The sequence below is a fragment of the Streptomyces lincolnensis genome (genome assembly GCF_021173675.1).
Taxonomy (GTDB): Bacteria; Actinomycetota; Actinomycetes; order Streptomycetales; family Streptomycetaceae; genus Streptomyces; species Streptomyces lincolnensis_B.
On record NZ_JAIHON010000004.1, the window covers coordinates 564,683 to 677,861 of the forward strand.

Here is a 113,179-nt window from a genome sequence, read left to right on the forward strand (position 1 = left end):
CGACGTCTCCGCCGGACCACAGGCGGACAAGGACATCGGCCGCTCCGTGGTGACCAAGGTCGAGGCGGACCCGGGGCAGAGGATCAACGCCGGGCAGGTCCTGCTGGAGGTGTCCGGACGTCCGCTGTTCGTCCTCAAGGGGGCGCTGCCCGCCTACCGCGACCTCGCCCGGGGCAAGCGCGGGGAGGACGTGGCCCAGGCGCAGGCCGCGCTGCGGGCGGCCGGCCATCCCACGGGGACCGACCCCTCCGGTGTCTTCGGCGCCGGCACGGAGAAGGCCGTGGCCTCCTTCTACCGTTCCATCGGGTACGAAGCGCCCACCGCCGAGGCGCCGGCGACGAGGGCGGCGTCCGCCGGTCCCGTCCTGCCGATCTCGGAGGTGGTGTTCGTACGGTCCTTCCCCGCCCGCGTCGACGACGTGCGCGCCAAGGTCGGCGACGAGGCCGGGGAGGGCCTGATGTCCCTGTCGGCCGGCGCGCTGACCGTCGAGGCGGCCGTGACCCTGCAGCAGAAGGGGATGATCCGCTCGGGCCAGGAAGTGCGCGTCCACTCGGAGACGACAGGACGCCAGTTCACCGGAACGGTGACATCCGTGGGCAAGGAGACCGACCCGGCGAAGGACGGCGGCCAGGACACCGGGGCGGAGAAGTACACCGTCGAGGTCACCCCGTCCAAGCCGCTGCCGAGCGAACTGAACGGCGAGAACGTGCAGGTGACGGTCGTGGCCGCCTCCTCGAAGGGCAAGGTCCTCGCCGTGCCCTCGTCGGCCGTGTCCACCGGCGCCGACGGTCTCACCAGCGTCACCGAGCGCGAGGACGGCAGGGAACGCCGGATTCCCGTCACCGTCGGCGTGTCCGGGGACGGGTTCGTCCAGGTGACCCCGCGCGAGGGGACGCGACTGGAGGCCGGCGCCGAGGTGGTCGTAGGAGTGCAGCCGCGAGCGGCGGTGGGCGGGCCGTGACCACGTCCGCCGCGGGCACTCCCGTCATCGAGTTCCGGGACGTCGAGCTGACGTACCCCGGGCCACCGGCCGTGCGCGCCCTGCGCCCCTGCGATCTGCGCATCGACAGCGGGGAGTTCATCACCGTGGTCGGTCCTTCGGGGTCGGGCAAGTCCACGCTGCTGAACATCGCCGGACTGCTGGACACGCCCACCCGGGGCCGCTATCTGCTGAACGGCATCGACACCGGGGCCCTGAGCGGCTCCCGGCTGGCCGCGCTGCGCGGGGAGCACATCGGGTTCGTCTTCCAGGCGTTCCATCTCCTGCCCCACCGCAGCGCGCTGGAGAACGTCGAACTGGCCATGCTCTACCAGCCCGTCCCGCGTGGACAGCGGCGGCCGCGGGCCACGGCTGTGCTGGACCGCGTGGGGCTCGGGCACCGGGCGACAGCCCTGCCGACCCAGATGTCGGGCGGCGAACGCCAACGCGTCGCGGTCGCCCGCGCCCTGGTCGGCGAGCCCTCGCTGCTGCTGTGCGACGAGCCGACCGGAAACCTCGACTCCGACACCGCCGCGTCCCTGCTCGCGCTGCTGGACACCCTGCACCGCGACGGCATGACCATCGTGGTGATCACCCACGACGCCCAGGTCGCCGAGCACGGGCAGCGCACCGTCACGATCCGTGACGGCGTGCTGTCGGAGGCCGCGCCGCGGCGGCGGACGGAGGCGGCATGACGAAGTCCCGCCTGGCTGTGGGGCGGTCTCGCCTTGCGGTGGGGCGGTCTCGGCTGGCCGTCCGTGATCTGGTGTCCGAGGCCGTGGCCGGCATTCTCCAGCGACCGGCCCGGTCCGTCCTCACCGCGCTCGGTACCGTCCTCGGCGTCGGAGCGTTCATCTCGGTCCTGGGGCTCACCGGCACCGCCGCGTCCCAGATCGACGCGCGGTTCAACCTGCTCACCGCGACCGAGGTCGACGTCACCGACGTCGGACCCCGCACCGCGGCCGCCCCCGGGGTCGCCTTCCCCGCGGACGCCGACGCGCGCATCACGCGGCTCAACGGCGCGCTCGCCGCCGGTGTGTACTGGGACGTCCGCCTCGGTCCCGAGGAGGCGGTGCGAGCCGCTCCCGCGGGCGCGGCCGACCGCGTCGACTCCGGCGCCCAGGTGGTCGCCGCCTCCCCCGGAATCTGGTCGGCGACCGATGCCCGGTTCGTCCAGGGGCGCGCCTTCGACAGCTTCCACGAGGACCGGCGGCAGGCCGTAGCCGTGATCGGTGAGGGCACCGCGCGACGCCTCGGCATCACCACGCTGCGCACCCACCCCGCCGTCTTCATCGGCGGCACCGCGTTCACCGTGATCGGCATCCTCGAGGACGTCGAGCGGAAACCGGAACTCCTGCTGTCCGTCACGGTGCCGCGCTCCGTCGCCGAACGGACCTGGGGAGCACCGGCCGACGAGGGCGCCCGGATGCTCGTCGCCACCCGCCTCGGCGCGGCCGGTCAGCTCGCCCGGGAAGCGGCCGTGGCCCTGCGACCGGAACACCCCGAGTACTTCAAGGTGACACCGCCCCCGGACCCGCGCTCACTGCGCGGTGCGGTCGGCGACGACCTGAACCAGCTGTTCCTCCTGCTCGCCGGGGTGTGCCTCGTCGTCGGAGCGGTCGGCATCGCCAACACCACCCTGGTCGCCGTCATGGAACGCACCGGGGAGATCGGGCTCCGCCGCGCCCTGGGGGCCCGGGGGATCCACATCACCCTCCAGTTCCTGGCCGAGTCCGCGGCGCTCGGCCTCGTCGGGGGACTGGTGGGCACCTCGATCGGCACGGTGGCCGTCGTCTCCGTCTCGGCGGTGCGGCGGTGGACGCCGGTCATCGATCCGACCCACCTCGCGCTGGCCCCGGCGCTCGGCCTGGCCGCCGGGTTGCTCGCGGGGCTGTACCCGGCCTGGAGGGCGTCTCGGATCCCGCCTGTGGAGGCGTTGCGGCGGTAGGGGCGGGCGTCGGCTCATGCCGAAGGGGCGGTACGGGGATCCCCGTACCGCCCCTTCGGCATGAGCCGCGTTGTCCTACGTGGCGTTGTCGTACGTCGTGTCAGAGCACCTTCGACAGGAACGCCTGCGTCCGCTCGTGCTGCGGGTTCGTCAGGACCTCGCGCGGGTCGCCGGACTCGACGACCACGCCGCCGTCCATGAAGACCAGGCTGTCGCCCACCTCGCGGGCGAAGCCCATCTCGTGGGTGACGACGACCATCGTCATGCCGGACTCGGCGAGGTCGCGCATGACGTCCAGGACGTCACCGACCAGCTCCGGGTCCAGGGCCGAGGTCGGCTCGTCGAACAGCATCAGCTTCGGGTCCATGGCGAGGGCGCGGGCGATCGCCACGCGCTGCTGCTGGCCGCCGGAGAGCTGCGAGGGGTAGCTGCCGGCCTTGTCGGCCAGGCCCACGCGGTCCAGCAGCTCCCGGGCGCGCTCCCGGGCCTGGGTCCTGCCGATGCCCTTGACCTGGACCGGGGCCTCCATGACGTTCTCCACGGCCGTCATGTGCGGGAACAGGTTGAAGCGCTGGAAGACCATGCCGATGTCCCGGCGCTTCAGCGCGACCTCACTGTCCTTCAGCTCGTACAGCTTGTCGCCCTTCTGGCGGTAGCCGACCAGCTCGCCGTCGACGTACAGCCGACCGGCGTTGATCTTCTCCAGGTGGTTGATGCACCGCAGGAAGGTCGACTTGCCGGAGCCGGAGGGGCCGATGAGGCAGAACACCTCGCCGGTCTTCACCTCCAGGTCGATGCCCTTGAGGACCTCGACGGGGCCGAAGGACTTGTGGACGCCCTCGGACTTGACCATGGCGGGGGAGGGCTGCGTCATGCCGTGACTCCCTTGGGACGGCGCGTGGGAAGAACGGCGGCCCTGAGGCGCTGCATCGGCGTCGGCGGCAGCGTGCGGCTGGAGCCACGCGCGTAGTACCGCTCGATGTAGTACTGCCCCACGCTCAGGATCGAGGTCATGATCAGGTACCAGGCGGCGGCGAGGAAGTACATCTCGACCGTCGAGCCCGCGTTCTGGCCGATGTCCTGGGCCTGCTTGAAGAGGTCGGCGAACTGCACCGCCGAGACCAGCGAGGTGGTCTTCAGCATGTTGATGACCTCGTTGCCCGTGGGCGGCACGATCACGCGCATCGCCTGCGGGATGACGATCCGGCGCAGTGTCTTCACGTGGCTCATGCCCAGCGCGTGCGAGGCCTCCGTCTGGCCCTCGTCGACCGAGAGCAGACCGGCACGGCAGATCTCCGCCATGTACGCGGCCTCGTTGAGGCCCAGGCCGAGCAGCGCCGTCAGCAGCGGCGTCATGAAGGACGACCAGTAGTCCTTGTAGATCGGGCCCAGGTTGATGTACTCGAAGACCAGGCCCAGGTTGAACCAGACGAAGAGCTGGACCAGGACCGGCGTACCGCGGAAGAACCAGATGTAGAACCACGCGATGGACGAGGTCACCGGGTTCTTCGACAGGCGCATCACCGCGAGCAGGATGCCCCCGGCGATGCCGATCACCATCGACAGCACGGTGAGCAGCAGCGTGTTCCAGACACCGTCGAGAATGCGGCTGTCGAAGAAGTACTCGGGGATCGCACCCCAGTTGATCTTGCCTTGGGCGAAGGCGTAGACGACCGAGCCCAGCAGGGCGAGGGCGACGACCGCGGACACGTACCGCCCCGGGTGCCGGACCGGGATGGCCTTGATGGCCTCCGGCCCGGCGGGGGGCTTCGCGCCCGAACCGTCCGACTTGTGGACGTCAACAGTCACGTGTGGAGCCTTTCAGAGCCGAGTCGAACGGGGCCGGTTCAGGAACCGCCGTTGATCTTGGCCTCGGTGATCGCGCCGTCCGCGACACCCCACTTCTCGACGATCTGCTTGTACTCGCCGCTGTCGATGACCGCCTGGACGGCGGCCTGGAGCGCGTCACGCAGCTGGGTGTTGTCCTTGGCGACGGCGATGCCGTACGGGCCGGCCTCGACCTGGTCGCCGACGATCTCGAAGTACTTGCCGCCGCCGGCGTTCTTCACGGAGTACGCGGCGATCGGGAAGTCCGCGGAGACGACGTTCGCGCCCTTGGAGCGCATCCGGGTCTCGGCCTCGGGGTTGGTCGCGAAGTCCTCGATCTTGAGGGCCCCCTTGCCGTCCTTCTTGCACTTCGCCGCCTGCTCCTTGGCGAGGTCGTGGGAGAAGGTGTTGCGCTGCACGGCCATGGTCTTCCCGCACAGGTCGTCCCAGGTCTTGATGCCCTGGTCGTCGCCCTTGTTCGTGTAGAGGGAGACACCCGCGGTGAAGTAGTCGACGAAGTCGACGCCCGCACCGACCTTCTTGCCGGTGTCGGAGTCCACGCCCTCCTGACGGTCCTTGGTGTCCGTCATGGCCGACATGGCGATGTCGTAGCGCTTGGACGCCAGACCACCGATCAGGGTGTCGAACGTGGCGTTCTGGAACTCGAACTTCACACCGAGCTGCTTGCCCATGGCGGCGGCCAGGTCGGGGTCGATACCGACCGTCTTGCCGGAGCTGTCCTTGAACTCGACCGGCGCGTAGGCGATGTCGGAGCCGACCTTGACGACGCCCTTGTCGCGGATCGCCTGCGGCAGCTTGTCGGCCAGCGGCGCCGAGCTCGTGGACGCGTTGCCCGAGTCCTTGCCCTTGTCCTTGGTCTGGTCACCGCAGCCGGTGAGCAGCAGGGCGCCTGCGACCGCGATCGCACCGACCGCTGCCAGGCGGTTGTGCGTGGCGGTCGAACGACGGGTGGAGCTTGCGGTCATGGTGGGTTCCTCCGGCGGATGGGTGGAGTTGCCGATGGGGCGGACGGTCACCGATGGGTTCGGTGGCCGCCGGCTACCGATGGGTTCGGCGGCCGACTTGGCTTCTGGGTCGACGAGAGCACACGTCTTCGAGTGTCGCGACCTCGTGTGATGACGGCATCCTGCCATTCGGACGGAGGCGTTCGAGGTGCCGACCATGTCAAAATCGGATAACGGGTGACCCCCGAACCGCATCAGGTCGGTACATCCCGACCGCACCATCTGCGGGAATCTGTCCTTCCGGCCGGAAGATCTTCGGTGCGGCTTGGGGTGTGGGCGGTGTGTGGGTGGGGTGCGGCCGCGGTGTGGGTGCGGTGCGGGTGCGTGGCTGAGGGCTTTCGAGGGGTTGTCCGGATTACGTCCCGTGATTCATGTCATCGCCGTGCGGTGATCGATGATCGATTTGCGGTCCGCCATGTGACCTTGCGCCTATGGGACTCGTCGTCGGTGGTGTCCGTCCGGTAAGAAGGTTCTTTACACCCCTCATCCGGGGCTCAGGGCGCGTGTGCGGCGCGCCCGTCGCGTGCCGGTCCGTACGTATCCGTACGCATCGAACGATCAGGGCCGTACGCGGTGCCCGCCCACTTCTCAACCAGGAGTGGCCACCCTCAAACCATGAAGACCTAAGGGGTAGAACTAAAGTGGCAGCGGAGATCGTCAATCCTCGCAGCGACAGGGACAGCGATATGGGCCAGGACGGAGGGGTGGAACCCCTCGATCCCTTCGACCCCGCGTTCGCGCTGCACCGCGGCGGCAAAATGGCTGTGCAGGCCACCGTGCCGGTCCGTGACAAGGACGACCTGTCCCTGGCTTACACGCCCGGCGTGGCGAAGGTGTGCAGCGCCATCGCCGAGCAGCCGGACCTCGTCCACGACTACACGTGGAAGTCGTCGGTCGTGGCCGTCGTGACGGACGGTACGGCCGTGCTGGGGCTCGGTGACATCGGGCCCGAGGCCTCCCTCCCCGTGATGGAGGGCAAGGCGATTCTGTTCAAGCAGTTCGGTGGCGTCGACGCCGTGCCGATCGCGCTCGACTGCACCGACGTCGACGAGATCGTCGAGACCGTGGTGCGGCTCGCGCCGTCGTTCGGTGGCGTGAACCTCGAGGACATCTCGGCGCCTCGGTGCTTCGAGATCGAGCGGCGGCTGCAGGAGCGGCTGGACATTCCGATCTTCCATGACGACCAGCACGGGACGGCTGTCGTGACGCTGGCGGCGTTGCGGAACGCTGCGAGGCTGAGCGGGCGGTCGCTCGGGTCGTTGCGGGCGGTGATCTCCGGTGCCGGTGCGGCCGGTGTCGCGATCGCGCGGATCCTTGTCGACGCGGGGATCGGGGACGTGGCCGTCGCCGACCGCAAGGGGGTCGTGTCGGGGGACCGGGACGATCTGACGTCCGTCAAGCGGGAGCTGGCCGGGTTCACGAACAAGGCCGGGATCAGTGGGTCGCTGGAGGCCGCGCTGGAAGGCGCCGATGTCTTCATCGGGGTGTCCGGCGGTACGGTGCCGGAGCCGGCTGTTGCGTCCATGGCTGAGGGGGCGTTTGTTTTCGCCATGGCCAATCCGAATCCGGAGGTGCATCCGGATGTGGCGCACAAGTACGCGGCGGTCGTCGCCACCGGGCGGTCGGACTTCCCTAACCAGATCAACAACGTGCTGGCGTTCCCGGGGATCTTCGCGGGGGCGCTTCAGGTGCGGGCCTCTCGGATCACCGAGGGGATGAAGCTCGCGGCCGCGGAGGCGTTGGCGTCCGTGGTGGGTGATGATCTCGCCGCCGATTACGTCATTCCCTCGCCGTTCGACGAGCGGGTGGCTCCTGCGGTGACCGCGGCCGTGGCGGCGGCGGCTCGGGCCGAGGGTGTCGCTCGGCGCTGAGGTTCGTTGTGGTGGCCCCGTCCTGGGTGGGCGGGGCCGTTTTCTTTACCTTCGGGTGCGGCTGTTCGGGTGGTCGCGGTGTGCGATGCCTGCGGCGCGCTGTGCGGCTTCGGTGGGGGCGTGCGTAGCGCCTACGGGTGCGTTGTGGGTCGGGGCCGGGTCGGGGGGTGTCCGTCCTCGGTCCGGCGGTGCTGTGGCTTTTGGCTGTACTGCGTGTCGGACGCCGGCCGCTGCGGGCGGACACCCCCCGCCCCGTCCCCTTGCCGCCGTGGGCGGCTACTTCCGATCGCCGGGCGACCGGTGCTTGCCTAGGGGCGCGGGGAACTGCGCGACCAGCCACAATGGGCCTGCAGCCGCTCTACGACCTTCCGCGGCACCCCCATAGGCGCACGGCAACCACTCTCACCTCAGGGGCGCGGGGAACTGCGCGACCAGCCCCCACCCACCCGCAGCCGCTCCACGACCTCACACCGCACCCCGCGGAGCGCATCGCAAGAGGGCGTGTGTCACAGTGCCGCCTGGTTCCGTGGGGCGGGGGTGCCGCCTATCGTCGTCCGCATGTTCGCTGCCTATGCTGCTCGAATCGACCGTGACCAGCCGCTTTCCGGTTTGGAGTTGGGGGAGCGGCCGGCTCCCGAGGTGCGGCCCGGATGGAGTGTTGTCCAGGTGAGGGCCGCTTCGCTGAACCATCACGATCTGTGGTCCCTGCGGGGTGTGGGCCTCGCGGAGGACAAGCTGCCGATGATCCTCGGTTGTGATGCCGCCGGTGTGGACGAGGACGGCAACGAGGTCGTTCTGCACTCGGTGATCGGGCAGAGCGGGCACGGGGTGGGGCCGAAGGAGCCGCGTTCGATCTTGACGGAGCGTTATCAGGGGACGTTCGCCGAGCAGGTGGCCGTGCCTACGTGGAACGTGTTGCCGAAGCCCAGGGAGTTGTCGTTCGCGGAGGCCGCCTGTCTGCCCACGGCGTGGCTGACGGCGTATCGGATGCTGTTCACCAACGCGGGGGTGCGGCCCGGGGACTCCGTGCTCGTCCAGGGTGCGGGGGGCGGGGTCGCCACCGCGGCCATCGTGCTGGGGAAGGCCGCCGGGCTGCGGGTGTTCGCGACCAGCCGGGACGAGGCCAAGCGGAAGCGGGCCGTGGAGTTGGGGGCCGTGGAGGCGTTGGAGTCCGGGGCTCGGCTGCCGCAGCGGGTGGACGCGGTGATCGAGACCGTGGGTGCCGCCACGTGGTCGCACTCGGTCAAGTCGCTGAAGCCGGGCGGCACGCTCGTGATCTCCGGTGCCACGAGTGGGGACCGGCCCTCGCACGCCGAGTTGACGCGGATCTTCTTCCTGGAGCTCAAGGTCGTGGGGTCGACCATGGGGACCAAGGACGAGCTGGAGGATCTGCTGGCCTTCTGTGCTGCTGCCGGTGTGCGGCCCGTCATCGATGAGGTGCTGCCGTTGGATCGGGCCCGGGAGGGCTTTGAACGCCTGGCGTCCGGTGATCAGTTCGGCAAGATTGTGCTCAGCAATGAGTGAGAGTGTTTTTGGTGTACGGCGGCCGGTCCTGGAAGGGGCCGGCCGTTGGTGTTTGGTGGGGAGTCTTGTCAATCGTGGTTGACGGGTGGGGTATGTCAACGTAGGTTGACATCATGACCGAAGCAACGGATCTCGCCGAGCGGGCGGGTGATCGCGATCCCCGGGTCGGACTGCGGGCCGTCGCCGCGCTGCGCAGGCTGCTGGAGCAGTTGGAGGCGGTGCAGGTGCGCGGTGCGCGCAACCAGGGGTGGTCGTGGCAGGAGATCGCCGCGGAACTCGGTGTGAGCAGGCAGGCCGTGCACAAGAAGTACGGGAGGCATTGATGTTCGAACGGTTCACGAAGGACGCCCGGGACGTGGTGCGGGGAGCTGTCGAGCACGCGGAGGGGGCGGGTGTGCGGACGGTGGAGGCGGAGCATGTGCTGCTCTCTCTGCTCGACCGGCAGGGCAGTCGCGCCTCGTTCGCCTTCGCCGCGCTCGGGCTTGCCGAGCGGAAGGACGCGCTACGGGGCGCGATCGGGGAGGCGCGGCGGCGGGCGGGGCTGTCCCAGGCCGAGGCCGACGCCCTGGCGGGGCTGGGGATCGACGTCTCGGAGATCGTCGCCCGGGTCGAGGAGGTGCACGGCGTCGGAGCGATGTCCGGGGACCGCAAGGACAAGGGGTGGTGGTCGGGGCGCCGTTCCTTCGGACGGGATGCCAAGGACGTGCTGGAGAGGGCGCTGCGCATCGCCGTGTCCCGGCGTGACGGTCACGTCGGTGACGAGCACATCCTGCTGGCCCTGGCCGCCCGGCCCGGTGTCCCCGCCGAGGTGCTCGCCGATCATGGCGTCACTTATGAGGCGGTGGTGCGGGTGTTGTTCGGGGGAGGGCAGGCCAAGGCGGGCTGAGGGTCCTGGAGGGAGGAGAGGGGGAGGAGAGGGGGAGGGCGTGGGGTGAGTGGTGGCGGTGCGGTGTCGGTTGCTCGGCCTCACCGCCTGGTGGTCAAGGCTTCGGGGTGCGCAGTATCGCTCCGATGTGCGCTGCCGCTGTCGAGAGGTGGCGGCGGGTGTCGCGGAGTTGGTCGGCCGTGACGCCGTGGTCCCGGGCCGCGTCGCGGATGTCGTCGCGGAAGCGGTCGAGGAGGCGGTCCAGGTCGCGGGCCGGGTCGCCGGTGGAGTCCTCGTGGGCCCATGCCGGTTCGTACTCGGCGGGGAAGTCCTCCGGGGTGTGCGAGTACTGCGGTGAGTGCTCCGGGGGCTGCGGTGTGTCGGTTGTCGTGTCCGCGGGGGTGGCGGTTCCCCGGCCGAAGCCGAAGTCCTTTCCGAACTCCTTGCCGTAGTCCTTTCCGAACTCGCCGAACTCCTTGGCCAGTTCGGTCAGGCCCTCCCGTACGCCGGTGGGCCAGTCGCCCCGGGCGAAGTGGTCCTGCACCTGCTCCTGGACCCGGCGGGCGATGCGCTGCACCTCCTCCTGGGCCTGTTCCCTGGCCCGGTCCTGGGCCTCCTTGGCCTGGCGGCGGGCGCGCTGGGCCTCCTCGCGGGCCCGGCGGCTCTCGTCCTTGGCCCGCCTGGCCTGCTCCTTCCACTCCTGCTTGACGCGGCGCATCTCCTCCTTGGCGGCACGCCAGGCTTCCTTGTCGGTGTGGTCGGTGAAGTCCCCGAACGCACCGCCCGGTTCGCCGGAGGGCCTGGAACCGGTGCCCTGGCGGGCCTCGGAGGCCGCTGCCCGCATCTCGCGTCGCAGGTCGCCCGCCGCGCCGCGCACATCGGCCCGGATCTCCGCGGCGAGTTCCGCGACCGACTCGCGGATCTCCAGCTCCAGGTCGGCCAGTTCGCCGCTGCGGTCGGCCAGTTCGGCGCGGCCGGCGTCCGTGATGGCGTACACCTTGCGGCCGCCCTCGGTGGTGTGGGTGACCAGGCCCTCGGCCTCCAGCTTGGCCAGGCGGGGGTAGACCGTGCCCGCGGAGGGCGCGTACAGCCCCTGGAAGCGTTCCTCCAGGAGGCGGATCACCTCGTAGCCGTGGCGCGGGGCCTCGTCCAGCAGCTTCAGCAGGTAGAGGCGGAGGCGGCCGTGGGCGAAGACGGGGGACATGTCAGAGCACCTTCTTGTCGGTCGTGCCGTCGGCCGGGGCGTCGGTCGAGCCGTCGTCCTGGCCGGAAACGGAATTGTCCCCCGAGGTGTTCTGTGCTCCGTGCGCCGGGTCGTCGGTGGACGGCACGGTGTCCTGCGGCTGCGGCGGTGCGTCCCATGGCTCCTCCTCGTCCTCCCGGGGCGGGCGGCCCAGGAGGGCGATGGAGCCGGAGATGGTGGTCGCGCGCAGCTTGCCGGTGCCCGCGCCGAGACGGCCGGTGACCTTGTGGGCGCCCCACTGGCCGTGCACGCGCAGGCCGTCGAAGGCGTTGGAGATGGTGCCGCTCGCGGTGTTGGCCTCGACCTCGGCGTCGGCGGGCTGGGGCAGCCGGATGGCGATCTCGCCCGAGACACTGGTCAGCCTGATGTCCGTGGGCCCGTCCGGATCCAGGTCGACGATCATGGAGCCGCTCACCGAGTCCGCCCGCACCGACGGGCCGGAGCCCTCGACGACCGTCAGGTCGCCGGAGACGGAGTTGAAGCGGAGGTCCCCGGTGACGGCCTGGGCCTCCAGATTCCCGGAGACCGTGTCGGCGCGCACCGGCCCGGAGAGCCCCACGAGGGTCGTGTCGCCGGTGACGCCCTTGACGACCGACTGCCCGCGCAGACCGGAGACGACGGCTCCCGCGTCGACCACACCCACCTCGACGCGGGTCTCGGCCGGTACGGCGAGGGAGACTACCGCGCTCCGGCGCCAGCCCTTGCGGTCGAGCCACTTGAGGAAGCCCTTCCAGGGCAGGTCCTCGTACGCCACCGTGAGCGTGCCGCCCTCCTGGGTCACCACCAGGGGTGGCCCCTCGATCTCGGAGACCTCCAGGCGTGCGGAACCTTCGTCCGTGCCCACCACGTTCACCGTTCCACTGACGATGCGTACGTGAAGGGTCGTGACGGGATCGTCGAACGTGAGCTTCGTGGGCTCCGTGACGGACCACTCGGGCATGGTGCAGACCTCCCCGTCGCAACGCGCCATATCGCGTCTTCGTGTAATTCACGATATATCGCGGACACGGAAAGTCAAGACACTCTTTTTGATGTGACCAAAAGGGACTAATCGCCCTAATGTGTGATCATGCCCTCGCGAGCCTTCCGTCCCGGTCCTGTCGGCCCCGCGCCCGGTGCCCTGCTGCTCTGCCGGTCGGAGCCGGGCTCCGTCGCCCCCGCCGCCCAGTTGCTGCGCGAGCGCATGGTGCTCGCACCGTCGGGCGGGGAGTGGAGCGTTCTCGTCCCCGAGGGCAGGCCGTGGCTGCACGGTGAGGAGCCCGTCGACCGGGTGCTCACCGGCTGGGCCACCGCGCTCGCCGTCGCTGCCCCCTGGCCCGTCCTGGCCCTGTGGTGGGACGCCGACCGCGCCGGCTACACCCTCGCCTCCGGCTTCCGCCGCCCCGTAGGCTACGTCTGGCTCGCCAACGGCACCCCGGCCGGCGAGGACGAGGCCATGGGCACCTTCGCCGCCCGTCTCGGCCTCGACCCGGTCCTCGACCTCCAGTCCCTGGAGCGGCTGACGAGACCGGACCCGGACGCCGACGCCCGCGCCCGTCTACGAGGCCTGCTCGCCGTCCTCACACGCGTGGGAGTCGCCCTCCCGGCCGGCCTCGCGCCCGGTGAGCCCGCCGGCCGCCTCAGGGAGCTCGCCCGCGTCCGGCCGGACGCCCTCCCGATCGAACCGGGCGGCCGGCGCGACATCGTGCGCGCGGGACTGGACGTCGTCGAGGACAGCCCCCTGGGCCCTTGGCTCCCTCGCACCGGCAGCCCCGGATCCCGCGCCCTGGCCCTCGCCCAGGTCACCGTCGGCCTCCCCCTCGCCGCCTGGGGCGTACGACGGCACAGCGGCGGCTGGATCACGGCCGGGGCGCTGCTGGTGGCCCACGGCGCGCTGGGACTGGCGTACGGCCTGGCCGTCCCGCGCGACTGACGGGGCGTGGAAGGAGTGCGCAGGGGGTGCGTCGTACGCGGTACACGCGTGTGAGGGACGTACACGAAGAGCGGGACCCCGCAAGGGTGTCCCGCTCCGCAGGCCTCCTACGAGGATCTACTCGTCATCCTCGTCGTCGTCCAGCCGCGCCAGCCACGTCGCCAGCCGCTCCACGGGCACCTCGAAGTCCGGATTCAGATCGACGAAGGTCCGCAGCTGCTCGGCGAGCCACTCGAAGGTGACCTCCTCCTCGCCGCGCCGCTTCTCCAGCTCTTCGATGCCTCGGTCGGTGAAGTACATGGACGGTGCTCCATAGGTTTTGAACGAAGGTCGGAGGAAGGATTGGTTCTGAGACAAGGATAGAAGCGCCCGACGCGGCCGGACGCGCGAGTCGGCGCTGTCCTGAGGAGGCGTGCGCAGGCGGGCCGCTCACTGGGTATGTCCTACGAGATGGTGACGCGCCCGGCACGGGAACGGGGGTGCGTGGGGGATACGGGGAGGGAGACGGTGGATGGGCGAATTGGATGATCTGCCCGACAGCGAGCAGCCGCCTTCCGGTCCCGCCGTACTTCCCGATCTCCTGGCGCTGAACCTCGCGGACCTGCGGACCATTCAGCATCCGGTTCTCGCCGAGGTGCTGGAGGAGCTGAGGGACCGGGCGGTCGAGCCGACCGAAATGCTGTGGGGTTTCAACAACTCGTTCTGATGCTTTCTCCCGTCGGGGGCGGATGGTTCCGGCCGTTCCGTCGGTCTAACAGGACACCTTCCGACGCGCGCGTTTGTGGCGCGGAGAATGCAGGGAAGGGCGCCTTGGACGGCCGTGCACAGGGGGGTGCTCAGGTGTCCGACGCGGTGATCGCTGGATCGTCGACGCCAGTGCCGAGCCCCACTCCCTTTCGCCAGTTCATTGTAAAGATGTACGGACAATGTAACCTCTCGTGTCGCTATTGCTACTTATATGCCGGTCCGGATCGCACCTGGCAGGATCGCCCCGCCGCCGCGTCACCCGTAACCCTGGAGCGCACTGCCGGTCGTATCGCCGAACACGTGGCGACACACCGCCTGCGATCGGCCTCACTGGTCATGCATGGCGGAGAGCCCCTGATCGCCGGAGCGCACACGCTCGCGCGGTTCGCGGCGGATGTACGGCGCCGAGTTCCCGACTCGTGTGTCGTGCACCCGACCGTCCAGACCAACGCCACCTTGCTGACCGAGCGCCGCATCGCCGTCCTCGCCCGTCAGGGCATACGCGTGGGCATCAGCCTCGACGGTGGACGCGCCGGCCACAACGCACAGCGAGTCGATCACGCAGGGCGTCCGTCCTGGCCCGCCGCGGCACGCGGCGCGAGGCTGCTGGCCGACCGGTTTCCGGAGTCGTACGCCGGCATCCTCACGGTCGTGGATCCGACGACCGACCCCGTCGAGTTGTACGAGTCGCTCCTCGAACTGCACCCACCCGCCCTGGATCTGCTGCTGCCCCACGGGAACTGGTCCGCCCCGCCGCCGCATGTGGCTGCGACGCTCACGGGTGGGGGAACCGCCCTCTACGGTGACTGGATCTGTGCGGTTTTCGACCGGTGGTGGCAAGGATCGCGACAAGAGACCGGAGCGCGGAAAGAGACCAGAGTGCGGTTGTTCGAGGAGTGCATCGCGCTGCTGCTGGGGCTGCCCTCGGGCACGGAGTCCCTCGGGCTCGCACCCTTCGACGCCGTCGTGGTCGAGACGGACGGATCCATCGAGCAGGTCGATTCCCTCAAGTCCGTTGCCGCCGGTGCTTCCCGGACCGGCCTCGATGTCTTTCGGCACAGCTTCGATGACGCGTTGCACCACCCCGGCGTCGCCGCACGGCAGGCCGGAGCCGCCGCTCTGGGGGCGCGGTGCCGGGCATGTCCGCTGGTGTCGGTGTGCGGCGGCGGTCACTACGCCCACCGCTACCGGGCCGGGCACGGCTTCGCCAATCCCTCGGTCTACTGCTCTGATCTGCAGAAGTTCATCCGGCACGTTGCCGGGAGACTTTCCGAGGCGGCGGACACCGCAAGGGCTGCCGCCGTACCCGTCGGAACTCCCTTCCCCCGAGGAGACTCCCGGTGATATCGGCGGTCCTTCCCGAGGCTTCGTTGCGTGAACTGGGGCGTACGGCAGGCAGTCCCGACACGCTCGCCCTGCTCGTCCGCGATCAGCACACGCGTCGGCTGCTCCTGCTGCGAGCCGTGCTGGATGCCGTCGAGGCTGCCGATGCGCGTGTCTGTCCGAGGCCCGTGCGTGCCCGTCTGCGGGAGGACTGGGCCCTGCTGGAAGCCGCGGACCGGTCGGGAGGGAGCGCCGGTGCGGGGGCATGGCCGGGGGCGGGTCTCAGGGCTTCGGCTGCTCTGGACCGGCTCCTCTACCCGCTGGTCGGGCCGTGGGCTCGGAACTGCCTGCGTTTGCTGGGGGGTGGGGCGGAGGAAGGTGACGGCGGCGACGACGCGTCCGGGGAGGGGGAGGGGTGCGTGCGGCTGCTTGAGCGTGATCTCGCCCATTTCAGCGCGCTCGCGGTGGCGGCGGCTGTCCGGGCGCGGGTGCCGTTCGCGGTGCGGCTCGTGGCGCGTGACGGCGTTCTGGTCATTCCCTCGCTGGGGGTGCTGCGGACGGCTGATGCGGGGGAGGTGCCAGTCGATGTCGCCCTTCGGGGGGAGCGGGTGACGTTTCGGCAGCCGGGCGCGGCGGCGGCAGACACCTCGGTCCGTCTGAACGCGGATGGCACGACCGTGCGGTCCGACACGGCCGCGTGGACCCCGGCGTACGCCTTGCCCGGTCTGGTGCCGGGCGCATCGGCCGTCCCGCTCGACGACGCCGATCCCTACCGTGTCGCCGGGCCTCAGGCCCGTCAGCAGGACCCGAGTGGTCCCGCGCACGTCGATCGAGCGGCGTGGGCCGGATGGCTGCGTTCCTGGGCGGGGACTGCGGCACTGCTGCGGCTCGGGGGTGGGCATCGGGTGGCGGAGGCCGTGGCTGTTCTGCGGTGTGTGGTGCCGTTGGCCACGCCCGACGTCTTGACCGCACAGACGCGCAGCACCGGGAGTTGCAGTGGGACCCGGAGGGAGGCCTTCGGCGCCGTTCTCAGCAGTTTTCCGCCCAATCCGGTCGCCTTCGCCGCGACTTTGGTGCACGAGATACAGCACGCCAAACTGGCGGCATTGAGCGAGATGGTGGTGTTGCATCACGCGGGGCCGGAGGAACGGTTCTTCGCTCCTTGGCGTCCCGGGCCGAGAAGGCCGTACGAAGCTCTCCTGCATGGGGTGTACAGCCACCTCGCACTTTCGGACTTCTTCCAGCGATGCGCTCTCGCCAGGGCGATGCCGCCCCTCCAGCGGGAGTTCGCATGGGACCGGCACGCGCGCCACCGGGAGCAGGTGAGAGCGGCACTCCCGGCGATCACCGAAGCGGATCATCTGACGCCCGCGGGGCGCCTTCTGGTCGACATGCTCACTGAAGAGGGTGCGCGCATGGACGCGGACCCACCACCTGCGAAAGTCCGCGAGAACGCTCGGACATACGTAGATCGGCTGCATCGGCAGTGGAGGCTGAAAAATGCTGCACCAAGTGGGTGATGGGGGGTGCCCTTACGTTTGGTTGATCGTTCCCGCGCGCATGCAAGATCACGAACAATGAGGCGAGTGGACGGACGGTAGGGCCGTGGAGCCGCGCGGGCGGTAGCACCGTGTGGCTCCACGCGGCTGAATGCGCCCTTTTCCGGCACCGTGCCCGCCTTTAGACTCGCGCACGGGCACCGAGTGCCTCGACGGGGGAGGTCGATGCATGTCTGGCATCCGCACGTCAGTTGCGCCGCCTGACGGGCGTGCGACCAGAGAGACTGTCACGATCAGTTTCGCCGGGTTCAACAGGGCTTGGGCGGCTTGGATCGGGGACCGGTTGGAGCGGCGCGGTCGCCGTGTCGTGTATGCGCGGTGGGACGCTCCGCCAGAGGTTCCGCTCATTGACCTATTGGAGTCTCTGAAGCTTGCTCAAGGACGGATTCTGATCGTCGTCAGCGAGTGGTATTTCCAGCTGGGACCTCGTACGCATGAGGAGTGGAACAACGCGCTTCGGCAGGTCGTAGCGCCCGACCCGGAGAAGTTCGCGGCAGTGTCGGTCACTACAGCTCCGGTGCCGACGGCCACTGCTGTCCTTGCTGCTTTCGATCTGATCAACGTGGGTGCGGAGGAAGCCGAGCGACGTCTGCTGGATCGGCTCGACATGCTTGGTGAACCTGTGCTGGAGCCGGTTGGTGGCGTGCGGCGCGGCCCACGCTTTCCGGCAGCCATGCCGGAGGTCTGGGGCCGGGTCCCTCGGCGCAACACTCGATTCACGGGCCGTGAATCGCTGTTGAACGACGCCTATCACCTGTTGCAGAGCGCCGAACCGGGAGCCGGAGTCCTGACCCTCCATGGGATGCCAGGAGTGGGTAAGACCCAGCTCGGGGCGGAGTACGTCTATCGCTTCGGGTCGGAGTACGACGTCGTGTGGTGGGTCAACTCGGAGACGCCGGCCACGTATCGGCGTCGACTCGCCGAGCTTGCGCCGAGGCTCGGGTTATCGACAGGGGCCGATTACGGCGAGCGGCTGCGCGCGGTGGCTGACGCGCTGCGTCGAGGTGAGCCTTATGCCCGGTGGTTGCTGATCCTGGACGGTGCGGATGAACCGGGGCAGATCTCGAACCTTGTGCCTACCGGGCCGGGGAACGTCCTGATCACCTCGCGGAATCCGGATTGGCGGCAGTACAACAGTCAGTTGATGGAGGTGCCGGTCTACTTGCGCGATGAGTCTGTGGCCTTCATTCGTCGGAGGGCCCCGCGATTGACGGATTTGGACGCCGGTCAACTGGCCGAGGCGTTGGAGGATCTGCCGCTGCTTCTGGACCAGACGGCCGGCTGGCTGGACGACTCCGAACTGTCTGTGCCGGACTACATCGCAATGCTGGAGGGTGGTATCGACCGAAGCATGGTGAGGGTTTCAGAGGACTCTCCTACGGCGTTCCAACAGGCATGGTCCATCCTCTTGAGGAAGCTGAGGCAGACCGTTCCCGAGTCGGTCGACCTGTTGCAGTTGTGCACGTTCTTCGCGCCCGGGTTTGTCCCTGCTGGCCTTCTCAGGCAACTGCCGTTGGAGGAACTGCCTGAGAGGGTTGCAGGATTGCTTGGGGACCCCTCCCTGTGGATCAAGGCGGTCAACCAGTTGCGCCAGTACTCGGTGGTCCGCGTGGAGTCGCACGAAACGGTCACTGATGAGGACGCCTCGCCCGGTCAGTCCTTCTATCTACACCGCATGGTGCACCAGATCGTGCACCAGGGCGTGTCGGACGAGGACGGTCGCATCTTCGTCGATGTAGTGCGGCGCGCTCTGGTGGCTGCTGACCCTCGGAGCCCCGATGACTCTCGATCTTGGGACAAGTACGCGGAGATCGTGCCCCACCTCAAGTATGCGGATGTGCTCCAGAGTAAAGACCGTTCCGTCCAGCGTCTGGTGCTCAATTGCCTTCGCTACATGTATAAGTCGGGTGAGGTTGCGGCAGGGCTCAAGCTCGGTGTGTTGGCCATGAAGACCTGGCGGGTTCTGTTGGGTGATGGGCATCCTCACTTCTCGGAATTGGGTCATCACTACGCCAACCTTCTACGGGGCGTGGGTGATTACCGGCACGCGGAGGAAGTAGGGCGTTCGGTCGTCGAGTCGCTTCGGCGACACGGCAAGGACCAAGGCTTGGAGGTCGTGCGTGCAACCAATGGCCTGGCGGCTGACATGCGTGGTCTTGCTCGCTACGGGGAAGCTCTGGAGCTCTCCGAGTGGCTCGTCTCGGCGTGGCGTGACCTTCGTGGTGAATCGGATCCCATGACCCTGAGGGCGCAGAACAACCTGGCGGTCTCGCTGAGGTGCTTGGGTCGTTATGAAGAAGCTATGGAAGTGGATCGGAAAACTCTGGGACTGCGTACAGAGGGTTTGTCGGCGCGACATCCAGATACTCTTGACTCGGGAATCTCGTATTCCCTTGACCTGCGTCTCCTGGGGCGGTATGGCGAAGCTGAGTCCATCCAGAGGGATGTCCTCAAAGAGTTGCGCAGAGTCCTTGGCTCTGACCGGTCCTTGACACTGTACGGAGAGTACAACCTGGCTTTGTGCCTCTATCGCAGTGGCGACCGGAGTCAAGCCGGCCCGTTGCTTGCCCGGGTAGTGGAACGTGGAGAGCGTGTGCTCGGCGACACGCATCCGAATACGTTGATCTTTGCCGCAGCTCTAGCATGTTTCACTCGCGAGCACGGTGATATCGACCAGGCAAGGGCGGTCAGCGAGTCCGTGCTTGCGCGTTACGAATCACTGCACTTGCAAGGGCACCCATTTGTCGCCGGAAGCCGCTCCAACCACTCCTTGATTCTCTGCAATGTCGGAGAGCGAGATCGGGCACACGAAATGGCCGAACGCGCCCTGGCTGACATGACCGCAGTAGTAGGTGAGCGCCACCCCTGGGCCCTCGGCTGTGCCATCAACGCATCCTTCGTCCGTAATCTCTCGGGTGACCCTGAGGCCGCAGCAGAACTTGGCAAGAGCACGACCGCCGGAGCCGCCGAGACACTGGGGCGCACCCACCCTCTGACCCTCTCTGCTCGCATCGCTCTCGCAGCCGATCTCCGAGACTTGCGGGATCGAAAGCAGGCCGAAAAAATCGAACAGGAAGCGTTGTCGGACCTGTCCGCGACTCTTGGTCCTCAACATGTCCACACGGTCGCTGCCCGTTCCCGTAAGCGCCCCTACTGGGACTTCGAGCCTTTGACTGTGTGAAAGGCGCGGTGTCGGTTCCCGGTGCGCATGATCTCTCGCGTGCCGGGGAATGACCCAGTTCTCTCAACTGCCGCACGCTATACGAGAGTTAGTCAGGGGGACGTGTGGTGATTTTGGTGGGACCTGTTCCGGAGGGGGCCGACGGGCCCATTCCTGTCGTAGTCGAAGCGGACCTGGCCGGCGAGTCACTCGACGACCTGGATGCCATCTACGGCGATGAGAAGACCAGAGACGGCGGCTCCACCCGTCGTGTCGTCCAGGTCGCTCAAGACGCCTACACCGAGGGCCTTGACCTGGCCCGGCGCTGTGCGTCCCAAGCCGTGCGGCGGTTCGGGGAGATGGCGGAGGAACTGCGGCCGGACGAGATCGAGATGCAGTTGGCCATCAAAGTCGACGCCGGCGTGGTGGCGTTGGTCAGGAGCGGAGCAGAGGCTCAGCTCCAGGTCACCTTCAGGTGGCGGACCGCGGGTGCCTCCGGGGCGCTATCGGGCAGCGGAGGGGGAAACGACTCGTGAGTCGTGCGGCGGAAGGCGTGCACATCCTGCCCTACAGCCGGGTCGTGGGGCAGGACGATCTCAAGCTGGCACTGGAACTCAACTACGTGTCGCCCCCCATCGGGGGTGTGCTCATGGCGGGAGCGCGGGGCACCGCCAAATCCACTCTCGTACGGGCTTTCGCCCTCATGGTGCATGAGGAACTGCCCGTCACGCTTCCCATCAACGCCACCGACGACCGGGTGGTCGGTGGCTGGGAACTCGACGCTCTGATGCGCGGCGAACCCCGGCCGCAACCGGGGCTGTTGGAGGAGGCCGCGGAGAAGGGGCTGCTCTACATCGACGAGGTGAACCTCCTCGACGACCACCTGGTCAACATCATCCTCGATGTCGTCTCGACCGGGGTGCTGTCGGTGCAGCGGGAGGGGCTGGCCACCGCCAAGCAGTTGTCCTTCGGGCTGGTGGGGACGATGAATCCTGAAGAAGGCGGTCTTCGGCCGCAGTTGCTGGACCGGTTCGGGCTCATGGTCGCCGCCAGTCAGCTGGACACGGACGCCCGTCATCGGACGATCCGGACCGTGCTCGACTTCGAGGAGGAGCTGACACGGAAGGAGTCCGTCTGGCTGGAGCAGGCGGCGCGTGACGACAGCGCGCGGCGGGACCAGTTGGAGCGGGCCAGAGACCGGGTGCCCGGCACGCCGATCCCCGAAGACGTGGTGCGGCTGTGCGCCCGGGCCGCCGAACGCGTCGCGGCCGTCGGTCAGCGTGGCGAGATCGTGGCGACGCTGGCGGCTCGCGCGTTGGCCGCGTTGGAGGGCGCGGACGAGGTGGTGCCCGGCCACCTGCTGCGGGTTCTGCCCATGGCCTTTCGGCATCGTCGGCCGGAGACTGCCCATGGGGGAACGTTCGAATGGGGGCCCGAGGACGAGTCCCGCGTTGAGGACCTCTTCGAGCCGGCCTGAGCCGCCATGCCCACCGAGCCGCCCCACGGGGCCGACATGCCTGCTGAGAATGTGCCGTCGACGGAAGTCGAGGAGCCCGACGAACTCGCTGTGAGGCTATGCCATGCCCTCGTCTGTGCCGCTGTCGACCCAGCGCTGTCCGGAGTGCTGCTCTTCGACCTGGAACCGCAGTTGCTCGACCCGGTGGCGCGTCTCTTCGCGCGGATACTGACCGGCGAACCTCGCTCTCCCGGGCCGCCGGTCATGCTGAGTGCCGCCAGCCGGGACGAGGACCTGTGGACACGCCCCGTGCTCCAACGGGGGGACGACGGCCTCTTGTTCCGCATGGAGCCAGGCCCGCTGATCGAGACGGACGGTCGGTCCGGGCCGCCCTCGCTGGTCGTCGTGCCGGACCTGACCAGGCTCAGCGTCGCCGGGATGCGGGCCGCGGTCCAACTGCTGGGCGCCGACGTGACCGTGGTGGAGTACGGGGGACTGAGCCATCGCGCTCGACCGCGGGCTCGTTGGCTGGCCGCCTGCCGATCCGCCGACGCGGGACGTCCCACCGGTCATCTGCTCGACAGGTTCGCCCTTCGTCTGCCTGCCTCCGGTCTCCGGCTGCCGACGGCCGACCACCTGCTCGGGATGCTTCCACCGACCTGGCTGGACATCGCACGCGACGCCCAGGATGCGTTGGTGCCGACCGCTGCCGTCAGCGACGAAGCCCTGGACCGCGTACACGAGTTGCTCGGGCCGGAGAGCAATATGCGCAGGGAGCTCTCCCTTGCACGACTCGCTCGTGCCCTGGCCACGCTCGATGGTGAGGGGACAGCCACCAGTGAGCACTGCGCGGCGGCGGCCCGGCTGATGGGGCTTGCCGTTGCGGAGGGGGCCGGGCGTGCGGAACCGACCGGCGATGCCTCGGGCTCCGCGTCGCGGTCGCCCCACCCGAGCAACCGGCCGTCGGAAGGCATGGGAGCACGGCGGCAGCCAGGACAGGACATTCCCGGTGCCGCTGAAACCGGTCAGCCGCTGCTGGAGACCGAGCCGGCCGAAGGGGTCGGAGCGGGACGTGGCGGCGTTCAGACCGTTCTCGCCACTCCGTATCCGGAGGACGAGGCCGAGGCGTTGCGGGACTTCGCTCCGTTGCGCAGCCCTTGGCAGCGTACGGCCGGGTCGGCCTCCCTGCTCGGGGTGGTGATCGGGACGCGGCGGGCCACGGACCTGAGCGACATCGCTCATGTGCGTACCGTGCGGGAGGCCGCCGTGCACCAGCGCATCCGGCGGACAAAGCGGTTCACGGTCTCGCCCGTCGACCTGCACAGCCATGTCCGTGCCAGCTCCCCGGAACACATGCTCGTACTGCTTCTCGACCACACCTGTCGGGGCGGTGACTGGGACTGGCAGGACACGCTCACGCCGTTCTTGGAATGGGCGTACACCAGACGCGGCGCCGTCCACATCATCGAGGTGGGGAGTGCGGAGACCGGCAATGAACTGCGTGCCGAGTCCTTCGCGGCACGCAGTGTCCTCGATCCCAGGATCCTGCCCGCGCTGTACCGGCCGGTGGGGCGGGCGAGCCCGCTCGCGGACGGTGTGGAGCAAGCGGTCCAAGCACTGCGTAGGTCCTTCCGGCAGCACGGCAACAGCCTCACCGAGGCATGGCTGGTCGTGGTGACGGACGGCAGGGGCAATGTGCCACTGAGGGCTAGCCGCACAGGGAGGTTGAGGAGTCCGGTGGGGACCGAGGGCGTGGAGGACACCCTGAAGGCCGCCGCCGGTGTCAGCGCCATGGACCGGACGCGGCTGCGGGTCGCCGTGATCGACGCGGGGCGGGAACCGTACGGGAGCTTGCCGTTCTCGCTCGCGGAGGCGCTGGGCGGCGCGGTGCTGGAAGGGCCGTCGACGCGCGTCCGGACGCGCGGGGGAGGCGGTGCCGGTGAGCGGTGAGCCGCCGCGTGCCGCCCGCTGGCTCACGGGCACCGGTACCGCGATACGGCGGGCCGCGTTCCCCGCGTTGCAGTCGGCCGCCAGGCGAGAATCCGCCGCCGTACTCCACTTACGCCGCCCGTCCGGGCCGCCCTCGGGAACGGGCAGCGGTCCAGGGCGGCCGTACGAGCGCCTGGAGGACGGTTGTGCCGTGCTGCGGGTGGTCCGGGCCGTGGGCGCGGGCGGGTACGACGGGTACCAGCTCCAGGGAGCCTGTGGCGACCTCACGGTCACCTGCCGGACCGGACCGACCCGGCTCATGGCGCCCGCCGTCAGCCTGGGCACGCTCCAGGAGAAGGGCGAGTTCCCGTCCGAGACCCTGCGAGCGATCCAGCACTGGTCGGCGAACCAGGGCGAACTCGCCGAGTGGATCAACCGAATACGTCAACGGCACGGCGAAGGACTGCGCCTCATCGTGTGGGACGACACCGGATTCGAGTTGCCCTGGGAACTGTTCTGGGTGCCTGCCGACGAACAGCACGGATTGGGCGGCGGGTTGCTGGGCGCCCTGCTCGTCATGGCGCGCTGGACCACTGTCCATGGTGAGGACGAGGGGTTGCCGCGCGAGACCGGCCCCTGCCGCGGCCGGGTCCTCGCCTACCTTCACGAGGACATGACCGATGACGGCAGCGTCTTCTCGCCGTACGACCACGCGGTGCACGACACGATGACACCGTTCCTCCAGGCGCTGGACCTTCCCATGCCCGACGATCGCACCGGGCTCGTCTACATGGGGTGTCATGGCACATACGGCGAGGCCGTCATGCGACTGACGCTCGGAGACCGGACGTGGGCGGAGTTCAACACCCGGGACATGCACGTGCTGCGCGAGGACCGCTCGCTGGTCTGCCTCAACGCCTGCCACTCGGGCCGCTTCGTGCCCAACCACGTCCAGGGCGAGGAGGCGCTGCGCGGATTCGCCGAACTCTTCCTGCGCAAAGGCGCGGGTGGCTGCATCGTCACCGCCGGCAAGGTCGGAGATCAGGAGGCGCGGGCGTTGGTGCGCCGCCTCCTCAAGGAGGTCGCGGCTCGACCCGACCTCCCCATCACCGAGACACTGCGGGACTTCCGTGCGCGCGCGGTCCAGGACTTCGGCACACTGGCGGCCATCCCCACGACGCGCAACGATGACGGACAGGTCGACAAAGTCGGACAGAAAAGGGTCCTGCGGCTGCTTTACGCGTTCATGTTCCACTACTACGGGCATCCGCGCACCACTCTGCGGCTCGTCGCCGGCGAGGAGCACAGTGCCGGGGGAGGGGACCCATGGTGAACCTCGACGAGCACCCGCTCCTCATCGAACCCGTCGTGGCCTGGCCACGGGTCGCCGAGACGGAATGCGACTACCTCGTCACCGTCGATCTGCGCGGCCCGCTCCCGGAGGGCTCGGACCCCGAACGGGTGTGGCCCTACCCGGAGGAGGAGTTCACCTTCACCGTCGCCCTCGACGGTTCCCCGTACTTCGTGTGCGCCGTCCTCGACGAGCCCAGTGTCGTCCTGCACCGCTTCGGCGGCACTTACGGCCCCGCCCATTTCAAGGTCTCCACGGGGCGGGCCACCGGCCACGGCGCCCTGTGGCTCACGGTCAGCAACCAGTGGGGCGTGCCCGTCCGCAAGGCCGAACTGCGGTCCGAGGTCCGGGAACGCGAGCCGGGGCGGGCACCGGCGGCCCGACTGGCCGAGGTGATGCGACAACGAGCCTCGTTGGTACGGCCGTCGGAGCGGACCGGCGACAGCTCTTGGAGTCAGGAGCCGGTGGCGGGTATGCGGGTCGCCGATATCCGGTCTACGGCGACTCCCGGCCCGGATACGCCGTCGTCGACCGCGCCACATCGGCGGCTGCGCCTCGGCAGGCAGACGATCACCATCAGCTTCACCCCCTTCGACCAGGACTGGGCCGACTGGATCAGCCACCGCCTGGAACAGCGCGGACACCGTGTCGTGCCCCAACGCTGGGATCCGCCGCGGGACGCGTCGCTCGCGGAGTCGCTGCGCGACCTGCTCCTCGCCCCGGGGCCGGTTCTGTTGCTTCTCAGCGATCAGTACCTGCTGTCCGGTACGCACAACGACGCTGAGTGGGACTCGGCCCTGCGAGAGGTACTCGTCCCTGAAGCCGAGCGGGTCGCTGTGGTGTCGGTGGCCCCCTCGCCCCCGCAGGCGTTCGCCCTCGATGCCATCAGCCTCTACGACGTCAGCGCCGACGAGGCCGAACGCCGACTCCTGGGCCGGCTCGCGCTGCCCGCCGACCCGGAACCGCGCTCCACCACCGGCGCCGCCGACGAGCCGCCCTTCCCGGTGCACACACTCCGGGTGTGGGGCAGGATTCCGGAACGCAACGAGCGGTTCACCGGCCGGGTCGCCCTGCTGAACACGGCGTACGAGCGACTTCAACGCGAGAACAGGGTCACTCTGTGCGGCCTGTCGGGCGTGGGCAAGACGCAGTTGGCCGCCGAATACGCCTATCGCTTCGCATACGGGTACCACGTCGTCTGGTGGATCAACGCGGGCAGCCGCGCCGCCTTCCGGCAAGGCCTCGCCGACCTGGCACCGGCGCTGGGGCTGCGCACGGGTACCGGTCACGGCGAGCGATACCGCGCGGTCCGTGAGGCGCTGCGCCGAGGGGAGCCGTATGGGCGCTGGCTGCTGATCCTGGACGGTGCGGACGACCCGGGCGAGGTCCGGGATCTCGTACCGACCGGGCCGGGACATGTGCTCATCACGTCCTGCAATCAGGACTGGGGCGACCACAACAGCGCGCTGGTCCAGGTGCCCGCCTACGATCGCGCCGAGTCTGTGGACTTCATTCGCCGGCGCGCGCCACGGCTGACCGATGATGACGCTCGAAGGCTGGCTGAGGCTCTGGCGGATCTGCCGTTGGTTCTTGACCAGACCGCCGGGTGGCTGGACGAGTCGGGCATGTCGGTGGCGGAGTATCTGGAACTCCTTGCCAGGGACTCCGCCACGGATGACCTTGTGGTGTCTCCTGATTTCCCCATGACGTTCCGGACCGCTTGGGCAGTCCTGTTGGAGAGGCTGCGGGCGGGCTGCCCGAACTCCGTACTGCTTCTGCGGTTGTGCACGTTCTTCGCACCCGATGCTGTGCCTTTGCGGTTGCTGCGGGAGATACCGGCCGACGGTCTGCCGCCTGCCGTAGCTCAACTGCTCACGGACACGGGTCGCTGGAACGAGGCCGTTGAGCAACTGCGCACGTATTCGGTGGTCCGTATCGAGCAACCGGCGCAGGATCCCGAGGGGGAAGTCCTGTCCATGCACCGGTTGGTGCACCAGACCGTCCGGGACGACATGTCTGCGGAGGAGAAGCGGGAACTCGCCGATGTGGCCTGGCGAGCGCTGGCGGCTGCCGATCCTGGAAACCCGGATCAGGCGGGAACGTGGTCGCGTTATGCCGACTTCGTCCCGCATCTGGAGTACACGGACGTGTTGTCCAGTGATGCCGAGGCTGCTCAGCAACTGGTCTTCAACTGCCTGCGATACCTGTACGTTTCGGGCGAGTACGAGACGGGCATCCGGCTGGCCGAGCAGGTCATGTCGGTCTGGCAGCAACTTCAGGACGGGAACGCGGACCTGCTCTGGGAGCTTGGGCATCACTACGCCAACCTGCTTCGAGTCGTGGGCGACTATCGGAACAGCGAGGCTGTGAGCCGGGCGGCGGTGGAGCAGTTCCGCTCGGTGGGTGGAGTAGGAGACTCCCGGTACTTGCGCGCTGCCGGCGGCCTCGCCGCGGATCTGCGGGCGTTGGGTCGTTTCGAGGAGGCGCTCGATCTGTCGCGGGAGGTGCATGAGGGCTATCGAGAGCGTCGTGGTGAACAACACGAGGACACCTTGGCGGCCGAGAACAACATGGCTATGTCACTCAGGTTGCTCGGCCGCTATGGCGAAGCTGCCGACATCGACCAGCGTGTGTTCCACGCTCGCGAGCGGGTGTTGGGGGCCGACCACTTCTGGACCCTGCTTTCAGAGGTCCACTGGGCGACCGATCTACGGCTCATGGGCCGCTACGAGGAAGCCCAACGTCGACAGAGGGCCAACGTGGGCAAATACCGGGAGGCATTGGGGGACAACCACCCCTATTCCTTCCAAGCGCTCTACAACCTGGCGCAATGCGAATACCGCGCCGGCGACACCGAGAGCGCCGGAGAGCGGTTCGCCACGGTGCTGGCCAGGTGCGAACGGCTTCTCGGCAAGGATGACCCACTCACCCTCATGTTCGCGGTCGCGCGCTGCTGTTACGCACGTGAGCACGGCGATGTCGATCACGCCCGTCGGCTGAGTGAGGCCGTGGTGGACCGGTACGAGCGTCGGCTCGGCTCCGCACACCCGTACTCGGCGGGAGCCCGGGCCAATCACGCCCTCATCCTGCGCACCGTCGGCGAGCACAGGCAGGCGCGCGCATTGGGGGAACGGGCACTCGCCGACATGACGCAGGCCGTGGGGGCGACTCATCCCTGGACACTCGGCTGTGCCGTGAACGTCGTCGCCGGCAGCCCCGACCGTGCTGTCGTAGCCGAACTCGGCCGGGAGACCGTGGCGCGGGCCGCCGAGCGCCTCGGTGCCGATCACCGCCTCACCCGCGTCGCGCGGGCCGCGCTCGACGAGGACAACGGCCGCCGCATCTACTGGGACTTCGAACCGCAGACCACCTGACAGGACATGACACGACGAGAGGGGCCCGCCCCCGGAATCCCAGGAGCGGGCCCTTCTCGCCTATCAGACAGGCCTGTTCAGAGGCTCACGCCTCTGAACACCTCACGCCTCGAACACTTCCCGAACCAGCTGCTCCTGCTCCGCCTGGTGCCGCTTCGCGGAACCGACGGCGGGGGAAGAGCTGTGCGGGCGGGAGATGCGGCGCAGGCGTTCGCCGTGCGGGACCTCCGCGCCGACCGCCAGGTCGAGGTGGTCGATGAGGTTGAGGGCGATGAACGGCCAGGCGCCCTGGTTGGCCGGCTCCTCCTGGGCCCAGAGGTACTTCTCGGCGTTCGGGTACTTGGCGATCTCGGCCTGGAGCTCGGCACCCGGGAGGGGGTACAGGCGCTCCAGGCGGATGATCGCCGTGTCCGTGACGCCGCGCTTCTTCCGCTCGGCGTCGAGGTCGTAGTAGACCTTGCCGGCGGTGAAGACGACCTTCTTGACTGCGGCCGGGTCGACCGAGGCGTCGCCGATGACGGGGCGGAACTGGCCGGTGGTGAACTCGTCCGCCTTGGACGCCGCGGCCTTCAGACGCAGCATCGACTTCGGGGTGAAGACGATCAGCGGCTTGTGGTGCGGGTTGTGCACCTGCCAGCGCAGGAGGTGGAAGTAGTTCGACGGGAGCGTCGGCATCGCGACCGTCATGTTGTTCTGGGCGCAGAGCTGCAGGAAGCGCTCCGGGCGGGCCGAGGAGTGGTCCGGGCCCTGGCCCTCGTAGCCGTGGGGGAGGAGCAGGGTGACGCCGGAGGTCTGGCTCCACTTCTGCTCCGCCGACGAGATGAACTCGTCCACGACCGTCTGCGCGCCGTTGACGAAGTCGCCGAACTGGGCCTCCCACATCACGAGGGACTCGGGACGCGCCAGCGAGTAGCCGTACTCGAAGCCCATCACCGCGTACTCGGAGAGGAGGGAGTTGTAGACGTTCAGGCGGGCCTGGTCCTCGGAGAGGTACATCAGCGGCGTGAACTCGTCGCCGGTCTCACGGTCGATGATGACCGCGTGCCGCTGGCCGAAGGTGCCGCGCTGCGAGTCCTGGCCGGACAGCCGGACCGGGACGCCTTCCAGGAGGAGCGAGCCGATGGCGAGGGTCTCGCCCATGCCCCAGTCGATCGTGCCGTCCTCGACCATCGACGCCCGGCGCTGGAGCTGCGGCAGCAGACGCGGGTGGACGGTGATGTGGTCGGGGACGTTGACCTGGGACTCGGCGATCCGCTTGACGACCTCGGCGGTGACCGCGGTGTTCACGGCGACCGGGAACTCGGCCTGCGGGTCGGAGGGCTCGGCCGACGCCGGCTGGGAGGTGGCCTCGCGGACCTCGGTGAAGACCTTCTCCAGCTGGCCCTGGTAGTCCTGGAGCGCCTGCTCGGCCTCTTCCAGGGTGATGTCGCCGCGACCGATCAGGGACTCGGTGTAGAGCTTGCGCACCGAGCGCTTCTTGTCGATCAGGTCGTACATCAGCGGCTGGGTGAAGGCCGGGTTGTCCGACTCGTTGTGACCGCGGCGGCGGTAGCAGATGAGGTCGATCACCACGTCCTTGTTGAACGCCTGGCGGAACTCGAAGGCCAGCCGCGCGACGCGGACCACGGCCTCCGGGTCGTCGCCGTTCACGTGGAAGATCGGGGCCTCGATCATGCGGGCCACGTCGGTCGAGTACATGGAGGAGCGCGAGGACTCGGGCGCCGCCGTGAAGCCGACCTGGTTGTTGATGACCACGTGGACCGTGCCGCCGGTGCGGTAGCCGCGCAGCTGCGACATGTTCAGGGTCTCCGCGACCACGCCCTGGCCCGCGAAGGCCGCGTCGCCGTGCAGCGCCACCGGCAGGACCGTGAAGTCCGTGCCGCCCTTGTTGATGACGTCCTGCTTGGCGCGGACGACACCCTCCAGGACCGGGTCGACCGCCTCCAGGTGGGAGGGGTTGGCGGCCAGCGAGACCTTGATCTGCTCGCCGTCCAGGCCCGTGAAGGTGCCCTCGGCGCCCAGGTGGTACTTCACGTCGCCGGAGCCGTGCATCGACTTCGGGTCGAGGTTGCCCTCGAACTCGCGGAAGATCTGGGCGTACGACTTGCCGACGATGTTCGCCAGGACGTTCAGCCGGCCGCGGTGGGCCATGCCGATGACGACCTCGTCCAGGCGGGACTCCGCCGCGCTGTCGATGACCGCGTCCAGCAGCGGGATGACGGACTCGCCGCCCTCCAGGGAGAAGCGCTTCTGGCCGACGTACTTCGTCTGCAGGAAGGTCTCGAAGGCCTCCGCCGCGTTCAGTCGGCGCAGGATGCGCAGCTGCTCCTCGCGCTCCGGCTTGGTGTGCGAGCGCTCGATGCGGTCCTGGATCCACTTGCGCTGCTTGGGGTCCTGGATGTGCATGAACTCGACGCCGGTGGTGCGGCAGTACGAGTCGCGCAGCACGCCGAGGATGTCGCGCAGCTTCATCAGGGACTTGCCGGCGAAGCCGCCGACGGCGAACTCGCGCTCCAGGTCCCAGAGCGTCAGACCGTGCTCGGTGATGTCCAGGTCGGGGTGCTTGCGCTGGCGGTACTCCAGCGGGTCGGTGTCGGCCATGACGTGGCCGCGGACCCGGTAGGAGTGGATCAGCTCGAAGACCCGGGCGGCCTTGGTGACGTCGTCGTCGTGGCTGGCGTCGATGTCCTTGAGCCAGCGGACCGGCTCGTAGGGGATGCGCAGGGCCTCGAAGATGTCGTCGTAGAAGCCCTGCTCGCCGAGGAGGAGGTTCGCGACGATGCGCAGGAACTCGCCGGAGGCGGCGCCCTGGATGACCCGGTGGTCGTAGGTCGACGTGAGCGTCATGACCTTGGAGATGCCGAGCTTGTTCAGGGTGTCCTGGCTGGTGCCCTGGAACTCCGCCGGGTAGTCCATCGAGCCGACGCCCATGATGACCGACTGGCCGGGCATCAGACGCGGGACCGAGTGCACGGTGCCCAGGCCGCCGGGGTTGGTCAGGGAGACCGTCACACCGGTGAAGTCGTCCATGCCCAGCTTGCCGTCACGGGCGCGGCGGACGATGTCCTCGTAGGCCTGCCAGAACTCGAAGAAGTTCAGCGTCTCGGCCTTCTTGATGCCCGCGACGACCAGCTGGCGGTCGCCGTTGGGCTTCACCAGGTCGATGGCGAGGCCGAAGTTGATGTGCTCCGGCTTGACCAGGGTCGGCTTGCCGTCCTTCTCCGCGAAGGAGTAGTTCATCGACGGCATGGCCTTGATGGCCTGCACCATCGCGTACCCGATCAGGTGCGTGAAGGAGATCTTCCCGCCCCGGGCGCGCTTGAGGTGGTTGTTGATGACGATGCGGTTGTCGAAGAGCAGCTTCACCGGGACGGCGCGCACGGACGTGGCCGTGGGCACCTCCAGCGAGGCGTTCATGTTCTTCGCGACCGCGGCGGCGGGGCCGCGCAGCGTCACCAGCTCGGGGCCGTCGGCGGCCGCGGCGGGCTCGGCCTTGGCCGCGGGCTTCGCGGCGGCGGGCCTGGCGGCCGGGGCCGGGGCGGCCTGCGCCGGAGCCGGAGCGGCGGCCGCGGGCTTCGCGGCGGGCGCCGGAGCGGCCTGGGCCGGAGCCTGCGCGGGCGCTGCGGCCTGCTTCGGCGCCTGGGCCTGGGCCGGCGGGGCGGCGGCAGGCTTGGACGGGGTCGTGGAGGTGCCCGCGGCCCCCGCGGCCGCGGTACCCGCCGGAGCCGAGGCGGCGGCCGCCCCCGGCTTGTAGTCGGCGAAGAAGTCCCACCAGGCTCGGTCTACCGAATTCGGGTCCTGGAGGTACTGCTGATAGATCTCGTCGACGAGCCACTCGTTGGGACCGAACGCGGCAGCGGGATTCTTCTTCCCGGCTTGGTCGTCGGTCGAGATGCTCGAGTTACTGGGGGACTGTGGCGACACGGCGGCAACCGCCCTCTTCCGCTTCACAAGGTGATGGACAGCGGGAATCAAGGCTACGCCTTGCTGACCGGGAAGGTCAGGTCGGGCCCGTTCATCGTCGCGTAAGTCACATCAAACAGCGGGTTTCGAGGGTGGAAATGGCGGGAAACAAGCGTAGTTCCGCTACAGATGGGATGAGCTCGGCGGGCCCCATCGCGACCATCGCGCGGGCCTCTGCCTGATCACACGTGCCCGCCGATGCGGAACGCCCGTGGATCTTGTGGCTCCGCTTCGAACTTTACGTCAACTTGGCAGAGATGGAAGTCCCGGAAGGGTGACAAGAATCCGGCACCCCCGCTCGGATTCGGCCACTCCGATCCGGCCGCCGTGCAGATCCACCGCCCAGCGCGCGATCGCCAGACCGAGTCCGGTGCCGCCGTCGCTGCCCGGACCGTGCGGGCGGGTGATGTTGCCGCGGTTGAACCGCTCGAAGACGCGGTGCCACTCCGAGCGCGGAATGCCCGGCCCCTCGTCCAGGATCTCCAGCTCCAGGGACTCCGGGTAGCTCCCGCGCCGCGCCTTGACCGTCACCCGGCCGTGCGGCGGGCTGTGCTTGACCGCGTTGTCGATCAGGTTGGCCACCACCTGGTGGATGCGCTCCGGATCCGCGTGCGCGGTCAGCTCCGGCGGCGACACGTCCAGATGCAGATGCACGTCCGCGCGCGTGTGGGTGCCCGACCCGGACGCGATGCCCGCGCGCGCCGAGGCGACCATGTTGGCCTCCTTCAGCACGCCCGACAGATACGGCCACACCTCGAAACGGCGCTTCTTCAGCGGGACGACGCCGTTGTCGAGGCGGGACAGGTCCAGCAGCGTCTCGACCAGCCGGCCCAGACGCTCCGTCTGCTTCAGCGCCGTACGCATCGTCTCCGGGTCGGCCCGCGTGACGCCGTCGACGATGTTCTCCAGCACGGCTCTCAGGCCCGCGATGGGTGTGCGCAACTCGTGTGAGACATTCGCCACGAGTTCCTTGCGGGCCCGTTCCTGGGCCTCCAGCTCGTCCGCCATGCGGTTGATCGTCTCGGCCAGGTCGCCCAGCTCGTCCCGGCGGTTCTCCCGCACCCGGCGGGTGTAGTCGCCGTGCGAGATGGACCGGGCCACCGCGTTCATCTCGTCCAGCGGAGCGGTGAGCGAATGCGCCACGAACTGCGTGATCAGCAGTGTGGCGATCATCGAGAAGACCGTGATGAAGCGCAGCTCCGTCTTGGTGCGCACCGCGATCATCGACAGACCCGTGGTGATCAGGACCGAGGTGACGACGAGCGCGCCCAGCTTGGTCTTGATCGAGAACGGGCTCACGCCGCCCCAGGAGTCCTGGGGGCCTCTCCGTCCTGCCGGACCGTCGCTCATGGCGTGGGCGTCTCCAGGGCGTAACCCACGCCGTGCACCGTACGGATCCGCTCCGCGCCGATCTTCCGGCGCAGCGCCTTGATGTGGCTGTCGACCGTACGGGTGCCGGAGGCGTCCGCCCAGTCCCACACCTCGGCGAGCAGCTGCTCACGGGAGAGCACCGCGCGCGGGGTGTTGGCCAGGCAGACCAGCAGGTCGAACTCGGTGGGTGTGAGGTGGACGTCCTCGGACCGGACCCGCACCCGACGCTGGGCGTGGTCGATCTCCAGCTCGCCCAGGCGCAGGATGCCGGAGCGGGGGGTCGCAGCGGCCAGCGCGGCGCGTTCCACGCGGCGCAGCAGCACGTGGACCCGTGCGGCCAGCTCGCGCATCGAGAACGGCTTGGTCATGTAGTCGTCCGCGCCGACGCCCAGCCCGACCAGCATGTCGGTCTCGTCGTCGCGCGCGGTGAGCATGAGGACCGGCACCGGCCTGGCCGCCTGCACACGACGGCAGACCTCCAGACCGTCGAAGCCGGGCAGCATGATGTCGAGGATCAGCAGATCGGGCTGCCAGGCCTCGGCCGTGTCGACCGCCGACGGACCGTCGACCGCCGTTTGCACGAGGAATCCCTCGGCGCGCAGGCGGGTCGCGATGGCGTCCACGATCGTCGGATCGTCTTCGACGACCAGGACCCGGCGCTGAGCGCCCGGCGTTGCCGTCGTGCCGTTGTGGGAGGTGTGTGTCTGCTCCATCGCCCGCCCCTGAGGTGTGCAATTCCGGAACCAGTGGGGTGATCCCTTGTCTGCGCATGACTGCGCTTGACGCTTGAATGATCGGCGTCAGGTGAGCAGGGTACGGGGAGTCACGTCGCCTTTGCTATCCAGGTCGGACGGCGAGATGCACTACGTCGGGAACGCCCCGGGCAACCGGGAGCTCTTCGGTACGCACCTGTTTGAACCCGGCATTCCGCAAGGTTCCCTCGAATTCCGGAGAGGGGCGGGCCGACCATACGGCCAGTACACCGCCCGGCTTCAACACCCTTGCGCAGCTTGTGAGTCCGGTGGGTGCGTACAGGCCGTCGTTGCCGTCCGTGACCGTCCAGTCGGGGCCGTTGTCGATGTCGAGGCAGAGCGCGTCGAAAGTGGCGCATGTCTCATTGACGAATGCGACTAGATCGGTTTTCAGAATCTCGGTGCGCGGGTCTGCGAGGGCCTGGGCGGTGAGGGGGGACAGGGGGGCGCCGTTCTGGTGCCAGTCGATGATCGCCTGCTCGCGTTCGATCACTGTGATGCGGCCCCAGTGGGGGTTGTCGGCGGCGTGGGCCAGGGAGAAGCCGACGCCTAGGCCGCCGATGAGGAGGTGGGGGGCGGCTGGGTGGGGGGTCGGGTTCTCGGGGGTGCGTGGGGTGTTCAGGGCTTCCAGTGCCGCGTCCACCAGTCTGCGTTCCGAGCGGCCGTCCGATGTGTCCATCAGGAAGCAGCCGTTGGCGATGATCTGGAGCAGGTCGCCGTGCCGTCGGAGCACCACCTCGCCGTGGGGGCCCTCGCGACGGTCCAGGACTTCGGGGATGTCGTACGAGGTGAACATCCCGTCATCCTCGCGTATGAGGTGCCTTCGAAGTTGCTGAGAATCGGGGGTTGGGTGGTGCGGGTCACAGACAGGGTGGGTGGGGGCGCGGAGGCTGGGGTGTGGCGGGGGCGACGAGGGTGTGGCGCGGGTGCGGGTGCGGCGCGGGTGTAGCGGGGGCTGAGTGGAGCGGAAGGGGCGCCTCGGCGTGGAACGTCAGCCTGTGCAGGACGCGTGCTTTCCGGATGTCGCGGGGTTGCTGGACGGGGTGCCGCGGCAGGGGGGTGGCCCCGAGGCGCCTCGGGGGCCGGTGGGGAAGCGGCGGCGTTTTCCTGTTCCTCGTCCTTGGCGGGTGCTTCCCACGCCTGTCGGGACGCCGTTCACGTTCGCGTTCGGTGCGGTTCTGGTTGTCACCTCGCTGATCGCGGCCTATGGCGATCCCGCGCTGGTGCATGCGCTGCACCAAGGGTCCAGTACGGATGTGGCCCATCTGGTGCGGATGCCCGTGCTGGTGCTGGTGGCGAGTGCGGTGTGGGTCGCCGGGGGGTTGGTCTCGCCGTTCACCGTCGGGTTCCTGGTGGTGCTCACCGCGCTTGAGCGGCGGGTGGGTGGGGTGCGTACCGCCTGTGTCTTTCTGCTCGGGCATGTGCTGGCGACGCTGGCCACCGAGGTGCCGGTGGGGGTGGGGGTGTTGGTCGGGTATCTGCCCGACAGTTCGCTGCATCGGCTTGATTACGGTGTGAGCTTCGGGGTGGCCGCGGGGGTGGGGGCGTTGGGTGGGGTGCTCCGGCCCTGGGTGGGGTGGCCGTTGCTCGGGGTGTTCGGGTGGATGCTCGTGCGGAATCTGGTGGCCTTCACCGATCCGATGACCAACTGGGGGCATCTGATCGCGTTCGGTATCGGGGTCGCTGTCTGGCCGCTGGTGCGGATGCCTGCGGCGCCTGTGCGGCTTCGGTGGGGGCGGGTGTAGCGCCCAAGGGTGCGTTGTGGGTCGGGGCCGGGGCGGGGGGTGTCCGTCCTCGGTCCGGCGGAACTGTGGCTTTTAGCTGTGCTGCGTGTCGGACGCCGGCCGCTGCGGGCGGACACCCCCCGCCCCGTCCCCTCACCGCCGTGGGCGACTGCGTCATCACCGGCCGCCTGTCCTCACCTCAGGGGCGCGGGCGATCGCCGGGCGACCGTCCTCACCCAGGGGCGCGGGGAACTGCGCGACCAGCCACTTCGGGCCTGTAGACGCTCTACGACCTTCCCCGGCACCCCCTATGGCGCATCCGCTCCGGAAGGTGATCGCTCAGAGCGAACGGCGGCCGGGGAACATTCCGTGGCGTCCATGCATTGAGTCGGCATAGCTCAACTTGACTGCCGAAGGGGAGATCATGGCTTCGACGTCCACACCGCTCACCCTGCCCGTGCTGCCGCTCGACGATGAGGTCGTGCTGCCCGGGATGGTGGTTCCGCTGGACCTGAATGACGCTGATGTGCGCGCCGCGGTGGAGGCTGCTCAGGCGGCCGCGCGTTCCGAGCCCGGGAAGCCCAAGGTTCTGCTGGTGCCACGGATCGACGGGACCTACGCGGGCACGGGTGTGCTCGGCACGGTCGAGCAGGTCGGCCGGCTGGCCGACGGGGATCCGGGCGCGCTGATCCGTGGCCGTGGCCGCGTGCGGATCGGGGCCGGGACCACGGGGCCGGGTGCGGCGCTGTGGGTGGAGGCCGTACGGGTCGATGAGGTGGTGCCCGAGCCGTTGCCCGGCCATGTCGGTGAACTGGTCAAGGAGTACAAGGCTCTTGCGACCGCCTGGCTGCGTAAGCGTGGTGCCTGGCAGGTCGTGGACCGGGTGCAGGCCATCGACGATGTTTCCGCCCTTGCCGACAACTCCGGATACTCGCCGTTCCTGACCACCGAGCAGAAGGTGGAGCTGCTGGAGACCGGTGATCCGGTTGCGCGGTTGAAGCTCGCCACGCAGCAGCTGCGTGATCACCTTGCTGAGCAGGACGTTGCCGAGACCATCGCCAAGGACGTCCAGGAGGGCGTCGACAAGCAGCAGCGGGAGTTCCTGCTGCGGCGGCAGCTGGAGGCCGTGCGGAAGGAACTGCGCGAGCTGAACGGGGAGTCGGAGGGCGAGGAGTCCGACGACTACCGGGCTCGTGTCGAGGCCGCCGATCTGCCCGAGAAGGTCCGGGAGGCCGCCCTCAAGGAGGTCGACAAGCTGGAGCGGTCCAGTGATCAGTCGCCCGAGGGATCCTGGATCCGTACCTGGCTCGACACCGTGCTCGAACTGCCGTGGAACGAGCGGACCGAGGACGCCTATGACATTCAGGGCGCCAAGGCTGTACTCGATGCCGAGCACGCCGGTCTGGAGGACGTGAAGGAGCGGATCACCGAGTACCTCGCGGTGCGCAAGCGTCGTACCGCGAGGGGGCTGGGTGTCGTCGGCGGGCGGCGTGGGGGTGCCGTGCTGGCGCTCGTCGGGCCTCCCGGTGTCGGCAAGACCTCGCTGGGTGAGTCCGTGGCGCATGCGATGGGGCGGAAGTTCGTTCGCGTCGCGCTCGGCGGGGTGCGGGACGAAGCCGAGATCCGCGGGCACCGGCGTACGTATGTGGGTGCGCTGCCCGGGCGGATCGTGCGGGCCATCAAGGAGGCCGGGTCGATGAATCCGGTGGTGCTCCTCGATGAGATCGACAAGGTGGGGTCCGATTTTCGTGGGGATCCGGCGGCTGCTCTGCTGGAGGTGCTCGACCCCGCGCAGAACCACACCTTCCGGGATCACTACCTGGAGGTCGAGCTCGATCTGAGCGATGTTGTTTTCCTGGCCACGGCGAACGTGCTGGAGGCCATTCCGGAGGCGCTCCTCGACCGGATGGAGCTGGTCCGGCTCGACGGGTACACCGAGGACGAGAAGATCGTCATCGCCCGGGACCACCTGCTGCCCCGGCAGCTGGAGCGGGCCGGTATCGAGGAGGGCGAGGTCGTCATCGACGAGAGCGCGCTGCGCAAGCTCGCCGGTGAGTACACGCGTGAGGCCGGTGTCCGCAACCTTGAGCGGTCGGTGGCGCGGCTGCTGCGGAAGGTCGCTGCCCAGCACGAACTGGGTGAGCGGGAGCTGCCGTTCATCGTGGGGGAGGAGGATCTGCGCGGGTTGATCGGGCGGCCGCATCACGTGCCGGAGTCCGCTCAGGATCCCGCTGAACGGCGGACCGCGGTGCCGGGTGTGGCCACGGGGCTCGCGGTGACCGGTGCGGGTGGCGATGTGCTGTTCGTCGAGGCTTCGCTCGCCGACCCGGAGACCGGGGCCGCGGGGCTGACGCTGACCGGGCAGCTCGGTGACGTGATGAAGGAGTCCGCGCAGATCGCGCTGAGCTTCCTGCGGTCCCACGGGGCCGAGTTGGAGTTGCCGGTGGCCGATCTGAAGGACCGGGGTGTGCATATCCACTTCCCCGCGGGTGCGGTGCCGAAGGACGGGCCGAGCGCCGGTGTCACGATGACCACGGCCCTGGCGTCCCTGCTCAGCGGGCGGCTCGTGCGGACCGATGTGGCCATGACCGGTGAGGTGTCGCTCACCGGGCGGGTGCTGCCGATCGGTGGTGTGAAGCAGAAGCTGCTCGCCGCGCACCGGGCCGGGGTGACCACCGTCGTCATCCCCAAGCGGAACGAGGCCGACCTGGACGACGTCCCGGCGGAGGTGCTGGACAAGCTCGACGTCCACGCCGTCACCGATGTCCGGCAGGTTCTGGAGCTGGCGCTCGCGCCCGCCACGAGTGCGGCGTCGGAGGTTCCGGTGGCGGCGTGACGGACGTTGCCGGAAAAAGCGAAGGCCCGGGTCCCGTGAGGGAGGCCCGGGCCTTCGCCGTGCGGCCGGCGGTCGTCAGCCGTTGGCGAGTGCCTGTACTCGGTCCAGGGCGCCGTTGAACCTGTTGTGGTCGCCGACCGTGGGGCCGGAGGAGGTGTACTGCCACATCGTGTAGTACTGCCAGCCCGCCGGGAGGGTGCCGACGGTTGAGGCGTAGCGGGCGATCCACAGGGGGGTGGTCGTCGCGAAGCCCGCGTGGTTGCCGGTGCACTGGGTCCACCAGCTGGTGGCCGTGTAGATCACCGCGTCGCGGCCGGTGCGGGCCTTGTAGCGGTTCAGGAAGTCGCGGATCCAGGTGACCATGGCGGCCTGGGTCTTGCCGTAGCAGGCGGCGCCGTAGGGGTTCCACTCGATGTCCAGGGCGCCGGGGAGGGTCTTGCCGTCCCTCGACCAGCCGCCGCCGTGGTCGACGAAGTAGTCGGCCTGGGTGGCTCCGCTCGTGGTGTCGGGGGTGGCGAAGTGGTAGGCGCCGCGGATCATGCCGACGTTGTAGGAGCCGTTGTACTGCTGGGCGAAGTACGGGTTCGTGTAGTACGTGCCCTCGGTGGCCTTGGCGTAGGCCCAGCGGACTCCGCTGTTCCAGAGGGTGGACCAGGCGACGTTGCCCTGATGGCTGGAGACGTCGACGCCCTCGGTCTGGGTGGCGCGGGTGTCGGCGGGAGTGCCGTGTCGGCCGTCGTGTTGTACGACGCCCATGCCCATGTGGGCCGAGCCTCGGGGTGGAGTCGCGGCGGCCGCGGCGGAGTACGGGGCGAGGAGGGCGAGCGTGGTGAGCAGGAGCCCGGCGAGGTGGAGGTGCCGGGGGCGGGCCGTTCCGGGTCTGTGCACGGGCATGGCGTGCCTCCGAAGGCTCGGTGATGCTCGGTGGTGCTCGGTGGGGGAACGTGTGCGGTGATGCCGTGCGTGATGGCGTGTGCATGCCAGTCGGGTGTCTGAGGGTGAAGCTACGGACGGAGTGGGGCCGGTGGAAGAGGGGCCGGAGGCTGCCGTTGGTCTAGCCCTGCGAAATACTGGCGGAGCTGCGGCTACGTCGATGGTCGGCGGAAACTTTCAGAGCCGGGAAAACCGAGGCAGGGACTGACGTGCGCGAAGACGGAAACGGCGGGGGACGCCGGGCCGAGGGTGGAGCGTCGGCCAGTGGTGCGGATCAGGAGTATCTGTCCCTGGAGCGGGAGTTGACGGTTCTGTTGCGCCGTGCGCGGGCCAGCCAGGGCGAGATGGCCCGTGAGGTCCATCCCGACCTGGAGTCGGCGGCCTACGGTCTGCTCGTCCGCCTCGACGAGTGCGGACGCCAGCGTGCCACCGAGCTCGCCGCCTACATCGGCGTCGGGAAAGCCACCATGTCCCGTCAGCTGCGCGCCCTGGAGTCCCTCGGCCTGGTCGCCCGCGAACCCGACCCCGCCGACGGCCGCGCCTGGCTGGTCCATCTCACCGACGAGGGCCGCCAACGCGTCGGCAAGGTCCGCGAGGCCCGCCGAGGCCGGTATGTGAGCCAGCTCGCCCACTGGGACCGCCGGGAGGTCGCGGAACTGGCCCGGCTGCTCCAGCAGTTGAACCGGGGCATGGAGAAGTAGCCGCCCCGGACGAGTGGGGTGCGCGCCGGGTCACAGGAGCGCCGCGCACACCAGTGCCGCCGACACCGTCGCACCGGCCGCGGTCCACAGCACCCAGCGGCGGCCGACGCCGGCGCCCACGGCCAGTGCCGCCACCGCCACGCCCGCCAGCAGCTCGGTCACCACGGCGGCCGCGGTCGCGCCGGACAGGAAGGTTCCGCGGGTGCTCGCCCGTTCGGCGAGGTCCACCTGCCGCAGGTTCTCGTCCACGAGGTCGTTCAGGTCGTCGGGGGCGGCGCGCAGCGCGGCCACCGCCGCCGCGTCGACGTCGTCCTCGGCGCCGGGGAGCCGTCCCATGTACGCGGCGATCTCCTCGACGTGCGCCGCGATCCCGCTCTCGGTCACGGCCACCGCCCGTTCGTGCCGGGCGTCCTCGAAGCCGGTCCCGGTGTCGAGCGTGGCCAGTTCGCGGGCGGTCGCGCGGAGATGGCCGAGGGTGGCCTCCTCCTGGGCCGTCAGGAGGAAGGCGCTCCGCTGTCCGCCCGCCGCGATCGACGTGGTGGCCCGGACCGCCTTCCGCGCCGCCTCCGCCTGGGCCCGCTGCTCGCCGCCCGCCGCGACGATCTGCCCGAGCGGCAGGAGCAGCAGGAGCGCGGCGGCGGCGAGGTGGAGCGTCACCGTGCCGCGGTGGGCGGACGCCGTGGCCGGCTGCGGCAGCAGTTCCAGCGAGCGCAGTACGCGTCGGCCCGGGGGCGCGGACGTCGTCCCGCGCCACCTGCGCGGGCGGAGGACGACCGCCGCCAGGACCGCGACGAGTACGGCCGCGCCCGCGACCCCCGCCGCGGCCAGTCCCCAGGCCGCCCGGCGGTCTCCGGAGCGCAGGGTCGCGTCCGGGTCGAGGGCGTACAGCTCGGGCGAGCGGCGCTGTACGTCGGACAGGCGGCGGGGCAGGTCGTAGCCCAGGCTCTGGTGGCGGTAGCGGTCGGTGGCCAGGACGGGGGAGGCGCCCTCGGCCGTACGCAGGCCGAAGGCGGTCTGCGCGGCGAGCCGGTACTCGGACGCCGCGAGCCTGCCGTCGCCCCGCAGCGGCCCGAGCGCGTCGGCCCGCGCCTGGGCCACGGCCACCTCGAAGGCGAGCGGGGCCTCGTCGCCGTAGACGAAGCGGATGTCCTCCAGGACCGCGCCCTGGCGCCGGACGTCCTGCCGTACGGCCTCCTGGTAGGTCCCCGACGCCTCGCTGAACAGGAGGGTGGCGAGCAGGGTGGCCAGGGCGGCGACGCAGATCAGCGCGATCTGGACCCGGATGCGTACGCTCAGCCTCCGCGGGTGTCCGCCGCTCATGGCGCCGGGCGCCGCAGGGTGACCCGTACGCCGTCCTCGCTCGTGAGGGCCAGGACGTCGGCGGCCGGCAGCTCCCAGGTGTGCTGTTCAGGGGTGAGATCCCCGGGCCTGTCGGTGTAGTCGCCCGCCGGGTCGCCGGGATCCTCCCGGGAGATCGTGTACCGGGTGGGTTCCAGCAGCAGGGTGTCCCCGTCGGTGGCCGCGGTGCCCTCCGCGGCGAGGGTGATCTGTACGACGCCGTCGGGCGTCGGGGTGGCGAGGATGCCGGCGTACAGATACCGGCCGTCGGCCATGAAGCGGTAGGCGATGGTCCCCGTGCCCTCGTTGCTCTCCCACGCGCCCACGAGTTCCGGCGGGAGCGCGGTGTCCTCCACGGCGTCCGTGTCCGTGGTCGTGTCCGCGTCCGTGTCCGTGTCCGTGGTCGGGGACGGCGGGAGCGGGTCGTCGGGAGTGGCGGTCACGGAGGGGGGTTTCCACTCCGGGGGATCGCCGCCCGAGGAGCACGCGGTGAGGCTCACGAGAAGCAGCAGTACGGCCGTGACGAACAGGTGCCGGAACATGAGCACGGGCCGTTCGCGGTCTCCGGGCATGTCCGGATCTCCTTCCCCCGTGGAGCGCCTCCCGGGATCAACCGGCCCCGGAAAACGCCCTTTTGAGTGCTCCACGGTAGATTCCCGCCGTTTGGCGCGCCTCAGGGGATTCCCCAGGGTTTCCGGGGAGTGGCACCCCAGGGTGATTCCGGAAACAGGGACCCGAGGTCGTCACGTCAGAACTCCACGTGTACGACCGTCGCGTCGTCGTGCAGCTTGCTGCGGCCGAGATACGTGCGCGAGGACTCGTCCGCCCGCTCCAGCTCCCGTACGCGGTCCACGAGGGCCTGGGCGCCCTCCTTGCGTACGTAGGTGAAGCAGTCCCGCCAGTCGCCCTCGTGGAACTTCTCCACCCAGCGGGTGGCGCCGTCGGTGAGGGCGGTGAGGGCGCGGACCTCGGAGCGGGGGATGCGGCCCGTCACCGCGCGGGCGGCGACGGTCGGGTCGGCCGCCGCCGTGAAGAAGCCGCCCTCCTTGTTGCGGAGGGTGGAGTCGATCAGGGCGTCGGTGGCGAGGGCCGAGCGGGGCAGGCGGGCCAGGCGGTCGTCGAGGTGGGCGGTGATCGTGCCGTCCGGCGACTCCACCAGCAGCGCGGAGTCCGAGAGGACCAGGTACTCGACGGCCTCTGCGGACCAGCGGGCCAAGATCGCTGTGGCCTGTGGGGTGCGTGGGTGAGAAAGGTCACAAGAGGGTTGATGGGCCTCGGCTGTTCGAAGAATCGCCCGTGAGAGGATCTCCGGAAGAGGGATGTCCCGGGAGGAAACGGAAAGTTCGGTCAGGGCGCCGCCGAGCCGGGCCGTGAACCAGGGGACCGAATGCAGACACCCGGTCTCACCCCTCGGAGGTGTCACTCCGTCCAGGACGACGAGCGCCCCGCCCAGTCCGGAGGCCGGAAGAGCGACGCTCGCGAAGTCCTCGTTGGGGCGGAGCCGCTCGCCGGGCTCCGAAACAAGTTCCGTACGCATCCGGCCAGTCTGCACGAGCCCTTCACAAGCACCTCGAAAGGCTGGCATCCGTCGCGGATCCGATCCACCCGCGCAGGTCAGACGCCGGGTTTGAGGTGGAATCGTTGGCTCCGGGAAGGCGTGGCGGCGAATACTGCCACCGCCCGCCGCCGACGTCCAACCGGCCCGCCGCGCAAGGTTGGTGCACGGGCCAGAGGAACTTGCCCGCCAACTCCCGTCCGATGTTCACTCCTTCGGGTGGCGGGTCTGGTGATGCGCGACCGCCGCCCACCGGCACTGGGAGGGTCGGGAACGCACCGGGTGTATGCACCAGTTGGCCCCGAAAGATGGGGTGATGGGGCGTCATCCGGGCCATGAGTATTCACGAGTCAGGAATGCGAGCACCGGTGCAGAAGACGCGGCCTCGTCGTACGGGCAAGCAGGCGGCCTCCGGCCCAGGGGTGGAGCAGGCACCCGGCACCGCCGACGTCCCCGTGGGCAGGGGTCGGCCCACCCATGTACGCACCCGGCTGATTCTCGCCGTCACCGTGGTGGCCGCGGCCATCGCCGGAGCCGGCGCCCCCTCCCTCGTCACCGCCTCCGGGGACCTGCACGACGCCCAGGACCTGGTGACCCTGGCCGAGCGGACCCAGGACGCCCTCGCCCTCGCCCACTCGCTCGCCGACGAACGCGACGAGGTCACCTCGTACATCGCGGCCGGGCGGCCCAAGTCCAAGGCGCCCTCCGAGGAGCGCGGCGCCCGCGTCGACCGGCAGGTCGAGGAACTCCAGGCCGACACCGACGCGCCCGCCTCCCTGCGCGGCGAGCTGGACGACATCGCCGCGCTGCGCCGGGCCGCGCTCACCGGCCAGAGCACCGCGCTGGAGGCCCACCAGGCCTACTCCGCCGCCGTCACCGGTCTGCACAAGCTCGCCGGGCAACTGGCCGAACGGATGCCGCCGCGCGCGAGCGACGGCACCTACGCCCTCGCCGATCTGGACTCCGCCGTCCAGCAGGCCGCCGCGGCCCGCGGGCTCCTGCTCGCCGCGCTCAACGTGCCGGCGACGACCCAGACCGTGATCAGCCCGGTCACCGGCCTGGCGACCACCGAGGTCGTCTCCTCGGAGGCCGACACCAAGCAGCGCGACGCGCTCAGCGCCGCCGCCCAGCAGGCCCGGCTGCGCTCCGACGCCGCCCTCGCCGACTTCCGGGACTCCGCGCCCAAGGCCGCCGTCACGTCGTACGACTCCACGGTCACCGGCCCCGAGGTCAACTCCGCCGAGAAGTACCTCGCCTCCCTCACCGACCAGCCGACCCTGAGCGACGGCGAACTCGGCACCGGCACCGGCAAGCTCGACGAGGCGCTCTCCGCCCGGATCGACGCCATGCGGGGCGCCGAGGCCGCCCTGTACGACCGCCGGGTCAAGGAACTCGCCCAGCTGCGCGACGACGACGTCACCGCGCTGGAGATCCGTTTCGCCGTCCTCGGCGCCCTCATGCTGCTCGCCGTCGGCATCGCCACCGCCATGGCCCGCACCCTCACCCAGCCGCTGTCCGTGCTGCGCCGCGGCTCGGCCCGGCTGGCCGGCGCGGAGGACCCCGGCGCCGAGGGACCCGTCACCTTCACCGGCCGCAACGACGAGTTCGCCCAGGTCGTCCGCTCCGTCAACGCCCTGCACGCGCACGCCGCCGCCCTCGCCGAGCGCGTCACCACGCTGGAGGCCGACCGCAAGCACCTGGTCGGCCAGCGGCAGAAGATGGCGGATGCCCGCGAGCAGCTCAAGGCCGAACTCGCCGAGTCCGCCGCCCAGTTGGAGAAGCTGCGCACCAGCATCTCCGCCACCTTCGTCAACCTCGCGCTGCGCACCCTCGGCCTCGTCGAGCGGCAACTCGCCGTCATCGAGGGCCTGGAGGAGCGCGAGCAGGACCCGGAGCGGCTCGCCACCCTCTTCAAGCTCGACCACCTGGCCACCGTCATGCGCCGGCACAGCGAGAACCTCCTCGTCCTCGCCGGCACCGATCACGTCCAGCAGAGCGCGGGACCCGTCCCGCTGGTCGACGTGGTGCGCGCCGCGGTCAGCGAGATCGAGCGCTACGACCGGGTGCGCATCGCCGCGCTGCCGCCGCACGCCCACGTGGCCGGCTTCGCCGCCGACGACCTCTCCCACCTGCTCGCCGAGCTCATGGAGAACGCCACCTCGTTCTCCCCGCCCGACCTGCCCGTCGAGGTCTCCGGCTGGCTCCTGGAGAGCGGCGAGGTGATGCTCTCCGTCCAGGACGAGGGCATCGGCATGACGCCCGACCGGCTGGACGAGCTCAACGCCCGCCTCACCGGCTTCGACCCGGAGGCCCCGTACGAGGCCTACGGCAACGGCGGCGAGGGCAACGGCGGCGACGGCGCTAACGGCAAGGGCAAGAGCGGCAGGGGCCGCAAGAACGCCCGGGACGGCGAGGAAGGGCTCGGCCTCGGTCTGTACGTGGTGGCCCGGCTGGCCCATCGGCTCGGGGTGCGCGTGCAGCTGCGCGAGCAGAAGCAGGGCGGTATCGCCGCCGTCGTCGTCCTCCCCAAGGGGCTCCTGGCCGCCGCGCCGCCCTCCGCCGTCCCCACCGCGTCCTCCGGCCCCGGCGGCACCCACGGCTTCTCCTTCCCGGGCGCCGACGCCGAGGTCAACTCCAACGTCCTGAGCGGCCGTTCGGCCGACGGCGACCCCTTGGTCGAGCTCGCGGAGAAGGCCGTACGACGGGAGGAGGCGGAGCGGCCGGAGACACCGGCCGAGACGACGATGGAACTCCTGGCCCCCGTACCCGAGGCCGCCGACGGCGAGGACGCCCCACAGGGGCCACCCGCACCCGACGACGACAGCGGCACGGGTGACGCGGGTGGGAACCAAACCGTCGAAGGCGAAGCCGAGACGGAGCACCACCGCACCCCCGACGCCCCGGAGGACCTCGTCACCGACAAGGGCCTCCCGAAGCGCACTCCCAAGATCACCGCACCCGCGTCCGCCCCGCGCCAGCGCAGCGGCAACGTCGACGCGGAAGCACTCCGCCGCCGCCTGGGCGGCTTCCGTCGGGGGGCGGAGGCCGGCTATCGCGAGGTGGAGGCGGAGATCGCTGAACGGACCGGCGAGCACAAGGCACCCGCCGGAGAACCCGCAGCACCCGCACCATCCGAAGCAGCCACGGGGGGCACAGTCGAGGAGGCAAGCAGTTGACCGCGCCCAGTACCTTCGGACTGAGCCGTGAGGCCCGCAATCTTCACTTCCTGCTCACCAATCTCGTCGAGGAGGTGCCGGGCATCCAGTCGGTGGCCGTCGTCTCCTCCGACGGACTGCTCCTGCTCTCCTCCGACGCGGAGCGCAACGCCGAGGCCCGCGAGAGCCAGGACAGCAGGACCAAGGGGCCACGCGGCTCCGCCGCCGACCTCGCCACCATCGTCTCCGGCATCGGCAGCCTCACCGCAGGCACCGCCAAGCTGATGGACTTCGGCCCGGTGAAGCACACCATGGTCGCCATGGAGGACGGCAGCCTGTTCGTGATGGCGATCAGCGACGGCTCGCTGCTCGGCGTGCACGGCTCCGCCGACTGCGACATGAGCGTGGTGGCGTACCACATGGCCCTGTTCGTGGGCCGTGCCGGACACGTCCTGACGCCCGAACTCCGCAGTGAGCTGCGGCAGTCGCTGGAGAACGAGTCGGGGAGCACCCGATGACCGGAACGCCGAGCGCGTCGGGCGGTGCGCCGAACCGGCTCCCCGTGCGCGGCGCCGACCGCAAACCGGCCCGGGTGCGGCCCTACTCGCTCACCGGCGGCCGTACCCGTTTCGGGCACGTCCTGCTCGTGGAGACGTTCGTCGCCGCGCTCGAAGCGCCCGAGGAGCGCAAGGAGTTGGCGAACGGTTCCCTCAACTCCCGGGTGATGCCGGAGATGCAGGCCATCGTCGAGATCTGCCGCCGGATGCGTACGGTCGCGGAGATCGCCGCGCTGCTGAGGATGCCGCTCGGTGTGGTCCGGGTGCTCCTCAGCGACCTCGCGGACCAGGGCAGGATCCGCGTGTACGGAACAGGAACCGGTCACGGCACGGGGCGGCCGGACCGCGCTCTGCTGGAAAGGGTGCTCAGTGGACTCCGTCGTCTCTGACGCCGCTCGTAGCGTCGTCTACCCGTTCGTCGAGGCCGAGGAGGACCTGAAGGCCTGGCAGACGGACCGCACCCGTGCGCCCGTCGCCACCAAGATCGTGGTGGCGGGCGGTTTCGGGGTCGGCAAGACCACCCTGGTCACCACCGTCTCGGAGATCACGCCCCTGCAGACCGAGGCGCTGATGACCGAGGCGAGCGAGGAGCACGACGACCTCACGGCCACGCCCGCCAAGACCACCACCACCGTGGCCATGGACTTCGGCCGGCTCACGCTCGACGAGGACCTCGTGCTGTACCTCTTCGGTACGCCGGGGCAGGAGCGGTTCTGGTTCATGTGGGACGACCTGGTGCGCGGCGCGATCGGCGCGGTCGTGCTGGCCGACACCCGACGGCTCAAGGACTGCTTCCCGGCGCTGGACTACTTCGAGAGCTGCGGAGTGCCGTACGTCGTCGCGGTCAACCACTTCGACGGCAGCGAGCTGTTCGAGCCGGACGACGTGCGCGAGGCCCTGACCGTCCCACAGCACATACCTGTCATGATCATGGACGCGCGCCGACGGATCTCGGCCATCGAGACCCTGTTGGCGCTCGTCGGTCACGCGCTCGACGAAACCGAAGAGTGACGACCGGAGCGTGACGACCCCTGAGTGACGTCTAGCTAGGAGCCAGCACCCGCATGCGGAAGATACTCGTCGTCGGAGCCGGCCAGTCCGGACTCCAGATAGCCCTCGGCCTCCAGTCGCACGGGTACGAGGTCACCCTGATGTCCAATCGGACCGCGGACGAGATCCGCTCCGGCCGGGTGATGTCGACGCAGTGCATGTTCCACACCGCCCTCCAGCACGAGCGCGATCTCCAGCTGAACTTCTGGGAGTCCCAGGCCCCGAAGATCGAAGGACTCGGCGTCTCGGTGGCGGCCCCAGGCTCCTGGGCGGAGGGCCCGGCCGCCCGCGCCATCGACTGGGTGGGCCGGCTCGACGGCTACGCCCAGTCGGTCGACCAGCGCGTGAAGATGGCCGGCTGGATGGAGACCTTCGCCCAGCGCGGCGGCCAGCTCGTCATCCACGGCGCGGCGGTCGGCGACCTCGACTACTTCTCCCGTACGTACGACCTGGTGCTGGTGTCCGCGGGCAAGGGCGAGCTGGTGTCCATGTTCGCCCGCGACCCGGAGCGGTCCCCCTACAGCGAGCCGCAGCGCGCGCTGGCCGTCTCCTACGTCCACGGACTGGGCCCGCGCCCCGAGCACCCCGACCACTACGCCGTCCGCTGCAACCTCGTCCCCGGTGTCGGCGAACTGTTCGTCATGCCGACCCTCACCACCTCCGGCCGCGCCGACATCCTCTTCTGGGAGGGCATACCCGGCGGCCCGCTCGACGTCTTCAACGGCGTCAAGGACCCGGCGGAACACCTCTCCCTGACCCTGGAACTCATGGAGCGGTACGTCCCCTGGGAACACGCGCGGGCCACCAAGGTCGAACTGACCGACGCCGGCGGCACCTTGGCCGGACGCTACGCCCCCACCGTCCGCAACCCCGTCGGCCGCCTCCCCGGCGGAGGACACGTCCTCGGCGTCGCCGACGTCGTCGTCGCCAACGACCCGATCACCGGCCAGGGCTCCAACTCCGCGTCCAAGTGCGCCGCGTCCTACCTCGCCTCGATCCTCGACCACGGGGACGAGGAGTTCGACGAGACCTGGATGCGAGCCACCTTCGAGCGGTACTGGCAGACCGCCCAGCACGTCACCAAGTGGACCAACACCATGCTGGCCCCGCCACCGGAGCACGTCCTCAACCTGATCGGCGCGGCAGGCCAACTGCCCCCCGCCGCCGACCGCTTCGCCAACGGCTTCGACGACCCGGCCGACTTCGAGAACTTCTTCTACGAGCCGGAGAAGACCGCGGCGTATCTGGAGTCCGTGGCCTAGGCGCCGTTCGGGGTGCGGTGCTGGGGCGGCTGACGGTCGTGTGTGGCTGGTCGCGCAGTTCCCCGCGCCCCTTCAGGTCGGTCGTCTGGACGTACTGCTCCGAGGATCGGGTTGGATGCGATCGGGGACACTGTGATCTCCGCGCCCGGTCTTGGGGCCTGGATGATCTTTCCTCCGCCCAGGTACATCGCCACGTGGGTGGCCTCGGGGAAGTAGACGACCAGGTCGCCGGGGCGCAGGTCACGGAGGGGGATTCTCGGGAGCCTCGCCCATTGTTCCTGGCTGGTGCGGGGGATCGGCCTCCCCGCCTGGGTCCACGCTTCGGAGGTCAGCCCCGAGCAGTCGTAGGAGTCGGGGCCCTCGGCGCCCCACTTGTACGGCTTTCCCAGTTGCTGGACGGCGTACCGGATCGCTCGGTCGCCCTCACGGGTGGGCTCACGGTTGTCGGCGGCGAGGGCGCCGGACGTCACGAGGTCCCGCTGGGCCCGGTCGACGCCGGTGCGCTCCAGTTCGGCCACCGCGTCGATCTGGTCGTCGGTGAGGGAGGAGAGGAGTTCCTCGACCTCCTGGAGTTTCTCGTGTACGTCGTCGCGGTTCTTCTTGTGGCGGGCGGCGAGGGTGAGTTGGGTGTCGAGGGCCTTGCGGGCGGCGCGGGTGAGGTGGGCGGTGCGTTCCTCGGTGCCGGTCAGGCGGCCCACCGTCTCGGCGCGTTCGCGGGCCAGTCGGCCGATGACGTGGCCCTGGTCGAGGGCGTGCTGGGGGTCGCGGGCCAGGAGGAGGTGGACGTACGGGGAGATGTCGGTGCTGTTCTGGTACTGCTGGCGGGCCAGGCGTCCGGCGGCGCCGCGGCTGTCGTGGAGGGAGAGGCGGGCGCGGGCGAGTTCCCTCTCCAGCCGGTCGGTATCGGCGCGCTGTCTCCGCAGCCGTTCCTCGGTGGCGTTGTACGTCTCGGTGGCCTCCTCGGCCTCCCGGTACAGGCGCTGAAGGTCCGTCAGCAGCTCGGCGACGGAGCGTTGCCCGGGGGCCGCGGGGTCGTCCGGTGCGGCGGTCGCGGAGGGTGGGGCGAGGACGAGGACGGTTCCGGCCGCCATGGCGGCCGCGGTCGCCACGGCCGTCGTACGCAGGCGCCGCAGAAGCCTTTCTGACACGTCATCACCTCCGGTGCGGAGCAGCACTTCCGCTCCGCACCGTGAGCATCAGGCGGGCGCTCGCCACGCGCGCGCCGGGTGTGCGCGGTTCGGCGCAACCTCGTCACCCGTCCGCGTCGTCCGGCTTGCCGCCCGGCGTGGCGTCGGGACGGGCGCCGGGTCCGGGCTTCGGCCCGCCGTCCGGCTTGGACCAGGGCCATTTGAGCCCGGTGTCCGCCCTGCCCTCGGGGTCGTACACGTACTTCCAGCCCTGCTGGATCCCGAGCCGCTTGCTGTGCCCGCGGGGCACGCGGCGGTAGACCAGGACGGTGGGCGGGCCGCCGGCCGCGTCCGGGACGGGGATGCGGTAGATCTTCGGCGGGTGTCCGGTGGGGCCCAGCAGGACGGGCAGCACGCGGCCGTCCATGGGGCCGCCCTCGAACGGGGTGTCGTCGCTCTTCACGGCACCAGTGTCAGCCATCCACGACGAGCGTCTCGACCAGCGCCGCGGTCTGCGGGTCACGCCGCGCCGTCACCGACAGCACCGCCACGAACTGGTCGACGAGCCAGTCCCGCAGCTCGTCCGCGGGCGGCTGCTTGTCCTCGTCCAGCCAGATCAGGGAGGCCGCCTCGACCGCCGTGATCCACATGCGGACGGTCATCCGCAGCCGGGGGCCGGGCTCCGTGACCCCGAGGTGGCTGAGGATGTGCACGGCGGCGGCCCGTCGTACGCCGTCCACGGTGGCCGTCGTACGGGAGGTCTCCACGACGCTGCCGCCCTGGAGCAGGGCGCTGAACCCGGCGTCGTGCTCGTCCACGAAGGTGAGGTACCGGTCCAGGGCGCGGGCGAGACGGCTCAGGAGCGGGCCCTCGCGGGGTTCGTCGAAGCACTGCTCCAGCTCCTCGGCGGCGGAACGCAGCGCGGCCTCGTACAACTGCTGCTTGCCGCCGGGGAAGTACCGGTACACCAGCGGCCGTGAGACGCCGGCCGCCTCCGCGACGTCGTCCAGGGAGACCTCTTCGGGCGCGCGGTGCGCGAAGAGGGTCAGGGCGGCGTCGAGGAGCTGACTTCGCCGCTCCTCGACGCTGAGGCGGCGGTAGGCGGGGGCGGCGGGCGTCATGCCTCGAAGGGTAGTCGGCCGTCCTAGGGTCCGTTGTGGCTGGTCGCGCCCACGCGGCGGAGCCGCACATCGACACAGCCCCGCGCCCCTGGGTGGGTACGGCTGGGCGTGCGGTGACCGCACCCACCTCAGGGGCGCGGGGAACTGCGCGACCGGCCCCCACCGGCCTGCGGACAACCATCAGGCCAGCAGCCCCGACGACCTCCACAGCCGGCGCCCCACACCCCGCAGCACCCCGATGTCGTCCAGGAAGTCCGTCAGCCGCTTCGACCCCGTCTGCATGACCTCCCGCCGGTGGCCGCTGGCCTTCACCTGGGCCAGGGCCTCCCGCTTGTCGAGGCCTACGTTCGTGTAGACCTCGGGGTTCACGAAGGCGACGGAGAAGACGCGGGCGAACTCCCCGGACGTGACCCGGGTGAACTCCTGGGACCACCTCGGGGCGGTCACCATCTGGCGGCGCAGCTCCTCGCGGGCGTACCGCACGTGCCGGGCCTCCTCCACCACGTGGATACGGGTCACGCCCCGGACCAGCGGCTGGACCCGCTCGTCCGGGAAGGTCAGCCGCTGCATCCAGTCGAGGACCTCCTCGCCGAGCAGGGTGGCGGTGAAGGAACCCGGGGTGGTGGAGATGGTCTTGAACAGGCGGCCGAGGTGCTGGTGGGCCCTGCTCACCGGGTACCAGGGGGTGTCGCCGCGGGAGATCAGCCGGGCGAACATCTTCGAGTGCCGGCACTCGTCCTCGATCTCGGTGAGCGCGTACCGCACGTGCGCGCTCGTCGCCGCCTTGTCGTAGATGTGCCGGACCAGCAGCTGCATCAGGATGATCTCGAACCAGATGCCGAGCGAGGCGAGCGCGGCGGCCTCGTGCCGGGAGAGCAGGATCCGCTGCTCCTCGCTCATCCGCTTCCACAGCGGGGTGTCGTACAGCGACACCAGCTCCGGCGGCCAGAACCACTTGCCCTCCTCGAAGGGCGCGTCCCAGTCCAGCTCCTTGTCCGGATCGAAGGAGTGCTTGGCGGAAGAGGCGAGCAGCCGCTCGGCCACCTGCTCGCGGTCCTTGAGCAGTCCCAGCGCGTCCCGCAGCCCGTCGAGCGCGTCGGCTTCCGTCAGGGTCGTCATGGCTGATTCACCTCGTTACCCGGGGTCACATCGTCCGCGTCTTATGAGACTGCCTGTCAGCAAGCTCGTCAATCCCTCTCGCGCGACTTGTTGACGACAGGTCTACGAAGACCGCTCGCGAGGACCCTCAGGCCGAGCACCCCAGTTCCTCCGGGACCTCGCCCGTCACCGGCTCCTGGGCGTCCGCCGGGAAGGACGTCCGCAGGGTGAAGGCGTACGGCGTCGGGCCGTTCGCGCGCAGGTGCAGCAGGCGGGACTCCGCCTCGGCGACCGTGGGGCGGTGGCCGGCCGGGACCCACCACAGGGCGGTCATCGCCTCCTGGACGCGCTCGAACCACTCGCGGCGACGGGCGAGCATCTCGCGGTGCTGCCCCTGGTACATGAACGCGGTCAGGGCGTTCGTGTCCCGCCACACGGTCAGATTGATGATCAGCCAGTCGTCGCCGAAGACCTTGATGTCCGTCGCGTCACCCCCGTCCGACTGGAGCCGCCACACATAGCCGTCCGCCTCCTCCGCGGAGGCGTTCACGGGGTCGAGGGCGTCGACGAAGTCCTTCAACTCGGGGGAGTCCAGGGGGAACTTGAGTCGGGAGATGTTCACCTGTGCCAGTTCGTACGCGGTGGCTGAAGTCATGGACCGAACGTTAGGTCGGGCCGTCGGCGGGCATCAACCCCCGTCTCACTTGGTGGAGTTGACCACCGCCGCCATCACCGACCGGGCGATCGGCGCGGCCACCCCGCCCCCGGTGATGTCCTGCCGGAACGCCGAGGCGTCCTCCACCACCACCGCCACCGCGACCTTCGGCTCCAGGTCCTTCCCGCCCTGCGCCCAGGACACGAACCAGGCGTACGGCGTCCCGGAGTTGAGGATGCCGTGCTGGGCGGTGCCGGTCTTGCCGCCGACGGTGGCGCCGGGGATGGCCGCGTTGCCGCCGGTGCCCTCGCGCACCACGTCCGTCATCAGCTCCTTCAGCCGTACGGCGGTCGCCGGGTGCATCGCCTGCCGTACGGGACGCGACCCGGCCGTGGCCACCGTGGTGCCGCCCGCACGGGTCGTCCGCTCCACCAGGTACGGCTCCCGCACCTGCCCGCCGTTGGCGACAGCCGCCGAGACCATCGCCATCTGCAACGGCGTGGCCCGCGTGTTGTACTGGCCGATCGAGGACAGCGCCAGCTGTGCCTTGTCCATCGTCGTGTCGAAGGTGCTCCGCGCCACCGAGAAGGGGATGCGCAGGGCCGGGTCGTTGAAGCCGAAGGCCTGCGCGGTGGTCGCCATGTCCGTGACGCCCACGTCCACGCCGAGCTTGGCGAACACCGTGTTGCAGGACCACTTGAAGGCCTCCCGCAACGACAGGTCCGCGCAGCCGTCGGACTCGTTCGTCAGCGTGGTCGTCGTCCCGGGCAGCCGGTAGGGCGCCGGGGAGTCGGTCGGCTCGTCCAGGTCGGTGATCACGCCCGCGTCCAGCGCCGCCGCCGCGGTGACCACCTTGAAGGTCGAACCCGGCGGATACGTCTGCCGCGCCGCCCGGTTCAGCATCGGCTTGTCCGCATCGCCGTTCAGCCGGGCCCAGGACCGGGCCGCCGCCCTGTCGTTCCCGGACAGCACCGCCGGGTCGTACGACGGCGTCGACACCAGCGCCAGGATCCGCCCGGTCGACGGCTCGATCGCGGCCACCGCGCCCTTGCGCCCGCCCAGTCCCCGGTACGCGGCCCGCTGCGCGGCGGGGTCGATGGTGGTCACGACGTCGCCGCCCGGGTTCCGGGACCGGGTGAAGTCGTTCCAGAGCGGGAGCGGCGACAGCATCGGGTCGGCGCCGGACAGGACGCCGTCCTCCGCGTGCTCCAGGAAGGTCGTGCCGTACTCCTGCGAGGCGAAGCCGGTGACCGGGGCGTACAACGGCCCGTCGCGGTACGTCCGTTCGTAGCGGAGCTGCTCGCGGGTGTCCCGGGAGCCCGTGACCGGCCTGCCCCCGACGAGGATGTCCCCGCGCGGCTGGCCGTAACGGGCGATGGTGGCACGGCGGTTGGCCGGGCTGTCGTCGTAGGTCCGGGACTGGACGACCTGGAGGCGGGTGGCGTTGACCAGGAGCGCCGCGAGGAGCAGGGCGCAGAAGACGGCGGCGTGGCGGATGTACCGGGTCATCGGGCGGCCGCCTCTCCCTTGTGCCGTGTCATCGGTGACGCGCCTCTCCGTCGGACCGAGTCCCTCGGTGAGCCGCCTCTCCGTCGGATCGAGTCATCGGCGACCCCTCTCTGTCGCACCAGGTCATCGGCGAGCCGCCTCTCCCTCGTGCCGCGTCACGGGATCGCCTCGCCGTCGTACTGGGCGCGGGCCGAGTCGCTGATCCGGATCAGCAGGGCGACGATCGCCCAGTTGGTGACGACGGAGGAGCCGCCCTGGGCGAGGAAGGGCATCGCCATGCCGGTGAGGGGGATCAGGCCGGTCACCCCGCCCGCGATGACGAACACCTGGAGCGCCACGATCGAGGCGAGGCCCACCGCGAGCAGCCGCCCGAAGGGGTCGCGCAGCGACAGCCCGGCCCGGTAGCCGCGCTCCACCAGCAGGCCGTAGAGCAGGAAGATCGCCGACAGACCGGCCAGGCCCAGTTCCTCGCCCGCCGTCGCCAGGATGAAGTCCGACTTGACGGCGAAGCCGATGAGGACGGAGTGGCCGAGACCGAGACCCGTGCCGAGGACACCGCCCGTCGCGAAGGCGAACAGGGACTGCGCGAGCTGGTTGGGTCCCTGTCCCGCCTCGATCGACGCGAACGGGTGCAGCCAGTCCTCCACCCTGCTGTGCACATGCGGCTCCAGCCAGCCGACGGCGACCGCGCCCAGCGAGGCCAGCAGCAGGCCGACGGCGATCCAGCCGGTGCGGCCGGTGGCGACGTAGAGCAGGACGACGAACAGGCCGAAGAACAGCAGCGAGGTGCCGAGGTCGCGTTCCAGGATCAGGACGCCGACGCTGAGCAGCCAGATGGAGACGATCGGGCCGAGCACCCGCCCCGTGGGCAGTTGGAGCCGCCACAGCCGGCGGCCGGCGTACGCGAGCGCGTTGCGGTTGGCCGCCAGGTACGCGGCGAAGAACACCGCGAGGAGCACCTTCGCGAACTCGCCCGGCTGGATGGAGAACCCGGCGATCCGGATCCAGATCCGGGCGCCGTTCACGGCCGGGAAGAAGATCGGCAGGGTGAGCAGGACCAGCGCGGCGACGACACAGACGTAGGAGTAGCGCTGGAGCACCCGGTGGTCGCGCAGCAGCAGGACGACCACGATGAACAGGGTCACCCCGAGCGTGGACCACACGAGTTGGGTGGGCGCCGCCCGGTCGCCCGGTGTCTCCAGGTCGAGCCGGTAGATCAGGACCAGGCCCAGGCCGTTGAGCAGTACGCCGATGGGGAGCAGCAGCGGATCGCCGTACGGGGCGCGCCAGCGCACCGCCAGATGCGCCATCAGCGCGAGCACGCCGAGCCCGGCGCCGTAGCCCGCGGCGCCGGGCGGGACGGTGCCGTTCCTGGCGAAGCCGACCGCGCAATAGCCGTACACCGACAGCAGGACGGCGAGCACGATGAGGGCCAGCTCGACGCCACGGCGCCGGGGCAGACGTACGGCGGGGGTGGGCGGATCCGCTGTCCGTACGGTGGTTCCGGCCTTGGTCATGTCCGGAACTTACCCAAATGGGGCGGCTTGTCTTCCTCCGCCCTCAGCACCAGCGTGGCGCGGGCCCGATGTTGTCGATGTACCGGGCCGCACCCCAGGCCCAGGTGCCGTCGGTCAGCAGGTACCACAGCGGGTTGCCGTCGATGGTCTGGCCGCCGGTCTTGCAGAAGATCTTGACGATCTCGCCCTTCTTGGCGAACCGGATGATCTGCGATCCGCGGTTCGGCGCGCTGCGCAGCGCCAGCGTGCTCGCGGTCACCACGCCCTTGTACAGGCGCGGCTTGTCCTGGTGGTGGTGACCCCAGTCACCACGAGGGTCCCAGTCGTCGCTCGCGACGGCGGGAGTGGCGGCGGCCGCGGCGGTGAGAGCGCCGGCGGCGACGGCTATCGCGAGACGGGAACGCAGGGGCATGGGGGGTACCTCCATGAATGGGCGAAACCTGACTAATCGCCACATTAGGAGTAACGGCGGGCTCTCGCCCGTCACGCTGGTCCATAGGAGAGGCCAGAGAAGAGGCGATAGCGGAAACGCCCAGCTCTTACGGCAATGTCAGCTCGGCCACCGCGCCGCCGTCCCGCGCGTTGCGGAGGACCAGCCGCGCCCCCAGCACCTCCGCCTGCCCCATCGCGATGGTCAGCCCCAGCCCGTGCCCCTTGGAACCCCCCTCCGTACGGAACCGCTGCGGCCCGTGCTCCACGAGGTACGCCGGGTACCCCTCGCCGTGATCCCGCACGGTCACCACGTGCCCGTCCACGGTCAACACCACCGGCGGCGCCCCGTGCCGATGGGCGTTGGCCACCAGGTTCCCCAGCACCCGCTCCAGCCGCCGCCGATCCGTCTCGACCCGCGCGTCCCGCAGGACGACGACCTCCGTGTCCGTCCCCGACGCCCGCACCACCCGCGCGGCCAGCGCCCTCAACTCCTCGGTGTCCAGCTCCTGCCGCTCCCGCCCGGTGTCCAGCCGGGAGATCTCCAGCAGGTCCTCGGTGAGCGTCCGCAACGCCGCCACCCGGTCCCGCACCAGCTCGGTCGGCCGCCCCGGCGGCAGCAGCTCGGCCGCCGCGTGCAGCCCCGTCAACGGCGTACGCAACTCGTGGGCCACGTCGGCGGTGAACCGCTGCTCGCTCTGGAGCTTGCCCTGCAACGAGGAGGCCATCGAGTCCAGCGCGGCGGCGACCGCGGCCACCTCGTCCTCGGGACGGCTCGGGTCCTTCGTACGGGGATCACCGACTCGCGCGTCCAGGTCGCCCGCGGTGATCCGCCGCGCCACCTGGGCGGTGGTGTGCAGCCGCCGGGTCACCCGGGTCACGGCGAACGCGCCCACCAGCAGCGTCACCCCGATCGCCAGCGCCGACGACCAGACGATCGCCCGGTCGAGGGCGTCGATGGTGCGCTTGCCCTGCGAGTAGTCGACCGCCACGGCCAGCGTCCGGTCGCCGTCGACCGGGCCCGCCGCCCACATCGTGGCGCGGCCGTGCCGCTCGCCGACCATGGTGCCGTGCTCCCCGGCAGCGGCCAGCTCCCGCAGCGGCCCCGGCAGGTCGGGGGGATCGACCCCGGCGTCCCACGTCAGCGAGTCCCCGGCCTCGAAGGCCGACGTGGCGTCCTTCAGCCGGGCCAGGGCGAGTTCGCGCGCCTGGCCGACGGTCTGGTTCGTCACCGAGACGTGCACGAGGATGCCGAGCAGCGCCGCGAGGCCGCAGCACATCACCGTGATGAAGACGGCGGCCTTCACGGCGAGCGCGCCCGTCCAGCGGGGGAGCGCGGGCCGTCTCATCGGCCGCTCGACGAGGACGAGGGGGAAGGTGAGGTGGAGGACGAGGGGGAAGGTGAGGTGGAGGACGAGGGGGAGACGGACGGCGAGGCGGCCGGTGACGCGGAGGCGGACGGCGACGCCGAGGGGTGTCTGCCGCCCTTCCTGCCGTCGACCCGCAGCATCTCGTCGTGGGTGAGCAGCATGACGCGCTGGTCGGGGTCCCAGGTCCACTGGAAGCGGTACTCGTAGCTCGCGATGTCCGACGGCGAGTGGATGATCACGGACCGCCCCGCCAGCTCGACGCCGGTCACCGCGTCGTCGTTGGACATCACCCGCACCAGCCGGCCCGACTCGAAGGTGTAGACGCGGACCGCCGTTTGGTTGCCGGGCAGCAGCCGGAACCCCAGCGTGAGGTCGTCGCGGCCGTCACCGGTGAGATCGCGGTAGTACGGCCGCAGCACCGGACACCGGCCCTTCGCGGGGCCCTCGCCGCAGTCGGCCATGCGCCGGGCCGTCTCGTGGTACGGCGCCTTGATGCCCGTGTACGCGTCGGGGTGCTGGGAGATCTCCGCCCGGACGACGGCCACCGGGTCGACCTTGTGGATGTCGTCGCGCGGAGCCCTGATGCCCTTCATGAGCTCGGACTCGCCGTCGTCGTAGTCCCAGGCGGGGCTGGACGCGGGGGTCAGATCCGGCCACAGCCGGTCCGGGCTGATCGCGGTCGCGGTCGGCCCCGCCCCGCGGAGCGCGCCGGTGTCCCCGCAGGCCGTCAGGGCCACCGGCAGCAGGGCGACGGTGACGGCGAGGCGGAGACGGGTGCGGGGCACGGTGCTCTCAGGGGCTGGGTGGCGGGTGGTGATCGCGTCCACTTTATTCGCGGGGGCGTCCTTTGTGCGCACCAGAGGGAATCGCCTGTGGAGAAACGATTACTCGGCGAGTTCCTCAAGCAGCCGGGCCGTCGGCAGCCCCGCCTTCAGATACGCCACGAAGAGCTCGTTGTGCAGCGCCCACGGCGAGCGCCGGGTGCGGATCAGCCGGATCGCCTCGTCGGCGGAACGCCCCTGGCGGATCAGGGCGTGCGCGACGACCAGGCCCGAGCGGTTGTAGCCGTGATAACAGCGGACGAGGACCTTGCGGCCCTCGTCCAGCGCGTCACAGGCGGCCTGCGCCAGCCGTATCACCCCGGCGAGCTGAGTACCGTCCAGCGGTCCGTCGGGAATCGGCCACACATGGTGCTCGACCCCGGGATCGGGACCGTGCCCGGGCAGCCTCAACAGCGTCTGGACGAGATCGAACTCGTCCCGCACGACCGCCGGCCCGACCTGTCCGGACCGACCGCCGAACTCGTGCCCGCCCATCCACAGGCCGGGCACGATCTCGTTCCACGGACTGTCCGGAGCCGGTACGTCGGTCTCTTTCCCGCGCGTCCGCAACGGCGCCTCCCCAAGCCCCCGTCGACCGACTCCATACGTACCCGGGCTGACTCCTCTTCAAAGGTAACCGCCTTCTTGCCCCTGGAGCACCCCGCCTGTTCCCATGGTCGAGGGGTGATGGTGCATGAGCGGACTGCGCGTCGTGCCGACCTGGCGCCACGGTCAGGAACGGCTGTACGTCTGCCTCACGGACGGCAGGAACATCGCCTGGTACGACCGTGAGGCCGCCCGGGTCAACCTGCTCAGCGAGGACCGCAGAGAGGATGTGCTCGACGTCCTCGGGCCCTTCCTCACCGGCCCGGTGGCGATCGGCCCGCCCCCGGTGCCCACCCCCGCCGAACTGGCCCGGCTCTCCCTCCACCCGGACGACGACCTGGCGCCCAACCGCCCCGGCGAGGCGCTCCAGGTCGCCCTGGACCGGGACCCGGGCCCCGCGCACCGGCTGCGCCCCGACCCGCGCCGCCGGGCCCTCGCCGCGGAACAGACGGTGGGCGACGCCCTGGACCGGCTGGACGGCGCCGGCTGGCACACCCTGCACTCCGTCCCGCTGCCCGGCGGCGACCGCATCCACCATCTGGCGATCGGCCCCGGCGGCCTGTTCGCCGTCCACACGGTGTACGCCCGCAAGCAGCGGGTCACCGTCGCCGACCCGATGGTCACCCTGGGGCGGCGCGAGCCGACCGCGCTGCTGCGGCGCGTGCGCGCGGACGCCGACCGGGCCTCCTACGCCCTGACGGCCGAGGTCCATCCCGTGCTCGCGCTCGTCGAACCGGCGGACGTGTCGGTCACCGCCCCGTTGCGGGCGGCGCGGGTGCTGACGGACGCGGAGGTGGCGGGGCTGGCCCGCACGGGCGGCGTGCTGAAGCCGGCGGACGTGGAGGCGCTGCACGCGATGGCCCGGGACCGGAACACCTGGGTGCGGGTGTGATCCGCGGATGCGGATGCGGGTGAGCGGGGTGGTTCACCCCGCCGGCCGGAAGTAGTGGTCCATCGTCCGGTGGCCGATCCGCGCGCCGACCCTGTTGCCCACCACGTCCGCGGTGCGGAAGTGGATGCCGCTCCAGACACGGGCGTCGATCACGTCGCGGTTGAAGTCGGCGGAGCTGGTGTACACGCGGGTGGTGCCGGTGACGGCCGAGGTGAGCCGGAGGTCGATCTCGCCACCGGTGAGACGGTCGAGTACGGCCATGACGGCGCCGTCGTTGGCGCAGTGGCCGCCGATGTACTCCGGGTACGGGGGCGTGCGCAGCAGCGGTTCCCAGGTGGGGTCGGCCTCGGTGGCGGGGTTGCCGTCGGTGTCGGCGAGCCGGACCGCGTGGATCGGACGCCAGTAGGCGTAGTGGAACTTGGCGTTCCAGGTGGTGATCGTCGCGTCGGCGGCAGCGGTGTTGGCGGCGGCGAACAGCCGGGCCGCGTCGACGATGTCGAGCCCGTGCCGGGTGACGTGGTCGGCGTAGGCGCGCTGGAACTGCTGGGGCAGCGGATCGGAGAAGAAGCGGGCGGTCTCGGTCTGCCACGGTGTCCGCTCGGTGCTGTCCTTCCCGCCGACCGCCCTCACCTCGGCCAGGTCCCGGGCGTACCGCTTGGAGGCCAGTGCGGGCGGCGGGCCCGGCACGAACCGGTCCGGCGCGTCGAAGGTCATCGGCCGCACCTTGCCCAGCCACGGGTTCACCGCGGCGCTGTGGCCGGGCGGGGCGGGACGCCAGACGCCCGGGGCCGGCTCCGGGGCGAACGGCACGTCGGCGCCGCGTCCGTCGTCCTCGCGCAGCTCGATGATCCGGTCGGCGGCGCGGTGCCCGAACCGGACACCCCGCTCCTCGGCCTTCCCGTCGGGGATCGTGTCCAGGGAGGCGGCGAGGGCCGCGTCGAGCCGGGCCCGGGACGCGGGGAAGTAGGTGAGCAGCACCCGGTGGGCGGCCGCCGCGGCCGCCGCCTCGGAGGAGGCGTGGTGCGGGCCGCGCGCGTGCCACTTGTACGGCGTGTAGCGGCCCTCGATGCCGACCACCGCGTTGTAGACGGCGGCCGAGACGAAGCCGTACCAGAGGAAGGGTTCGGCCGTGGGACGCCTCGCGTCACCGGCGACGACGTCCACCGCGGTGCGGCTCCAGTCGGTGACGACCCGGGCGCCGGGGGCCGTGCGCGACGGCCGGTCCTGCGCCGCGGTGCGGTCCTGCGCCGCGGTGCTCGGCGCCGCCCAGGACAGCGCGCCGAGGGTGAGCGCGGCGAGACCGGCGGCGAGGGTGCGGCGGCGGGTGCGGGAGGGGGGTGGCGTGTCCATGCGGCTCTTTCTGGTCGGTCGCGAGGTGGGTCGTGAGGTCGGTCGCGGGGTCCGCCGCGTGGTTGGTGGGGCTCGGTCGGTCAGGACGGTGCCGCTCAAGGCAGCGGCCCGGCGTGCTTCCGGTCGAGCAGGGGGGCCAGCAGGTCGCCGTGGTCCTGTACGCGGGGGGCGATGTCCGGTGCCTGGAAGGCCAGCTGGGCGGGGTTGCCGCACTGCTCGACCTCCGTCCAGGTCACCGGCGCCGACACCAGCGGCCGGGCGCGGGCCCGCAGGGTGTAGGGCGTGGCCGTCGTCTTGCGCGCGGCGTTCTGGCTCCAGTCCACGAACACCTTTCCGGGCCTGAGGTTCCGCGTCATCCGGTGGACGACCAGCCGGGGCATCGCCCGCTCCGCCTCGACGGCCAGCTCCTTGGCGTACTCCGACACCTGGTCGGACGAGGCCCCCCGTACGGCAGCCAGCAGGTGCAGCCCCTTCGACCCGGCGGTCTTCGGGTACGCCTCGATCCCGTCCGCCGCGAGCCGCTCGCGCAGCCACAGGGCGACCTCGCAGCACTCGACGACCGTCGCCGGCGCCCCCGGGTCCAGGTCGAACACCAGCCGGTCGGCCTCGTCGGGCCTGTCCACCAGCCACTGGTGGGTGTGGAACTCGGTGACCAGGTTCGCCGCCCACATCAGGCTCGCCAGGTCCTGCACCAGCACCATCCGGGCCGGCCCCTCCGAGCGGGGCACCTCGGCGGTGGTGACCCAGTCGGGCGTACCGGGCGGGACGTTCTTGGTGAAGAACACCTGCCCGTCGGGGCCGTCGGGATAGCGCAGGAAGGACACCGACCGCCCGCGCAGATGGGGCAGCAGGACCTCGGCGGTGGTCGCGTAGTAGTGCAGCACCTCGCCCTTGGTGAAACCGGTCGCGGGATACAGCACCTTCTCCAGGTTGCTGAGCGCGAGCCTTCGCCCCTCCACCTCTGTGATCGGCGTCATACGATGAGAATTCCAGAGATTTAGTCGAAGACACGCACAAGACGTCTCAAACCGATCGAAAGGGTGCTGCACGTGCGATCCATATGGAACGGCGCCATCTCGTTCGGCCTGGTCAGCATCCCGATCAAGCTGGTGAACGCGACCGAGAGCCACTCGATCTCGTTCCGTCAGATCCACACCGAGGACGGCGGCCGCATCCGCTACCGCAAGGTGTGCGAACTGGAGGACCGCGAGGTCACCCAGTCGGAGATCGGCAAGGGCTACGAGGACGCGGACGGCACGATCATCCCGATCACCGACGAGGACCTGGCCCATCTGCCGCTCCCGACGGCCAGGACGATCGAGATCGTGGCCTTCGTGCCGGCCGGCCGGATCGACCCGCTCCAGATGGACGCCGCGTACTACCTCGCGGCGGGCGGTGCCGCGGCCGCCAAGCCGTACACCCTGCTGCGCGAGGCCCTCAAGCGCAGTCAGAAGGTCGCCGTCGCCAAGTTCGCGCTGCGCGGCAAGGAACGCCTCGGCATGCTGCGCGTGGTCGGCGACGCGATCGCCCTGCACGGGCTGCTGTGGCCGGACGAGGTCCGTGCCCCCGAGGGGGTCGCGCCCGACACGGACGTCACGGTCAACGACAAGGAACTCGACCTCGCGGACGCCCTGATGGACACCCTCGGCGAGATCGACCTGGACGACCTGCACGACGAGTACCGCGAGGCACTGGAGGAGGTCGTCGCCGCGAAGGCCGCCGGCGAGGCCCCGCCCGAGACCCCCGAACCGGCCCGGGGCGGCAAGGTCCTCGACCTGATGGCGGCGCTGGAGAAGAGCGTGCGCGCGGCCAAGGAGTCGCGGGGCGAGGAGACGGGGGCGGAGGGAGCGGCGGGAGCGGCGGAGGAGGAGCCCGCCGAGGTCAGACGCCTCCCGGCCCGGAAGTCGGCCCGGGCCACACCCAAGCAGACGGGCGGCAAGAAGTCGACGGCGTCCGGCTCGGGGACGAAGAAGACGGCCGCGAAGAAGACGACGGCCGCCGCGAAGAAGTCGACCGCGAAGACGGCACAGGGCACGAAGAAGACGGCGTCGTCGGCGCGGAGGACGACGGCCGCCGCGAAGACGACGACGGGCAAGAAGACCGCGGCCAAGAAGACGGCGGCGAAGAAGACGGCGGCCCGCAAACGGACCGCGTGACCTGCGCACCGCGCCGGCTACTGGCCGCAGCCGCAGGTCTCGTCAGCCGTGTCGTCCCGTGAGTCCTGTGAGCCCCGTGAGTCCTGTGGACCCTGAGGATTCCGGCGGTCTCACCGGTCCTGAGGAACCGTCAGTCGAGGACCGTGGCGGACTCGATGACCAGCGTCTCGGTGGGCACGTCCTGGTGGCCGCCCTTGCTGCCGGTGCGGACGGCCTTCATCCGGTCGACGACGTCCTGGCCCTCGGTGACCCGGCCGAAGACGGCATAACCCCAGCCGCGCATGTCCTTCGACGTGTGGTTGAGGAAGCCGTTGTCCGAGACGTTGATGAAGAACTGGGCGGTCGCCGAGTGCGGGTCGCCGGTGCGGGCCATCGCCACGGTGTACTCGGTGTTCTTCAGCCCGTTGTCGGCCTCGTTCTGGATCGGGGCCTGGGTGGGCTTCTGCTTCATGTCCGCGGTGAAACCACCGCCCTGGACCATGAAGCCGTTGATCACGCGGTGGAAGATCGTTCCGTCGTAGTGTCCCGCGCGGACGTACGACAGGAAGTTCTCGGCCGTCTTGGGCGCCTCGGCGTCGTTGAGCTCGAGAACGATACGGCCGAAGTTCGTGGTCAGCTCGACCCTGGACATGTGAATCGTCCCTTTCTGGTGGGGCTTGGCCGCAGCATCTTGTCACACGGGTGTTGACCAGGACCGTTGAGCGGGTCATGACGGCACCCGCGCGCCGACCGGATGTCGGGCCGCCTCCTCGCCCCGATGTCGGGCCGCCTCCTCGACCCGGTGTCAGGCCGCCTCTTCCAGAACGCCGTTCGCCCCGGCCCTCGCCGACCGCGCTCCACGCCCGCGCGGTCCGGCCAGCAGCACCAGCGCCGTGCCCGCCGCCAGCCCCAGCGCGGGCAGCACCGGGAACCGTCCGTCGGGCGCGAACCCGTGCACCGCGAAGCGGCTCAGCGCGAGCGCGCTCACCGCGAGCCCGAGCCACACGGCCCAGGCCCCGCCGCGCAGCCCGGGTTCCGGCCGCGTCCGGTCGTAGAGCACCCCCAGCCCGCGTTCCACCGGCCTCAGCGCCGCCACGACCCCGGCGAGCACGACCGCGAGGAGCAGCAGCCACGGCACCCGCAGCCCCCACCACCCCGGGGAGCCGAGCGCGGGCTGCGGTGCGAGGCCGGTCAGATAGAACGCGGCGGCCAGGACCAGCACCGGCAGCATGTGCCACAGATACAGCGTCATACTCGCGCCGCCGACCGGCCGTACGACCCGCCAGACCCGCTCGCGGTCGAGGAGCCGCCGCACCGCCGGCGCGACCAGCTGACACACCCCCACCTGTGCCACCACCCAGGCCAGCATGGCCGCCGAGGGCGGGTCGGTGTTGCCGGTCTCCTGGCCGGTGACCCGGATCAGGCTGACGGGGTAGGGGCCGAGGGCGACCAGCAGAGCGAAGGCGGCCCCGCCGGCGGCGGCCAGCACCCCGGGCACGGCGAGCCCGTCGAGCAGCCCGTCCCGCCGGCAGAAGCCCAGTTGATAGGCCACGCCCCATACGAGGACGTAGTCGAGCACCCCCACGGACGACACGCCCCCGGCGACCACGACCACGTCGACCCCCACCGCGACCGCGCCCATGACCAGCGGGACGCGCGGCCCCCAGCACCGATGTGCCGTGTGCAGCACCGGAGTAAGGGCGCTCAGCACGAGGTAAACGGGCAGGAACCAGAACTGCATGGCCATGGCCCAGCCCACCATCGAGAGCGTGTACGGATCCACGCCGGCGCCCGCCGAGACCCCCACGGCGAGCAGCACCAGCCCGCTGTACACCCCGGTCGGTAGCAGCAGCCGCACCGCCCGCCGCCCCGCCCACCCGGCCGCCGTACCGCCCGCGCTCCGGGCCCGCTCCCAGGATCCGGCGGCCGCGTCGCCCCCGGCGAGGAAGAACAGCGGCATGATCTGGAACAGCAGCGTCAGCCACTGCGTCCCGGGCAGCACCGCGAGCAACTCCGGTGCCACGACCTGCCCTTGGGGCCCGTGCTCCAGCGCGGTGATCAACCAGTGCCCGAACACCACGAGCACGATCGCCCAGGCCCGCAGGAAATCGACGTAGCGGTCTCTGCTCATACGACGTGATGCTCCCGTCCGGCCTGCGCCATCGAGCCGAATCGTCCGGGCCGCAACCAATCCGTGGCCGGTACGACACCGGACCGGGCGGGGGCCGGGCGGGGATGTGCTGCCGTCGGGCGCGGCGGGCACGGGCCTGCTCTGCGGGGGAAAACCCCTCCTCGTCCGGCGGGGCGGCCGGATGGTGACCAGGACCGACCCGTCTCTACGGTCAGGTCATGAAGCCCTTACGCGAACTCCTGTTGGTCTCCTCGATCTCGGTGGCCCTGCTGGCGGGCGGAGTCACGGCCGCCGCGGCGCACGACCGGGGCCCCGGGAAAACCGCCACCGCGGCGGCCGAGGACACCCGTGCCACGCACCGGCGGGGACAACTCGTCTCCGTCGACCACCTGCGCACCCTGTCCGCGGCGCAGATCAAGGCCGAACTGAAGAGCGACGACGGGGGAGCCTGGGACACCGGAGCCGTCCGGTACGGCGTGGACACCTACCGCGTGGTGTACCGCACCGTCGACCCGTCCGGCCGCCCCACCACCGCGAGCGGCCTGGTCGCCGTACCCCGTGGCGGCGAACGGCACCTGCGGACGGTGTCGTTCGCGCACGGCACCGAACTGTTCAAGGGAGACGTCGCCTCGGTCAGCGACGAGGTGTGGTCCCAGGCCCCCGCACTGACCTACGCCTCGGCGGGATTCGCCGCCGTCCTCCCCGACTACCTCGGCCTCGGCCTGGGCCCCGGCCCGCACCCGTGGATGGACATCCCCTCCGAGACGACCGCCTCCCTGGACCTGCTGCGCGCCGCCCACACCCTCGCCCCGACCCTCGGACGACACCTGCGCCCCGACGTGTTCGCCACCGGCTTCTCCCAGGGAGCCTCGGCCGCCCTGGGCCTGGCCCGCGCCCTCCAGGACGGCGCCGACCCCCGGTTCGCGCTCCGGGCGGTGGCACCGGTCAGCGGCGCGTACGCCTTCCGCGACGCCGCGCTGCCCTCCCTGCTCTCCGGCGAGACCGACCCGAAGGCCGGCGTGATCTACACGGCCCTGACCCTGGTCGCCTTCAACCGCCTCCACCACGTCTACGACACTCCGGGCGAGGTCTTCCGCAAGCCGTACGCCCGTACGATCGAGGGCCTGCTCGACGGCACCCACACCGGCGCCGAGGTCGTCGCGGGCACCCCGGCGACCCTCGACGGCCTCCTCACACGGCACGGCCGCGCCCTGCTCACCCGTCCCACCGGAGGGCTGGCCGAGGCCCTGCGCCTGACCGACGGAGTCTGCGCCGACTGGACCCCGCGCGTCCCCGTCCGCCTCTACTACGCGGCCGGAGACGAGCAGGCCGTCACGGCCAACAGCCAGCACTGCCACGTCACGTTCCACGCCCACGGCACCCACGCCCCCCTCTCTCCCCTCGGCACCCCCACCTACGCCGGCTCCCGCCACCTGGGCTCCCACCAGGCCGGCACCGCCGCAGTGGTCCGCTGGTTCGGGTCCCTGGCGTGACGCCGGTGAGCGCGGGGTTCGTTCCGTGCGCGCCTCGGAGTCGCCGGGGAGTCGGTGTCGATGTCGGTGGCGTAGTCACTGTCGGCGGCGCCACCGGGGGGAGTCATCGTCGGCGCCCCTCGGACGCGCCCGCCGTGCTCGAACCCGTGCCGGAGGTCAACGGCTCGTAGCTGAGCTGCTTGACCCGGCGCAGGGTCAGCACGGTCTCGACCGACTGGACGCCCTCCAACGCCCCGATCTTCTCGCTCAGATACGCGTAGAGCTCGGCGCCGCTGCGGTGCAGGGTCGCCGCGACGAGGTTGGCCCGACCGGTGGTGGCCGCGGCGAACTGCACCTCGGGATGCCCGGCGAGCGCCTCGCCGACGGAGGCGAGCGCGGCCGGCGTCACGGTGAGCCACAGCAGCGCGTCCATCTCGTGTCCGAGCGGCTCGAAGTCGTGCTGGACGTCGAAGTACAGCACCCCGCTCGACCGCAGCCGCTCCAGCCGCCGCTTGACCGTCGACTCCGGCTGGCCGGTGGCCGTCTGGAGTTCGGTGAGCGTGGCCCGGCCGTCCCGCCCGAGGACGGTGAGCAGCGCCTCGTCCTCCGCGTCCAGGGTGACCGGCCCCGACACGGTCTCGACGGGCGGCGGGCGCAGGGCCGCCTCCTCGGCGGGGGAGAGGGCGGCGCTCTTGTTGAGCCAGCCGAGGGCACCGCCGTAGAAGAAGTGCAGGACGCAGTGGGCACTGACCGACATGACACGGGGGGTGCGCTGGAGCCGGTCGAGGAGCAGCTTGTCGCGGGCCTCCCGGTCGCGGGGTTTCATCGTGCACGTCACCTCGGTGCCACCGGAGTTCAGCGTGACCCACGAGGTGTCCGGGCGCAGGGCGAGCGCCCCCGCCAGTCGCTCGGCCGTGTCCGGGGTGCAGCGCAGCCGGACGATCCAGCTGCTGCGGCCCAGCCGGTTCTCGTCCGTCACCCCGAGCACCCTCAGGCGAGCGCTCGTGTGCAGCCGCCGGTAGCGCCGGGCGACCGTCTGGTCGGACACGCCCAGCACCTGCGCGATCCGGCTGAAGGGGGCCCGCCCGTCGAGTTGGAGCGCGTGGAGCAGCTTCAGGTCCAGGGGGTCGAGCGGGGCGAGAGGGGCGAGGGGGGCCAGGGCGGTCGGTTCCATGGGTGTCTCCGTTTTCGTCTCCGTCTCAGTCTCCGTCTCCCGTGCTCGTCGCTCAGGGGGAGGCGAGGACTGGACTCAGGAGTCGGGCGAGGCCCGGAACCGGGATCCGGTTCCGGGCCTCGCCTCGCGCCCTCAGGGTCTCCGGGGAGGGCGCCGCGTACCGGACATTTCTCCACGGTCCATGATCCGGCACGTGGTTGTTCCCTGTCCGTGGGGCGGGGTGGTCCCGCGCGGTCAGGCACTCTCCGCTACGGCCGTGCTCCCCGCTACGGCTGTGTTTCCCGCGACGGCTGTGTTTCCTGTGACCGCCGTGCTCCCGCGCCCCGGAGTGCGCAGCAGCACCGCGGCGACGGCGGCGGCGACGAGTGCCAGCACGGCCGCGATGGTCAGGCAGAGGTGGAGGCCGTCGAGAAAGGCCTCGGAGAGGGCGCCGAGCGCCCGCCCCTGATCCGGCCCCAGGTTCATCCCGGCGACCGCGCCCAGCCCGCCCTCCTCCACCGCCGCGCCGACGCGCCGCACCGTCGCCGCGGGCAGCCCGGCGTCGGCGAGGTGACCGGGCAGGGCGTTCAGGGCCTTGCTGCTGAGCACGGCGCCGAGGACGGCAGGACCGAGCGCGCCGCCGACCTGACGGAAGGCGTTGTTGCCGGCCGCCGCCATGCCGGCCAGGTGGTGCGGCACGGAGGCGACGGCGGTGGCCGTCATCGGGGTGATGACGAGGCCGAGACCGACGCCCAGCAGCACCAGCCGCCAGGCCAGGGAGCCGTAGGAGGTGTGCGCGTCGAGGCCGGTCAGCGTCAGCAGGGCGGCGGAGGTCACGAGCAGTCCGCCGGTGATCAGGACGCGCGGGGACCAGCGGTGCATCAGCCGGGCGGCGGGCTGCGACACGAGGATCGCCGCCAGGGTCACCAGGATCATGCGTACGGCCGCATCCAGCGTGCTGAGCTGCTGCACCATGCCGAAGTACAGGCTGAGCGCGAAGAAGACACCGATCAGACCCAGGAAACAGATCATGGCGACCAGCGTCGTCGCCGCGAACGCCGGGCTCCGGAACAGCGACAGATCCAGCATCGGACTGTCACTGCGCCGTTCCACGACCACGAACCCGACGGCGCTGACGGCCGCGAGCACCAGGGCGACGACGACCCGGCCCTCGGTGAAGGACGCGGCGCCGCCCTCGATGACGCCGTAGACCAGCGCGGTGATCGTGACCATGGCGGTGATCTGGCCGGGCCAGTCCAGCCGGCGCGAGCCGGGGGCACGTGAGTCGGTCACCAGCCGGGCGGCGGCCACCACGGCGACGAGCGAGGCGGGGATGGGCAGCAGATAGATCCACCGCCAGGCCATGTGGTCGAGGATCACCCCGGCGATGAGAGGCCCTACGGCCAACGCCCCCATGAGCGCCGTGGCCCACAGCCCGACGAACTTCCCCCGCTCCCGCGGATCCGGCACGGCGTGACTGATCAGCGCCAACGTGCTCGGCAACAGCGCCGCCGCACCCAGCCCCGCCACCGCCTGCCCGACCCACAGCACCTCGATCGACCGCGCGCACAACGCGATCAGCGCCCCCAGCCCACTGAGCACCAGCCCGCCCTGAAGAACCTGCTTACGGCCGTGAACGTCCCCCAGGACACCCGCGGTCAGGATGAGCGCGGCCATGGGCAGCACGAACGCATCGGTGACCCAGGACAGTTCGGCGGTCGACGCGTGCAGCGCCCGCTGGATGGCCGGCAGGCTCACCGACACCGTCGTCACCGGCAAATAGGCGACGAACACACCGACGCAGGCCATGACGAGCGTGGCTGCCCGTCGCTCCCGCGGCGCGTTCGCCGTGGTCGTGACATTCACGAGAGTCTCTTCCTGATCCGAGAAACCGCCGACGCGGTTCGCTTGCTACGACGGCAACCCTCCGATCCCGACCACGAACCGACCCAGCCACGGGCCCGGAATTCCCAGAAATCCGACATGAGGAACCGATTTCCGGGGGATCTCCGACACCGCTCCCGCCTCAGAGCCTCCCCCCGCCGCGATCTTCTGCGCCGGGCGGCGGACCGCTAGGGTTCTGGACGCAGCGAGTGACCTACTGAGTCACCTACGAGGAGCGAGGACATGCCCGGTTTCCCGAGCACGCGTTGACGTCGTGGGCCGTCACCGGCCCGGTCATCGCGTGCTGCCCTTGATGTAGCGGCACAGCGAGCCTTCCCCCGCTCGAACTGTCGGCGCACGTTCCACGCGCCCGATGGCGGGCTTCGTTGTAGCCAACACAAGGGACCCAGGTGCCGCCCACTCCCTCTGAACCCTCCTCTGTTCCATCAGGTCTGTCAGGCCCGTCAGGTCTGTGGCGGGACGCCGACTTCCGCAGACTCTGGCTCGGCCAGACAGCCTCCCAACTGGGCGAACACGCGAGCCTGGTGGTCCTGCCGCTCTACGCGGTCCTGACGCTCCACGCCGGCGCCGGCGAGCTGGGCGTCCTCCGCGCGGTGGGCCAGGCCCCGATCCTCCTGCTCTCGCTCTTCGTCGGCGCGTGGGTGGACCGGTGGCGGACCCGCACGACGATGATGCTCACAGACCTAGGCCGAGCCCTGGCCCTCTCCGCCGCGGCGGCCGCCGGCCTCTTCGGCCTACTGGGCCTACCCACTCTCCTCGTCCTCGCCTTCACCGTCGGAGCCCTGTCCGTGTTCTTCGACGTGGCCTACCAGGCGTCCGTCGTACGACTGGTACAACGCGACCAACTGGTGCCGGCCAACAGCGCGTTGGAGGGCAGCCGCTCCACAGCCCAGATCGCCGGCCCCGCACTCGGCGGCACCCTGGTGTCCCTGCTCTCAGCCCCGATCGCCGCCGCCTCCAGCGCCCTGTTCTTCGCCCTGTCATTCCTGTCGCTCCGCCGCATACGCAGAGCGGAATCATTCCCGGAGGATCGGGGGTACTTGGAGGCCCTGGAGCACACAGAGGAGGCGCAGCACCCAGAGGAGGCGCAGCACTCGCCTCGGGTCTGGCGACGCATTCACGAGGGTCTGCGCTTCGTCGCCCGCGACACCATGCTGCGGACGGTCTGCCTGGCCTCAGCAGCCTTCCAGTTCTCCTTCGCAGCCCTGATGACCGTCTACCTCCTCTTCCTGCCCCGCGAACTGCACCTCTCGGGCACCGTGATCGGCCTGGCCCTAACGGCGGCAGGCCCGGGCGCCCTCCTGGGATCACTGCTGGCCGCCCGCCTGCCGAGCCGTTTCGGCCACGGCAAGGTACTGGTATGCGCGGCGGCACTCGGCGACGGCATCTTCCTGTGCGTACCAGCCCTGCACGGCTCCTCGGCGACGACCATCGCAGCCCTGCTCGGAGCGGGCTTCGTCTTCGGATGCGGCAGCCAACTGGTGAACGTCACGATCATGTCCGTCCGCCAGGCCATCACCCCACCCGCCATGCAAGGCCGCACAGCCGCCACCATCACCTTCATCGGCATGGGAATGACCCCCCTCGGCTCCCTTCTCGGCGGCTACCTCGCCGAACAATGGCCCCTACGCCCCACCCTCCTGACCACAGCCACCGCCATGCTCCTCTCCCCCCTGATCATCGCCCTCTCCCCCCTGGCCCACCTACGCCAAACCCTCCCACCCAAGCCTTGACCCATCTTTGCCGCCCGTCGGGAATCGCCTCAGACCTTTCAGTGAGCGAGCAACTCCCAGCAGGAATCGAACCAGGCCTGGCCTTGAGAGACGGTACGAGCGGCACGTGCCGGACCTCGAACTCCACCGCGGGCACAAGTCCCATGCGCTGAAGGTCGTACAGCCTCGCCCGCAGTGACTCGATGTGCCGACGCATGATGCCGAGGAACTCCGGCGACAGTGTGAAGACGTCCAAGGTCACTTCGTCCTGCTCGAAGGCCCGGCTGATGAGCGGCCCCAGCGTGACGGTCCGGCCGCTCGCCGCTCGCCGCTCTTCGGCCAATGGACCACCTGGGTGCGCACTACGTGGGAGCCGCTCCCCTGCCGCGTTTCGATCCAGCCCTCGTCCCGCAACTCCCTGATCACACGCTGAACGGTGTCCCGGGAGACCCCGAACTCTCCGCCGATTCCCGATGGGCCGGAAGCAGGGACCGTACGCGCAGGATTCGAACCTGCGCACACGGCTCCGGAGGACGGAAGTTCCCAGAGGTTTTGGCAGGCCGGCGCCATAGCTGACTGGCCGTCAAGCCCGCCGTCCCGCGCATGTCCCGCTAGGGCGTGTGTCCATACCGAGTTCCCGACTTCCGGGGGCCGACGGATCGAGGCCGGCCCGGTTGCATGTAGGTGGGCCTCGTGCTTGATCGGGCGGGCGATGTGCCCTCAGATCTTGATGGCGGTGACGCGCCCGCGGCAGAGTGCAGCGAGGTCCTCGGGGTCGGAGGTGAGGACGGTGACGGGGCCGGGAGCGGCCAGCGCCGTGGCGCTGAGCATGGCGTCGATGGCGTACTTGTGGCCGTGCCGGCCGGCGTCGGCGAGGAGGGCGGCGGCGTGACGGGCGATGGACTCGGTGACCGGTTCGATGACGAGGCGGGACATGGTCCATTCCAGGGCCGGGCGATTGATCCGTGGGTGAATCACTTCCACGAGGGTGGCTGCCGAAGTGATCACCCGCAGGTCGTCGGTGCGTGCGAGGGCGAGCCAGCCGGTGACCGTGCGGTCGCGCAGTACGGCCTTGGCCAGCCCTTCGCTGTCGAGGACCAGGGTGCCGCCTGGGGTGGCGGGGGAGGGGGTCACGCGGCGTTCGTCCCGCCGCGGGTCTGTTGCTCTCGGGCTTGGTGGAGCTGGTCCCGCAGCGTCTGAATCTCTTCGTCGGTGATGGGGCCGTGTTCCGCCTCCGCCACCGTGATGAGTTCGTTGAGGTTGTCCCGCTCGATCTGACGGGCCACGGCTGCGGCGACGTAGGCGGACAGTCCGGAGGGGCCGCTACGAGCCTTGGCGGCTTCGGCGATATCGCGCGGCATGGTGATCGAGTACTTGCCGGTAGGCTCACTCATGCTACCTATCCTACCTCGTATCCTCCCCCGTTGGATGAGGGCTGACAGAGGCAGTGGCCGCGGTGTGGCCCAACCGCGAGCTCGAATCTGGATTTGGGAGTACGGCGGGACTCCAGAGGGTGTTGCTGCTCCCGGGCTTGATAGGAGCATCCGGGATGTACTTCGCGGGGCTCTGCCCGAGGTCGCAGCTCTATCGCGATCAGTGCCAAGCAACGACAAAGAGCGGGACCCAGTGAGACTGGTTCCCGCTCTTCATGCATGGCACCTACGCTGGTCAACCGCATCATCGTGCTGGTTGAGGCGAAGTGCCCCCGGCAGGATTCGAACCTGCGCACACGGCTCCGGAGGCCGTTGCTCTATCCCCTGAGCTACGGGGGCGTGTCGGTCGCGGTGTTCGCGGCGACGGGTAGAACCCTACCAGCTCTGTCGGGGTGTTCATGAACGGGTTTTGCGGGGTCGGGGGGTGGTTCGGGCGGGTCGGGCAGGGGGGTTGGGGTGGGGGTCGGGGATGTGAGGATCACCCGGCAGGGGCAGAAGTGGGGAAAACCCGGACGCGGTGGCCGGTCCCGACCTACTCTCAAGGTGTGCCAGGCGTGTCCGGCCGGGTGCTTGTTGTGGACGACAACAAGGTCATCCGGCAGCTGATCAGGGTCAATCTCGAACTGGAGGGGTTCGAGGTGGTGACCGCGGCCGATGGTGCCGAGTGTCTGGATGTCGTTCATCAGGTGCTGCCCGACGTGGTGACCCTGGATGTCGTCATGCCGCGGCTCGACGGGCTCCGGACCGCCGCCCGGCTTCGGAGTGACCCCCGGACCAGTCACCTGCCGCTCGCGATCGTCAGCGCCTGTACGCAGTACGAGGTCGAGACCGGCCTCGACGTGGGCGTCGACGCCTTCCTTGCCAAGCCCTTCGAACCCGCCGAACTCGTGCGTCTGGTACGGCAGTTGATCGAGCGGCGGGGGAGTGGAGGGAGCGGGGGAGCGGTCCAGGAGGACCCGTCCGCTTTCGACGGCCTCCTCGGAGCGGGAGAGGACGGTCTCCTCGGGGCCGGAGAGGCCGAGCGCGCCGGACGTGCCGGCGCCTGAATCCCCAGGGAACGATCCAGGTCCACGTTCACGTCCAAGTTCAATTTCGTAGGGGCGGCTCCGCGTCCCTCACCCCCGTGCCGCCCCGCCGTCCATATCCCGGACCCCTCCTGAACCGGCTCGCCTACCCACCCCCCTCCTCCCCTACGCTTGTCCCGTGACCCCCGTCGAGCTCTCCCGTACCGTGCTGCGCGCGGTGCGTCGTGCTGTGGACGAGGGGGCACTGAGTGTCACGGTGCCGGAGCGGGTGGTCGTCGCTCCTCCCGGGCCCGGTGGGTGTGGGGACTACGCCACCAACATCGCCCTTCAACTCGCGCGGCCGGCCCGGCAGCCCTCGCGGGACGTCGCCGAGATCCTGAAGACCCGCCTGATCGGCAGCGACGGCATCACGGACGTCGTCGTCACCGGCCCGGGTTTCCTCAACATCAGCCTCCGCGACACCGCCGCCGTCACCCTCGTCGAAGAGATCCGGGAGCGGGGGAATCGGTACGGGCACGCCATCGGGTTCAGTGGCGACGTCTGGCAGCTCCAGGCCGTCCACGAGGTCCGCGCCGTCGTCCTCGCGGACGCTCTCGGCCGGATCATGCGCTCCCAGGGGGCCGCCGTCCGTGTCACCTGTACGGCCCGCCCGGCGCCGGAATGGGAGACCCGCCTCGGCGTGCGGCTCGACTCGCACGGCAAGCGCGTGTTCCCCGGCCCGCTGGTCGTCAACCTACGGCCCGTCCCGGCCCCCTCCGACCCCGTCCGCCTCGGTCGCGACGCCGGTCGCTGGGCCCTGCTGCACCCCGCCTCGCACGACCGGCCCCGGATCGACGACGATTGTCTCGTCCAGCGTGAGAGCAACCCTCTCTTCCGGGTCCGTTACGCCCACGCCCGCATCCGGGCCCTCAGCCGTAACGCCGCCGACCTGGGGTTCGACGCCGAGCCCGAGCTGCTGGCCGAGCCCGGTCTACTGACCGAGCCCCAGGCACACCCCAAGCCCCAGGCACACGCCAAGCCTCAGTCACACCCCAGCACCCCACACCCCCTCAAGCCCCACCCCCACCTCCACCCCCTCCTCCCCCACCTCGCCGACCACCCCCGCGTGCTCGCCCAGGCCGCCGAGGACCGCGCTCCCGACCGTCTCGCCCGGCACCTCGTCACCGTCGCCGATGCCGTCATGCCCCTGCTCCCCACCGTCCTCCCGCGCGGCGCGGAGAAACCCTCGGCCGCCCACCGCGCCCGGCTCGCGCTCGCCGAAGCCGCCGGGACGGTGCTGGCCGGCGGCCTGTCCCTGCTCGGTATCGACGCACCCGAACACATCTAGAGAGCCAGTCAAGAAGATGAGCCGTTCCGCACACCCCGCCGGGCCCCGTCACGCCGACGTCCTCCCCGAGGGCCACTACTCCGCCCCGCCCGCCGACCTCAACACCCTCGACCCCAAGGTCTGGGCCCAGACCGTCACCCGCGACCAGGACGGCGTCGTCACCGTCGGCGGCATCGACGTCAAGGCCCTCGCCGAGGAGCACGGCACCCCCGCCTACATCGTCGACGAGGCCGACTTCCGGGCCCGGGCGCGGGCCTGGCGCAGCGCCTTCGGGGCCGACGCCGACGTCTTCTACGCCGGCAAGGCGTTCCTCTCCCGGGCCGTCGTGCGCTGGCTGCACGAGGAAGGGCTCAACCTCGACGTCTGCTCCGGCGGCGAGCTCGCCACCGCCCTGTCCGCCGGTATGCCCGCCGACCGGATCGCCTTCCACGGCAACAACAAGTCGACGGAGGAGATCACCAGGGCGGTCGAGAGCGGCGTCGGACGGATCGTCCTCGACTCCTTCCAGGAGATCGTCCGCGTCGCGCACATCGCGCAGTCCCTCGGAAAGCGGCAGCGCGTACAGATCCGTATCACCGTCGGCGTCGAGGCCCACACCCACGAGTTCATCGCCACCGCCCACGAGGACCAGAAGTTCGGTATCCCGCTGGCCGGCGGACAGGCGGCCGAGGCCGTGCGGCGGGCGCTCCAGCTGGACGGGCTCGACGTCATCGGGATCCACTCCCACATCGGATCGCAGATCTTCGACATGTCCGGCTTCGAGGTGGCCGCCCACCGTGTCGTGGGCCTGCTGAAGGACATCCGCGACGAGCACGGGGTCGAGCTGCCGGAGATCGACCTCGGCGGCGGGCTCGGCATCGCCTACACCTCCGACGACGACCCCCGCGAGCCGCACGAGATCGCCAAGGCGCTCACCGAGATCGTCACGCGGGAGTGCGAGGCGGCCAGGCTGCGCACGCCCCGGATCTCCGTCGAGCCCGGGCGCGCCATCGTCGGCCCGACCGCATTCACGCTCTACGAGGTCGGCACCATCAAGCCCCTGGACGGGCTGCGCACGTACGTCTCCGTCGACGGCGGCATGTCCGACAACATCAGGACCGCGCTCTACGACGCCGAGTACAGCGTCGCCCTGGTCTCCCGCACCTCCGACGCCGCGCCCATGCTGGTCCGGGTGGTCGGCAAGCACTGCGAGAGCGGTGACATCGTGGTGAAGGACGCCTTCCTGCCGGCGGACCTGGCACCGGGCGACCTGATCGCCGTACCGGCGACGGGGGCGTACTGCCGGTCGATGGCCAGCAACTACAACCACGCGCTGCGGCCGCCGGTCGTGGCGGTCCACGAGGGCGCCTCCCGGGTCATCGTCCGCCGCGAGACGGAGGAGGACCTCCTGCGTCTCGACGTCGGCTGAGTCGGCGAGCGGGCCCGTGAGCGCATCGGCGAGCCGGCCGATTCGGCGTCCGCCGAGCTGAACACCGGGGCGGAAGATCTTCGGTTTTCCGCCCCCGTACAAATGAAATAGTCATCTCACAATCCGGACCCAGGGTAGAAAGTCCCGTCCGGTGAGTGAGACTGGTCCCACCGTGACGGTATGAGGAAACGAGGTCGGATGATGCGTACGCGTCCGCTGAAAGTGGCGCTGCTGGGCTGTGGAGTGGTCGGCTCAGAGGTGGCGCGCATCATGACGACGCACGCCGCCGACCTCGCCGCCCGGATCGGGGCACCGGTGGAACTCGCGGGCGTGGCGGTCCGCAGGCCGTCCAGGGTCAGGGAGGGCATCGACCCGGGCCTGGTCACCACGGACGCCACCGCCCTCGTCAAACGCGGCGACATCGACGTGGTCGTCGAGGTCATCGGCGGCATCGAGCCCGCCCGTACGCTCATCACCACCGCCTTCGAGCACGGCGCCTCCGTCGTCTCCGCCAACAAGGCGCTCCTCGCCCAGGACGGCGCCGCCCTGCACGCCGCCGCCGAGGAGTACGACGCGGACCTCTACTACGAGGCCGCCGTCGCCGGAGCGATCCCGCTGATCCGGCCGCTGCGCGAGTCCCTCGCCGGCGACAAGGTCAACCGGGTGCTCGGCATCGTCAACGGGACGACGAACTTCATCCTCGACAAGATGGACTCCACGGGCGCCGGATATCAGGAAGCGCTCGACGAGGCCACCGCCCTCGGGTACGCCGAGGCCGACCCGACCGCCGACGTCGAGGGCTTCGACGCCGCCGCCAAGGCCGCCATCCTCGCCGGGATCGCCTTCCACACGCGCGTGCGCCTCGACGACGTCTACCGCGAGGGCATGACCGAGGTCACCGCCGCAGACTTCGCCTCCGCGCGGGAGATGGGCTGCACCATCAAGCTGCTCGCCATCTGCGAGCGGGCCGCCGACGGCGCCTCCGTCACCGCGCGCGTGCACCCCGCGATGATCCCGCTGAGCCACCCCCTCGCCTCCGTCCGCGGCGCCTACAACGCCGTGTTCGTGGAGTCCGACGCCTCCGGGCAGCTGATGTTCTACGGCCCCGGCGCGGGCGGCGCTCCCACGGCCTCCGCCGTCCTCGGCGACCTGGTCGCCGTGTGCCGCAACCGCCTCAACGGAGGCACCGGACCCGGTGAGTCCGCATACGCCGCGCTGCCCGTCTCGGGCATGGGCGAGGTCGTCACGCGGTTCCACATCAGCCTCGACGTGGCGGACAAACCGGGTGTTCTCGCCCAGGTGGCGACCGTGTTCGCCGAGCACGGCGTGTCGATCGATACGGTTCGCCAGCAGGGGAAGGACGGCGAGGCCTCTCTCGTCGTCGTCACGCACCGCGCGTCCGACGCCGCCCTGAACGGGACCGTCGAGGCGTTGCGCAAGCTCGACACCGTGCGTGGTGTCGCCAGCATCATGCGGGTTGAAGGAGAGTAACCAGCAATGACCCACCAGTGGCGCGGAATCATCGAGGAGTACCGGGACCGGCTGCCCGTCTCCGACACCACGCCGGTCGTGACGCTCCGCGAGGGCGGCACGCCCCTCGTGCCCGCGCAGGTGCTCTCCGAGCGCACCGGCTGTGAGGTCCACCTCAAGGTGGAGGGCGCCAACCCCACCGGGTCCTTCAAGGACCGCGGCATGACCATGGCCATCACCCGGGCCAAGGAGGAGGGTGCGAAGGCGGTCATCTGCGCCTCCACCGGCAACACCTCCGCCTCCGCCGCCGCGTACGCCGTGCGCGCGGGCATGGTCTCGGCCGTGCTCGTGCCGCAGGGCAAGATCGCGCTCGGCAAGATGGGCCAGGCCCTCGTGCACGGCGCCAAGATCCTCCAGGTCGCCGGCAACTTCGACGACTGCCTCACCCTGGCCCGCGCGCTGAGCGACAACTACCCGGTGGCGCTGGTCAATTCGGTCAACCCGGTGCGCATCGAGGGCCAGAAGACGGCCGCGTTCGAGATCGTCGACATGCTCGGCGACGCCCCCGACATCCACGTCCTGCCGGTCGGCAACGCGGGCAACATCACGGCGTACTGGAAGGGCTACAAGGAGTACGCCGCCGACGGGATCGCCCGGAAGACCCCGCGGATGTGGGGATTCCAGGCCTCCGGTTCCGCGCCCATCGTGCGCGGCGAGATCGTCAAGGACCCCTCGACCATCGCCACCGCGATCCGCATCGGCAACCCCGCGTCCTGGCAGTACGCGCTGGCCGCGCGGGACGAGTCCGGTGGCTTCATCGACGAGGTGACGGACCGTGAAATCCTGCGCGCCTACCGGCTGTTGGCCGCTCAGGAGGGCGTCTTCGTGGAGCCGGCCTCGGCCGCGTCGGTGGCCGGTCTGCTGAAGGCCGCCGAGCAGGGCAAGGTCGACCCGGGCCAGCGGATCGTGTGCACGGTCACCGGAAACGGCCTCAAGGACCCCGACTGGGCCGTCGCGGGCGCCCCGCAGCCGGTCACCGTCCCGGTCGACGCGGCGACGGCGGCCGAGCGCCTCGGCCTGGCCTGACCCGGCCTGACCTGGTAGTCCGTACAGGGGTGCACAGGGGGCTTACGACACGCATCGTGCGCCTCCTGTGCGCCCTATGTCGCCACAGAACCTTCCTTCGATAGGCTGTACCGAACCCGCCCGCTGCATATGCCCTCGCGTACAGCGGGTCCCGCGCCGTCTCCGCGGCCCGCAGGGTCTTCGTACGTCATCGAAATGTCTTCGACAATCACGCAGCTCAAGGAGAGTCTTCGAGCGATGGCCGGTCCCGCCTTCCGCGCCGCCGCCGTCCGGGTGCGCGTCCCCGCCACCAGCGCCAACCTCGGTCCGGGCTTCGACGCCCTCGGCCTGTCGCTGGGGCTCTACGACGACGTGGTCGTCCGGGTGGCCGACTCCGGGCTGCACATCGACATCGCGGGTGAGGGCAGCGAGACGCTCCCGCGTGACGAGAACCACCTTCTCGTACGGTCCCTGCGCACCGCCTTCGATCTGCTGGGCGGACAGCCGCGCGGCCTGGAGATCGTCTGCGCCAACCGCATTCCGCACGGCCGGGGCCTGGGCTCCTCCTCGGCCGCCATCTGCGCCGGCATCGTCGCCGCGCGCGCCGTGACCATAGGCGGCGACTCCCGGCTCGACGACACGGCCCTGCTGGAACTGGCCACCGAGATCGAGGGACACCCCGACAACGTGGCGGCCTGTCTGCTCGGCGGCTTCACGCTCTCCTGGATGGAGTCCGGAGCGGCGCGCGCGATCAGGATGGAGCCCGACGATTCCATCGTTCCGGTGGTTTTCGTGCCCGGTAAGCCGGTCCTGACGGAGACCGCGCGCGGTCTGCTCCCGCGCTCCGTGCCGCACGTCGACGCCGCCACCAACGCGGGCCGGGCGGCCCTGCTCGTCGAGGCCCTGACCAGGCGCCCCGAGCTGCTGCTGCCCGCCACCGAGGACCGGCTCCACCAGGAGTACCGTGCCCCGGCCATGCCGGAGAGCGCGGCACTGGTGGAGCGGCTGCGGGCCGACGGAGTCCCGGCAGTGATCTCCGGCGCGGGACCGACGGTCCTCGCGCTGGCCGACGTCGAGAGCGCCGACAAGGTGGCTCACCTGGCGGGCGAGGGCTGGGCGGCGAACCGTCTGGATCTCGATGCCCACGGCGCCAGCGTGCTGCCTCTGGCGACCGCCAGTGAGACGTAGAACCCGGCGGTTGCCGGAATTCGAGAGGGGGAATGTTTGTTGGATCCGGTAGTGTTAACCTCAAGTCTGCACCCGACCCCACCATGGCGAGGTGCTTCACGTCCCCGTCCGGGACAGACATCCTTCCGGGAGCCTCCCAAGCCGCACTGTGTTCCGTACGTCGTACGCGGGCAGTACCTCGTACGCGGGCACTGAGCGACTTGCCGGGCACGCTCCGGAACCGGTGCGACCAAACCACGTGACACAGACACTCGGTGCCACGGTTTCGGGAAGCGCCGTCACCACATTCCTCCGCCAATCCGGCGGACCACCGCCCCGGCACGGTCCACACAGCAAGGACCGAAGCCGGACAGCACAACCGGTCGCCGAGCCAGACAGGCCGACGTCCGCTCCAGGGAAGGACCCTTCGTGAGCGACACCACCGATCTGATGGGCGCACGTGTCGAGGAGACCGCTGCCGCGCCCGCCACGGACGCCTCCGCGCCTGCCAGCGGTGCCGGCTCCCGGCGGCGCCGCGGTACCGGCCTTGAGGGCATGGTGCTGGCCGAGCTGCAGCAGGTCGCCTCCGGCCTCGGTATCAGGGGCACCGCGCGGATGCGCAAGAGCCAGCTGATCGAGGTCATCAAGGAGGCGCAGGCGGGAGGTGGCGCCCCGGCCGCGAAGGCCGCGACCGCCTCCGCCGGGGGCGACACCGAGACCAAGCCGAAGCGCCGCGCCACCTCCAAGGCCCGTACCGGCGACGACGCCGCTCCCGCCGCCGAGAAGAAGGCGGCGAAGGCCGAGGCCCCCGCCGAGAAGGCCGTGGCCCAGCAGCAGATCGAGATCCCCGGTCAGCCGGCCGGGGGCCCCTCCCGCGCGAACGACGCCGAGCGCGGGGGCGACGACGCCCCCGCGGAGCGCCGTCGCCGTCGTGCCACCGCCGACGCCGGTGCCCCCTCGGGCAGCGCCGAGACCATCGTCGCCGAGGCGAAGAGCGAGCCGAAGGCCGAGACGCCCGCGCAGGCGCAGCAGGGCGACGCCGGTGACGGCGAGGGCCGTGGCCGCCGCGACCGCCGGGACCGCGACCGTGGTCGTGACCGCGGCGACCGGGGTGACCGCGGTGACCGTCGCAAGGGCGACGACCAGCAGGCCCAGGGCGGCCGCCAGGACCGTCAGGACCGCCAGCAGAACCAGCAGCAGGGCGGCGGCCGTCAGGACCGCCAGGACCGTCAGCGGGACAACGGTCCGCAGGACGACGACGACTTCGAGGGCGGCCGGCGCGGCCGTCGCGGCCGGTACCGGGACCGTCGGGGCCGTCGTGGCCGCGACGACATGGGTACGGCCGAGCCGCAGCTCGCCGAGGACGACGTCCTGATCCCCGTCGCGGGCATCCTCGACATCCTCGACAACTACGCCTTCATCCGTACGTCGGGCTACCTGCCCGGTCCCAACGACGTGTACGTCTCCCTCGCCCAGGTCCGCAAGAACGGCCTGCGCAAGGGCGACCACGTCACCGGTGCCGTGCGCCAGCCCAAGGAAGGCGAGCGGCGCGAGAAGTTCAACGCGCTGGTGCGTCTGGACTCCGTCAACGGCATGGCGCCCGAACACGGCCGCGGCCGCCCGGAGTTCAACAAGCTCACCCCGCTCTACCCGCAGGACCGCCTCCGTCTGGAGACGGACCCGGGCATCCTGACCACCCGCATCATCGACCTCGTGTCGCCGATCGGTAAGGGTCAGCGAGGGCTGATCGTGGCCCCGCCGAAGACCGGCAAGACCATGATCATGCAGGCGATCGCCAACGCGATCACCCACAACAGCCCCGAGTGCCACCTGATGGTCGTCCTCGTCGACGAGCGTCCGGAAGAGGTCACCGACATGCAGCGGTCGGTGAAGGGCGAGGTCATCTCCTCGACCTTCGACCGCCCGGCCGAGGACCACACCACCGTCGCCGAGCTGGCCATCGAGCGCGCCAAGCGCCTCGTGGAGCTGGGTCACGACGTGGTCGTCCTGCTGGACTCCATCACCCGTCTGGGCCGCGCGTACAACCTCGCGGCGCCCGCCTCCGGCCGCATCCTGTCCGGTGGTGTCGACTCGACCGCGCTGTACCCGCCGAAGCGCTTCTTCGGCGCCGCGCGCAACATCGAGGACGGCGGCTCGCTGACCATCCTGGCCACCGCGCTGGTCGAGACCGGCTCGCGCATGGACGAGGTGATCTTCGAGGAGTTCAAGGGCACCGGCAACATGGAGCTCAAGCTCGACCGGAAGCTCTCCGACAAGCGCATCTTCCCCGCGGTGGACGTGGACGCGTCCAGCACCCGCAAGGAGGAGATCCTGCTCGGCGGCGAGGAGCTGGCGGTCGTCTGGAAGCTGCGCCGGGTGCTGCACGCGCTCGACCAGCAGCAGGCGATCGAGCTGCTCCTCGACAAGATGAAGCAGACGAAGTCGAACGGCGAGTTCCTGATGCAGATCCAGAAGACGACGCCGACGCCGGGCAACGGCGACTGAGGCCGAGCCTGACAGAAGGGCCGTTCCCGCTCCGGGGGCGGCCCTTCTGCTGTGCCGGGCGAGATCTTTGCCACAGGGATCTTCGATGTGGCCGAATTCGATCGGTACGGCTCCTTCGGGTGAAAGCGCAGGTGAGCGGTGTTCGTCCGGAAGCGTCCGCTACGCGCTGTGGCTGTCGATGCACAGGGCGGTCACAGCGCGTTGTGCAACCCTTTGCCGAGTTTCGCCGTCTGACCAGGCGGAGCGACGATGGTGCGGTGACGACCACGCCTGACCCTGAAAGCAGGGGGTAACCGACCGGACGAGATTCGAGGAGCACATGTCCGCCGAGAGCACGCCGGAGTCCGGCATACCGGACGAGGCCGGCACCACAGGGCGCCACCGCGCCAAGGGCAGCCGCCGCAAACCCCGCGGCAGGCGCAAGGGCCTTCTGATCATGGCCTGGACCGCCGCGGGCATCGCCGTGCTGGGCGGCACCGGCGCCGGGTACCTGTACTTCAAGCTCAACGGCAACATCAAGAGCGTCGACATCGACTCGGCCCTCGGCACCGACCGGCCGACCAAGGTCGACAACGGCTCGGAGAACATCCTCGTCCTCGGCTCGGACACCCGCTCCGGCTCCAACAAGAAGCTGGGCGGCGGCGTCGACGACGGCAGCGCCCGCTCCGACACCGCGATGATCGTGCACGTCTACGAGGGCCACAAGAAGGCCAGCGTGGTCTCCGTCCCGCGCGACACCATCATCGACCGGCCCGAGTGCACCGACACCAAGGGCGTCACGCACGACGCCGCGTCGGGCGTGATGTTCAACTCCGCGTACTCGACCGGCGGTGCCGCCTGCGCGGTGAAGACCGTCGAGACGCTCAGCGGCATCCGCATGGACCACTATCTCGAGGTCGACTTCAGCGGCTTCGAGAAGATCATCGACGAGCTCGGCGGCGTCCAGGTCACCACGACCAAGAACATCAAGGACCCCGACAGCCACCTGAACCTCAAGGCCGGCACCCACACCCTCGACGGCGAGCAGGCCCTCGGCCTGGTCCGCACCCGGCACGGCGTCGGCGACGGCTCCGACCTCGGCCGTATCCAGCTCCAGCAGGCCTTCATCAAGGCGCTGATCAACCAGGTCAAGCACGTCGACCTGTTCGGCGACCCCACCAAGCTCTACGACCTGGCCAACACCGCCACCAAGGCCGTCACCACCGACTCCGACCTCGGCTCGGTCAACAAGCTCATGTCCTTCGCCACCGGCCTCAAGGGCATCAGCGCCGCCAACATGCACATGGTCACCATGCCGGTGCAGTACGACCCGGCCGACCCCAACCGCGTCATCGTCGAGGAGCCCAAGGCCCAGCAGGTCTGGACGGCCCTGAAGAACGACCGGGCGATCCCGAGGAGCGCCACCGAGGGCACGGCCAAGGGCGACGCCGGCGGCGTCGTGAGCGCCGGCTAGCGGCGCCGGGGAATACCAGACGCGTACCCCCCGTTTTGGGGGATGGCCCCAGTCCTGGCAGACTGGTACGTCGGCTCCGGTTCACGCCTCCGCATCCCGCGGCTGCGACCCGGCGCCCTCCCGAAACTAGGAGACACCTTGAAGCGCGACATCCACCCCGCGTACGTCGAGACGCAGGTCAGCTGCACCTGCGGCGCGTCGTTCACCACCCGCAGCACCATCGAGTCCGGTTCCATCCGTGCCGATGTCTGCTCCGAGTGCCACCCGTTCTACACGGGCAAGCAGAAGATCCTCGACACCGGTGGCCGTGTGGCCCGCTTCGAGGCCCGCTTCGGCAAGGCTGCTGCCAAGAAGTAGCGAGCCACCAGCGCCGGTCCACGCCGCACTCCTCGGAGTGCGCCGGGACCGGCGTTTTTGGTCGCCCGCCTTCCCTTTCGTCCGCAGTACAGGAGCCCAAGATGTTCGAGGCCGTCGAGGAACTCGTCGGTGAGCACGCCGACCTGGAGAAGAAGCTCGCCGACCCGTCGGTCCACGCCGACCAGGCCAACGCGCGCAAGCTCAACAAGCGGTACGCCGAGCTCACCCCGATCGTCGCCACCTACCGCTCCTGGAAGCAGACCGGCGACGACATCGAGACCGGGCGCGAGTACGCCGCCGTCGACCCCGACTTCGCCGCCGAGGTCAAGGAGCTGGAGAAGCAGCGCGAGGAGCTGACCGAGAAGCTGCGCCTGCTCCTGGTCCCGCGTGACCCGAGCGACGACAAGGACGTCATCCTGGAGATCAAGGCGGGCGCGGGCGGCGACGAGTCCGCCCTGTTCGCCGGAGACCTGCTGCGCATGTACCTGCGGTACGCCGAGCGCGTCGGCTGGAAGACCGAGATCATCGACGCCACCGAGTCCGAGCTGGGCGGCTACAAGGACGTCCAGGTCGCCGTGAAGACCAAGGGCGGCCAGGGCGCCACGGAGCCCGGACAGGGCGTGTGGGCCCGGCTGAAGTACGAGGGCGGCGTGCACCGCGTGCAGCGCGTCCCGGCGACCGAGTCCCAGGGCCGTATCCACACCTCCGCGGCCGGTGTCCTCGTCACCCCCGAGGCGGAGGAGGTCGACGTCGAGATCAACCCCAACGACCTCCGCATCGACGTCTACCGCTCCTCCGGACCCGGCGGGCAGTCCGTCAACACCACCGACTCCGCGGTGCGCATCACGCACATTCCCACCGGAGTCGTCGCTTCCTGCCAGAACGAGAAGAGCCAGCTGCAGAACAAGGAGCAGGCGATGCGTATCCTGCGCTCCAGGCTGCTCGCCGCGGCGCAGGAGGAGGCGGAGCGGGAAGCCGCCGACGCCCGCCGCAGCCAGGTCCGCACGGTCGACCGCTCCGAGAAGATCCGTACGTACAACTTCCCGGAGAACCGCCTCTCGGACCACCGCGTCGGCTTCAAGGCGTACAACCTGGACCAGGTCCTGGACGGCGACCTCGACGCGGTGATCCAGGCATGCGTCGACGCGGACTCCGCGGCGAAGCTGGCAGCCGCGTAAGAGGCGTACCCACGACCGAGTACGACACGGAGGACTTGCGTGCAGCCATCATTTGGGGGACGACCCCCAAACCCCCGCGGCCTGCTGCTCGCAGAGGTGGCCCAGGCCACCCAGCGACTGGCCGACGCCGGCGTGCCCTCGCCGCGCAACGACGCGGAGGAGCTCGCCGCGTTCGTGCACGGCGTGAAGCGGGGCGAGCTGCACTCCGTGAAGGACTCCGACTTCGACGCCCGGTACTGGGAGGTCATCGCCCGGCGCGAGCAGCGTGAACCGCTCCAGCACATCACCGGGCGGGCCTTCTTCCGGTACCTGGAACTCCAGGTCGGCCCCGGGGTGTTCGTCCCGCGTCCGGAGACCGAGTCCGTGGTCGGCTGGGCCATAGACGCCGTACGCGCCATGGACGTCGTCGAGCCGTGCATCGTCGATCTGTGCACCGGCTCCGGCGCCATCGCGCTCGCCCTCGCCCAGGAGGTCCCGCGCTCCCGGGTGCACGCCGTGGAGCTGTCCGAGGACGCCCTGGCGTGGACCCGCAAGAACATGGAGGGGTCCAGGGTCGACCTGCGGCAGGGCAACGCCCTGGACGCCTTCCCCGACCTCGACGGCCAGGTCGACCTGGTCATCTCCAACCCGCCGTACATCCCGCTCACCGAGTGGGAGTACGTCGCTCCCGAGGCGCGGGACTACGACCCCGAACTCGCCCTGTTCTCCGGCGAGGACGGCCTCGACCTGATCCGCGGTATCGAGCGCACCGCCCACCGGCTGCTGCGCCCGGGCGGTGTCGTCGTCATCGAGCACGCCGACACCCAGGGCGGCCAGGTGCCGTGGATCTTCACCGAGGCACGGGGCTGGGCCGACGCGGCCGACCACCCCGACCTCAACAACCGCCCGCGCTTCGCCACGGCCCGCAAGGCGCTGCCGTGAGCTGCGCACCCACTCTTTCCCGGAAGTACGTGTACGAGGAGGCCCGCTAGACATGGCTCGGCGATACGACACCAATGACGCGACCGACCGCACGACCGGTCTGCGCGAAGCCGCGTCCGCCGTCCGCCGTGGCGAGCTCGTGGTGCTGCCGACCGACACGGTGTACGGCATCGGCGCCGACGCGTTCTCCTCGGAAGCGGTGCAGGACCTGCTGGAGGCCAAGGGCCGGGGCCGCAACATGCCCACCCCCGTCCTGATCGGCTCCCCGAACACCCTCCACGGTCTCGTCACGGACTTCTCCGAGCTGGCCTGGGAGCTGGTCGACGCCTTCTGGCCGGGCGCGCTCACGCTGGTCGCCAAGCACCAGCCGTCCCTCCAGTGGGACCTGGGGGACACCCGTGGCACCGTCGCCGTGCGCATGCCGCTGCACCCGGTCGCCATCGAGCTGCTGACCGAGGTCGGCCCGATGGCCGTCTCCTCCGCCAACCTGACGGGCCACCCGGCGCCGGAGGACTGCGACGCCGCGCAGGAGATGCTCGGCGACTCGGTCTCGGTGTACCTGGACGGCGGCCCGACCCCGGGCATCGTGCCGTCCTCGATCGTCGACGTCACCCGCGAGGTGCCGCTGCTGCTGCGTGAGGGCGCGCTCACCGCCGACGAGCTCAGGAAGGTCGTACCCGACCTCGAGGTGGCGAATTGACGGCCCCTGACGCGGGGCGTGGCATATGGGACGGGGAAGAGACGCGGACCTTCACGGGTCTGCCGCGTGACACCTTCCGGATCCTCCACGTCAGCACCGGCAACGTGTGCCGCTCACCGATCACCGAGCGGCTGACCCGCCATGCCCTGGCGGACCGGCTCGGCGATCCGCTGTGGGGCGGGCTGGTCGTGGAGAGCGCCGGTACCTGGGGGCACGAGGGCGCGCCCATGGAGGCCAACGCGGAGACCGTGCTGGCCGACTTCGGCGCGGACGCCACCGGCTTCACCGGCCGTGAACTCCTCGACGAGCACGTCATCATGGCCGACCTCGTGCTCACCGCCACCCGCGACCACCGCGCCCAGGTCATCTCCATGGGCCACTCGGCGGGCCTGCGCACCTTCACGCTGAAGGAGTTCACCCGCCTGGTGAAGGCGATAGACCCCGCGACCCTGCCGCCCCTGGAGGACGGCATGGTGGCCCGCGCCCGGGCCCTGGTCCGCGCCGCGGCAGCTCTACGCGGGTGGCTCCTGGCCCCGACGGCCGAGGCCGACGAGGTCTTCGACCCCTACGGAGCCCCGCTGACCTTCTTCCGGTCGATCGGCGACGAGATAAACCAGGCGATCGACCCGGTCGTCACGGCCCTCACCGGAGTACCCGCGAGGACGTGACAACCGAGCACCCCACGCGCCCCGGGCCTACATTGGTGGGTACGTCACTGTCGACGCTCCGGAGTCCACCATGTCGGTCACCCATGCCCCCGAGACCGCCGACGTCCTGCTGCGGCAGGATCCCGAGCTGGCCGAGATCCTGCTCGGGGAGCTCGACCGGCAGTCGACGACGCTCCAGCTGATCGCCGCCGAGAACTTCTGCTCGCCGGCCGTGCTGGCCGCGCTCGGATCGCCGCTGGCCAACAAGTACGCGGAGGGCTATCCGGGGGCCCGGCACCACGGCGGCTGCGAGATCGTGGACGTCGCCGAGCGGACCGCCGTGGAGCGGGCGAAGGCCCTGTTCGGGGCCGAGCACGCCAACGTGCAGCCGCACTCCGGCTCCTCCGCCGTCCTCGCCGCCTACGCGGCCCTGCTGCGCCCCGGCGACACCGTCCTCGCCCTCGGCCTGCCCTACGGCGGCCACCTCACGCACGGCTCGCCCGCGAACTTCTCCGGCCGCTGGTTCGACTTCGTCGGCTACGGCGTGGACGCGGAGACCGGGCTCATCGACCACGAGCAGGTGCGCACCCTGGCCCGCACGCACCGCCCCAAGGCGATCGTGTGCGGGTCCATCGCCTATCCCCGCCACATCGACCACGCCTTCTTCCGGGAGGTCGCCGACGAGGTCGGCGCCTATCTCATCGCCGACGCCGCCCACCCCATCGGGCTCGTCGCCGGGGGAGCGGCGCCCAGTCCGGTGCCGTACGCCGATGTGGTGTGCGCCACCACCCACAAGGTGCTGCGGGGCCCGCGCGGCGGCATGATCCTGTGCGGCGCCGATCTGGCGGAGCGGGTGGACCGGGCCGTCTTCCCGTTCACCCAGGGCGGTGCCCAGATGCACACCATCGCCGCCAAGGCCGTCGCGTTCGGCGAGGCGGCGACCCCGGCCTTCGCGGCGTACGCCCATCAGGTGGTCGCCAACGCGCGCGTGCTGGCCGCGGGGCTGGCCGCACAAGGGTTCGTCGTCACCACCGGCGGGACCGACACCCACCTGGTGACGGCCGATCCGGCACCGCTCGGCGTCGACGGACGCACCGCGCGGGGGCGGCTCGCGGCGGCGGGGATCGTCCTGGACTGCTGCGCCCTGCCGCACGCGGACCTGCGGGGACTCAGGCTGGGCACGGCGGCGGTGACCACGCAGGGCATGGGTGAGGCGGAGATGGCGCGGATCGCCGTACTGCTCGCGGGGGTCCTCAAGGGTGAGGCCGAGAGCCAGAAAACGCGTGAAGAAGTGCGGGAGCTGGTCGGCGGATTTCCGCCGTATCCGGGCTGAGCGGGGGTAGGCGCACGTGCGTACACAGCCACACGTGCAACCATCGTCGCTACCCGGAAGTCCCCAACCATATGCGCGCATCGCTAGGGTGTGGGGCTGAGATGGCCAGCGAGACCTGTGGGGAAGCCTGTGCGTGAATACCTGCTGACGCTCTGCATCACGGCCGCGGTGACGTATCTGCTGACAGGGCCGGTACGGAAGTTCGCGATCGTGGCCGGAGCGATGCCGGAGATCAGGGCCCGTGACGTGCACCGGGAACCGACTCCGCGGCTCGGCGGTATCGCCATGTTCTTCGGACTGTGCGCCGGCCTGCTGGTCGCGGACCACCTGGCCAACCTCAACGAGGTCTTCGCCAAGTCGAACGAGCCCAGGGCGCTGCTGAGCGGGGCCGCGCTGATCTGGCTGATCGGTGTCCTGGACGACAAGTTCGAGATCGACGCCCTGATCAAGCTGGGCGGCCAGATGATCGCCGCCGGCGTCATGGTCATGCAGGGTCTGACGATCCTGTGGCTGCCCGTCCCGGGCGTCGGCTCGGTCGCGCTGACCCAGTGGCAGGGCACCCTGCTCACCGTCGCGCTCGTCGTCATCACCATCAACGCGGTGAACTTCGTCGACGGCCTGGACGGCCTCGCGGCCGGCATGGTCTGCATCGCCTCGGCCGCGTTCTTCCTGTACGCCTACCGCGTCTGGGTGTCGTACGGCATCGAGGCCGCCGCCCCGGCGACGCTGTTCTCGGCGATCCTGATGGGCATGTGCCTGGGCTTCCTGCCGCACAACATGCACCCCGCGCGGATCTTCATGGGCGACTCGGGCTCGATGCTCATCGGCCTGGTGCTGGCCGCGGGCGCCATCTCCATCACCGGGCAGGTCGACCCGGACGCGCTGAAGCTGTTCGCGGGGTCCGAGCAGGCGGCCGTGCACCAGACGGTCCCCGTCTACATCCCGCTGCTGCTGCCGCTGACCATCATCGCGGTGCCCACCGCCGACCTGGTGCTGGCGATCGTGCGCCGGACCTGGAAGGGCCAGTCGCCGTTCGCCGCCGACCGCGGCCACCTGCACCACCGGCTGCTGGAGATCGGGCACTCGCACAGCCGCGCGGTGCTGATCATGTACTTCTGGTCGGCGCTGATCGCCTTCGGGGCGCTGGCGTACTCGGTGAACTCGGCGTCCATGTGGATCGTGCTCGGGGTGGTCTTCCTCAGCGCGATCGGGCTGATCCTGCTTCTGCTGCCGCGCTTCACCCCGCGTGCCCCGCGCTGGGCCGAGCACATCGTGCCGCCGCGCTACCGTCGCCGCAGGGCCGTAGCGGAAGCCGGGACGGCGCCGGCGGAGCAGGCCGCCCAGGACGGTGCGCCGGTCGAGGAGGAACGCCGTACCCCGGTCGTGGTCGGAGTGGCGGGAGTCAACGGGGCGACCGCTCTCGGCGCCCGGTCGCACCACCCGGACCGGCGTAAGGCCGGGACGTCCCACTGACGGCCAAGGTAAGAATCTGACTAAAGCATTGCCAACGCGTGGGGGTCGGGTGAGCGCGCAAACGCTCCCAATACCAGACAAGACGGCCGCGTTTCTGCACAGACGCGCAGATTCACTCTCATGTGTGACAGCTAGCACACCCGGTAGGTAAAGACCGCATCAAATAGTTTGTGATACGGTTCACGAGAACCCGGGACAGAGCCGAAGGACCGCAGTGCGACGGTTCCTTGGCGTGAGGTTCACACTCCACCCGGGTCTACGCTCGTCCATGACGACACCCCTGCCCCCCTGCGAAAGCGGAGTTGCCGCCATGCCGTCCAACGACGTCCGGATCCTGCTCCAGGCCGCTGTGCCCACAGCTGCCGTCGGCGCCATCGCCGCCGTCGTCAGTGGTGTGGTCGTCGGTGGCAAGGGGGCGATCGGGGCGGTCGTCGCGACGCTGGTCGTGATCCTCTTCATGGGGCTCGGTCTCTACATTCTCCAGCGCACCGCCAAATCGCTTCCGCACCTTTTCCAGGCGATGGGGCTCATGCTCTACGGGGCGCAGATCCTGCTGCTCTTCATCTTCATGGCCGCGTTCAAGAACACCACGCTCTTCCATCCCAGGGCCTTCGCGTTCACGCTGGTCGCCGGCACCCTCGCATGGATCGCCGCGCAGACCCGTGCGCACATGAAGTCCAAGATCCTCTACGTCGAGCCCGAAAAATCGGGGCACTCGTCGTGAGGGGTAGGGCCGGGATAAAGGCGTGTGAGATCTCCTGCTATCGTCCGGTGCCAACTGCGGCATCGCGGGCGCGGGCATCCGAGCTGACGCCTGCTCAATCGCGAGGCGAGATGCCCAAGAGCCGCCCCCACATCCGAAACACCAGTCCCGTGCCGAACCGCGGCTGCATGTCGCGCCGACACAACGAGGTTGCCGTACCTATGCGCCACGCTGAAGGAGCCCGCGGTGAGTGCTGACCCGACGCAGGTGCTCGCCTTCGACACCAACTGCCACCTGTTCGACGGGTGTGGCTTCGCGGAAGTGTCGCCCGGCCTGCACTCGTTCCTGTTCCAGCCCCTGATGGGTGACGGGGACAGCAACCTGTACTTCAACAAGACGATGCTGCTGGCGCTCCTCGGCTCGGTCATCATCGTCGGATTCTTCTGGGCCGCCTTCCGCAGGCCGCAGGTCGTGCCCGGCAAGCTCCAGATGGTCGCCGAGGCGGGTTACGACTTCATCCGGCGCGGTGTCGTCTACGAGACGATCGGCAAGAAGGAGGGCGAGAAGTACGTACCGCTCGTCGTCTCCCTCTTCTTCTTCGTCTGGATGCTGAACCTGTGGTCGATCGTTCCGGTCGCCCAGTTCCCGGTCACCTCGATCATTTCCTACCCGCTGGTCCTGGCGCTGATCGTCTACATCCTCTGGGTGTCCCTGACGTTCAAGCGGCACGGCTTCGTCGGCTTCTGGAAGAACGTCACCGGCTACGACAAGTCGCTCGGCGCGGTGCTGCCGCTGGCCATGCTGATCGAGCTCTTCTCGAACCTGCTGATCCGGCCCTTCACCCACGCCGTCCGACTCTTCGCGAACATGTTCGCCGGCCACACCCTGCTGCTGCTCTTCACGATCGCCAGCTGGTACATGCTGAACGGCGCCGGCATCGCCTACGCGGGTGTCTCGTTCGTGATGGTCATCGTGATGACCGCCTTCGAGTTGTTCATCCAGGCTCTGCAGGCGTACGTCTTCGTCCTGCTGACGTGCACCTACATTCAGGGTGCTCTGGCCGAGCACCACTGATCAGGCGCACCTCCGACCCCAATTCGTCCGGTGGCCAACCCCCACCGGTCCGTAAAGAAAAGGAAGAACTGGCATGTCCCAGACCCTTGCTGCCGTCGAAGGCTCCCTCGGTTCGATCGGTTACGGCCTCGCCGCCATCGGTCCCGGCGTCGGCGTCGGCATCATCTTCGGTAACGGCACCCAGGCTCTCGCCCGCCAGCCCGAGGCGGCCGGTCTGATCCGCGCCAACCAGATCCTCGGCTTCGCCTTCTGTGAGGCGCTGGCCCTGATCGGTCTGGTCATGCCGTTCGTCTACGGCTACTGATCAGCGACACCAGTCCAGCCGACTAGACGAAAGGCACTCACATGAGCCCGATGCTCATCGCGGCGAGCGAGGGGGAGAACCCCCTCGTCCCGCCGATCCCCGAGCTCGTCATTGGTCTGCTCGCCTTCGTCATCGTCTTCGGCTTCCTCGCCAAGAAGCTCCTCCCGAACATCAACAAGGTTCTGGAAGAGCGCCGCGAGGCCATCGAGGGCGGTATCGAGAAGGCCGAGGCCGCCCAGACCGAGGCCCAGAGCGTTCTTGAGCAGTACAAGGCTCAGCTCGCCGAGGCCCGTCACGAGGCCGCGCGTCTGCGCCAGGAGGCGCAGGAGCAGGGCGCCACGCTCATCGCCGAGATGCGCGCGGAAGGCCAGCGGCAGCGCGAGGAGATCGTCGCCGCCGGTCACTCCCAGATCGAGGCCGACCGCAAGGCCGCCTCGTCCGCCCTGCGCCAGGACGTCGGCAAGCTCGCCACCGAGCTGGCCGGCAAGCTCGTCGGCGAGTCCCTCGAGGACCACGCCCGGCAGAGCCGCGTCATCGACCGCTTCCTCGACGAACTCGAGGAGAAGGCCGAGGCGACCCGATGAACGGAGCGAGCCGCGACGCCCTGGCAGCCGCACGTGAGCGTCTCGACGCGCTGACGGACTCCACGTCCGTGGACGCCGGCTCGCTCGCCGACGAGCTGGCCGCCGTCACCGCGCTGCTCGACCGCGAGGTCGGCCTGCGTCGGGTCCTGACCGACCCGGCGCAGTCCGGTGAGGCCAAGGCCGAGCTCGCCCAGCGCCTGCTCGGCTCCCAGGTCAGCGGCCCGACCGCCGACCTGGTCTCCGGCCTGGTGCGTTCCCGCTGGTCGCAGTCGCGCGACCTGGTGGACGCGCTGGAGGAGCTGGCGAACCTCGCCGACCTCACCGCCGCGCAGAAGGCGGGCACGCTCGACAGCGTCGAGGACGAGCTGTTCCGGTTCGGCCGGATCGTCACCTCGAACACCGAGCTGCGCGCCGCGCTGACCAACCGCAAGGCCACCTCCTCGGCCAAGGGCGAGCTGCTGGGCAGTCTGCTCGGCGGCCGGGCCGCCGCTCAGACCGAGCGTCTGGTGACGCGCCTTGTGGCCGCGCCGCGGGGACGTAGCCTGGAAGCGGGACTGGAGTCCCTGTCCAAGCTCGCCGCCGAGCGCCGGGACCGCATGGTGGCCGTGGTCACCTCCGCGGTTCCGCTCAGCGACCCGCAGAAGCGGCGCCTGGGTTCCGCCCTGGCGAAGCTCTACGGCCGCTCGATGCACCTCAACCTCGACGTGGACCCCGAGGTCCTCGGCGGGATCCGGGTGCAGGTCGGCGACGAGGTGATCAACGGCTCCCTCGCGGACCGGATCGCGGACGCCGGCCGCCGACTGGCGGGCTAGCAGCAACTTCATAAGCAGTACGTACTTATTACGGCCCTGGTTGGGCCGTGCAGAAGAATCCTGGGGGTCGCCCCCAGACCCCCAAAGTGAAACTTCGGGCCCAACAAGGAGAGCAGGGAACCCAGATGGCGGAGCTCACGATCCGGCCGGAGGAGATCCGGGACGCGCTGGAGAACTTCGTCCAGTCGTACCAGCCGGACGCGGCCTCGCGCGAGGAGGTCGGTACGGTCACCCTTGCCGGCGACGGCATCGCGAAGGTCGAGGGTCTGCCCTCGGCCATGGCCAACGAACTGCTGAAGTTCGAGGACGGCACCCTCGGCCTCGCGCTGAACCTGGAAGAGCGCGAGATCGGCGCCGTCGTCCTCGGTGAGTTCAGCGGCATCGAGGAGGGTCAGCCGGTCACGCGCACCGGCGAGGTCCTGTCGGTCGCCGTGGGCGAGGGGTACCTCGGCCGCGTGGTCGACCCGCTCGGCAACCCGATCGACGGCCTCGGCGAGATCGAGACCAGTGGTCGTCGCGCCCTTGAGCTGCAGGCTCCGGGCGTCATGGCCCGTAAGTCGGTGCACGAGCCGATGGAGACCGGCTACAAGGCCGTCGACGCGATGACCCCGATCGGCCGTGGCCAGCGTCAGCTGGTCATCGGTGACCGTCAGACCGGCAAGACCGCCCTGGCCGTCGACACGATCATCAACCAGCGCGACAACTGGCGCTCCGGCGACCCGAAGAAGCAGGTCCGCTGCGTCTACGTCGCCATCGGCCAGAAGGGTTCGACCATCGCCTCCGTGCGTGGCGCCCTCGACGAGGCCGGCGCGCTGGAGTACACGACCATCGTCGCCGCCCCGGCGTCCGACCCGGCCGGCTTCAAGTACCTGGCGCCCTACACCGGCTCGGCCATCGGCCAGCACTGGATGTACGAGGGCAAGCACGTCCTCATCATCTTCGACGACCTCTCGAAGCAGGCCGACGCCTACCGCGCCGTGTCCCTGCTGCTGCGCCGCCCGCCGGGGCGCGAGGCCTACCCGGGTGACGTCTTCTACCTGCACTCCCGTCTGCTGGAGCGCTGCGCGAAGCTCTCCGACGACATGGGCGCCGGCTCGATGACCGGTCTGCCGATCGTCGAGACCAAGGCCAACGACGTCTCGGCGTTCATCCCGACCAACGTCATCTCCATCACCGACGGCCAGTGCTTCCTGGAGTCGGACCTGTTCAACGCCGGTCAGCGCCCCGCGCTGAACGTCGGTATCTCCGTCTCCCGAGTCGGTGGTTCCGCGCAGCACAAGGCGATGAAGCAGGTCTCCGGCCGACTGCGCCTGGACCTCGCCCAGTACCGTGAGCTGGAGGCGTTCGCCGCCTTCGGTTCCGACCTGGACGCGGCCTCCAAGGCCCAGCTGGAGCGCGGTCAGCGTCTGGTCGAGCTGCTCAAGCAGCCGCAGTACCAGCCGATGCCGACCGAGGACCAGGTCGTCTCCGTGTGGGCCGGTACCACCGGCAAGATGGACGAGGTCCCCGTCGCCGACATCCGCCGCTTCGAGAAGGAGCTCCTCGAGTACCTGCACCGCAAGGAGCAGGGCCTCATGACCTCCATCAAGGAGGGCGGCAAGATGTCCGACGACACGCTGACGGCCGTCGCCGACGCCATCGCCGACTTCAAGAAGCAGTTCGAGACCTCGGACGGCAAGCTGCTCGGCGAGGACGCCCCGGCCGTCAACGTCTCCAAGTGACGTAAGGAAGGGACCTGACTCATGGGAGCCCAGCTCCGGGTCTACAAGCGTCGCATCCGATCCGTCACCGCGACCAAGAAGATCACCAAGGCGATGGAGATGATCGCCGCCTCGCGTGTCGTCAAGGCACAGCGCAAGGTGGCGGCCTCCACGCCGTACGCGACCGAGCTCACCCGCGCGGTCACGGCGGTCGGTACCGGTTCGAACACCAAGCACCCGCTGACCACGCAGGCCGAGACGGTCACGCGGTCCGCGGTGCTGCTCCTGACCAGCGACCGCGGTCTGGCCGGTGCCTTCAACTCCAACGCCATCAAGGCGGCGGAGCAGCTGACCGAGCGCCTGGAGCGCGAGGGCAAGCAGGTCGACACCTACATCGTCGGCCGGCGTGGTCTCGCGCACTACAACTTCCGTGAGCGCAAGGTCGCGGAGTCGTGGACCGGGTTCACGGACGAGCCGACGTACGCGGACGCCAAGAAGGTCGCGGCACCGCTGATCGAGGCCATCGAGACGGACACGGCGGACGGCGGTGTGGACGAGATCCACATCGTGTTCACCGAGTTCGTGTCGATGATGACGCAGACGGCGCTCGACGACCGGCTGCTGCCGCTCAGCCTCGACGAGGTGGCTCAGGAGTCGGCGACGAAGGACGAGATCCTTCCGCTGTACGACTTCGAGCCGTCGGCGGAGGACGTCCTCGACGCCCTGCTGCCGCGCTACGTGGAGAGCCGTATCTACAACGCGCTCCTCCAGTCGGCCGCCTCCAAGCACGCCGCCACGCGGCGCGCGATGAAGTCGGCCACCGACAACGCGGGAGAGCTCATCGAGACGCTCTCGCGGCTTGCCAACGCGGCCCGCCAGGCCGAAATCACCCAGGAAATCAGCGAGATCGTCGGTGGCTCCGCAGCCCTGGCCGACGCGACCGCGGGGAGTGACAGGTAATGACGACGACAGTTGAGACGGCCGTTGCCACGGGCCGCGTCGCCCGGGTCATCGGCCCGGTCGTCGACGTGGAGTTCCCCGTCGACGCGATGCCGGAGATTTACAACGCCCTTCACGTCGAGGTGGCCGACCCGGCCGACGCCGGCGTGAAGAAGACCCTGACCCTGGAGGTCGCCCAGCACCTGGGTGACGGCCTGGTCCGGACGATCTCCATGCAGCCCACCGACGGTCTGGTCCGCCAGGCCGCCGTCACCGACACCGGCACGGGCATCACCGTCCCGGTCGGCGACTTCACCAAGGGCAAGGTGTTCAACACCCTCGGTGAGGTGCTGAACACCGACGAGACCTACGACGGTGAGCGCTGGGCGATCCATCGCAAGGCGCCGAACTTCGACGAGCTCGAGTCGAAGACCGAGATGTTCGAGACCGGCGTCAAGGTCATCGACCTTCTCACCCCGTACGTCAAGGGTGGAAAGATCGGCCTGTTCGGCGGTGCCGGCGTCGGCAAGACGGTGCTCATCCAGGAGATGATCTACCGCGTCGCCAACAACCACGACGGTGTCTCCGTGTTCGCCGGTGTCGGTGAGCGCACCCGTGAGGGCAACGACCTCATCGAGGAGATGGCCGAGTCGGGCGTCATCGACAAGACCGCGCTGGTCTTCGGTCAGATGGACGAGCCCCCGGGCACCCGTCTGCGCGTGGCCCTGGCCGGTCTGACCATGGCGGAGTACTTCCGCGATGTGCAGAAGCAGGACGTGCTGTTCTTCATCGACAACATCTTCCGCTTCACGCAGGCCGGTTCCGAGGTCTCGACCCTGCTCGGCCGGATGCCCTCCGCGGTGGGTTACCAGCCGAACCTGGCCGACGAGATGGGTCTCCTCCAGGAGCGCATCACCTCGACCCGTGGTCACTCGATCACCTCGATGCAGGCGATCTACGTCCCCGCGGACGACCTGACCGACCCGGCCCCGGCCACCACCTTCGCCCACCTCGACGCGACGACGGTTCTCTCCCGTCCGATCTCCGAGAAGGGCATCTACCCGGCCGTGGACCCGCTGGACTCCACGTCCCGGATCCTGGACCCGCGCTACATCTCGGCGGACCACTACAACACCGCGATGCGCGTCAAGACGGTCCTGCAGAAGTACAAGGACCTCCAGGACATCATCGCGATCCTCGGTATCGACGAGCTGGGCGAAGAGGACAAGCTCGTCGTCCACCGGGCCCGTCGTGTGGAGCGCTTCCTGTCCCAGAACACCCACGTCGCCAAGCAGTTCACCGGCGTCGACGGGTCGGACGTGCCGCTGGACGAGTCGATCACCGCGTTCAACGCGATCATCGACGGCGACTACGACCACTTCCCGGAGCAGGCGTTCTTCCTCTGCGGTGGCATTGAGGACCTCAAGGCCAACGCCAAGGAGCTGGGCGTCTCCTGAGCCTCGCGCTCATGAAGAGGGGCGGGCTGCGTCCCGCCCCTCTTCGTACGCCTACTAGACTTGTAACCAACACCCGGCAGACCCGCCGGGTGGTGACCCGAGGAGCCACCCTTGGCTGCTGAGCTGCACGTCGCGCTGGTCGCGGCCGACCGAGAGGTCTGGTCCGGCGAGGCCACCCTGGTCGTCGCGCGCACCACGTCCGGCGACATCGGCGTCATGCCCGGTCACCAGCCGCTGCTCGGTGTGCTGGAGTCGGGCCCCGTGACCATCCGTACGAGTGATGGTGGGACGGTCGTCGCCGCGGTGCACGGCGGTTTCATCTCGTTCGCGGACAACAAGCTGTCGCTGCTGGCCGAGATCGCCGAGCTGTCGGACGAGATCGACGTCCAGCGCGCGGAGCGCGAGCTCGAGCGCGCGAAGGCGGAGGGCGACGCCTCCGCCGAGCGTCGGGCGGACGTACGACTGCGTGCGGCGACGGGGCGCTGACCTCGCTCGCCATACGATGACGTCACTCAGCCGCGGCTGGGACCGGAGCGATCCGGTACCCGGCCGCGGCTGAGGCAAATGTGGGTGTTTTTTCCATTTCGTTACCGAGAAATCCGTAACCGAAAGAGTCCGTAACCGAGGAGACGAGGAGGTCGGTGTCGATGGTCCTCGCCCTGACTGTGTGCGGATTGGTCGTGGCTCTGGTGGTGCTGGGGCTGTTCGTCTTCGGCCTGCGCCGCAGGCTCATCCAGCGCTCCGGCGGCACCTTCGACTGTTCGCTGCGCTGGGACGTCCCGGAGAAACCCGACACCAGCGGCAAGGGGTGGAGCTACGGTGTCGCCCGCTACAACGGCGACCGTGTCGAGTGGTACCGCGTCTTCTCCTACGCCTACCGCCCGCGCCGCGTCCTGGAGCGCGCCTCGATCGAGGTGGCCGGCCGCCGGCTTCCCGACGGCGAGGAGGAGCTGGCGCTGCTCTCCGACCACATCGTCCTCACCTGTCTGCACCGGGGCACGCGCCTGGAACTCGCGATGAGCGAAGACGCGCTGACCGGTTTCCTCGCGTGGCTGGAAGCAGCCCCGCCCGGTCAGCGCGTCAATGTGGCGTAACGCGTAACGCGTAACAGTCCTACTTGAGACCGTTGTTGATGGCGGTCACCAGCTCACCGCCCGTGGTGTCGCCGCTGAACTCCCAGAAGAACGCGCCGCCCAGGCCCTGGTTCTTGGCCCAGGTCATCTTTCCGGCGATGGTCGCGGGAGTGTCGTAGGACCACCAGTTGGTGCCGCAGTGCGCGTACGCGGTGCCCGCGACGGTGCCGGTGGCCGGGCAGGAGTTCTTCAGGACCTTGTAGTCCTCGATGCCGGCCTCGTAGGTGCCGGGTGCCGCTCCGGTCGCCGAACCGCCGGGGGCGGACTGGGTGACGCCGGTCCAGCCGCGGCCGTAGAAGCCGATGCCGAGCAGCAGCTTCTTCGCGGGGACGCCCTTGGCCCTGAGCTTGGCGATGGCGTCGGCGGAGTTGAAGCCCGCCTGCGGGATCCCCGGGTACGAGGTCAGCGGGGAGTGCGGGGCGGTGGGGCCGTCCGCGTCGAAGGCGCCGAAGTAGTCGTACGTCATCACGTTGTACCAGTCGAGGTACTGGGCGGCGCCGCCGTAGTCGGCCGCGTCCAGCTTGCCGCCGGCGGAGCCGTCCGCGGTGATGGCCGCGGTGACCAGGTAGTTCGGGCCGAACTCGGTGCGCAGGGCCTGGGAGAGGGTCCGGAACGCGGCCGGTCCCGAGGTGTCGCAGGTCAGGCCGCAGGCGTTCGGGTACTCCCAGTCGATGTCGATGCCGTCGAAGACGTCCGCCCAGCGCGGGTCCTCGACCACGGCCTTGCAGGACTTGGCGAACGCGGCCGGATTGGCCGCCGCCTGCCCGAAGCCGCCGGAGTAGGTCCAGCCGCCGAAGGAGTACAGCACCTTGATGTGCGGGTACTTGGCCTTGAGCTGGCGGAGCTGGTTGAAGTTGCCGCGCAGCGGCTGGTCCCAGGTGTCGGCGGTGCCGCTGACGGACTGGTCGGCGGTGTAGGCCTTGTCGTAGGCGGCGAAGGTGTCGTCGACCGTGCACTGGCCGTTCTTCACGTTGCCGAACGCGTAGTTGATGTGGGTGATCTTCGACGCGGAGCCGGAGGTCACCAGGTTCTTGACGTGGTAGTTGCGGCCGTAGATGCCCCACTCGGTGAAGTAGCCGAGCTTGACCTTGTCACCGGTCGGGGGCGGCTCGGTGGTGCCGCCGGTGGTGCGCACCGCGGTCGCGGCGCTGACCGGGCCGGTCTGGTCGGCGGTGTCGCGGGCCTGCACGGAGTAGGAGTAGTCGGTGCCGGCGGTCAGGCCGGTGTCCGTGTACGAGGTCGACGTCACGGTGGCGATCCTCGCACCGTCGCGCAGGACGTCGTAGTTCTTGACGCCCTTGTCGTCGGTGGCCGCGCTCCAGGCGAGCTTCACCGAGGTGTTGGTGATGTCGGAGGCGGTGGGCTTGCCGGGGGCGGAGGGGGCGGCGTCGCCGGGGACCGAGGTGCCGTCGCAGCTGCCGCCGTTGAGCTTGCAGCCCGCGGGGGAGCCGGTGCCGGAGCCGTTGAAGCCGAAGGAGACGGAGGCGCCGGGGGCCAGGGAGCCGTTCCAGGACTTGTTCTTGGCGGTCCAGTGGGTGCCGGCGTTGGTGACGTCGGCGTCCCAGGCGGAGGTGACGGCGGTGCCGGAGGGGAAGTCCCACTCCACGGTCCAGGAGCTGATGGTGGTGGTGCCGGTGTTCTTCACCGTCCATTTGCCCTCGAAGCCGGAGCCCCAGTCCTGGGTCTTGGCGTAGGTGGCGGTGGCGGAGGTGGCGGCTTGGGCGGGGCTCGCGAGGCCGACCAGGCCGGCGAAGGGGAGCAGCAGGGTTGCGAGACCCGCCGCGGCTCTGTGTCTGAAGCGCATGCTGCGCCTCCTCGTGGGGTTGTCGGGGCATGACCTGAGCCGTCTGCCCGCAGTGCCGCGAGGATAGAAAGGTCTGGACCACAGGTCAATAGGTCTGGACCACCCGCCCTGAGTGGGGCCCGGCGCGGTTCAGACGCCCAACTCCTGCGCCAGCACCGCCGCTTGGACCCGGCTGCGCAGCTCCAGCTTTCCCAGCAGTCGGCTCACGTGCGTCTTCACGGTCGCCTCCGCCATGTCGAGCCGCACGGCGATGTCCGCGTTGGACAGCCCCTCGCCCAGACAGGCCAGCACCTCGCGTTCGCGGCGCGTGAGGGTGCCGAGGACCGCGGGGTCCGCGCCGGGCTGTCGTACGGGCTTGGCCGCGAACTCGGCGATCAGCCGGCGGGTGACCGCCGGAGCGATCAGGCCCTCGCCGCGCGCCACCGTGCGGACGGCCTCCACCAGGTCCTTCGCCTCCGTGTTCTTCAGCAGGAAGCCCGAGGCGCCGGCCCGCAGCGCCCCGAAGACGTACTCGTCGAGATCGAAGGTGGTCAGCACGAGCACGTCGGCCAGGCCCTCCTCGACCACCTGCCGGGTCGCCGACACCCCGTCCAGACGCGGCATCTGTACGTCCATCAGCACCAGGTCGGGCCGCAGCTCCCGGGCCAGCGCCACCGCCTGCTCGCCGTCCGCCGCCTCGCCGACCACCTCGATGTCGGGGGCGCTGCGCAGGATGAGGACGAGCCCCGCCCGGACGGCGGACTGGTCCTCGGCGACGAGGACACGGACGGCACTGCTCATACGGGGTCTCCTTCGGTCAGGGGGAGTGTGACGCGGACAGCCCAGATCTTGCCGTCCGCCGAGTCCTCGGGAGCGGCTTCGAAGGCGCCGCCCAGCAGGGCGACGCGCTCCCGCATGCCGACCAGACCGGCCCCCGAGCCCGGCGCGCGAGGTCCGTCGTGGTCCCCGAAGGGGCTGGTCACGGTGACGACGAGGGAGCCGTCCCGCTGGGCGATCACCACGGCGACCCGGCCGGGGGAGGCGTGCTTGAGGGCGTTGGTCAGGGACTCCTGCACGATGCGGTACGCGGCGAGCTCGACCGGGGCGGGAACGGCGTCGTGCGTGGCGTCGAGGGTCACCTCCAGGCCGTTGGTGCGGGCGCCCTCGATCAGGGCGCCGAGTCCGTCCAGGGTGGGGGCGGCGACCGGCTCGGTGTCGCCGCTGGAGTCGCGCAGGATGCCGATGAGCCGGCGCATCTCCGAGAGCCCCTCCACGCTGTTCTGGCGGATGACGGCCAGCGCGTCCCGGGAGGTCTTCGGGTCGTCCAGGGAGAGCGCGGCCGTGGAGTGGATGGCGATCGCGGAGAGGTGGTTGGCGACCATGTCGTGCAACTCGCGGGCCATCCGGGCGCGTTCGGAGGTGACGGCCTGAGTGCGGTCCATCTCGGCGAGCAGCGCGGTCTGTTCCGCGCGCAACTGCGCTGCCTCGGCGGCGTCCCGGTGGTTGCGGACGATCGAGCCGGTGGCCGCCGGCCCGAAGGCCAAGGCACCGATGAGCACGCCGATCAGCAGTGCCTCCGGCACGCGCCACACCGCGAACGGCACCACCGTCCCCGCCACCGTGAGCAGTCCGGCGATCCTGGGGATGCGGCGGGCCGAGGCGGGCGGACCGTACAGGACGGCGGCGTACACGACATCGGTGAACATCAGCACCGTGGCCACGCTGCCCTGGGTCATGAGGTCCGCGGTCACCGCGACCGTGCCGGTCAGCAGGGCCACGCGCGGGGCGGTCCGGCGCAGCAGCTCGCAGCCCGACATCACCGCGAGCAGCGCGAGGACCGGCCACGGGCCGTCGAAGAGCGTGATGGGATCCCTGGCCGGCCGCACTCCCAGGCCGAGGGCCGCCAGCAGCACTCCGCCGAGCAGCCCGCCGACCGCGAGGTACACGTCGAAGCGGTGGGGGCGCGGGAGTCGCAGGGCCATGTCCTCCATACAACACGCCCCGCGCGCCGGGCGCCTGCTTCCCGGGAACGGTCCTGGGCTGCATCTTTCGATGTACCGCGACTTCGTCACCGCCGACGACGATCGGCCCGGATTCCGACGGGAGCCTGGAAGGGTGACCGAGAGGAGCGAGTCGTGGTCGTCACGTTGATCATCGTCTGTGAGATCGGCTTCTGGGTGCTGCTGGCAGCCGGCCTGGCCTTCAGGTACCTGCTGCGGATGCCGCGCACCGGCATGGCGCTGCTGCTGTGCGAACCGTTGCTGGAGGTCGTGCTGCTGGTCGTCACCGCGCTGGACCTGAAGAACGGCGCCGACCCGAGCTGGAAGCACGGTCTGGCCGCCCTGTACATCGGCTACACGGTGGGCCACGGCCATCGCACCGTGAAGTGGCTCGACGGCCACGCCGCGCACCGGCTGGGCGGCGCCGCGAAGCCGCCGGGCCCGCCCCGCTACGGCATGGCCCGCGCCCGGCACGAGGGCAAGGTGTGGCTGGGCACGCTCACCGCCGCCGTCGTGGCGACCGTCCTGCTCCAGCTGGCCATCTGGTACGTCGACGACCCCTCCCGCACCGGCTCCCTGGAGAGCTGGCGCTACGCCGCCTGGCGGGCCGCCGGCATCCACGGCCTGGTCGCCCTGACGTACACGATCTGGCCGAAGAAGGCTCCGGCCGGGGCCGAGGAGGACGGGCGGGTCACGTCCGGGAAGGACCGGGTCCGGTCATGAGCCGGGCGTCGAAGAACCTGCTGGAGGGCCTCCTCACCTTCCTGATCGGCCTGCCGCTGTGGCTGTTCACCGAGGACGTGGAGGTCCCGGTGGTCACCCTGACCAAGGTCGGCCTGGTCATGATGTGCTGGGGAGGCGTGCTGACCGCGGCGGGCCTGTACCGGACGGCACGCCGATAGGCGGCGTCAGCGCTCGCCGCCCGGGACCCAGAGGACATCGCCCTCGGCCCTGTTCGCCGTCCGCGCCAGGATGAACAGGAGGTCGGAGAGGCGGTTGAGGTAGGTCGCGGTGAGCGGGTTCATCGCCTCGGCGTGGACCTCCAGGGCGGCCCAGGTGGAGCGCTCGGCCCGGCGGACGACCGTGCAGGCCTGGTGGAGGAGGGCGGCGCCGGGGGTGCCGCCCGGGAGGATGAAGGAGCGCAGCTTCTCCAGCCGCTCGTTGAAGCGGTCGCAGTCCGCCTCCAGCTTGTCGATGTAGAACTGCTCGACCCGCAGGGGCGGGAACTCGGGCTTCTCGACGACGGGCGTGGACAGGTCGGCCCCGACGTCGAACAGATCGTTCTGGACGCGGGTGAGGACCTTGACGACCTCCTCCTCCAGCCCGCCCAGCGCGATCGCCGTGCCGAGGACCGCGTTCGCCTCGTTGACGTCCGCGTAGGCGGCGATCCGCAGGTCGGTCTTGGCGACCCGGCTCATGTCACCGAGGTTGGTGGTGCCCTTGTCGCCGGTCTTCGTGTAGATGCGCGTCAGATTGACCATGGGGCCAGCGTAATTACGCTCCGGACGTCCGGAAGACCCGTGTGCCCACTGTCACGGCCAGCGCGGTGAGGGCTACGGCGACCAGGACGCCGTAGAGCATGTGGGCCGTGGCGTACGAGCCGACGTAGGCGTCCCGCACGGCGTCCACCAGATAGCGGAACGGCATGAAGTGGGAGAGGACGTCCAGCCACCCCGGGGCCAGGGTCATGGGGAGCATCAGGCCGGACAGCAGCATCGACGGCATGCTCAGCGCGTTGACCGTGGGGCCGAACTCCGCGGGGGTACGGACCCGCATCGCCAGCGCGTACGACAGCGAGCCGAGCGAGACCGTGAGCAGCGCGACGAACGCGAAGCCGATCAGGACGCCGGCCAGAGGCGCGCGCAGACCCATCAGCACGGCGGCGAGGACCAGCAGCACCGCCTGGAAGACGAACACCGTGGCGTCGCGCAGCACGCGGCCCAGCAGCAGGGCCAGGCGGCTGACGGGCGTGACCCGCATGCGCTCGACCACTCCCTGACCGTTCTCGATGATGATCGAGAAGCCCGCGAACGAGGCCCCGAACAGGCCGAGTTGGAGCAGCAGCCCGGGCACCAGCAGCTGCCAGGAGCTGCCCTGGCCGCCGAGCGGCAGATCGGTGAGCAGCGGGCCGAAGAAGAGCAGGTACAGCAGGGGCATCAGCACGCCGAAGAGCAGCGCGAAGCGCGAGCGCAGGGACTGGCGGAGATAGCGGCCGTAGATGAGGGCCGTGTCGTGCAGCAGCATCGGGTGTCCTAGACGGCTACGGGAGTGGTGTCGGTGGGGGTGGCGCGGCGGCCCGTGATGGCGAGGAACGTGTCCTGGAGGCTCGCGTCGGCCGAGCCGCCGTGCTTCTGCTTCAGCGCGCTCGGCGTGCCCTCCGCGACGACCACGCCCCGGTCGACGATCACCAGGCGGTCGGAGAGGGCGTCGGCCTCGTCGAGGTAGTGGGTGGTCAGGAAGACGGTCGTGCCGTGGGTCTCGCGCAGCCGGCGGACCAGGTCCCACAGGTCGGCACGGGCGCCGGGGTCCAGGCCGGTGGTGGGTTCGTCGAGGAAGAGGACCTTCGGGCGGTGCGTGAGCGCCATCGCGATGTCCAGGCGGCGCCGCTGACCGCCGGAGAGCGCGCCGCACCGGCGGTCGAGCAGGTCGGTCAGGTCGAGGTCCCGGGCCAACTCCGCCGCACGCCCGATCGCCTGAGCCTTCGTCAGGCGGTACAGGCGGCCCTGGGTGACCAGCTCCTCGCGCACCGAGATCTGCGGGTCGACACCGCCCGACTGGGCCACGTATCCGCACGCCCGGCGCACCCCCGCGGGGTCGGTCGCGAGGTCGTGGCCGGCGACGGTGGCCGCGCCGCCGGTGGGGGCGAGCAGGGTCGTGAGCATCCGCAGGGTCGTCGTCTTCCCGGCGCCGTTGGGGCCAAGGAAGCCGAGGATCTCGCCCTCGCGCACGGTGAGGTCGATACCGCGCACGGCCTGGACGGGGCCGAGCTTGGTCTGGAAGGTACGGGCGAGTCCCGCCGCACTGATGAGGGGCATGACGCCAGAAAAGCAGAGTTGCTGAAAGTTTGCAATGACTCCAAATTTTCAGTAGGCCCAGCGAAGCTAGGATGTGGACCATGACCGAAGGGCTCAGGGAGCGCAAGAAGCGCGAGACGAGGCAGCGGATCTCGGACATCGCCACCGGGCTCTTCCTGGAACACGGATTCGCGGCGGTCACGATCGCGGAGGTCGCGGAGGCGGCCGACGTCTCCGTGAACACCGTCTACAACTACTTCCCGACCAAGGAGGACCTCTTCCTCGACCGCAGCGCGGGAGTCGTCGACCGGCTCGCGCGCTGGGTGCGCGGCCGGGACGTCGGGGAGTCGGCCGCCGCGGCCGTCCTGCGGGAACTGCGCGACGAGGTCCGGGCGGTCTCGCCCCGGGTGGGCCTGATGACGGGCTACGACCGCTTCATGCGGGTCATCCATGACGCGCCGCCGCTCCGCTCCCGGCTGTGGAGCATCCAGCAGGAGGTCCAGGAGAACCTGGAGACGGCCCTGCGCGAGGAGACCGGAGCCGCCGACGACGACCCGCTGCCCACCCTGATCGCCGGTCAGATCAACTGGATCCACCAGGCGGCCATGGCGGCCATCGGACGCGAGATGGTCGCCGGGCGCAATCCGGACGAAGTGTCACGGGAGACGCTCGGGCTTCTGGACGAGATGGAGGAGCTGTTGAGCGAGAAGGTGCTCAACTACGCCGTCCGGGGCGCCGCATGACTCCCCCCGGTGTGATGTCCGTCATCTGAGACGTGACGCGCATTACTAAGCGGCCACACGGCCCCTCACGAGCGCTAAGGTCCGCCGAAGAGGCAACTTGAACATGGTGTAAGGCGTTTCAAAGGGGAGTCGCGACAGTGGCACGGAAGCTTGCCGTCATCGGTGCCGGCCTGATGGGTTCCGGCATCGCCCAGGTCTCCGCCCAGGCGGGCTGGGAGGTCGTCCTCCGGGACGTCACCGACGAGGCGCTCAAGCGGGGCACCGACGGCATCAAGGCGTCGTACGACAGGTTCGTGAGCAAGGGCAGGCTCGAAGCGCACGACGCCGACGCCGCCCTCGCCCGGATCACCGCGACCACCGACCTGGACGCCGTCGCCGACGCGGATGTCGTCGTCGAGGCCGTGTTCGAGAAGCTGGAGGTCAAGCACGAGATCTTCCGAGCGCTCGACAAGATCGTGAACTCGGACGCCGTGCTCGCCTCCAACACCTCCGCCATCCCGATCACCAAGATCGCGGCCGTGACGGAGCGCCCCGAGCGGGTCGTCGGCACGCACTTCTTCTCGCCGGTCCCGATGATGCAGCTGTGCGAGCTGGTGCGCGGCTACAAGACGAGCGACGAAACCCTCGCCACCGCGCGGGAGTTCGCCGAGTCCGTCGGCAAGACCTGCATCGTCGTCAACCGCGACGTGGCGGGGTTCGTGACCACCCGGCTCATCTCCGCCCTCGTCGTCGAGGCGGCCAAGCTCTACGAGTCGGGCGTCGCGAGCGCCGAGGACATCGACCTCGCCTGCAAGCTGGGCTTCGGCCACGCCATGGGACCGCTCGCCACGGCGGACCTCACCGGCGTCGACATCCTGCTGCACGCCACCGGCAACATCTACACCGAGTCCCAGGACGAGAAGTTCGCCCCGCCGGAGCTGATGCGCCGGATGGTGGACGCCGGTGACATCGGACGCAAGAGCGGGCAGGGCTTCTACAAGCACTGAACTCCAGTCGCTGAACCACAAGCGCTGAATCGCAGTCACTGAACCACAGGCACTGTGAACCACAGGCACTGAACTACAGGCACGGAAACCGCACAGACCCCACGGGCATCACACCCGGGGGTGAATTCGGTATCGGTTCGCTTACGGACGGCAACCTCCGAGGGTCTCACACCGTCAGAGGTTGCATCACCGTCATCAGCTGTGAACGCAGCACCACCCGGCACCACACGGAGACACGTACGCACTCACGGGGAGCGCATATGCACATCAGGGGCGACCACGTCGAGCTGGTCGTCGGGGGCCGCCTCGACGTCCGCAGCGCGGCGGACGCCCGTACGGTCCTGCACTCGGCCGTCGACGACGGAGTCGGCGATCTGGTCCTGGACCTGTCCGAGCTGGATTCCTGGGACGCCACCGGACTCGGGGTGATCATGGGGGCACACCGGCGGGCCGGCCGCTGCGGCCGACGACTGGTCCTGCGCGGCGTACCGCCGCAGATGCAGCGCCTGCTCGTCGCCACCCGGCTGCACCGCATCCTGGCGATCGAGGGCGGCATCGGCGTGGAGTCCCTGCCCCGCGTGTGACTGACCCGATCGGGTGTGAAGCGGGCGACGAGGGTGACCCGCGCGGGACGTCACGATACGCATGACGCGCGCAATCCTCACGAGACTGTGACGTCTCGCACGGCGCGGTACTCCGGGCTGTCGTAGATACTGTGCGAAGGTTTAGGGTTCGGTCGCCCGCTGTGTGAACAACCCTGGAGCGGGTCCGGACCAGAAGCGACAGCGCGGTGTGCAACAGGCCGGGAGGGGCCGGAACTGGCACACGACGCTTTTGGGGGGCTAAAACCTATGGACCCGAACAACCGGGAACCCGAGGGGTACGGCCACGACGGGGACAGTCATGCCCCGCGGCAGCGCCCGCCCAGGGATTCCCTCACACCGGACTTCGCGCAGCACACACCCGCTCTCGCCCGGACGGTGCAACTCGTCACGGGCGACTACCTGCTGACCGTCAACCCGGTCGACGGCAGTGAGATAGAGGTCTGCCCGCCGGGCGAACGCCCCGGCCGGCCCGAGAAGCTCAGCGCGGCCGCGCGGGCCGAGGTCGCCCGTGCCACCCGGCCGCCCGTGCCACCCGGCCCGGCGCTGCCCGAGCTGCCGCTCCTGGCCCGTCAGGACGAACGCGAGCGGCTGGTGCGGCTGCTCGCCCGCGGCCGTTCCGTCCGCCTCACCGGCCCGGCCGGCGCCGGCCGGACCAGCCTCCTCGACGTCGTCGCCGAGGACTGCGCGGACCTCGCCCCCGACGGGGTGATCCGCCTCAACGGCAGCCACCGCACCGTGGACGACCTGCTCCACGACCTCTTCTACGCCGTTCACAACGCACCCCTGCACCGCCCGGACCGGGACGACCTGCTCACTCACGTCCGGGAGATCGGCGCGGTCGTCGTCCTGGACGACGTCGAGTTCGGCGGCGCCGCCCTGGACGCGTTGCTGGACGCCACCCCCGAGTGCGCCTTCCTGATCGCAGCCACGCCCGACGTGCCCGCCCCGTCCGCCGACTCCCTGCTCGAAGAGGTCTTCCTCGGCGGCCTGGAACGCGCCGACGGACTGGAGCTCCTGGAGCGCGCCGTCGGCCGGGCCCTCACCGAGGAGGAGTCGAACTGGGCGGGCGACCTGTGGTTCGAGTCCGAGGGGCTGCCGCTGCGGTTCGTCCAGGCGGGCGCCCTGCTCCGGCAGCGCGACCGGCTGCGGGCCGGCGCGAACGCCGTCGACGAGTTCGGCGTCTTCGCGGACGCCACCCCCGTCGACGCGCCCTTCGACACTCCCTACGACGCCTCCGAGGGGGAGGGCGAGAACGTCCCGCTGCCCTCGCTCGGTGAAGCGGCCGCCCCCGCCCCGCTGCTGGCCACCCGGCTCAGCGACTCGGCGCGCGCCACCCTGCGGTTCGCCGTCGCGCTCGGCGGCGAGGTGCCCGACCAGGCGCACCTGCCCGCCCTGGTCGACGACACCCACGCGGACGCCGCGCTCGGCGAGCTGGTCTCCTGCGGTCTGGTCACCCCGGTCGGCGCCCACTACCGGCTCGCCGCCGGCGTCCTGGCCCAACTGGAGGCCGCCGGATACGGCGACGACACCGAGGCCCGCGCGCTCACCGCCGCCCAGCACTACGCATGGTGGGCCGGGCACCCCTCGGTCACCCCCGAGCGCGTGTGCGCCGAGGCGGACGCCGTGCTCGCCGCGCTCGACGTGCTGGTCCCCGTCACGGCACCGCCCGCCGAGAACGCTGAGAACGCCGAGAGCCCCGCCGTACGACTGGCCCGCACGGCGGCACCCGCGTTCGCCGCGGGCGGTCACTGGGGCGCCTGGGAGCGGGCGCTGCACCTGGGCTCCGAGGCCGCCCGGCTCGCCGGCGAGGGCGCCGAACGGGCCTACTTCCACCACGAGCTGGGCGTCCTCGCGCTCTGCTCGGGCGAACTCGACCGCGCCCGCTCCGAACTGGAGGCCTCCATCGGCCTGCGCGGCGCCCTCGCCGACAAGCGAGGCACCGTCGCCGGCCGCCGCGCCCTCGCCCTGGTCTCCGACCGCTCCGGCGACACACCGGGCCTCGGTGCGCCGGCCGGGCTCGGCGCGCGGGCGGGGGAGGAGGTGCCGGACGCGCGGTACGAGGAGTCGCAGTCGCCCCCGGGCGGGGTCCCGGCGGCCTTCCCGCCGCTCCAGCCGCCCTCCGACAGCGGCACGTTGGTCACCTACCGGGCGGCGTCGTCGTCCGACGGGCCCACCGTGGTGGGCTCCGGGTCCGTGGGAGGCCCCTCGGGGGCCCACAAGGCACGCGGCGGCTTCCGGGGGTTCGCCCGGCGCAACCTCGTGGCCTCGGGCGCGGGCGCGCTGCTCGTGGCGGTGCTCGGCACGGTCGTCACGCTCGGCGCGACGTCCGACAACACCCCCGATGAACCGTCCAATCAGGTCGGCGTCAACCCGTCCGCCAGCCAGGGCGTCAACGACGGCAACCTGGGCGCCGACGAACCGAAGAACGACGACGGCTCCGACACCGGCGTGGCCACCAGCCGCCCGACCGACCCGGGCCCCGACGGCACCCTCGGCACCTCCGACGACCCGACCCCGACGGACACGGCACGGCCGTCGGACGACCCGAGCGGGACGCGCGGGCCGACCGGCGGTACGACGACGGCGCCGACGAAGCCGCCGACCTCCTCGAAGCCGCCGTCCTCGTCCAACCCGCCCACCAGCCAGCCGCCGACGAGCCAGCCGCCCACCAGTCAGCCGCCGACCAGTCAGCCGCCCACGAGCCAGCCGCCGACCTCACCGCCGCCGAGCACCCCGGAGACCTCCGACTCGGCCAGCGGCCCCGCCTCCTCCCCGGTGGAGACCAGCAGTTCGGCCAGCGCTCCCGAGACCACGGCGAACTCGCCGAGCAGCTCGGAGTCGGTCATCTGACCCGCGTACAGCGCGCGAAAGGGCCCGGTCCGCCGACGGACCGGGCCCTTGTCGTCGTAGCGGAGCGACGGGGGGTCAGAACAGCCGCAGCTTGTCGTCCTCGATGCCGCGCAGGGCGTCGTAGTCGAGGACCGTGCAGCCGATGCCGCGGTCGGTGGCGAGGACGCGGGCCTGGGGCTTGATCTCCTGGGCGGCGAAGACGCCGCGGACCGGGGCGAGATGGGGATCGCGGTTCAACAGCTCCAGGTAGCGCGTGAGTTGCTCGACACCGTCGATCTCACCGCGCCGCTTGATCTCCACCGCGACCGTCTGGCCGTCGGCGTCCCGGCACAGGATGTCGACCGGGCCGATGGCGGTCATGTACTCGCGGCGGATCAGTGTGTAGCCCTCGCCGAGGGTCTCGATGCGGTCGGCGAGGAGTTCCTGGAGGTGCGCTTCCACGCCGTCCTTGATCAGGCCGGGATCCACGCCCAGTTCGTGCGAGGAGTCGTGGAGGACCTCCTCCATCGTGATGATCAGCTTCTCGCCCGCCTTGTTGACGACGGTCCAGACGCCTTCCTCCTCGCCCGATCCCTCCTTCAGCGTGCAGGGCGGCGACATCCAGTTCAGGGGCTTGTAGGCACGGTCGTCCGCGTGGATCGACACACTGCCGTCCGCCTTCACCAGGATCAGACGGGGGGCCGAGGGCAGGTGGGCGGTGAGCCGGCCCGCGTAGTCGACGGAACACCGGGCAATGA

101 protein-coding genes and 1 tRNA gene (2 of these 102 cut by a window edge) are annotated in these 113,179 nt (G+C 70.2%); 60 read left to right on the forward strand and 42 right to left on the reverse strand.

From position 1 onward, the window contains the following. The 3 genes in view from K4B79_RS13435 to K4B79_RS13445 are tightly spaced (each overlapping or abutting the next) and all read left to right on the forward strand, a layout consistent with a single transcriptional unit that may run on beyond the window. Positions 1–961 carry the 3' portion of an HlyD family efflux transporter periplasmic adaptor subunit gene (locus K4B79_RS13435; RefSeq protein ID WP_232026751.1) on the forward strand. The gene continues 224 nt to the left of window position 1, outside the view, so only the last 961 of its 1,185 coding nucleotides appear in the window; its start codon lies off the left edge, out of view; its stop codon occupies positions 959–961. Beyond that, complete coding sequence (locus K4B79_RS13440) at positions 958–1,674, forward strand: ABC transporter ATP-binding protein (RefSeq protein ID WP_232026752.1); 717 nt, start codon at positions 958–960, stop codon at positions 1,672–1,674. Before K4B79_RS13435 ends, K4B79_RS13440 begins: the two co-directional genes overlap by 4 nt. Then, positions 1,671–2,927, forward strand: a complete 1,257-nt coding sequence (locus K4B79_RS13445) for an ABC transporter permease (RefSeq protein WP_232026753.1) — start codon at positions 1,671–1,673, stop codon at positions 2,925–2,927. Before K4B79_RS13440 ends, K4B79_RS13445 begins: the two co-directional genes overlap by 4 nt. Positions 2,928–3,027: 100 nt before the next feature. Here K4B79_RS13445 and K4B79_RS13450 read toward each other — a convergent pair whose 3' ends face one another. From K4B79_RS13450 to K4B79_RS13460, 3 genes are read right to left on the reverse strand one after another with little or no spacing between them, the layout of a single operon-like run. Beyond that, entirely contained in the window at positions 3,028–3,780 is a 753-nt protein-coding gene (locus K4B79_RS13450; RefSeq protein WP_232026936.1) for an amino acid ABC transporter ATP-binding protein, read from the reverse strand. A 17-nt stretch (positions 3,781–3,797) separates the two neighbouring features. Next, positions 3,798–4,736, reverse strand: a complete 939-nt coding sequence (locus tag K4B79_RS13455) for an amino acid ABC transporter permease (protein WP_232026754.1) — start codon at positions 4,734–4,736, stop codon at positions 3,798–3,800. Between the two features lie 38 nt (positions 4,737–4,774). Continuing rightward, positions 4,775–5,740 carry an ABC transporter substrate-binding protein gene (locus K4B79_RS13460; RefSeq protein WP_232026755.1) on the reverse strand — a complete coding sequence of 322 codons (966 nt, stop codon included), beginning with the start codon at positions 5,738–5,740 and terminating at the stop codon, positions 4,775–4,777. Between the two features lie 680 nt (positions 5,741–6,420). Here K4B79_RS13460 and K4B79_RS13465 point away from each other — a divergent pair. The 4 genes from K4B79_RS13465 (at position 6,421) to K4B79_RS13480 (ending at position 10,060) form a co-directional block, all read left to right on the forward strand. After that, complete coding sequence (locus K4B79_RS13465; RefSeq protein ID WP_232026756.1) at positions 6,421–7,650, forward strand: NAD(P)-dependent malic enzyme; 1,230 nt, start codon at positions 6,421–6,423, stop codon at positions 7,648–7,650. 558 nt (positions 7,651–8,208) lie between these two features. Beyond that, positions 8,209–9,174, forward strand: coding sequence for a zinc-binding dehydrogenase (locus K4B79_RS13470; protein WP_232026757.1), 966 nt, complete (start codon positions 8,209–8,211; stop codon positions 9,172–9,174). Between the two features lie 113 nt (positions 9,175–9,287). After that, positions 9,288–9,497, forward strand: coding sequence for a helix-turn-helix domain-containing protein (locus K4B79_RS13475; protein ID WP_232026758.1), 210 nt, complete (start codon positions 9,288–9,290; stop codon positions 9,495–9,497). Continuing rightward, on the forward strand, positions 9,497–10,060 hold the full coding sequence (locus K4B79_RS13480; RefSeq protein WP_232026759.1) for a Clp protease N-terminal domain-containing protein: 564 nt from the start codon (positions 9,497–9,499) through the stop codon (positions 10,058–10,060). The genes K4B79_RS13475 and K4B79_RS13480 overlap by 1 nt, the downstream gene beginning before the upstream one ends. A gap of 94 nt (positions 10,061–10,154) precedes the next feature. Here the strand turns inward: K4B79_RS13480 and K4B79_RS13485 are convergent, their stop codons facing one another. Together K4B79_RS13485 and K4B79_RS13490 are read right to left on the reverse strand one after the other, a co-directional pair. Continuing rightward, positions 10,155–11,243: a helix-turn-helix transcriptional regulator gene (locus K4B79_RS13485; RefSeq protein WP_232026760.1), complete on the reverse strand. Its 1,089-nt coding sequence runs from the start codon at positions 11,241–11,243 to the stop codon at positions 10,155–10,157. Between the two features lies 1 nt (position 11,244). Then, complete coding sequence (locus K4B79_RS13490; RefSeq protein WP_232026761.1) at positions 11,245–12,222, reverse strand: DUF4097 family beta strand repeat-containing protein; 978 nt, start codon at positions 12,220–12,222, stop codon at positions 11,245–11,247. Between the two features lie 129 nt (positions 12,223–12,351). Between K4B79_RS13490 and K4B79_RS13495 the strand changes: the two genes are divergently transcribed. Continuing rightward, positions 12,352–13,194 carry a hypothetical protein gene (locus K4B79_RS13495; RefSeq protein ID WP_232026762.1) on the forward strand — a complete coding sequence of 281 codons (843 nt, stop codon included), beginning with the start codon at positions 12,352–12,354 and terminating at the stop codon, positions 13,192–13,194. Between the two features lie 117 nt (positions 13,195–13,311). Here the strand turns inward: K4B79_RS13495 and K4B79_RS13500 are convergent, their stop codons facing one another. Beyond that, the gene (locus K4B79_RS13500) at positions 13,312–13,494 is read right to left on the reverse strand and encodes a DUF6104 family protein (protein ID WP_019058231.1); all 183 of its coding nucleotides are present in this window, start codon (positions 13,492–13,494) and stop codon (positions 13,312–13,314) included. 211 nt (positions 13,495–13,705) lie between these two features. Here K4B79_RS13500 and fxsA point away from each other — a divergent pair, with 211 nt between their 5' ends. From fxsA to fxsT (K4B79_RS13545), 9 genes are all read left to right on the forward strand, one after another. Continuing rightward, a complete protein-coding gene (gene fxsA, locus K4B79_RS13505; protein ID WP_232026763.1) occupies positions 13,706–13,900 on the forward strand; it encodes an FxSxx-COOH cyclophane-containing RiPP peptide in 195 nt (64 codons plus the stop codon). A gap of 209 nt (positions 13,901–14,109) precedes the next feature. Then, the gene (locus tag K4B79_RS13510) at positions 14,110–15,285 is read left to right on the forward strand and encodes an FxsB family cyclophane-forming radical SAM/SPASM peptide maturase (RefSeq protein ID WP_232026937.1); all 1,176 of its coding nucleotides are present in this window, start codon (positions 14,110–14,112) and stop codon (positions 15,283–15,285) included. Further along, the gene (locus K4B79_RS48255; RefSeq protein WP_232026764.1) at positions 15,282–16,784 is read left to right on the forward strand and encodes an aKG-HExxH-type peptide beta-hydroxylase; all 1,503 of its coding nucleotides are present in this window, start codon (positions 15,282–15,284) and stop codon (positions 16,782–16,784) included. Before K4B79_RS13510 ends, K4B79_RS48255 begins: the two co-directional genes overlap by 4 nt. Positions 16,785–16,992: 208 nt before the next feature. Next, complete coding sequence (gene fxsT / locus K4B79_RS13520; RefSeq protein WP_232026765.1) at positions 16,993–20,004, forward strand: FxSxx-COOH system tetratricopeptide repeat protein; 3,012 nt, start codon at positions 16,993–16,995, stop codon at positions 20,002–20,004. A 104-nt stretch (positions 20,005–20,108) separates the two neighbouring features. Continuing rightward, on the forward strand, positions 20,109–20,519 hold the full coding sequence (locus K4B79_RS13525) for a CU044_2847 family protein (RefSeq protein ID WP_232026766.1): 411 nt from the start codon (positions 20,109–20,111) through the stop codon (positions 20,517–20,519). After that, positions 20,516–21,460 carry an AAA family ATPase gene (locus K4B79_RS13530; RefSeq protein WP_232026767.1) on the forward strand — a complete coding sequence of 315 codons (945 nt, stop codon included), beginning with the start codon at positions 20,516–20,518 and terminating at the stop codon, positions 21,458–21,460. The genes K4B79_RS13525 and K4B79_RS13530 overlap by 4 nt, the downstream gene beginning before the upstream one ends. 36 nt (positions 21,461–21,496) lie before the next feature. Continuing rightward, positions 21,497–23,389 (forward strand): magnesium chelatase, encoded by a 1,893-nt coding sequence (locus K4B79_RS13535; RefSeq protein ID WP_232026768.1) that lies wholly within the window; start codon positions 21,497–21,499, stop codon positions 23,387–23,389. Further along, positions 23,379–24,701, forward strand: coding sequence for a CHAT domain-containing protein (locus K4B79_RS13540; protein ID WP_232026769.1), 1,323 nt, complete (start codon positions 23,379–23,381; stop codon positions 24,699–24,701). The genes K4B79_RS13535 and K4B79_RS13540 overlap by 11 nt, the downstream gene beginning before the upstream one ends. Then, entirely contained in the window at positions 24,695–28,093 is a 3,399-nt protein-coding gene (gene fxsT, locus K4B79_RS13545) for an FxSxx-COOH system tetratricopeptide repeat protein (protein WP_232026770.1), read from the forward strand. The genes K4B79_RS13540 and fxsT (K4B79_RS13545) overlap by 7 nt, the downstream gene beginning before the upstream one ends. 102 nt (positions 28,094–28,195) lie before the next feature. Here fxsT (K4B79_RS13545) and K4B79_RS13550 read toward each other — a convergent pair whose 3' ends face one another. The 4 genes from K4B79_RS13550 to K4B79_RS13565 all read right to left on the reverse strand — a co-directional run bounded on the left by K4B79_RS13550 (position 28,196) and on the right by K4B79_RS13565 (position 34,975). Then, complete coding sequence (locus tag K4B79_RS13550; RefSeq protein ID WP_232026771.1) at positions 28,196–32,017, reverse strand: multifunctional oxoglutarate decarboxylase/oxoglutarate dehydrogenase thiamine pyrophosphate-binding subunit/dihydrolipoyllysine-residue succinyltransferase subunit; 3,822 nt, start codon at positions 32,015–32,017, stop codon at positions 28,196–28,198. Between the two features lie 282 nt (positions 32,018–32,299). Next, complete coding sequence (locus K4B79_RS13555) at positions 32,300–33,406, reverse strand: HAMP domain-containing sensor histidine kinase (RefSeq protein WP_232026772.1); 1,107 nt, start codon at positions 33,404–33,406, stop codon at positions 32,300–32,302. Beyond that, positions 33,403–34,140, reverse strand: coding sequence for a response regulator transcription factor (locus K4B79_RS13560; RefSeq protein WP_067439493.1), 738 nt, complete (start codon positions 34,138–34,140; stop codon positions 33,403–33,405). The genes K4B79_RS13555 and K4B79_RS13560 overlap by 4 nt, the downstream gene beginning before the upstream one ends. A 124-nt stretch (positions 34,141–34,264) precedes the next feature. After that, on the reverse strand, positions 34,265–34,975 hold the full coding sequence (locus K4B79_RS13565) for a spermidine synthase (protein WP_232026773.1): 711 nt from the start codon (positions 34,973–34,975) through the stop codon (positions 34,265–34,267). A 163-nt stretch (positions 34,976–35,138) separates the two neighbouring features. Here K4B79_RS13565 and K4B79_RS13570 point away from each other — a divergent pair, with 163 nt between their 5' ends. Both K4B79_RS13570 and lon read left to right on the forward strand, forming a co-directional pair. Beyond that, the gene (locus K4B79_RS13570; protein WP_374208461.1) at positions 35,139–35,924 is read left to right on the forward strand and encodes a rhomboid-like protein; all 786 of its coding nucleotides are present in this window, start codon (positions 35,139–35,141) and stop codon (positions 35,922–35,924) included. 403 nt (positions 35,925–36,327) lie between these two features. Next, positions 36,328–38,739, forward strand: a complete 2,412-nt coding sequence (gene lon / locus K4B79_RS13575; RefSeq protein ID WP_232026774.1) for an endopeptidase La — start codon at positions 36,328–36,330, stop codon at positions 38,737–38,739. A 75-nt stretch (positions 38,740–38,814) separates the two neighbouring features. Here lon and K4B79_RS13580 read toward each other — a convergent pair whose 3' ends face one another. Continuing rightward, entirely contained in the window at positions 38,815–39,633 is an 819-nt protein-coding gene (locus tag K4B79_RS13580; RefSeq protein WP_232026775.1) for a lysozyme, read from the reverse strand. A 248-nt stretch (positions 39,634–39,881) separates the two neighbouring features. On the opposite strand from K4B79_RS13580, the gene K4B79_RS13585 reads away from it, so the two are divergent. Continuing rightward, positions 39,882–40,373, forward strand: a complete 492-nt coding sequence (locus tag K4B79_RS13585; RefSeq protein WP_232026776.1) for a MarR family winged helix-turn-helix transcriptional regulator — start codon at positions 39,882–39,884, stop codon at positions 40,371–40,373. Between the two features lie 30 nt (positions 40,374–40,403). On the opposite strand, the gene K4B79_RS13590 is transcribed toward K4B79_RS13585, so the two are convergent. From K4B79_RS13590 to K4B79_RS13600, 3 genes are all read right to left on the reverse strand, one after another. After that, entirely contained in the window at positions 40,404–41,693 is a 1,290-nt protein-coding gene (locus K4B79_RS13590) for a hypothetical protein (protein ID WP_232026777.1), read from the reverse strand. Continuing rightward, positions 41,690–42,283, reverse strand: coding sequence for a hypothetical protein (locus K4B79_RS13595; RefSeq protein WP_232026778.1), 594 nt, complete (start codon positions 42,281–42,283; stop codon positions 41,690–41,692). Before K4B79_RS13595 ends, K4B79_RS13590 begins: the two co-directional genes overlap by 4 nt. 176 nt (positions 42,284–42,459) lie before the next feature. After that, positions 42,460–43,248, reverse strand: coding sequence for a protein phosphatase 2C domain-containing protein (locus K4B79_RS13600; protein WP_232026779.1), 789 nt, complete (start codon positions 43,246–43,248; stop codon positions 42,460–42,462). Between the two features lie 386 nt (positions 43,249–43,634). On the opposite strand from K4B79_RS13600, the gene K4B79_RS13605 reads away from it, so the two are divergent. The 5 genes from K4B79_RS13605 to K4B79_RS13625 are packed head-to-tail and all read left to right on the forward strand — an operon-like array spanning position 43,635 to position 49,290. Then, a complete protein-coding gene (locus K4B79_RS13605; RefSeq protein ID WP_232026780.1) occupies positions 43,635–46,442 on the forward strand; it encodes a nitrate- and nitrite sensing domain-containing protein in 2,808 nt (935 codons plus the stop codon). Then, entirely contained in the window at positions 46,439–46,939 is a 501-nt protein-coding gene (locus K4B79_RS13610) for a roadblock/LC7 domain-containing protein (protein WP_232026781.1), read from the forward strand. The genes K4B79_RS13605 and K4B79_RS13610 overlap by 4 nt, the downstream gene beginning before the upstream one ends. After that, positions 46,936–47,367, forward strand: a complete 432-nt coding sequence (locus K4B79_RS13615) for a DUF742 domain-containing protein (protein WP_232026782.1) — start codon at positions 46,936–46,938, stop codon at positions 47,365–47,367. Before K4B79_RS13610 ends, K4B79_RS13615 begins: the two co-directional genes overlap by 4 nt. Then, positions 47,348–47,989 carry a GTP-binding protein gene (locus K4B79_RS13620; RefSeq protein ID WP_232026783.1) on the forward strand — a complete coding sequence of 214 codons (642 nt, stop codon included), beginning with the start codon at positions 47,348–47,350 and terminating at the stop codon, positions 47,987–47,989. The genes K4B79_RS13615 and K4B79_RS13620 overlap by 20 nt, the downstream gene beginning before the upstream one ends. A gap of 53 nt (positions 47,990–48,042) precedes the next feature. Next, positions 48,043–49,290 carry a styrene monooxygenase/indole monooxygenase family protein gene (locus K4B79_RS13625; RefSeq protein WP_232026784.1) on the forward strand — a complete coding sequence of 416 codons (1,248 nt, stop codon included), beginning with the start codon at positions 48,043–48,045 and terminating at the stop codon, positions 49,288–49,290. Here K4B79_RS13625 and K4B79_RS13630 read toward each other — a convergent pair. From K4B79_RS13630 to K4B79_RS13680, 11 genes are all read right to left on the reverse strand, one after another. Continuing rightward, positions 49,287–50,381 carry a C40 family peptidase gene (locus K4B79_RS13630; RefSeq protein ID WP_232026939.1) on the reverse strand — a complete coding sequence of 365 codons (1,095 nt, stop codon included), beginning with the start codon at positions 50,379–50,381 and terminating at the stop codon, positions 49,287–49,289. The genes K4B79_RS13625 and K4B79_RS13630 overlap by 4 nt on opposite strands. Positions 50,382–50,541: 160 nt before the next feature. Further along, the gene (locus K4B79_RS13635) at positions 50,542–50,898 is read right to left on the reverse strand and encodes a hypothetical protein (RefSeq protein WP_232026785.1); all 357 of its coding nucleotides are present in this window, start codon (positions 50,896–50,898) and stop codon (positions 50,542–50,544) included. Continuing rightward, positions 50,891–51,538 (reverse strand): TetR/AcrR family transcriptional regulator, encoded by a 648-nt coding sequence (locus tag K4B79_RS13640; RefSeq protein WP_232026786.1) that lies wholly within the window; start codon positions 51,536–51,538, stop codon positions 50,891–50,893. Before K4B79_RS13640 ends, K4B79_RS13635 begins: the two co-directional genes overlap by 8 nt. 180 nt (positions 51,539–51,718) lie before the next feature. Then, positions 51,719–52,657, reverse strand: a complete 939-nt coding sequence (locus K4B79_RS13645; protein ID WP_232026787.1) for an AurF N-oxygenase family protein — start codon at positions 52,655–52,657, stop codon at positions 51,719–51,721. Positions 52,658–52,784: 127 nt separating this feature from the next. Then, positions 52,785–53,291: a DUF3291 domain-containing protein gene (locus K4B79_RS13650; protein WP_232026788.1), complete on the reverse strand. Its 507-nt coding sequence runs from the start codon at positions 53,289–53,291 to the stop codon at positions 52,785–52,787. Positions 53,292–53,336: 45 nt separating this feature from the next. Beyond that, on the reverse strand, positions 53,337–54,800 hold the full coding sequence (locus K4B79_RS13655; protein WP_232026789.1) for a penicillin-binding transpeptidase domain-containing protein: 1,464 nt from the start codon (positions 54,798–54,800) through the stop codon (positions 53,337–53,339). A gap of 155 nt (positions 54,801–54,955) precedes the next feature. Then, positions 54,956–56,317 (reverse strand): FtsW/RodA/SpoVE family cell cycle protein, encoded by a 1,362-nt coding sequence (locus K4B79_RS13660; protein ID WP_232026790.1) that lies wholly within the window; start codon positions 56,315–56,317, stop codon positions 54,956–54,958. Between the two features lie 43 nt (positions 56,318–56,360). Next, on the reverse strand, positions 56,361–56,729 hold the full coding sequence (locus tag K4B79_RS13665; RefSeq protein ID WP_232026791.1) for an SH3 domain-containing protein: 369 nt from the start codon (positions 56,727–56,729) through the stop codon (positions 56,361–56,363). A gap of 127 nt (positions 56,730–56,856) precedes the next feature. Further along, complete coding sequence (locus K4B79_RS13670; RefSeq protein ID WP_232026792.1) at positions 56,857–58,095, reverse strand: sensor histidine kinase; 1,239 nt, start codon at positions 58,093–58,095, stop codon at positions 56,857–56,859. After that, entirely contained in the window at positions 58,092–58,901 is an 810-nt protein-coding gene (locus tag K4B79_RS13675) for a hypothetical protein (protein WP_232026793.1), read from the reverse strand. The genes K4B79_RS13670 and K4B79_RS13675 overlap by 4 nt, the downstream gene beginning before the upstream one ends. Before the next feature lie 99 nt (positions 58,902–59,000). Then, positions 59,001–59,507: a protein-tyrosine phosphatase family protein gene (locus K4B79_RS13680; protein ID WP_232026794.1), complete on the reverse strand. Its 507-nt coding sequence runs from the start codon at positions 59,505–59,507 to the stop codon at positions 59,001–59,003. A gap of 124 nt (positions 59,508–59,631) precedes the next feature. Between K4B79_RS13680 and K4B79_RS13685 the strand changes: the two genes are divergently transcribed. After that, positions 59,632–60,435 (forward strand): nuclease-related domain-containing protein, encoded by an 804-nt coding sequence (locus K4B79_RS13685; RefSeq protein ID WP_232026795.1) that lies wholly within the window; start codon positions 59,632–59,634, stop codon positions 60,433–60,435. A 33-nt stretch (positions 60,436–60,468) separates the two neighbouring features. Here K4B79_RS13685 and K4B79_RS13690 read toward each other — a convergent pair whose 3' ends face one another. Continuing rightward, a complete protein-coding gene (locus K4B79_RS13690) occupies positions 60,469–61,785 on the reverse strand; it encodes a vanadium-dependent haloperoxidase (RefSeq protein ID WP_232026796.1) in 1,317 nt (438 codons plus the stop codon). 95 nt (positions 61,786–61,880) lie between these two features. Next, positions 61,881–62,762, reverse strand: a complete 882-nt coding sequence (gene ligD, locus K4B79_RS13695) for a non-homologous end-joining DNA ligase (RefSeq protein WP_232026797.1) — start codon at positions 62,760–62,762, stop codon at positions 61,881–61,883. 72 nt (positions 62,763–62,834) lie between these two features. On the opposite strand from ligD, the gene ku reads away from it, so the two are divergent. Continuing rightward, entirely contained in the window at positions 62,835–63,941 is a 1,107-nt protein-coding gene (gene ku, locus K4B79_RS13700) for a non-homologous end joining protein Ku (RefSeq protein WP_445276259.1), read from the forward strand. Positions 63,942–64,071: 130 nt separating this feature from the next. Here ku and K4B79_RS13705 read toward each other — a convergent pair whose 3' ends face one another. Together K4B79_RS13705 and K4B79_RS13710 are read right to left on the reverse strand one after the other, a co-directional pair. Continuing rightward, complete coding sequence (locus K4B79_RS13705) at positions 64,072–64,572, reverse strand: peptidylprolyl isomerase (protein WP_232026799.1); 501 nt, start codon at positions 64,570–64,572, stop codon at positions 64,072–64,074. 153 nt (positions 64,573–64,725) lie between these two features. Beyond that, a complete protein-coding gene (locus tag K4B79_RS13710; RefSeq protein ID WP_232026800.1) occupies positions 64,726–66,051 on the reverse strand; it encodes an acyltransferase family protein in 1,326 nt (441 codons plus the stop codon). A 218-nt stretch (positions 66,052–66,269) separates the two neighbouring features. Here K4B79_RS13710 and K4B79_RS13715 point away from each other — a divergent pair, with 218 nt between their 5' ends. Beyond that, complete coding sequence (locus K4B79_RS13715; RefSeq protein WP_232026801.1) at positions 66,270–67,544, forward strand: lipase; 1,275 nt, start codon at positions 66,270–66,272, stop codon at positions 67,542–67,544. 103 nt (positions 67,545–67,647) lie between these two features. On the opposite strand, the gene K4B79_RS13720 is transcribed toward K4B79_RS13715, so the two are convergent. Together K4B79_RS13720 and K4B79_RS13725 are read right to left on the reverse strand one after the other, a co-directional pair. Then, positions 67,648–68,697, reverse strand: coding sequence for an Lrp/AsnC family transcriptional regulator (locus tag K4B79_RS13720; RefSeq protein WP_232026802.1), 1,050 nt, complete (start codon positions 68,695–68,697; stop codon positions 67,648–67,650). A 234-nt stretch (positions 68,698–68,931) separates the two neighbouring features. After that, the gene (locus K4B79_RS13725; protein ID WP_232026803.1) at positions 68,932–70,542 is read right to left on the reverse strand and encodes an MFS transporter; all 1,611 of its coding nucleotides are present in this window, start codon (positions 70,540–70,542) and stop codon (positions 68,932–68,934) included. 488 nt (positions 70,543–71,030) lie between these two features. On the opposite strand from K4B79_RS13725, the gene K4B79_RS13730 reads away from it, so the two are divergent. After that, the gene (locus K4B79_RS13730) at positions 71,031–72,314 is read left to right on the forward strand and encodes an MFS transporter (RefSeq protein ID WP_232026940.1); all 1,284 of its coding nucleotides are present in this window, start codon (positions 71,031–71,033) and stop codon (positions 72,312–72,314) included. A 237-nt stretch (positions 72,315–72,551) separates the two neighbouring features. Here K4B79_RS13730 and K4B79_RS48605 read toward each other — a convergent pair whose 3' ends face one another. The 4 genes from K4B79_RS48605 to K4B79_RS13745 form a co-directional block, all read right to left on the reverse strand. Continuing rightward, a complete protein-coding gene (locus K4B79_RS48605; protein WP_374208463.1) occupies positions 72,552–72,863 on the reverse strand; it encodes a GntR family transcriptional regulator in 312 nt (103 codons plus the stop codon). Positions 72,864–73,013: 150 nt separating this feature from the next. Next, entirely contained in the window at positions 73,014–73,427 is a 414-nt protein-coding gene (locus K4B79_RS13735; protein ID WP_232026804.1) for a type II toxin-antitoxin system VapC family toxin, read from the reverse strand. Continuing rightward, positions 73,424–73,687 (reverse strand): CopG family transcriptional regulator, encoded by a 264-nt coding sequence (locus K4B79_RS13740; RefSeq protein ID WP_232026805.1) that lies wholly within the window; start codon positions 73,685–73,687, stop codon positions 73,424–73,426. Before K4B79_RS13740 ends, K4B79_RS13735 begins: the two co-directional genes overlap by 4 nt. Before the next feature lie 306 nt (positions 73,688–73,993). Next, positions 73,994–74,065, reverse strand: a tRNA-Arg gene (locus K4B79_RS13745). Positions 74,066–74,223: 158 nt separating this feature from the next. On the opposite strand from K4B79_RS13745, the gene K4B79_RS13750 reads away from it, so the two are divergent. The 25 genes from K4B79_RS13750 (at position 74,224) to K4B79_RS13870 (ending at position 100,422) form a co-directional block, all read left to right on the forward strand. Next, positions 74,224–74,772, forward strand: a complete 549-nt coding sequence (locus K4B79_RS13750) for a response regulator (RefSeq protein ID WP_232026806.1) — start codon at positions 74,224–74,226, stop codon at positions 74,770–74,772. Positions 74,773–74,929: 157 nt separating this feature from the next. Then, on the forward strand, positions 74,930–76,078 hold the full coding sequence (nrtL, locus tag K4B79_RS13755; protein ID WP_232026807.1) for an ArgS-related anticodon-binding protein NrtL: 1,149 nt from the start codon (positions 74,930–74,932) through the stop codon (positions 76,076–76,078). 16 nt (positions 76,079–76,094) lie between these two features. Next, entirely contained in the window at positions 76,095–77,486 is a 1,392-nt protein-coding gene (gene lysA, locus K4B79_RS13760; protein ID WP_232026808.1) for a diaminopimelate decarboxylase, read from the forward strand. A gap of 198 nt (positions 77,487–77,684) precedes the next feature. Continuing rightward, positions 77,685–78,977 carry a homoserine dehydrogenase gene (locus K4B79_RS13765; protein ID WP_232026809.1) on the forward strand — a complete coding sequence of 431 codons (1,293 nt, stop codon included), beginning with the start codon at positions 77,685–77,687 and terminating at the stop codon, positions 78,975–78,977. A 6-nt stretch (positions 78,978–78,983) separates the two neighbouring features. After that, positions 78,984–80,042: a threonine synthase gene (thrC, locus tag K4B79_RS13770; RefSeq protein WP_232026810.1), complete on the forward strand. Its 1,059-nt coding sequence runs from the start codon at positions 78,984–78,986 to the stop codon at positions 80,040–80,042. 237 nt (positions 80,043–80,279) lie between these two features. Further along, positions 80,280–81,209: a homoserine kinase gene (thrB, locus tag K4B79_RS13775; RefSeq protein ID WP_232026941.1), complete on the forward strand. Its 930-nt coding sequence runs from the start codon at positions 80,280–80,282 to the stop codon at positions 81,207–81,209. A gap of 408 nt (positions 81,210–81,617) precedes the next feature. Continuing rightward, on the forward strand, positions 81,618–83,693 hold the full coding sequence (gene rho, locus K4B79_RS13780) for a transcription termination factor Rho (RefSeq protein ID WP_232026811.1): 2,076 nt from the start codon (positions 81,618–81,620) through the stop codon (positions 83,691–83,693). Between the two features lie 319 nt (positions 83,694–84,012). Further along, positions 84,013–85,146 (forward strand): LCP family protein, encoded by a 1,134-nt coding sequence (locus K4B79_RS13785; RefSeq protein WP_232026812.1) that lies wholly within the window; start codon positions 84,013–84,015, stop codon positions 85,144–85,146. 138 nt (positions 85,147–85,284) lie between these two features. Beyond that, on the forward strand, positions 85,285–85,503 hold the full coding sequence (gene rpmE, locus K4B79_RS13790; protein ID WP_232026813.1) for a 50S ribosomal protein L31: 219 nt from the start codon (positions 85,285–85,287) through the stop codon (positions 85,501–85,503). 101 nt (positions 85,504–85,604) lie between these two features. Beyond that, the gene (prfA, locus tag K4B79_RS13795) at positions 85,605–86,681 is read left to right on the forward strand and encodes a peptide chain release factor 1 (protein WP_232026814.1); all 1,077 of its coding nucleotides are present in this window, start codon (positions 85,605–85,607) and stop codon (positions 86,679–86,681) included. 81 nt (positions 86,682–86,762) lie between these two features. Beyond that, positions 86,763–87,602, forward strand: coding sequence for a peptide chain release factor N(5)-glutamine methyltransferase (prmC, locus tag K4B79_RS13800; protein WP_232026942.1), 840 nt, complete (start codon positions 86,763–86,765; stop codon positions 87,600–87,602). 52 nt (positions 87,603–87,654) lie between these two features. Next, complete coding sequence (locus K4B79_RS13805) at positions 87,655–88,302, forward strand: L-threonylcarbamoyladenylate synthase (protein WP_067439688.1); 648 nt, start codon at positions 87,655–87,657, stop codon at positions 88,300–88,302. Then, positions 88,299–88,970, forward strand: coding sequence for an arsenate reductase/protein-tyrosine-phosphatase family protein (locus tag K4B79_RS13810; protein WP_232026815.1), 672 nt, complete (start codon positions 88,299–88,301; stop codon positions 88,968–88,970). Before K4B79_RS13805 ends, K4B79_RS13810 begins: the two co-directional genes overlap by 4 nt. A 70-nt stretch (positions 88,971–89,040) precedes the next feature. Then, a complete protein-coding gene (glyA, locus tag K4B79_RS13815; protein ID WP_232026816.1) occupies positions 89,041–90,282 on the forward strand; it encodes a serine hydroxymethyltransferase in 1,242 nt (413 codons plus the stop codon). 129 nt (positions 90,283–90,411) lie between these two features. After that, positions 90,412–91,755, forward strand: a complete 1,344-nt coding sequence (locus tag K4B79_RS13820) for an MraY family glycosyltransferase (protein WP_232026817.1) — start codon at positions 90,412–90,414, stop codon at positions 91,753–91,755. A 310-nt stretch (positions 91,756–92,065) separates the two neighbouring features. Continuing rightward, on the forward strand, positions 92,066–92,479 hold the full coding sequence (locus tag K4B79_RS13825; protein WP_232026943.1) for a hypothetical protein: 414 nt from the start codon (positions 92,066–92,068) through the stop codon (positions 92,477–92,479). A gap of 225 nt (positions 92,480–92,704) precedes the next feature. Further along, positions 92,705–93,532: a F0F1 ATP synthase subunit A gene (gene atpB, locus K4B79_RS13830; RefSeq protein ID WP_232026818.1), complete on the forward strand. Its 828-nt coding sequence runs from the start codon at positions 92,705–92,707 to the stop codon at positions 93,530–93,532. A gap of 73 nt (positions 93,533–93,605) precedes the next feature. Continuing rightward, a complete protein-coding gene (gene atpE / locus K4B79_RS13835; protein ID WP_009321656.1) occupies positions 93,606–93,836 on the forward strand; it encodes an ATP synthase F0 subunit C in 231 nt (76 codons plus the stop codon). A 41-nt stretch (positions 93,837–93,877) separates the two neighbouring features. Further along, entirely contained in the window at positions 93,878–94,420 is a 543-nt protein-coding gene (locus K4B79_RS13840) for a F0F1 ATP synthase subunit B (protein ID WP_232026819.1), read from the forward strand. After that, the gene (locus K4B79_RS13845) at positions 94,417–95,232 is read left to right on the forward strand and encodes a F0F1 ATP synthase subunit delta (RefSeq protein ID WP_232026820.1); all 816 of its coding nucleotides are present in this window, start codon (positions 94,417–94,419) and stop codon (positions 95,230–95,232) included. The genes K4B79_RS13840 and K4B79_RS13845 overlap by 4 nt, the downstream gene beginning before the upstream one ends. Positions 95,233–95,357: 125 nt before the next feature. Further along, positions 95,358–96,953 carry a F0F1 ATP synthase subunit alpha gene (gene atpA, locus K4B79_RS13850; RefSeq protein ID WP_232026821.1) on the forward strand — a complete coding sequence of 532 codons (1,596 nt, stop codon included), beginning with the start codon at positions 95,358–95,360 and terminating at the stop codon, positions 96,951–96,953. A 21-nt stretch (positions 96,954–96,974) separates the two neighbouring features. Next, positions 96,975–97,892, forward strand: coding sequence for a F0F1 ATP synthase subunit gamma (locus K4B79_RS13855; RefSeq protein ID WP_232026822.1), 918 nt, complete (start codon positions 96,975–96,977; stop codon positions 97,890–97,892). Continuing rightward, entirely contained in the window at positions 97,892–99,328 is a 1,437-nt protein-coding gene (atpD, locus tag K4B79_RS13860) for a F0F1 ATP synthase subunit beta (protein ID WP_232026823.1), read from the forward strand. The genes K4B79_RS13855 and atpD overlap by 1 nt, the downstream gene beginning before the upstream one ends. A gap of 111 nt (positions 99,329–99,439) precedes the next feature. Next, on the forward strand, positions 99,440–99,814 hold the full coding sequence (locus tag K4B79_RS13865; RefSeq protein ID WP_232026824.1) for a F0F1 ATP synthase subunit epsilon: 375 nt from the start codon (positions 99,440–99,442) through the stop codon (positions 99,812–99,814). 161 nt (positions 99,815–99,975) lie between these two features. Continuing rightward, positions 99,976–100,422: a DUF2550 domain-containing protein gene (locus tag K4B79_RS13870; RefSeq protein WP_232026825.1), complete on the forward strand. Its 447-nt coding sequence runs from the start codon at positions 99,976–99,978 to the stop codon at positions 100,420–100,422. Between the two features lie 19 nt (positions 100,423–100,441). On the opposite strand, the gene K4B79_RS13875 is transcribed toward K4B79_RS13870, so the two are convergent. The 3 genes from K4B79_RS13875 to K4B79_RS13885 form a co-directional block, all read right to left on the reverse strand. After that, entirely contained in the window at positions 100,442–102,265 is a 1,824-nt protein-coding gene (locus tag K4B79_RS13875; protein ID WP_232026826.1) for a glycoside hydrolase family 18 chitinase, read from the reverse strand. 129 nt (positions 102,266–102,394) lie between these two features. Further along, complete coding sequence (locus tag K4B79_RS13880) at positions 102,395–103,045, reverse strand: response regulator (protein WP_232026827.1); 651 nt, start codon at positions 103,043–103,045, stop codon at positions 102,395–102,397. Next, a complete protein-coding gene (locus K4B79_RS13885; protein WP_232026828.1) occupies positions 103,042–104,226 on the reverse strand; it encodes a sensor histidine kinase in 1,185 nt (394 codons plus the stop codon). Before K4B79_RS13885 ends, K4B79_RS13880 begins: the two co-directional genes overlap by 4 nt. Positions 104,227–104,379: 153 nt before the next feature. Between K4B79_RS13885 and K4B79_RS13890 the strand changes: the two genes are divergently transcribed. Together K4B79_RS13890 and K4B79_RS13895 are read left to right on the forward strand one after the other, a co-directional pair. Beyond that, complete coding sequence (locus K4B79_RS13890) at positions 104,380–104,967, forward strand: hypothetical protein (protein ID WP_232026829.1); 588 nt, start codon at positions 104,380–104,382, stop codon at positions 104,965–104,967. After that, positions 104,964–105,146 (forward strand): DUF5708 family protein, encoded by a 183-nt coding sequence (locus K4B79_RS13895; protein WP_232026830.1) that lies wholly within the window; start codon positions 104,964–104,966, stop codon positions 105,144–105,146. The genes K4B79_RS13890 and K4B79_RS13895 overlap by 4 nt, the downstream gene beginning before the upstream one ends. A 6-nt stretch (positions 105,147–105,152) precedes the next feature. Here the strand turns inward: K4B79_RS13895 and K4B79_RS13900 are convergent, their stop codons facing one another. The 3 genes from K4B79_RS13900 to K4B79_RS13910 are packed head-to-tail and all read right to left on the reverse strand — an operon-like array spanning position 105,153 to position 107,279. Continuing rightward, complete coding sequence (locus tag K4B79_RS13900; protein ID WP_232026831.1) at positions 105,153–105,725, reverse strand: cob(I)yrinic acid a,c-diamide adenosyltransferase; 573 nt, start codon at positions 105,723–105,725, stop codon at positions 105,153–105,155. A 13-nt stretch (positions 105,726–105,738) separates the two neighbouring features. Continuing rightward, positions 105,739–106,488 carry an ABC transporter permease gene (locus K4B79_RS13905; RefSeq protein WP_232026832.1) on the reverse strand — a complete coding sequence of 250 codons (750 nt, stop codon included), beginning with the start codon at positions 106,486–106,488 and terminating at the stop codon, positions 105,739–105,741. Between the two features lie 8 nt (positions 106,489–106,496). Continuing rightward, complete coding sequence (locus K4B79_RS13910; protein WP_232026833.1) at positions 106,497–107,279, reverse strand: ABC transporter ATP-binding protein; 783 nt, start codon at positions 107,277–107,279, stop codon at positions 106,497–106,499. 80 nt (positions 107,280–107,359) lie between these two features. Between K4B79_RS13910 and K4B79_RS13915 the strand changes: the two genes are divergently transcribed. From K4B79_RS13915 to K4B79_RS13930, 4 genes are all read left to right on the forward strand, one after another. Continuing rightward, complete coding sequence (locus tag K4B79_RS13915) at positions 107,360–108,001, forward strand: TetR/AcrR family transcriptional regulator (protein ID WP_232026834.1); 642 nt, start codon at positions 107,360–107,362, stop codon at positions 107,999–108,001. A gap of 137 nt (positions 108,002–108,138) precedes the next feature. After that, entirely contained in the window at positions 108,139–108,987 is an 849-nt protein-coding gene (locus K4B79_RS13920; RefSeq protein WP_232026835.1) for a 3-hydroxyacyl-CoA dehydrogenase family protein, read from the forward strand. A gap of 260 nt (positions 108,988–109,247) precedes the next feature. Beyond that, a complete protein-coding gene (locus K4B79_RS13925; protein WP_095750291.1) occupies positions 109,248–109,571 on the forward strand; it encodes an STAS domain-containing protein in 324 nt (107 codons plus the stop codon). Positions 109,572–109,838: 267 nt separating this feature from the next. Further along, positions 109,839–112,442, forward strand: a complete 2,604-nt coding sequence (locus tag K4B79_RS13930) for an ATP-binding protein (protein ID WP_232026836.1) — start codon at positions 109,839–109,841, stop codon at positions 112,440–112,442. 75 nt (positions 112,443–112,517) lie between these two features. On the opposite strand, the gene nucS is transcribed toward K4B79_RS13930, so the two are convergent. Continuing rightward, on the reverse strand, positions 112,518–113,179 hold the 3' portion of the coding sequence (gene nucS / locus K4B79_RS13935; protein ID WP_232026837.1) for an endonuclease NucS. 10 nt of this gene lie beyond the right edge of the window; 662 of the gene's 672 nt are visible here — the last part of the coding sequence; its start codon lies beyond the right edge, outside the window; the stop codon is at positions 112,518–112,520.

What these genes read in the sequence shown, in the direction of transcription:
- K4B79_RS13490 (WP_232026761.1), bottom strand. Translation starts at nt 12,222, where the DNA reads ATGCCCGAGTGGTCCGTCACGGAGCCCACGAAGCTCACGTTCGACGAT.
- K4B79_RS13885 (WP_232026828.1), bottom strand. Translation starts at nt 104,226, where the DNA reads ATGGCCCTGCGACTCCCGCGCCCCCACCGCTTCGACGTGTACCTCGCG.
- K4B79_RS13915 (WP_232026834.1), top strand. Translation starts at nt 107,360, where the DNA reads ATGACCGAAGGGCTCAGGGAGCGCAAGAAGCGCGAGACGAGGCAGCGG.
- glyA (WP_232026816.1), top strand. Translation starts at nt 89,041, where the DNA reads ATGTCGGTCACCCATGCCCCCGAGACCGCCGACGTCCTGCTGCGGCAG.
- K4B79_RS13560 (WP_067439493.1), bottom strand. Translation starts at nt 34,140, where the DNA reads ATGGAGCAGACACACACCTCCCACAACGGCACGACGGCAACGCCGGGC.
- K4B79_RS13445 (WP_232026753.1), top strand. Translation starts at nt 1,671, where the DNA reads ATGACGAAGTCCCGCCTGGCTGTGGGGCGGTCTCGCCTTGCGGTGGGG.
- K4B79_RS13470 (WP_232026757.1), top strand. Translation starts at nt 8,209, where the DNA reads ATGTTCGCTGCCTATGCTGCTCGAATCGACCGTGACCAGCCGCTTTCC.
- fxsT (WP_232026770.1), top strand. Translation starts at nt 24,695, where the DNA reads ATGGTGAACCTCGACGAGCACCCGCTCCTCATCGAACCCGTCGTGGCC.
- K4B79_RS13705 (WP_232026799.1), bottom strand. Translation starts at nt 64,572, where the DNA reads ATGTCCAGGGTCGAGCTGACCACGAACTTCGGCCGTATCGTTCTCGAG.
- K4B79_RS13740 (WP_232026805.1), bottom strand. Translation starts at nt 73,687, where the DNA reads ATGAGTGAGCCTACCGGCAAGTACTCGATCACCATGCCGCGCGATATC.
- K4B79_RS13845 (WP_232026820.1), top strand. Translation starts at nt 94,417, where the DNA reads ATGAACGGAGCGAGCCGCGACGCCCTGGCAGCCGCACGTGAGCGTCTC.
- K4B79_RS13765 (WP_232026809.1), top strand. Translation starts at nt 77,685, where the DNA reads ATGATGCGTACGCGTCCGCTGAAAGTGGCGCTGCTGGGCTGTGGAGTG.
- ligD (WP_232026797.1), bottom strand. Translation starts at nt 62,762, where the DNA reads ATGACGCCGATCACAGAGGTGGAGGGGCGAAGGCTCGCGCTCAGCAAC.
- K4B79_RS13630 (WP_232026939.1), bottom strand. Translation starts at nt 50,381, where the DNA reads ATGGCGGCCGGAACCGTCCTCGTCCTCGCCCCACCCTCCGCGACCGCC.
- K4B79_RS13710 (WP_232026800.1), bottom strand. Translation starts at nt 66,051, where the DNA reads ATGAGCAGAGACCGCTACGTCGATTTCCTGCGGGCCTGGGCGATCGTG.
- K4B79_RS13880 (WP_232026827.1), bottom strand. Translation starts at nt 103,045, where the DNA reads ATGAGCAGTGCCGTCCGTGTCCTCGTCGCCGAGGACCAGTCCGCCGTC.
- K4B79_RS13590 (WP_232026777.1), bottom strand. Translation starts at nt 41,693, where the DNA reads ATGAGCGGCGGACACCCGCGGAGGCTGAGCGTACGCATCCGGGTCCAG.
- K4B79_RS13825 (WP_232026943.1), top strand. Translation starts at nt 92,066, where the DNA reads ATGCCGTCCAACGACGTCCGGATCCTGCTCCAGGCCGCTGTGCCCACA.
- K4B79_RS13665 (WP_232026791.1), bottom strand. Translation starts at nt 56,729, where the DNA reads ATGCCCCTGCGTTCCCGTCTCGCGATAGCCGTCGCCGCCGGCGCTCTC.
- K4B79_RS13855 (WP_232026822.1), top strand. Translation starts at nt 96,975, where the DNA reads ATGGGAGCCCAGCTCCGGGTCTACAAGCGTCGCATCCGATCCGTCACC.
- K4B79_RS13600 (WP_232026779.1), bottom strand. Translation starts at nt 43,248, where the DNA reads ATGCGTACGGAACTTGTTTCGGAGCCCGGCGAGCGGCTCCGCCCCAAC.
- K4B79_RS13925 (WP_095750291.1), top strand. Translation starts at nt 109,248, where the DNA reads ATGCACATCAGGGGCGACCACGTCGAGCTGGTCGTCGGGGGCCGCCTC.
- K4B79_RS13685 (WP_232026795.1), top strand. Translation starts at nt 59,632, where the DNA reads ATGAGCGGACTGCGCGTCGTGCCGACCTGGCGCCACGGTCAGGAACGG.
- lon (WP_232026774.1), top strand. Translation starts at nt 36,328, where the DNA reads ATGGCTTCGACGTCCACACCGCTCACCCTGCCCGTGCTGCCGCTCGAC.
- K4B79_RS13805 (WP_067439688.1), top strand. Translation starts at nt 87,655, where the DNA reads ATGGCTCGGCGATACGACACCAATGACGCGACCGACCGCACGACCGGT.
- K4B79_RS13840 (WP_232026819.1), top strand. Translation starts at nt 93,878, where the DNA reads ATGAGCCCGATGCTCATCGCGGCGAGCGAGGGGGAGAACCCCCTCGTC.
- K4B79_RS13895 (WP_232026830.1), top strand. Translation starts at nt 104,964, where the DNA reads ATGAGCCGGGCGTCGAAGAACCTGCTGGAGGGCCTCCTCACCTTCCTG.
- K4B79_RS13715 (WP_232026801.1), top strand. Translation starts at nt 66,270, where the DNA reads ATGAAGCCCTTACGCGAACTCCTGTTGGTCTCCTCGATCTCGGTGGCC.
- K4B79_RS13650 (WP_232026788.1), bottom strand. Translation starts at nt 53,291, where the DNA reads ATGACTTCAGCCACCGCGTACGAACTGGCACAGGTGAACATCTCCCGA.
- prfA (WP_232026814.1), top strand. Translation starts at nt 85,605, where the DNA reads ATGTTCGAGGCCGTCGAGGAACTCGTCGGTGAGCACGCCGACCTGGAG.
- K4B79_RS13495 (WP_232026762.1), top strand. Translation starts at nt 12,352, where the DNA reads ATGCCCTCGCGAGCCTTCCGTCCCGGTCCTGTCGGCCCCGCGCCCGGT.
- K4B79_RS13870 (WP_232026825.1), top strand. Translation starts at nt 99,976, where the DNA reads ATGGTCCTCGCCCTGACTGTGTGCGGATTGGTCGTGGCTCTGGTGGTG.
- K4B79_RS13580 (WP_232026775.1), bottom strand. Translation starts at nt 39,633, where the DNA reads ATGCCCGTGCACAGACCCGGAACGGCCCGCCCCCGGCACCTCCACCTC.
- K4B79_RS13555 (WP_232026772.1), bottom strand. Translation starts at nt 33,406, where the DNA reads ATGAGCGACGGTCCGGCAGGACGGAGAGGCCCCCAGGACTCCTGGGGC.
- K4B79_RS13720 (WP_232026802.1), bottom strand. Translation starts at nt 68,697, where the DNA reads ATGGAACCGACCGCCCTGGCCCCCCTCGCCCCTCTCGCCCCGCTCGAC.
- K4B79_RS13690 (WP_232026796.1), bottom strand. Translation starts at nt 61,785, where the DNA reads ATGGACACGCCACCCCCCTCCCGCACCCGCCGCCGCACCCTCGCCGCC.
- K4B79_RS13460 (WP_232026755.1), bottom strand. Translation starts at nt 5,740, where the DNA reads ATGACCGCAAGCTCCACCCGTCGTTCGACCGCCACGCACAACCGCCTG.
- atpE (WP_009321656.1), top strand. Translation starts at nt 93,606, where the DNA reads ATGTCCCAGACCCTTGCTGCCGTCGAAGGCTCCCTCGGTTCGATCGGT.
- K4B79_RS13640 (WP_232026786.1), bottom strand. Translation starts at nt 51,538, where the DNA reads ATGACGCCCGCCGCCCCCGCCTACCGCCGCCTCAGCGTCGAGGAGCGG.
- K4B79_RS13645 (WP_232026787.1), bottom strand. Translation starts at nt 52,657, where the DNA reads ATGACGACCCTGACGGAAGCCGACGCGCTCGACGGGCTGCGGGACGCG.
- K4B79_RS48605 (WP_374208463.1), bottom strand. Translation starts at nt 72,863, where the DNA reads ATGGCGCCGGCCTGCCAAAACCTCTGGGAACTTCCGTCCTCCGGAGCC.
- K4B79_RS13875 (WP_232026826.1), bottom strand. Translation starts at nt 102,265, where the DNA reads ATGCGCTTCAGACACAGAGCCGCGGCGGGTCTCGCAACCCTGCTGCTC.
- K4B79_RS13450 (WP_232026936.1), bottom strand. Translation starts at nt 3,780, where the DNA reads ATGGTCAAGTCCGAGGGCGTCCACAAGTCCTTCGGCCCCGTCGAGGTC.
- K4B79_RS13660 (WP_232026790.1), bottom strand. Translation starts at nt 56,317, where the DNA reads ATGACCAAGGCCGGAACCACCGTACGGACAGCGGATCCGCCCACCCCC.
- K4B79_RS13670 (WP_232026792.1), bottom strand. Translation starts at nt 58,095, where the DNA reads ATGAGACGGCCCGCGCTCCCCCGCTGGACGGGCGCGCTCGCCGTGAAG.
- K4B79_RS13480 (WP_232026759.1), top strand. Translation starts at nt 9,497, where the DNA reads ATGTTCGAACGGTTCACGAAGGACGCCCGGGACGTGGTGCGGGGAGCT.
- atpA (WP_232026821.1), top strand. Translation starts at nt 95,358, where the DNA reads ATGGCGGAGCTCACGATCCGGCCGGAGGAGATCCGGGACGCGCTGGAG.
- K4B79_RS13930 (WP_232026836.1), top strand. Translation starts at nt 109,839, where the DNA reads ATGGACCCGAACAACCGGGAACCCGAGGGGTACGGCCACGACGGGGAC.
- thrC (WP_232026810.1), top strand. Translation starts at nt 78,984, where the DNA reads ATGACCCACCAGTGGCGCGGAATCATCGAGGAGTACCGGGACCGGCTG.
- lysA (WP_232026808.1), top strand. Translation starts at nt 76,095, where the DNA reads ATGAGCCGTTCCGCACACCCCGCCGGGCCCCGTCACGCCGACGTCCTC.
- K4B79_RS13635 (WP_232026785.1), bottom strand. Translation starts at nt 50,898, where the DNA reads ATGGCTGACACTGGTGCCGTGAAGAGCGACGACACCCCGTTCGAGGGC.
- K4B79_RS13900 (WP_232026831.1), bottom strand. Translation starts at nt 105,725, where the DNA reads ATGGTCAATCTGACGCGCATCTACACGAAGACCGGCGACAAGGGCACC.
- K4B79_RS13565 (WP_232026773.1), bottom strand. Translation starts at nt 34,975, where the DNA reads ATGTTCACCTCGTACGACATCCCCGAAGTCCTGGACCGTCGCGAGGGC.
- K4B79_RS13510 (WP_232026937.1), top strand. Translation starts at nt 14,110, where the DNA reads ATGTACGGACAATGTAACCTCTCGTGTCGCTATTGCTACTTATATGCC.
- fxsT (WP_232026765.1), top strand. Translation starts at nt 16,993, where the DNA reads ATGTCTGGCATCCGCACGTCAGTTGCGCCGCCTGACGGGCGTGCGACC.
- atpD (WP_232026823.1), top strand. Translation starts at nt 97,892, where the DNA reads ATGACGACGACAGTTGAGACGGCCGTTGCCACGGGCCGCGTCGCCCGG.
- K4B79_RS13475 (WP_232026758.1), top strand. Translation starts at nt 9,288, where the DNA reads ATGACCGAAGCAACGGATCTCGCCGAGCGGGCGGGTGATCGCGATCCC.
- K4B79_RS13595 (WP_232026778.1), bottom strand. Translation starts at nt 42,283, where the DNA reads ATGCCCGGAGACCGCGAACGGCCCGTGCTCATGTTCCGGCACCTGTTC.
- K4B79_RS13910 (WP_232026833.1), bottom strand. Translation starts at nt 107,279, where the DNA reads ATGCCCCTCATCAGTGCGGCGGGACTCGCCCGTACCTTCCAGACCAAG.
- K4B79_RS13500 (WP_019058231.1), bottom strand. Translation starts at nt 13,494, where the DNA reads ATGTACTTCACCGACCGAGGCATCGAAGAGCTGGAGAAGCGGCGCGGC.
- K4B79_RS13485 (WP_232026760.1), bottom strand. Translation starts at nt 11,243, where the DNA reads ATGTCCCCCGTCTTCGCCCACGGCCGCCTCCGCCTCTACCTGCTGAAG.
- K4B79_RS13785 (WP_232026812.1), top strand. Translation starts at nt 84,013, where the DNA reads ATGTCCGCCGAGAGCACGCCGGAGTCCGGCATACCGGACGAGGCCGGC.
- K4B79_RS13655 (WP_232026789.1), bottom strand. Translation starts at nt 54,800, where the DNA reads ATGACCCGGTACATCCGCCACGCCGCCGTCTTCTGCGCCCTGCTCCTC.
- K4B79_RS13905 (WP_232026832.1), bottom strand. Translation starts at nt 106,488, where the DNA reads ATGCTGCTGCACGACACGGCCCTCATCTACGGCCGCTATCTCCGCCAG.
- K4B79_RS13535 (WP_232026768.1), top strand. Translation starts at nt 21,497, where the DNA reads ATGCCTGCTGAGAATGTGCCGTCGACGGAAGTCGAGGAGCCCGACGAA.
- K4B79_RS13625 (WP_232026784.1), top strand. Translation starts at nt 48,043, where the DNA reads ATGCGGAAGATACTCGTCGTCGGAGCCGGCCAGTCCGGACTCCAGATA.
- thrB (WP_232026941.1), top strand. Translation starts at nt 80,280, where the DNA reads ATGGCCGGTCCCGCCTTCCGCGCCGCCGCCGTCCGGGTGCGCGTCCCC.
- fxsA (WP_232026763.1), top strand. Translation starts at nt 13,706, where the DNA reads ATGGGCGAATTGGATGATCTGCCCGACAGCGAGCAGCCGCCTTCCGGT.
- K4B79_RS13615 (WP_232026782.1), top strand. Translation starts at nt 46,936, where the DNA reads ATGACCGGAACGCCGAGCGCGTCGGGCGGTGCGCCGAACCGGCTCCCC.